Source organism: Luedemannella helvata (assembly GCF_039528415.1).
GTDB classification, from domain to species: Bacteria; Actinomycetota; Actinomycetes; order Mycobacteriales; family Micromonosporaceae; genus Luedemannella; species Luedemannella helvata.
This window is the reverse complement of the sequence record NZ_BAAALS010000007.1, coordinates 56,737-167,875: the sequence shown is the minus strand read 5'-3', so window position 1 is coordinate 167,875 and position 111,139 is coordinate 56,737. Positions and strand designations below refer to the sequence as shown.

Sequence of the window (111,139 nt, the reverse complement as noted above, 5' to 3'; positions counted from 1 at the left end):
GTCGAGGTCCCGGGCTACCGAGAAGTCCTTGCCGTCATAGACGCTGTGCCACGAGCCCTCGGTGACCTTGCAGTCGCTGGCGGTCTTTACGTTCTTGCCGTCGCGCTTGAGGACCGCCTCGCGGGTGTCACAGCCGCCGCCCTGGCTCGTCCAGTGCGGGAACCGGTCGCGGCTGTACCCGGACATCGAGTGCCACTCGGCGACCTTGAGCTGGGTGAGCATGCCGCGTGCCGCCCCGCCGCCCGGGGCCGGCTTGGTGACGTTGCCGCCGCCGCCACCGCCGTTGTTGTTGTTCTGAGCGGGGGTCGGGGTTTCGACGTCACAGCTGCCAGCGGTCAGCAGCAGTCCACAAACGACAGAGGCGAGGATGACGCGGAGGGGTGAACGCACGCAGACAGCATGCCCTGCGCGTGCGACAGGAACCAGGCACCCGGACCGAAGTACCCGGGTGTTTCGCTCACGTTATGGCGTTATGCGCGGCGTGCGGGGCGGAAGCCCGACACAACGACTCGGCCGCGAACGTCGGGTTCGCGGACAGGCCGGCACTGAGTCTCCGGTACGTGGTCTTCCGCGTGACGGCCACGTACCGGAGACTTCTCACGACCTAGCCGCGGGTGCCGCGGTTGACGGCCGAGGCGACCGCGCGCAGCGACGCGGTGACGATGTTCGCGTCGATGCCCACGCCCCAGTACGTCCCGCCGTTGACCTCGCACTCCACGTACGCGGCGGCCTGCGCGTCCCCGCCGGACGACATGGCGTGCTCGGCGTAGTCCAGGACCCGGACGGAGATGTCCACGTCGGACAGCGCGTTGACGAACGCGTCGATGGGACCGTTGCCGACGCCGGTGAGCTGCCCGGTCGGGCCGCCCTCGGCGACCAGTTCCACCTTGCCGTCGACGGTCGCCGCCGAGTACGTCGACACGGCCACGGTCGGGTTGATCTGGTGGTCCACCAGGTACTCCTGGGAGAAGATCTCCCACATCGCGCCCGGCAGGACCTCGCCGCCCTCGTCGTCGGTGTGCCGCTGCACCACCCCGGAGAACTCGATCTGCAGCCGGCGCGGCAGGTCGAGGTTGTGCTCCTCCTTCATGATGTACGCGACGCCGCCCTTGCCGGACTGCGAGTTCACCCGGATCACGGCCTCGTACGAGCGCCCGACGTCCTTCGGGTCGATCGGCAGGTAGGGCACGCCCCAGGTGAAGTCGGCCACGGCCGTGCCGGCCGCCGCGGCGTCGCGGTCCAGCCAGTCGAAGCCCTTCTTGATGGCGTCCTGGTGGGAGCCGGAGAACGACGTGTAGACCAGGTCGCCGGCGTACGGGTGGCGCTCGTGGACGGGCAGCTGGTTGCAGTACTCGACCGTGCGCTTGATCTCGTCGATGTTGGCGAAGTTGATCTGCGGGTCGATGCCCTGCGAGAACAGGTTGAGTCCCAGGGTGACCAGGTCGACGTTGCCGGTGCGCTCACCGTTGCCGAACAGGCAGCCCTCGATGCGGTCCGCGCCGGCCAGCAGGCCCAGCTCGGCGGCAGCCACGCCCGTACCCCGGTCGTTGTGCGGGTGCAGGCTCAAAATCACGCTCTCGCGCCGGGGCAGGTTGCGGTGCATCCACTCGATCGAGTCGGCGTAGACGTTCGGCGTGGCCATCTCCACGGTCGCCGGCAGGTTGATGATCAGCGGCCAGTCCGGGGTGGGGTCGATCGCCTCGATGACGGCCGAGCAGATCTCCAGGGCGTACGACAGTTCCGTGCCCGTGTACGACTCCGGCGAGTACTCGTAGAAGATCTGGGTGTCCGGGGTGTGGATCTCGGCGTACTTCTTGCACAGCCGCGCGCCGGTCGTGGCGATGTCGGTGATGCCGTCCTTGTCCAGCCCGAACACCACGCGCCGCTGCAGCACGGACGTCGAGTTGTAGAAGTGCACGATCGCCCGCTTGGCGCCGCGCAGCGACTCGAAGGTCCGGTCGATCAGGTGCTCCCGGCACTGGGTGAGCACCTGAATGGTCACGTCGTCCGGGATCAGGTCTTCCTCGATCAGCTGCCGGATGAAGTCGTAGTCCGTCTGGCTGGCGGCGGGGAACCCGACCTCGATCTCCTTGTAGCCCATCTGCACCAGCAGCATGAACATGCGCCGCTTGCGCTCCGGCGACATCGGGTCGATGAGGGCCTGGTTGCCGTCGCGCAGGTCCACGGCGCACCAGCGCGGCGCCGTCGTGGTCACCCTGGTCGGCCAGGCGCGGTCGGGCAGTTCAACATCAAAAACCTGCTGGTACGGCTGATAGCGGTGTACGGGCATCGTGCTCGCTACTTGCCGCGCGATGGGGTCGGTCGTGGCCATGGTGAGTCGCTCCTCGTTTCGCGGGTGATCAATTCGGCAGGTGATCAAATTGACCGGCCGCGCGACTCACACGGAGACGCTCAGGCGTGGCGCGCAGAAACACCGCGACGAGGTGCCGGCCTTCACGCCGGGATGTTCCCCGGGGCTACTAAGCCTCGTCGCGGCGCATAAGAAGGAGGAGCGCCTGCCACATAGCGCCCCCGACAATACACGCTCGGCAAACGGCCCGCACGGGCGACCACTGGGCCAGCGGGTTCAGGGCTGCGTGGTCGTGCCCGGCGTGGGGGACGGAGGGGGCGGCGGGGCGGCGACCGACAACGGGCCGCCGGGGACGATCGGTGCGGGCAGCGCGATGGAGGCCGGCGCCGGGTCGGGGGTGCCGACCAGGACGAGCGTGCCGAAGGAGGTCCGGGCCGCCGTCAGGGTGCCGTCCGCGTTGTAGCAGTAGATCCCCGGGTCGACGGGCGCCGCGAGCGCGGCCGAGTTCGACTCGATGGAGTAGCAGGTGCCGGAGGCCTTTTCCAGCCGCTGGGCCACGGCGACCGAGAACGGCGCCGCCGGGTCGAGCAGCACGTCGATCCAGTCGGTGAAGATGTGCTGGACCTTGGGGTCGGTCCCGCTCGTGAGCTTCTTCACCTTGACGCAGCCGGGGGTGACGCGGGGCGCGGCGGGGTCGGCGGCCGTGGCGGCCGCCGGGCCCAGGGCGCACTGGAACAGGCCGTCGGTCGAGCGGAACACGGCGGCGTCGGCGTACCCGCCGAGCAGGCCCGCGGGCACGGAGACCACCCACGAGTTGTCCGTGGCGAGCGCCACGGTGACGGTGCGTTCATCGCGGTTGCGGGTGCGCAGGGTGTAGGTCGCCACGTACCGGCGGTCCTTCGCGGTGGCCGCGCTGGCGGCGAGCAGGTCCCGCGCGGCCTGGCGGGGGGAGGCCGCGGGCGTCGCGGACGGTTGCGGCGTGGGCGCGGAGCCGCCGCAGCCGGCCACGGCAGTGACCAACGCCACTCCCGTCAGGACCCCGAATCGCCAGCTCGTGGCGTGGCCGCCGCGGGACACCTTCCGAACCCGGGGGGGCAAAGTACGGACGATATTCGAGAAACGAGGACGTGAGCGCACGAACATCATTGTCAACGACCCTTCCACCGGATGGTGGGATCGACTCTCCCGAGCGTTCGGGGCCGCGAGTATCCTGGTCAGGAGCTCGTCGGCGCCGGCCGGCCATATGGCCGACGGCGCTGTGCCTTGTAACGGCACGGTTTCCGGCGAGCGGAACGCAATCCGAGAGGAGCGACGGCGCACGTGGCCTTGATCGTGCAAAAGTACGGTGGCTCGTCCGTGAAGGACGCCGAGCGCATCAAGCGCGTCGCCGAGCGCATCGTGGCCGCCCGCAAGGCGGGCGACGATGTCGTGGTCGTCGTCTCCGCCATGGGCGACACGACCGACGAGCTTCTTGACCTCGCCCACCAGGTGAGCCCGCTGCCCGCCGGGCGCGAGTTGGACATGCTGCTGACGGCGGGCGAGCGCATCTCGATGGCGCTGCTCGCGATGGCGATCCACAACCTCGGCTTCGAGGCGCGCTCCTACACGGGTTCGCAGGCCGGCGTGATCACGACGTCGACGCACGGCAAGGCGCGCATCATCGACGTGACGCCGGGCCGGCTGCGCCAGGCGCTCGACGAGGGCGCGATCTGCATCGTGGCGGGCTTCCAGGGCGTGTCGCAGGACACGAAGGACATCACCACGCTGGGCCGCGGCGGCTCCGACACCACCGCCGTCGCGCTCGCCGCCGCCCTCAAGGCCGACGTCTGCGAGATCTACACGGACGTCGACGGCATCTTCAGCGCCGACCCGCGGGTCGCGCCGAACGCCAGGCACATCGCCCAGATCACCTACGAGGAGATGCTGGAGCTGGCGGCGTGCGGCGCCAAGGTCCTGCACCTGCGCAGCGTGGAGTACGCGCGCCGGTTCGGCCTGCCGATCCACGTCCGTTCGTCGTACTCGCAGCAGACCGGCACCATGGTCACTGGCTCAATGGAGGACCTTCCCGTGGAGCAAGCACTCATCACCGGCGTCGCGCACGACCGCAGCGAGGCGAAGATCACCATCGTCGGGGTGCCGGACGCGCCCGGCGAGGCGGCCCGGATCTTCTACACGGTCGCGGCGTCGGAGAGCAACATCGACATGATCGTGCAGAACGTCTCCACGGAGTCCTCCGGTCGTACGGATATCTCCTTTACCCTGCCGAAGTCCGACGGCCCGTCGGCGATGGCCGCACTGGGCAAGATTCAGGAGAGCGTCGGCTTTAAAGGCCTCCTCTACGACGACCACATCGGTAAGGTCTCGTTGATCGGTGCGGGCATGCGCTCGCACCACGGGGTCGCGGCGAAGTTCTTCGGAGCCCTCGCCGAGGCCGGCGTCAACATCGAAATGATCTCCACGTCGGAGATCCGCGTCTCGGTCGTGTGCCGCGACACCGACCTCGACCAGGCCGTGCGTGCCGTGCACGACGCGTTCGAGCTCGGCGGCGACACCGAGGCGATTGTGTACGCGGGAACCGGGAGGTAAGGCGAGATGGCAGACAGACCCACGCTTGCGGTGGTCGGTGCGACCGGAGCGGTCGGCACGGTCATGTTGGAGCTGCTCACCGCCCGCAAGAACGTGTGGGGCGAGATCCGCCTCATCGCCTCGCCGCGCTCGGCGGGCAAGACCCTCACCGTCCGCGGTGAGGAGGTCATCGTCCAGGCGCTGGCCCCGGAGGTCTTCGACGGCGTCGACGTCGCCATGTTCGACGTGCCGGACGAGGTGTCGATGGAGTGGGGCCCGATCGCGGCCGCGCGCGGCGCGATCGTGGTCGACAACTCGGGCGCCTTCCGGATGGACCCGCAGGTGCCGCTCGTGGTGCCGGAGGTGAACCCGGAGGCCGCGCGCAACCGGCCCAAGGGCATCATCTCGAACCCCAACTGCACGACGCTCACCATGATCGTCGCGATCGGCGCGCTGCACCGCGAGTACGGGCTGCGCGAGCTGATCGTCGCCTCCTACCAGGCCGCGTCGGGCGCCGGCCAGGTCGGCGTCGACACGCTGCTCAACCAGATCAACAAGGTGGCCGGCGACCGGGCGCTGGGTTCGCGCGCCGGCAACGTCCGCCAGGCCATCGGCGAGGACCTCGGGCCGTTCCCGGCGCCCCTCGCGCTCAACGTCGTGCCGTGGGCCGGCTCGCTGCGCGAGAACGGCTGGTCGAGCGAGGAGCTCAAGGTCCGCAACGAGTCCCGCAAGATCCTGGGCCTGCCCGACCTCAAGGTCTCCGCGACCTGCGTGCGCGTCCCGGTCGTGACCGGCCACTCGCTGGCCGTGCACGCCGTGTTCGGCGCCGAGGTCGACGCCGAGGAGTGCAACGAGCTGTTGCGCGGCGCCCCCGGCGTGGTGCTGGTCGACGACCCGGGCGCGGGCGAGTTCCCGATGCCGGCCGACGCCGTGGGCACCGACCCGACGTGGGTGGGCCGCATCCGCAGGGCGCTGGACGACCCGCGGGCGATCGACATGTTCGTCACCGGCGACAACCTCCGCAAGGGGGCGGCGCTCAACACCGCGCAGATCGCCGAGCTGCTCGCCGCCGAGCTGACGAAGAGCTGAGCCACTGAGCCGTGGGGCCCGAGAAAATATCTTGGGCCCCGCGGCCTTTTACCAGCTAATCTCTGCCGCCATGGACATCGTGGCGCACAACAGGGATGCCTGGGACCGGCAGGTCGACAGCGGCAGCGAGTGGACGAAGCCGGTCGGCCCGGACGTGATCGAGCGCGCCCGCCGCGGCGACTGGTCGATCGTGCTCATCGGCCACGAGCCCGTTCCGCGGGACTGGTTTCCCGCGTCGCTGGTCGGCGTCGACCTGCTCGCCCTCGCCTCGGGCGGCGGCCAGCAGGCCCCGGTGCTCGCGGCGGCCGGCGCGAACGTCACCAGCCTCGACAACTCCCCACGCCAGCTCGAACGCGACGGCGAGGTGGCCGCACGGGAGGGCCTGACCCTGCGGCTGGAGCAGGGCGACATGGCCGACCTGAGCCGCTTCTCCGACGCCAGCTTCGATCTGATCTTCCATCCGGTGTCGAACCTGTTCGTCCCGGACGTGCGGGCGGTGTGGCGGGAATGCTTCCGGGTGCTGCGCCCGGGCGGGCTGCTGCTCGCCGGCTTCCTCAACCCCGACCTCTACATCTTCGACGCGGACGCGCTCGACAGCCGGGGCGAGTTCGTGGTGCGCCACGCCCTGCCCTACTCGGACCTGACGCACCTGACGCAGGAGGAGCGCGACCGGGTGTTCGGGCCGGGAGTGCCGCTCGAGTGGAGCCACACCCTGTCCGACCAGATCGGCGGCCAGCTGGAAGCGGGCTTTGTCCTGACGGCCTTCCAGGAGGCACCACACAACGCGGGCCCGACGGCCCGGTACATGCCCGGCTACTTCGCGACCCGGGCCCGCAAGCCGGCCTAGTCCGCCATGCGCGCCGCGTCGCGGCCGGCGCGCTTGGCCTCGTACAGGGCCGCGTCGGCGCGGCGCAGTGTGTCGGGGCCCTCCTCGTCGGCGCGGCGCAGGGCCACGCCCGCGCTGACCGGGTGCCCGGCGGCGCGGGCGGCCCGCAGCAGCCGTTCGGCGATGGCGAGCGCCTCCGGCTCCCCGGCGACCTCGACGATCACGGCGAACTCGTCGCCGCCGACCCGGTAGAGCCCGTCGCCCTCACGCAACGTGCCCTGCAGCGCGTTGCCGAGGCGGATCAGGGCGCTGTCGCCGGCCTCATGGCCGTACTCGTCGTTGATGGTCTTGAAATCGTCGACGTCGAGCGCGATCACGGCGGTGCGCCCGGGGATGGTGCGGGCGAGCCGACGCCGGAACGGGCGGTGGTGGCGCAGGCCCGTGAGCGGGTCGCTGTTGGCGAAGCGGTGCAGGGCGTCGAGCTTGCCGAGCCGGTCGAGGCTGGCGACGTGGTGGGCGGCGACCAGGTCGAGCAGCGGGGCCACCGCGCGGCGGGCGTTGACGACCAGCAGCGCGCCGCCGTTCATGGGCGCGGTCGTCGCGGCACTCAGGCCGTGCCCGGCGAGCAGGTCGGTGGGGCCGGCAGACGCCCGGCACAGGCGCTGGCACAGGTCGGTGGGCAGGCAGCGCAGCCGTTCGGCGAGGTCCGGGTCCCCCTCGGCGCGCAGTTCGCCGTCGGGCTCGATCACCGCGGCGACCGCGGCGTCCGTGACCTCACGGGCCGCCACGAGAGTACGTTCGGTGAGCTCCGCGCGGTCGCCCGCCGACGCCATGGCGAGCGTGCGCCGCAGGGCGTGCGCGTACGCGCTGACGGCCAGGTCCGACGGGCCGGGGGCGGCGACGCCGTCGGGTGTGGTGCCGTGGACCAGGTACAAGCTGAGGGTCACTTTCGCGGGAAGGGAGTGAGAAGTTCTCACGTCCGTTTCCAAGGTTACCGACCGGTTGCCAGGGGCGCCTCATCGGAACGCACACTCCTAGCGATCTTTCAGATACGTTCGGTGCAAGTTTCGCGGCGGGTACGCAAGGGGTCACCTGGTCGACAACCGGATGCCGTGGGCGGTAGCGGGCGATCGCACGCTCGGCATTGATAGGACTACCAAGGGTCCGCTACTGTCGCCGCGACGACACGGGGCCTAACCAAGGACTGCCCGATGCGACAACTGCCGCTCGCGGACGAGTTCTACCTGATCAGCCACGACGAATACACCGGCAAGTGCCATATCAACGCCAAGGTGTTCGACTCGGGGCTGGCCGGCGCGGTCCTGGCGGAACTGGCCGTGCGGCAACGGATCACGATCGTCAACGGGCTCGTCACCACGATCGACCAGCGCCCCCACCGGGAGCGGGTCAGCGACGCCGCCCTCGCCGAGATCCTCAAGGAACGCGCGGAGCATCCCGTCCGGACCTGGGTGGAATACCTGCGCAAGGACGCGCTCGAGATGGTGCGGCCCCGGCTCGTCGACGCCGGCCTGATCTACCGGGTCCAGTCGCGAAGCATGCTCCGCTCGACCGTCCGCTACCCGGCCGTGGACCGCAACCAGGCCGCGGCGCCCCGGGCCCGGCTGCGCTACATGCTCGACCATCCCGAGCTGCTCGACGAGCCGACCGCCGTGCTGTCGGGCCTGGTCCTCGCGGTCGGCATGACCGACCTCATCGCCGTGCGTGGAAAAGAGGCCCGGGAGGGTCTCGGCCGGTTCGCCGACACCCTCCCGGACGTACTTAAAGAGATCGTCACGGCCGTCGAGCTGGTCGCCGCGACGATCGCGGTGGCACCCAAGCTCTAGTTCTGTGCGACATCGAAGGCGACGACGTAGAAGAAGCCGCCCTTGCCGTCGGGCTTCTTCGTCAGCTCGCCCACCCGGATCTTCAGGATGTGGTCGCTGTTCGGGGTGGACTGGATGCCCAGCCCGTACGTCACGTAGCCCTCGAAGTCGCCGCCGAAGGCGTAGCTGCGCAACCTCGTGAAGCCGATGTGGTTGGCCGGCTTGACCTTCAGCGAGTTGTGGCTCTCGTCGTCATGCTGGCGCGCGTTGCTGAACTGGATGCGCAGGAACGAGTTGCCCTCCAGCTTGATCGGCTCGCCCTGCCCCTCGTTGAGCACCTCGCGCGCGTAGTTGAAGTTGTAACTGGGCATGCCGTCCCGGAAGTAGAACGAGATCCGGGCGAAGCCGTCCTTCTCGTGGTTGCCGACGTGGATCTCGGCCAGGCGCGGCAGCGGCATCGCGTGCGGGTTGTCGATGCCCACGCGCGTGCTGGGGATGTTCCAGTTGTACCGGACCTTCCACGTCCCCTGCGGGGTGCCGGCGGCCGTCTTCGTGGCGGGCTTGGCGGTCACCGGGGCGGTGGTGGCGCCGCCGCCCGGTCCCGTCGTGACGGTTGCGGCCGAACTGGAGCCGGAGCCGGGCGCGGTGGTGGTGCCCCCGGTGCCGGTGTTGCGGGTTGGGGTGCAGGCCGCGGCGGTCAAGGCCGCGACACAAACCCCGATGAGTACGAGTCTGCGCATGGTGATCTCCGTTCCGAGCCCCTCGTGGCGGCCTGAACACGGTCGCGTCCCTATGACGCGATGGTGCGCACCTCGGTTGGCATCCATTCGGTCACTTGCGCGACAGCCACTCCTCGCGGGTGATCGCGTACTCGACCTCGCCGAACTCCGTGCCCGGGATCGGATCGTCGAATTCCATATGGAAAGTGCGCACGTGGCGCAGCCCGGCCTTCTCCATCACGCGGCGCGAGCCGGTGTTGACGGCCATCGTCTCGGCGAACACGCGGCGCATGCCCCGGGTGGTGAACGCGTCCGCGACCAGGGCCCGGGCGCCCTCCGTGGCGTACCCGTGGCCCCAGGCCGGGCGGCGCAGTCGGTAGCCGAGTTCGGCCTGCGTGTCGTCGCCATTCGCGGGAAAGGCGAGGGAGTGCCAGCCGAGGAAGTGGCCGGTGGCCTTCTCCACCGTGGCCCACTTTCCGTGGCGCGGCTGCGTCGAGTACGCCTCAATGATCTTCGGTAGCAGCTCGTCGCGCACCGTGGCGTACGGCGTGGGTTTGCCGTTGGTGAGGAAGCGCATGACCTCGAAATCGCTGTCGAGCTCGACGAGGAGACCGACGTCGTCGGGGGTGAACCGGCGCAGGATCAGGCGCTCGGTGGTCAGAACTACGTCCACGAACGGATTATCCGCGAGCCGACCTATTCTGGTGGGTATGGCGACTCCCAAGCGCACCGTGCTCGACCTGACCGGCCTGTTCACGCACGCCGGGCACGTGCTGAACACGCGACTGGCGGCGGAACTCGCCGAGGTGGGCTTGAGCGTGCGCATGCAGTGTGTGCTCGTCCACGCGCTGGAGCGCGACCGGACGCAGATAGAGCTGGCGGAACTCGCCCACCTGGACAAGACCACCATGGTGACCACGGTGGACGAGCTGGAGCGGGCCGGGTACGCGGTGCGCCGGCCGTCGGAGACCGACCGGCGGGCGCGGATCATCGCGGTCACCCCAGCGGGCGCGGAGGCCGCCGCCGTGGGGCAGAAGATCGTCGACCGGGTGCACCGGGAGGTGCTGTCCGCGCTGCCTGGACCCCCCGATGACTTCGTCGCCGCGCTCGCGACGCTGGTGGACGGACCGCTGGCCGCACCTGTTCCGTCAGCGCAGGGGGTCCGTCGCGCCCGCGCTCCCCGAAAGTAGGTCGCTAAGGGATCGTCTATTATTAGATTATCTGTTACGGTCGTTGCCGTGACAGGTTCTCCTTCGCGCGGCCTCGCGCTCGCCGTGCTCTGCGCCATGCAACTGATGATCATCCTGGATGGGAACGTGGTGGCTCTCGCGCTGCCGGCCATCCAGTCCGACCTAGGGTTCTCCCCGTCCGGCCTGGCGTGGGTGGTGAACGCCTACCTCATCCCGTTCGGCCTGCTCCTCCTGCCCTTCGGCCGCCTCGGCGACATGATCGGCAGCCGCCGGGTCTTCATGGCCGGGCTGGCCGTCTTCACCGCCGCGTCCCTCGCGTGCGGCCTGGCGACCAGCGCCGAAATGCTGCTGGCGGCCCGGGCGGTGCAGGGCGCGGGCGGCGCGGTGGCCGCCGCCGTCATCCTCGGCATGATCGTGACGGCCTATCCGCTGCCCGGCGAGCAGGCGCGGGCCCTGGGCCTGTTCAGCTTCGTCTCCGCCGCCGGCGCCGCGATCGGCCTCATCGGCGGCGGCGTGATCACCTCGGCACTCGGCTGGCACTGGACCTTCCTGGTGAACGTCCCCATCGGACTCGGCGCGCTTCTCCTGACGCCGTTCGTCGTGCCGGCGTCGCCCGGCGCGCGCGGGCTCCGGTGGCCCCGCGTCGCCGTCGGGCCGGCACACCTGACGGCCGCGCTCGTGATCGCCGCCGGGTTCGGGTTCCAGTTCATGACCGCGCTGTACATGCAGAACGTGCTCGGCTACTCGGCGGCCGAGGCCGGCCTGGCGTTCCTGCCCGCGCCGATCGTCATCGGCGCGGTGTCACTGCTCCTCGCGCCCGCCCTCACCTCCCGGTACGGGGCGCGACGGGTACTGCTCCTCGGGCTGGGCCTGTTCGTGGCCGGGCTGTTGCTGCTCAGCCGCGCCCCCGTCGCCGGATCGTTCGTGGTCGACCTGCTGCCGGTGTTCGTCCTCGCGGGCATCGGAGTGGGGCTGGCGATCCCGGCCGTCACCATGCTGGCCATGGCGGGCGCCGCGCCGTCGGACACCGGGTTCGCGTCCGGGCTGGTCAACACTGTGCAGCAGGCGGGCGCCGTGGTCAGCCTCGCGGTGCTGACGAGCGTCGCGGCGGCCCGTACGCGGTCGGTTGCCGACGCCACGCCGGAGGCGGCCCTGCGGGACGGCTACATGCTCGGTGCCCTACTCGCGGCCGGCTTCCTGGCGGTGGCACTCATCGTCACGGCATCAACGGGTAGAAGGCGGGCACCCGCCGTTCCGGCTGAAGGGCCCCTCAAGGAAGGCCGCCGCGGCATCGTCGACGGCTCCCCTGTCGACGCGGCCGGGCGGGTGCACTGCGATGTCACGTAGGCCCCCCTTCAACGTTCCGTTTGGTCCCGGTGCCCAGCTGGATGGGTGCGTTGGTAGCGGATGCGTCAATGGCGCCGGGTCGTCAGCCATCTCCGTCCGAATCTTGGCATGCAAGGCCGCCTATGGCCGGCTTTCCATGCCAAGATCCGAGACTTGCACGGTTGTAGCTAGTCGACCTGGCGTCATTGTTGAAGGGTGAAATCCTCCTGGCGCAATTAGCCACGTTGAAGGGCGTCGGATGACGGCTAACGATCAGCCCGCTGTGGTGCCCGCACCGGTTGTTGACGAGGTGCTCGACGCGGTGCCGGCCCGGCCGCCGCGTACCAGGCCAGTGCGGTTCGTCCTCGCCCTGCTCCCGTTCGCGGTGTACGTCGCTCCGCTGTGGGTCGCCAGCGACCTGGCGTCGCAGAGGCCCGGCTCCTCCGCGTCGAACTGGGCGCTGGGCGCCCTTCGGCTGCTTCGGCCGGTGGTGATGCTGTGGTTCACCGCGCCGCTGGTGTCGTACCGTCGCCGCGACGCCCTGTGCGGGCTCATTCCGTTCTACTCCCTGTGGTTTGGCGCTCGGATCGCCTGGCGCCTGGCCTATCTGCCGTACCGCGACTGGCTGCCCCGGCCGGACGAGCATCCCCACTGGCGCCTTGTCGAACATCCCGCCCGCCCCGGCCAACTGGCCCACCTTGACGACCGGCGCCAGTAGATCCTCGGACCGCTTGGTCGGGGCAACTGCAGAGTCGGGAGGTCCACACGGAAGCGACACGGAGCAGCGGAAGAAAGAATCCCTGGTCATGACCAGGGCTTCTGTTGTTGGCCACCGTCAAAAACCATCCACGGGCGTGTATCGCACTCGTTATGCCCCTGCCGCCGGACAGCCTCTGTCGGCTGTCGCTGGATGTCCTCAAGCCTCCTTGAGCAGTGGGTGAGCAACGGCGAGCCGGCGACCCGCGCCGCGACCGCCCACAACAGTCGTGACCTGCACAAGCCGCCGCGAGGTCGCGGGTCGCGGCTGATCTGAGCGCACGGCAAAGGCTTCCCAGCGGCGCTCTGTGCCACCCACCGCTGCCGCAACCCCGGGCCCCATCGCTCGCTCGTGCGGTCCTCCCGCCATGTGCGCGGTGCCGTATCCTCGACTCATGAGCCAGCCCTCACCTGATCTCCGCGAGGACACCTCAGCGATGCTGGCTGCCGTAGGCATTCATGTCACCGAGGAAGGCAAGGCCCGCGCCCGCGCCAAGCTTGCCGCCGCCGATGCTGAGCGCACGCCGGAGCGCCGCGCGGCATGGCGTGCCCAGCTGGGGCTTCCGCCGGTCACCGCCGCGTGAGCGGCGACGAGGAACGTCAACGCCCGATCCGGATAGTCCTCGACACCTCCGCGATCATCGAGTTCACTCGCCAGTCCATCCACGTCGGTGAGCTGATCGCTGAAGTGGACGACGAGCAGTGCGCCATCGCGATCTCCGTTCTCAGCCTGGCCGAAGCGCTGCACTCCGTTGCCGACCGCGACCGCCTTGACCTGCTGGTCGACCACGCCACCGTCGTGCTCTCCGCCGACGCCGCAGACTGGCGGGCGCTGGCCGCGACCTACGACATCGTGGGCCGCCTCGACACCGCCGCGGCTGCGCTCGCCGCGATCGACCACGACTGCGCGGTGCTGACCCGCCGGCCCAGCCTGTACGCCGGCCTCGCCGGCGGCGGCCCCGTCATCCCGATCGAGGACTAGCCGCGACGACGGCTGCGATCAAGGCCCGCCGGGCCGCACGGCCGAAGGCCGGCACCGCCTACCGGTAGGGCTGCCCCTACGCCCACCCTCTGCCGTTCTGGCCAGCCCCGACATCCCCGGTAGGAATAGGGATAACGGCCCTGCGAGCGGGAAACCGCAACCAAGACCATCGATCACGCCGGACCATCACCCACAGAGTTCCGGGCAGTGCCGGATTCGAGCCCTGCATCTCCGACTACAGGCAGTACGGTTGCTGGCGGGTCGGGCACGCTTCAAGGACGGCCGTCTCGAGTCCTCGAGGATCGGTGTGGTCTCGTTGGTTGCTGTACTGGCCCGGCCACAACGCTAGGTCTCCGGGAAGAAGTTTTCGTCGATCTGCTTGAGTGTGTACGTCTCCTCGGTTACCACGCCGCAACCGTGCTTGATCATGAGCGTCGCGAGCTCTGGTCCATCGATCAAGATGAGTCTAGCGTTGACGCGCTCTGCGTAGTCCCTTGCATCGGCGCTGAACCGACTCGTGGCGATGAAGATGCCCCGGCTGGCTTGCGCGCCGCTCAGTGCGCCGACGAAGGCCTGGATGTCAGGTCGTCCAACGGTCCGATCGGTATAGCGCTTGGCTTGGACGTACACGACGTCTAGGCCAAGCAGGTCGAGTCTCACCAAGCCGTCGAGTCCAGCATCGCCCGGTCCGCCAAGATGTTCGGTGACCCGCTCAAGCCCTCCATAGCCCATCGCTACAAGCAGGCGTAGCACCAAGCGCTCAAGGAACTCCGGTGGCTGGCTCAGCACTCTGGCAAGGAGTTCCGCGGCGACAGCCGAGTGTGCCGTCTCGATCACTTCCTCGATCGCTTCACGCGGGGTCAACGTACTCGCGGCTGCCTCTAACCCCTGATCAACCGCCGACGTCAGCGTTGTACGCCGCTCGCGGGTTCGATTCCGAAACTCGACGTACTCGGCAAAGCCGCTCAGCACCCGCATGTCGACGCGCTGCGGATGTGTCTGCATCGCCTGTCGGCCCCGGTCGGTGATCTGGGTGATACCCCTGCCCGGCCGCGTCAGCATCGCCGCTTGGGCTAGATGCGTCACCGCCCACCCGACCTTGTTCGAGTACGCGGGCGACCCGCCGCTTGGAAGCATCACCTTACGGTCCTCGGTGGAAACCCCGACAAGTTGAGCCACTGCGTCTCTCACCTCGGACGCCGAATGCGGTCGCCCGTCAGCATGGACTTCAAGAACCGGTCGCATTAGTGACTGAAAGTCAGGAATCGCCACAGTTGTCCTCCGGAGCGCCAGCCGAACTCACGAACCGTAATCGATCCGACGGTTCCTCGCTCATCTCCAGGTTTTCACCTCCGGAGGGAGTAAGCATGTCCAAGGCCAGGCGCCAGACGGCCGCGCGTGCTGCCGTTGCGGGCCGCACTTGAGGCGTATAGGAAGTCTTCGCAGCATGGACTACGACACTGGTCCTCCGTTTATCCGCTATCCGTTGTTTCTTGAGTTCGATGCAACCGCCGCCGACTGTCTCGCGGCCAACTACTGCTCTGACCGCATAGGTTCGCCGGGTGCTGTGTGCGCGCTGTAAGGGTTGTGGCCATAACGAGTGTGGCTTCGATCGCGGGTATTTCAGTGGCCAGTTGTCGCGTCGAACCGCCATCCTGCCAGCGTGACCGTGTTTTATCTGGTGCAGCACGCTGAGAAGGAACGCCAGCCCGGTGACCCGGGGCTGACCGAACTGGGACGACGGCAGGCAGCCAGGACTGCCGGCTGGGTGCAGCAGGTGGGTGTGCACGCGATCGTCTGCAGCCCTTTGCGTCGCGCTCGCGAGACCGCGTGGTCCATAGCTTCCGAGACCGGCCTGCGCGTTCGAGAGGACGCCCGTCTGCGCGAGAGGATGAACTGGGACGGATCACAGCGTATGGAAGACTTCCTAGCGGACTGGGCCGCCACGGTGAAGGACCGGAACTTCGTTCCTGCTTGCGGTGACTCCTCCCACGATGCCGCAGAGAGATTTCGCGCCTGCCTGGTCGAGCTCACCAAGGAGCCGGGCCCTGTCGCCCTGATAACGCATGGCGGGGTCACCGTCGATCTGCTGCGTACCTTGATCGGCGACGGTGCGGTGCCGGTCGAGTTGATACAGCACGGCGTCCCGTCCTGCGCGATCACTACGCTAGACGGCCTGTCCATCGTGGACATCGCCTCGGTTGCTCACCTTGAGTGACCAGTTGCCCGTTGTCCCTGGTGACGCAGACTCTGCTGCGGCGGATCACCCGCACTGCCAGGGATCCGGTGAAGCTGCGGCGGGCGATTGTGGTGCTGATGTCCGCGCAGGGTCAACCCGCGGTCGATATCGCTCACCTGCTCAAGGTCTGCGATGACTACGTGCGTGACGTGATCCACGCGTTCAATGAGCGGGGGTTTGGCGCTTTGGACCCAAAAGGGAGCGGGCGTCCACCCAAGAAGGTCGATGAGCCGACCCGGACGAAGATCCGGGCCATCGCCTGGTGTGACCCCCGTTTCCTGTGCCAACCGTTCTCGGTCTGGTCGCTGACGAAGCTCCGTGCCTACCTGCTGCACACCAACGTGGTGGCGGGCGATCAGTACCGAGACGCTGCGCCGGATCCTGCGTGAGGGCGGTGTCACCTGGCAGTCGACCAAAACCTGGAAGGCATCCACCGACCCCGACTTCACCAGCAAGCTCGCCGCGGTCCTGGATCTCTACGACCGGCCCGGCTGGGGCCAATGGCACACGGAGGCTCGCGAGTGGCGGACAAATCGAAGACCCTGGCTGCGGCTTGCGCCGTGACCAGGGTCTTCGGTGTGGAGCGGGTGACGAGAATCGAACTCGCACTGTCAGCTTGGGAAGCTGATGTTCTGCCATTGAACTACACCCGCGGGCGGCACCACTCTACCCGAGGTGGGCGCGAAGGTGCACGCCGGTTCGTGACGCGTCGGATCAGGCCAACCGGACGAGGGGTGGGGCGGCCGTGACGAGGGTGGGCGGGATGGTGACCGTCAGGGCGTCTGGCGGTTCTTGGTGAACCGCGGACGGTTCGCGGCCCGTGCCGGGGGCGTGCCAGACGGTGTGCGAGGGGGTGTGGGCGGAGCCGAGGTGGCGGGTCACCATGGCCACTTCGATGTCCAGCTCGAAGAGGCGCCAGTCGACCCCGATCGCGGCGCGCGACGCGGCGGCCACGCGGTGACGGCGGACCGGGTCGGTGACGGGGTGAGCGCGGCCGGACAGGTAACCCTCCGTGTCGTCGTCTTCGGGCGGGTAGGTGTGCAGGGCATAGCGGCCATCCCGTTCGAGGTCGCGTCGCTTGGGGGAGTTGAGCAGGAAGCAGAAGAGGCCGCCGTCGGCGACGACCGGGGCGACCGGGTGCACGCGAGGGCCGCCGTCGGGGCGCACGGTCGCGAGGTAGCCGAGCCCTGGCCCGTACTGATGGATCAGGTTTTTTATGTCGGTGGCCAGCCACGGGGCGGCAGCGGCGAACGCGGACCAGAAGACCATGGGGCAACTCTATAGAACATGTGTTCTAGATCGGAAGCGCGACACGCGGTGACGCAGCGCGACACGCCGAGGGACTTTTTAGGACAAAGATCGCGCGGTCCACATGGCGGACACGCCGCAGGTCAGCGGGTCCCACGGCTTGACGGTCGCCGTACTCTCCAGGGGTGCTGCTCTCCGACCGCGACCTCGTCACCGAGCTCAAGAATGGCCAGCTCCAGCTGTCGCCCTACGAGTCGGAGCTGATCCAGCCGTCCAGCATCGACGTGCGGCTCGACCGGTGGTTCCGGATCTTCAACAACCACCTCTACACGCACATCGACCCGGCTCAGCAGCAGGACGACCTGACCACGATGGTCGAGGTGCCGGACGGGCAACCGTTCGTGCTGCACCCGGGCGAGTTCGTGCTCGCCTCCACGCTGGAGGTCGTCACCCTCGGTGACGCCCTGGCCGCGCGGATCGAGGGCAAGTCGAGCCTCGGCCGGCTGGGCCTGCTGACCCACTCGACGGCCGGCTTCATCGACCCCGGGTTCTCGGGCCACGTGACGCTGGAGCTGTCCAACGTCGCGACCCTGCCGATGACGCTCTGGCCCGGCATGAAGATCGGCCAGCTGTGCGTGTTCCGGCTGTCCTCGCCCGCCGAACACCCCTACGGCTCGGCCGTCTACGGCTCGCGGTACCAGGACCAGCGCGGCCCGACCCCCAGTCGGGCCTGGCAGAACTGGCAGACCTGGCCGACGGCCGAAAAATAAGTCCTCGCTTTCGCGGACCCGTTCGGGGGACGTTGTCGCGCCCCGGACGTGGCCCGTCAGAAGATCGTCGCCGCGCCGGCGCCGAAGGCCGCAAACACATGTCACACCAGGGGAAACCGCGTCGGGGCCCGCGCGGGTGAGCCGATACCCTATAGCTCATGACCGCAGCTCAGCTGATCTCCTTCGCCCGTGGCGCCCCGTCCCTCGACATCATCGACATCGCCGGCCTGAAGGCCGCCGCCGGCCGGGCGTTCGACGCCGACCCGGCGGGCGTGACCGCGTACGGTCCGGCGACCGGCTACGCCCCGCTGCGGACGTGGATCGCCGAGCGTTACGGCGTCAACGAGGACCAGGTGCTCGTCACGAACGGGTCGTTGCAGGCCGACGCGTTCCTGTTCAACCACCTCGTCAGCCCGGGCGACGACGTGATCGTGGAGAGCCCGACCTACGACCGCACGCTGCTGAGCCTGAAGGCCATGGGCGCCAAGGTGCACCAGGTCACGGTCGACGAGAACGGCATCGACACGGACGAGCTGCGCGGACTGCTGGAGTCGGGGCTGCGCCCGAAGCTCGCGCACATCATCCCGAACTACCAGAACCCCGCCGGGGTCACCCTCACGGTGGAGCGGCGGGCCGCGCTCATCACCCTCGCCCGGGAGTACGGGTTCACGATCTTCGAGGACGACCCGTACGCGGAGGTCCGGTTCCGCGGGGAGCCGCTGCCGACGCTGCTGGCCCTCGACGCGGCCGGCGACGGCGAGCCCGTGGTCGTGCACGCGTCGTCGTTCACGAAGACGGTCTGCCCGGGGGTGCGGGTCGGCTACCTGATCGGCGCGCCGAAGCTGATCGCCGCGATCGCGAAGACGGCACTGAACCTCTACATCTCGCCGAACATGCTCGCCGAGGCGACCGTGTACCAGTTCTGCGTGGCCGGCGACCTGGAGAAGTCCATCCACGGGGTGCGCGCGGCGCTGTCCGAGCGGGCCGCCAAGCTCGCCGAGGCGCTGCGTACGCACCTGCCGGAGGCCACGTTCACGGAGCCTGACGGTGGCTACTTCCTCTGGGTCGAGCTGGGCGAGGACGTCGACGCGGACGCGGTGTTCGCGGCGGCCGCCGAGCGCGGCTGCGCCGTGGTGAAGGGCAGCGACTTCTACCTCGACGGCGGCAGGCACGCGCTGCGGCTGGCCTACTCGGCGGTGACCGTCGACCAGATCGACGAGGGCGTGCGCCGGCTCGCCGAGGCGGTCGCGGCCGTCCGCGGCTGACCGAAGCGGCTCATCGAAGCGGCTGGGTGACATTGTCCGACGCGGCCCGGAACCCCCGGGCCGCGTCGCGACTCGTGGCAGCATGACGGTCCTCAACCGAGCGCGCATGCGTCTGACCGGCGGTGCGGCGCTCGTGTGCGCGCTGCTGGCCGGGTGCGGATCACACGCTGAACCACCGAAACCCACTCCCACGAAGACGTTCTCCTTCGCCCGGTCGGCCCCTGAGCCGCACGTGCGGTGCCTCAAGTTCCCGGAGTCCGCCCGCAAAATCGTCATTCCGAGTACGGACGGCATCGAGTTGGCCGGCGTGGAGGCGGGCACGGGGCCGCGCGGGCTCGTCCTGCTGCACCAGAGCGGCGCCGACCTGTGCGGCTGGACGCCGTACGTGGCCGATCTCATCGCGGCCGGGCTGCACATCGTGGCCATCGATTTCCGGTGCTCGGGGCTCAGCGACTGCGATCCCAGCCTCAGCGGCGACCCGTTCTACATGTCGTTGGACCGGGCCGCCGATGCCGCGGCTGCCGTGGCGTACCTGCGCGGGGCGGGGGCGACCTCCGTGGGCGTCATGGGCGCCTCGCTGGGCGCGGCCGTCGCCGTGGTGACCGCGGGCCGGTTCCCCGACCAGGTCGACGCGGTGGTCGCGCTGTCGATGTTCAACGCGAGCTTCAACGCTTCCGGCCCGACCGCGACCGACGTGCGCACGCCGTCCGACGCGGCGCCGCGGGTACGGGTGCCGATGCTGCTCGCGGGGGCGGAACTGGACCCGGACGTCCTGCCGCCGGCCGAGGCGAAACTGTTCATCGCCCAGTCGCCGGCGCGAGCGAAATCCAAGGTCGTCTTTCGGCCGGACAGCGGCGCGCACGGGTGGAGCATGCTGGGCACGCTGGCGGATACCGTCCAGCCCGAGGTGCTCGACTTCCTGGCCGCCAACCTGAAGGCCTGACATCGGCCGACATCGCATTGTCACAACTTCGACACAAGAGGCGCCGTATGTCGCGGCGCCTCTTCCCTTTCCGTGTCCTGGGTGAACAGAATTCGCCTTAGCGACGCGGATCACTTCTGGTCACGCGCTCGCGAAGGCTTTGAACCCGCCCCCAAGGGGCACCGGGTGAGCCGGCCGCACCACCCCCACCCCCGCCGCGGCCGGCTCACCCGGTGCAACATTCGGCGGCTACCCTGCCGTGCGGGGCCGGTCCGCGTCCCCCTTTCCGCGCGAGCGATGTAGGGAGGCGACGGTGGCCGACGCCGAGCAGACACACGGACCGGCGATCAACCTTGGCCGGGCGCTGTCGGCGCCCATGCGCGCCGTGACCCGGATGTTCGGCCAGCCGGCCGCGTCGAGAACCGAGCCGAAGACACCCGCACCGGGGCGCAGCGCGATCGTGGACTGCGCGCTCTACGTGCGCGGCAAGCGGCAGCCGGGCCAGTGGGGCTACCGGGAGGCGCTCGCGGCCGCCCGCAAGCGCTCCGACGCCTTCGTCTGGCTGGGCCTGCACGACCCGCAGGTCGCCGAACTGGAGGACATAGGCGAGGTCTTCGAGCTCGACCAGTTCGCCGTCGAGGACATCCTGCACCGCGCCCACCAGCGGCCCAAGATCGAACAGTACGGGGACATGACGTTCGCCGTGCTGCGCACCGCCCGGTACATGGAGCACGAGAAGCTGACCGAGGCGACCGAGGTCGTCGAGACCGGCCACATGATGCTGTTCGTGGGCGAGCACTTCGTCATCACCGTGCGGCTCGGCGAGGCGGCCCGGCTCGCGCCCGTCCGCGCGGAGCTGGAGGCCCGCCCCGACCTGCTGGCGCTGGGCCCCTGGGCGGTCGTGTACGCGATCGCGGACTGCGTCGTGGACGCCTACCTGGACGTGGCGACCATGGTCGAGGCGGACATCGACGAGGTCGAGACGAGCGTGTTCGACCGGGACGCGCACGAGCGCATCGCCCGCGTCTACCACCTCAAGCGGGAGATGGTGGAGTTCAAGCGGGCCGTCCTGCCGCTGCAACGCCCGCTCGCCTGGCTCGTCGAGGGCCGCCTGGGCGAGGTGTCCCCCGAGATCCGCCGGTACTTCCGTGACGTCAACGATCACCTGCTCAAGGTTGTTGAGCAGGTGACGTCGTTCGATGACCTGCTCAACTCGATCCTGCAGGCGCGCCTGGCCCAGGTGACCGTCGACCAGAACAACGACATGCGCAAGATCGCGGCTTGGGCCGCCATCGCGGCCTCGCAGACCGCCATCGCCGGCATCTACGGCATGAACTTCGACCACATGCCGGAGACGACCTGGAAGTTCGGCTATCCGGGCGTGCTCGCGGTCATGTTCGGCCTGGCGTTATGGCTGTACCGGATGTTCCGCCGCTCCGGCTGGCTCTAGGGCGTACTCAGGGGTTCTGTTCCTGGTTGCCGGCCCGGGCCACGAGGTCGTCGGCGGTCGGGTTGTCGTCCGCGAAGGCCTTGAAGGGCGATTCCCCGTGGGGCCTGTCCTCGGCCTCGCCGCTCTTGCCGCGCAGGGAGTCGGCGAGCCGGCCCGCACGGTCGGAGACGTTGCCGGCCACGGACGCGGCGCCCTCCGTCATCTTCTTCGTGGCGGTCGACACCTTGCTGCGGACCTCGACGGTCTCGTCCTCGAACGAGCCGCTCGGCTCGAACTCGTCCCACTCCTGAGCCGCCCGCCGGCGGCGCATGACGAGCGCGCCCAGCGCGCCGAGCGCGACCCCGGCGGTGAGCAGGACGAGGAGTGCGGGCAGGGCGTTGCGCTCCTTCTTGGGCTCCGGGGTGCTGCGCGCGTGTCTCACCCCTGATTTCATCGTTGCGTACAGGGGGACGATGACGGCAACGCCCTGTTTCATGCGCCGCGACGCCATATGCCGGGTCTTGTCGTACGCGGGGGTGAGCATCTCGGCCGCACCGCCGGGTGCGTGGGACGCGGCCGCCTTGAAGTGATCGTAGGACTCCGCGATCTCGTCGCGGAACATGTCGCTGTGCGACTTGACCGTGGCCTTTCGCTTGAACACGTTTCCCACCTCCCGAAGGGGCGCCGCGCGCCCTGTGCGTTCATCCCATCCTGAACCTTTGGACACCCCGCCACTACCAGAATGGGCGAATGGCAGGATCATCGGGAGAAGTCGAACTACAAGGAGTAACTGTGGGCGAGGCGATCTTCGCGACCCTGTACACCTCTGCGGGGCCGATCCGGCTGGAACTTTTCCCAAACCACGCCCCCAAGACGGTGGCGAATTTCGTGGGTCTGGCCGAGGGCACCCAGCCGTACACGGACCCGCGCACGGGCGCGCCGGGGACGGGGCCGTACTACGACGGCACGACCTTTCACCGGGTGATCCCGGGCTTCATGATCCAGGGCGGTGACCCGACCGGCACCGGCCGGGGTGGCCCGGGTTACAACTTCAACGACGAGACCCACCCCGAGCTGCACTTCAACCGGCCGTACCTGCTGGCCATGGCGAACGCGGGCAAGCGGCCCGACGGCAGCGGCACGAACGGGTCCCAGTTCTTCATCACGGTCGAGCCGACCAACTGGCTCAACTTCAAGCACACGATCTTCGGCGAGGTCACCGACGAGGCGTCCAAGGCCGTCGTCGACGCCATCGTCCGCACGCCGACGGGCCCCGGCGACAAGCCGGTGCACGACGTGGTGATCGAGCGCGTGGAGATCGAGCGCAAGCAGTAGTGCTCTCGGAGGATCGTGGGCGGGGCCGGCTACTCTTGCGGCCATGACGCAGGTCCCGCCCCCGGTCACCGCCCCGGTCTGTTACCGACACCCGAGCCGGGAGACCTACGTCCGGTGCGTGCGCTGTGACCGGCCCATCTGCCCGGACTGCATGAACGAGGCGTCGGTCGGCTTCCAGTGCCCCGAGTGCGTGTCGGAGGGCCGGCGCACCCAGCGCCCGGCGCGTACCGCGTTCGGCGGCGGCATCGCGGGTGAGCAGGGTTACGTCACCAAGGGCCTCATCGCGGCCAACGTGGTCATGGCGCTCCTGTCGGCCCTCAGCGCCGGGGACCTGCGGCAGTTCCTGGGCAACGGCCTGTTCGGCGGCATCACCCCCCTGCTGGAGTGGGGCGGGGTATGGGGCCTGGGCGTCCTGCAGAACCAGGCCACCGGCGCCATCGTGGGCACCACCCCGGCCGGCGTCGCGGACGGCGAGTTCTACCGGCTGTTCACGGCCATGTTCCTGCACTACGGCGTGGTGCACCTGCTGCTGAACATGTGGGCCCTGTGGATCTTCGGGCGGGCGCTGGAGGCCGCGCTGGGTCCCGCCCGGTTCCTCGCGCTCTACCTGCTCGCCGGGCTCGGCGGCAACGTCGCGGCGTACCTGTTCCAGCCCGAGGCCCTCACGGCGGGCGCCTCGACCGCCGTCTACGGCCTGTTCGGGGCCCTTTTCGTGGTCCTCAAGCGGCTGCGCCGGGACACGTCCTCGCTCATCCCGATCATCGTGATCAACGTGGTCTTCACGTTCGCGGCGGCCGGCCGGGTCTCCATCGCGGGCCACCTCGGCGGGCTGGCGATCGGCACGCTGGTGGCCCTCGGCCTGGCGTACGCGCCCCGGGAGAGACGCAATGCGCTACAGCTCGCGTCGATCGGCGCCACGCTGCTGATCCTCGGCGGGCTCACGATCGTGCAGACAATCGCGCTCAACTCCTGAGCCGGTCGAGCACCCCGGCCACCTCGGCCGGCGGCGCGCCCAGGTCGCGGGCGCTGAACAGGTAGAGCGCCTCGCCGGCGTCGATCTCCAGCGTCTGGGTCTCGCGCCCCCAGCGGACGCGCTCGTCCACGCGTACCCGGTCGATGTCGCCCCACGCGAGCCGGTGGCGGCCCGCGAAGCCGGAGATGACCTCCACGCCGTGCCGGTCGGCGCGCAGCCGCACCGGGGCGATCAGGTCGCGCGCCGCGAAGGCGGCGAAGGCGAGCGCGAGCAGGCCGCAGATCAGCCAGCCCGCCGGGCGGCCGGAATACCAGCCGCCGAGCACGAGGGCGAGCGCCAGGCCCAGCATGGCCGCCGTGTGCCGGCCGGGCACCCGGTAGGCGACCTCCGTGACCGGCTCCGGTTCGCGGGGCGGCTGGGCGTCGTCCGGGTAGGGGTCGCGGATGCGCACCCGACCAGGATGGCACCGCCGGGCAGCGGCGGCGCGACGGGGCGGGCTTCCGGGTCGTTGGACCGGATATGGAAGATGAGCCCGAGATAGATGAGTTTTCCCGTACGTTCCTCCCGCTGGTCACGCAGGCCGGCGTGCCGACCCAGGTGGTCGACCGCAACCTTCCGGTGCTGCGCCGGCACGTGGCCGGCACGGACACCGCGGTCATGGTCGCCCAGTGCGTACGGCCTGAGAAGCCCGCGGCCGGGCCGCACCTGTTCGTGCTCACCCGTACCCAGCTCGTGGTGACCTACGAGTCGCGGCTGTGGCGACGCCCGCGCCTGCACCTGCGCTCCCGGATCGAGGACCTGGAGGCCGTCACCTGGCGGGCCGACCCGGCCGGCGCCTCCGTCGACGTGGCCGTGACCTGCGCCACCGGCCGGCAGCGGTTCTGGATCCGCACGCTCTACCCCCGCCAGCTGTGGCGGTTCGACGCGGCCCTGGAGAAGGTCTTCCGCGCGTCAGCGGATGCGGCTCTGCGCCGCTCGCTCTTCCCACCAAGGGGTACGCCCAGAGTGGTCCGTACCTGATCCTTACCTCGCCGGTGTCGCCCTGAGCCCGGGGCGCCGCATCATGGTGCGGTGACCGAGAAAGGGCTCGTCCTCGTGGTCGAGGACGAGCGGCCCATCGCCGACCTCGTGCGCATGTACCTGAGCCGGGAGGGCTTCGGCGTCCACGTCGAGCTCGACGGGCCCGGAGGCCTCGCGGCCGCGCCCCGCCTGCGGCCGGTCGCCTGTGTGCTCGACATCGGGCTGCCGGGCCTCGACGGCACTGAGGTGTGCCGGCGGCTGCGCGACGCCGGCGACTGGACGCCGATCATCTTCCTGACGGCGCGCGACGACGAGGTCGACCGCATCGTCGGGTTGGAGCTGGGCGCGGACGACTACGTGACCAAGCCGTTCAGCCCGCGCGAACTCGTGGCCCGGGTCAAGGCGGTGCTGCGGCGCGGGGGTGTCGACACCTCGTCCGTGCTGCGCCTGGGCCCCGTCGTGGTGGATCCGGCCCGCCGCAAGGTCGTCGTCGCCGGTTCCCCGGTGTCGCTGACCTCGACCGAGTTCGACCTGCTGGCGCGGCTCATGGGGCGACCCGGGCGGGTCTTCACGCGCGAGGAGCTGCTCGCCTCCGTGTGGGGATACGCGGCCCACGCGGGGACCCGCACGGTCGACGTGCACGTGGCGCAGGTGCGCGGCAAGCTCGGCGACGCGGCCCGGGACCTGATCCGGACGGTACGCGGAGTGGGTTACACGGCCGACGACGGCGCGGCGTGAGCGGGGCTGGGGTGACGGCGTGATCCGGCGGTTCGCGGGGCTCGCGACACTGATCACCTGCGCGGTGGCCGTCGTGTCGGTGGTGATCACGGCCCTGGTCGCGTTGCCTCTCGTCGTGCGGGCCGCCGAGTCGCAGTCGCGCGCCGCGCTGGCGGAGAAGGCACAGGTGGCGGCCGAGGCCATCGAGGGGCGCGCCACCGCCATGGCGGCCGTCCGGGAGCGGCAGCGGGCCGAGAAGATCGCCCGCACGCTGCGGGCCCAGGGCCTGGACGCGATCGTCGTGATCGACGGCAGCCCGGATCAGGCGGGGGTACCGCCGAAGGTCCTCAACGCGCTGCGCGCCGGCAAGGGGTTCAGCGGCCACGGCCGGTACAACGGCCGGGCGGTGCTCATCGAGGCGCGGGCGGTCTCGGCCGGCACCGGCATCGTGCTGCTGCGCCCCGCTTCCGAGGTGGGCGTGCGGGCCATCGCCGCCCGGCTGTGGATCGCGCTCGCCGCCGGCCTGCTCGCCGGGCTCGGCGCGGGCGTGCTGCTGGCCCGGCTGCTCGCCCGCCCCATCCGCCGGGCCGCCGGGGCGGCGCGCCGGCTGTCGGCCGGCGACCGCGGCGTACGGCTGCCGGTCACGCCGCCCGACGAGGTCGCCGACCTGGCGCACGCGCTCAACGACCTCGCCGCCGCGCTGGCCACCAGCGAGGGCCGGCAGCGGGCCTTCCTCATGTCGATCTCTCACGAGCTGCGTACCCCGCTCACCACCCTCAAGGGGTACGCGGAGGCGCTGGCCGACGGCGTGGTCGACCCGGACGCCACCCGGCGGACGGGCGAGACCATGCTCGCGGAGGCGTCCCGGCTGGACCGGCTCGTGGCCGACCTGCTCGCGCTCGCCCGGCTGGAGGCCGACGACTTCCCGCTCAGCGTCGCCCCCGTCGACGTCGCCGACCTGGTCGGCGGGGCGGCCGAGGCGTGGGCCGCCCGGTGCGCCGACGCGGGGGTGCTCCTGCGCGTGGAGTCGCCTGGGTCGATGCCGCCGGTGCCGACGGACGCCATGCGCGTACGGCAGGTGGTCGACGGGCTGCTGGAGAACGCGCTGCGCGTCGTGCCCCCCGGGGCGCCGATCGTGCTGGCCTGCGGCCTGGGCTCGGGCTCGGACTCGGGCTCGGGCTCGGGCTCGGGCTCGGATGAGCCGACCGTGCCGTTGCCGATCCTCGGCGGGCGCGCGGCGGTCGCGCCGTGGGCCGGGCGGGCGCATGTGGTGCTCGAGGTGCGCGACGGCGGGCCGGGCCTCACGGACGACGACCTGGCCGTGGCCTTCGAACGCGGCGCGCTCCACGAGCGCTACCAGGGCGTACGCAAGGTGGGCAGCGGGTTGGGGCTGGCCCTGGCCGCCCGGCTCGTGCACCGCCTCGGCGGGCAGATCTCCGTCGGCCACGCGGCCGAGGGCGGTGCCCGGTTCGTCGTCCGGTTGCCTTACGAACCTCGTACATAGGCTTCACCGCCCCCATGCGGGCGGCCGGCACAGTCGTCGACGACAACGCGGAACCGGAAGGAAGGCGCGTGATGAACAAGACCTTGGGCTTGGCGGTGCTCCTCGGCGTGCTCGGCGTGGGCCTGGCCGGCTGCGGCGCTGGCGGGGCGCCCCCTGGGGGCGGAGCGCATCCGGTCGACGCCGTCGAGGCGACCGCCGCCGCGCCGATGTCGATCGAGTCGCAGGCGCTGCTGGCGCTGGGCTTCGACCAGGCGGACGCCGACGTCGTGAACGCGGCCGTCGCGAACGCCCCGGACGCGGCCAGCCTGGAGGCGCCCGGAGCGACCGCGTCGCCGCAGGAAACGAAGGGCGACAAGGGCGACCGGCGCAGGAACGGGGCCGGCGAGCGGGCACTGATCATGCGGCTGCGCCACGCGTTCGGCAAGAAGGCTCTGCACGGCGAGGTGACGGTGCAGACGCGCAACGGCACGAGAACCCTCGTGGCGCAGCGGGGCGAGATCACGGCGCTCACGGACGCGACGCTCACTGTCAGGTCCGCCGATGGGTACACGCTGACGTGGACGTTCGCCGACAAGTACCACTTCTTCCAGCACCGGCGGCTGATCCAGCCCACGGACCTCAAGGTCGGCATGCAGGTCGGCGTGGCGGGCTTCAAGGACGGCGACACCCCCAAGGCGCGCGCGGTGATCATCCCGAAGCGGTAGGGCGCGGCCGGCTCCCCGGCAAGGTGCGTACTTCGGCGGCTACGCGGGGCATCCGTGGCCGCCGAGGTGCGCACCTTGGCCATGTGAGGGGGGTGTGGAGTAGGTCACATGCCGCGTGATCTGGTGGAATACTGGTCGGTTCGAAGAAGTTGCGTGCAGTGGACTCAAGTCTGATTTGACACGGGGACGTGTCATGGCAGTATTGAGCGCGGTTCGCTCAACCTGAGAGTGGATCACCTCATGGACATGCGGAGGAAGACAGTTATGGCACGTGCGGTCGGGATCGACCTGGGCACGACGAACTCTGTGGTGAGCGTGCTCGAGGGCGGTGAGCCCACCGTCATCGCGAACGCCGAGGGCTCCCGCACCACACCGTCGCTGGTGGCGTTCGCGAAGAACGGCGAGGTGCTCGTCGGCGAGGTCGCCAAGCGTCAGGCCGTCACCAACCCCGACCGGACGATCCGGTCGGTGAAGCGCGAGATGGGCTCGCTGTGGAACGTCGACATCGACGGCAAGAAGTACACGCCACAGGAGATCTCCGCGCGCGTACTCATGAAGCTCAAGCGCGACGCCGAGGCATACCTGGGCGAGCCGATCAGCGACGCCGTGATCACCGTTCCGGCGTACTTCAACGACGCCCAGCGGCAGGCGACCAAGGAGGCCGGCGAGATCGCGGGCTTCAACGTCCTGCGGATCGTCAACGAGCCCACGGCCGCCGCGCTGGCGTACGGGCTGGACAAGGGCACCAAGGACCAGACCGTCCTCGTCTTCGACCTGGGCGGCGGCACCTTCGACGTCTCGCTGCTGGACCTGGGCGACGGCATCATCCAGGTCAAGGCCACCAGCGGTGACAACCACCTGGGCGGCGACGACTGGGACCAGCGGATCATCGACCACCTGGTGAAGACGTTCCGCGGCCAGCACGGCATCGACCTGGCCCAGGACAAGATGGCCATGCAGCGACTGCGCGAGGCGGCCGAGAAGGCCAAGATCGAGCTTTCCGCGGCGACGACCACCAGCATCAACCTGCCCTACATCACGGGCGGCCCCGAGGGCTCCGGCCCGCTGCACCTCGACGTCACGCTCACGCGTGCCGAGTTCCAGCGGATGACGCAGGACCTGCTCGACCGCTGCAAGGGCCCGTTCGAGCAGGCGATCAAGGACGCCGGCGTGCGGGTGTCCGATGTGGACCACGTCATCCTGGTCGGCGGCTCGACCCGGATGCCGGCCGTTTCCGACCTGGTCAAGCAGCTCACCGGCAAGGAGCCCAACAAGGGCGTCAACCCGGACGAGGTCGTGGCGGTCGGCGCCGGGCTGCAGGCCGGCGTGCTCAAGGGTGAGGTCAAGGACGTCCTGCTGCTCGACGTGACCCCGCTGTCGCTGGGCATCGAGACCAAGGGCGGCATCTTCACCAAGCTCATCGAGCGCAATACGACCATCCCGACGAAGCGCTCCGAGATCTTCACGACGGCCGACGACAACCAGCCGTCCGTGCTGATCCAGGTGTTCCAGGGCGAGCGCGAGATCGCGGCGTACAACAAGAAGTTGGGCACGTTCGAGCTGACCGGCATCGCGCCGGCGCCGCGCAGCGTCCCGCAGATCGAGGTCACGTTCGACATCGACGCCAACGGCATCGTGCACGTGTCCGCCAAGGACCTGGGCACGGGCAAGGAGCAGTCGATGACGATCACCGGCGGCTCGGCGCTGCCGAAGGACGACATCGAGCGGATGATGCGCGACGCGCAGGAGCACGCCGACGAGGACAAGCGCCGCAAGGAGGAGGCCGAGACCCGCAACCTGGCCGAGGCCCTGCAGTGGCAGACCGAGAAGTTCCTCGCCGAGAGCGGCGACAAGCTGCCGTCGGCCTCGCGGGACGAGGTCAGCGAGGCGCTGTCCGACCTGCGCGGCGCGCTCGGTGGCAGCGACATCGAGCGGATCAAGACGGCGCACGAGCGCCTGGCGACCGTCGCGCAGCAGGCCGGCTCGGCGCTGTACGCGCAGAGCGCGCCGAACGCGGCGGGTGGCCCCGGCGCCGGCGGCCCCGGTGCCCCGGGCGGTGCCGGCCAGGCCGGTGGCGCTGACGATGTCGTCGACGCGGAGGTCGTCGACGAGGACGACAAGAAGTGACGCAAGGTACGGCCGTGGGAGGCGGCCGCCACGCACCGCGTGGCGGCCGCGTCCACAACGGACGGGAGGTTCCGGCGTGACCCAACGGCCGGACCGACCCGGAGAGAAGGTCGTGATCAAAGATAAACGCAAGATCAACCCGTTTGGTCGAGCCCGGGTGGGAGGTGCGATGAGCGCGCAGGATGAGCAGGACAAGGGGAGCAAGGACCCCGAGGTGGCCGTTGGCGTGGCGTCGGTGCCCGACCACAGCAAGGGCAAGCCGGCGGCGGAGGAGGCCGACAAGGCTGATCCGGCGCAGGCCGCCAACGAGGACGTCGAGCCGGTCACCGGCGAGCTGCTGATCGGCGAGCCCGAGGCGGCGGAGACGGACGCGGAGGCCGAGGCTGCCGGGGACGAGACTCCGGCCAAGGAGCCGGCCGAGGCCGTGCCCGCCGGGTTCGCCGCCGAGCTGGAGAGCCTGCGTTCCGAGTTGGAGGAGCGGGTCGGCGACCTGCAGCGGGTGTCGGCGGAGTACGCCAACTACCGGCGCCGGGTCGAGCGCGACCGCGCGCTCGTCACGGAGCAGGCGACCGGCTCGGTGCTCAGCGCCCTGCTGCCGATCCTCGACGACCTGGACCGCGCCCGCGACCACGGCGACCTGGTCGGTCCCTTCGGGACGATGGCCGAGCAGCTCTCGGCGGCTGTCGGCAAGTTCGGCCTCGTCGCGTTCGGCGAGAAGGGCGACCCGTTCGACCCGACGCGCCACGAGGCGGTCGCGCACCGCACCTCGTCCGAGGTCTCGGAGCCGACCTGCGTGGACATCATGCGCCGCGGATACACCCTGGGCGAGCGACTGCTGCGGCCCGCTCTGGTGGCAGTGGCCGACCCTGAATGATGATGGTGGCACCACGATGGGACACACGCGTCGGCGCACCTCGGTGCGCCGACGCGCCTAACGGGCCAACGTTCGGCGGAGGAGGTGGGGCGTGAGTTCCAAGGACTGGTTGGAGAAGGACTTCTACGCGGTCCTGGGCGTGTCCAAGTCGGCCACCGCTGATGAGATCAAGAAGGCGTACCGGAAGCTGGCGCGGGAGAACCACCCCGACCACAACCCCGGCAACCCGGAGGCCGAGGAGCGGTTCAAGGCCGTCTCCGAGGCGTACGACGTGCTGTCCGACGACCGCAAGCGGCGCGAGTACGACGAGATGCGCGCCCTGTTCGGCGCGGGCGCGTTCCGGCGCAGCGCCCGCTCGGGCGGCACGGGGAACACGGGCGGTGCCAGCACCTTCGACCTGAGCGACCTGTTCGGCGGCCAGGCTGGTCCGCCGCCCCCCGGCGGGCCGGCGGGAGACCGGCGCTTCGGCGGTGCCGGCTTCACGGACCTGTTCGGCACCATCTTCGGCGGCGGCCCCCGGGCCGGCCGGCGCAGCGGCCCGTCCAAGGGCGCGGACGTCGAGGTGGAGGTCGTTCTCGACTTCGGCGACGCCGTGCACGGCGCCACGCTGCCGGTGACCGTACGGTCGCCGGGTGTCTGCGACACCTGTCACGGCAACGGCGCCAAGCCGGGCACCCAGCCGCGCCGCTGCCCCGTCTGCGACGGCGTCGGCCTCATCACGTCCAACCAGGGCTCGTTCAGCTTCTCCGAGCCGTGCCGGGAGTGTCAGGGCGTCGGTACGGTCGTCGACGAGAAGTGCCCGGAGTGTCACGGCACGGGCGGGGTCACCAAGACCCGCACCCTCAACGTGCGCATCCCGCCGGGCGTCGCCGACGGTCAGAAGATCCGGTTGGCCGGCCGCGGTGAGCCTGGTGAGCGCGGCGGCCCCGCCGGCGACCTGCACCTGCTGGTGAAGGTGCGGCCGGACACGCTGTTCGGCCGGCACGGCGACGACCTGACCCTGACCGTACCGGTGACCTACCCCGAGGCGGTGCTGGGCGCCGACCTGCGCGTACCGACGCTGGACGGCGCGGTGACCGTGCGGGTGCCCCCGGGCACCCCGACCGGACGCGTGCTGCGCGTACGCGGGCGCGGCGTGCCGCACCGCGACGGCGGCGCCGGCGACCTGCTGGTGACCATCGAGGTGACCGTGCCGAGCGCGCTGTCGCCCGAGGCCCGCAAGGCGCTGGAGGATTTCGCGCTGTACAGCCCCAAGGCCCCCCGCGGCGCCATCGAGGATGCCGTGCAACGCCTCGCCTTCCGCCCCGGACACGGGAGAGGTGACACATGAAGTCCGAAGACGACGCCAAAGTCCTGATCATCTCGGTCGCCGCCCGGATGGCCGGCATGCACCCGCAGACGCTGCGCCAGTACGACCGGCTGGGCCTGCTTCAGCCGGGCCGGGCCAGCGGGGGCGGCCGCCGCTACAGCGCGCGCGACGTGGTGCTGCTCCGCGAGATCCAGCGGCTCAGCCAGGAGGAGGGCGTCAGTCTTGCGGGCATCCGCCGCATCATCGAGCTGGAGCAGCTGAACCTGGAGCTGCGCGAGCGCGTCGCGGCCCTGGAGGAAGCGCTGGCCGCCACCCGCGAGGAGCTGTCGCGCGCCCAGTCCGGCTATCTCTACCCCCGGGCCGAGCTCGTACCGGCGCGGCGGACGCCGACCGCCCTTGTGGTGTGGAAGCCGCGCCGCCCGGGCGCGGACACCTGATCACGATTGCGGCTAAGTCCTGGGAACGGGCTTCCCATTGAGCAGGTGCGCCGGATACGTTGGAATTGCCCCACGCCCCTGGCAGGAGTAGCCCCTCGTGTCCGTGCAACAGAGTGCCTTCACCGGCTTCACGAATCCGGTCGACCCGACGGCCGCGGAGCTGCGCGCGTGGGCCTACCAGCCGGACTCGGTGAGCCTGCAGTCGATGCCGGCGGACTGGGACCTGCTCGTGGCGGGCGATCATCTCATCGGCACGCTGGCCGACCTGGCGCTCGACCCGCGCTGCCCGGCGCGTCGCTTCGCGCTGCACTGCCTGCATATCTACGCGGCCGACACGGTGCGCACGAACTTCCGGGCGCACCCGAAGCGCCGGCTGCGCAAGCTGGTGGAGCAGGCGGAGGCGCGCGGCGACGACCTCAACCGCCAGTGGGCCTACAACACCCGCATGCTGATCGCCCGGCCGGACCTGTTCAACTACCACGACTGGTGCGAGGGCGGCCTGGTGCGCAACCCGCGCAAGCTCGGCAGCTAGGACTGGATCGCGCCGCCGTCCACGTTGATGCCCTGGCCGGTGACGCCCGGGTTGGCCACGCAGAACCAGACCGCGTCGGCCACCTCCTCCGAGGTGATCAGCCGACCGATCGGCTGCTTGTCGGCGAGCAGCCGGCGGGCCTCCTCGGGGCTGCGGCCCGTGCGATTGGCGATCATCGTGATGGTGTCCGTGGTCATCGGCGTGTCCACGTAGGCGGGGCAGACCGCGTTGACGGTCACGCCGGTGCGGGCCAACTCGGCGGCGGCGGAGCGCACCAGGCCGAGCACGCCGTGCTTGGCCGCCGTGTACGCCGCGATGTAGGGCTCGCCGCGCTTGGACGCGACCGAGGCCACGACGACGATGCGCCCGTACCCGGCGTCGACCATCGTGGGCACCGCGCGGCGGATGCAGCGAAACGGCGCCGTCAGGTTCAGGTCGAGCATGCGCTGCCAGTCGAGGTCGGTGATGCGCGCGATCGGCGCGGAGTTGCCCGCGCCCGCGTTGGCGACCAGGATCTCGACCGGCCCGAACTCGGCCTCCACCATGGCGAACACGTCGTCGACGGAGCCCTGCGCGGTGAGGTCGGCGGGCACCACGATGGCCGGGCCGTCGCAGAGCTTCGCCGTCTCGTCGAGCTCGTCGCGGTTGCGCGCGGTCAGGGCGACGCGGTGTCCCGCGGCGGCGAGTCGGAGGGCGACGGCGCGGCCGATGCCGCGACCGGCTCCGGTGATGAGAGCGGTCCGGGAGACGTCCGACATGAATTGAGGGTATGCGTGAATCACGCACCCCGGAAAGCTGTAGGCGGGCAGGATTATCCGAGGGAATCCGCGGTGGCCCGAAAGAGTTGAGCCTAGTACGCTCAACTCTGGTCCACGAACGAACCCATTGAGGGAGACATGAACGTCGAGCGACTGACCACGAAAAGCCGCGAGGTCATCACCGCCGCCGTGAGCACCGCTGCGCAGCATGGGCACGCCATGGTCGAGCCGTGGCACCTGCTGCTGGCGCTGCTCGACACGGGCGGGTCGACGTCGACCGCGCTCCTGCGCGCGATCGGCGCCAACCCCGCCGACATCCGCCGCGCGGCCGTACGCGCGGTGGAGGCCCTGCCCAGCGCCAGCGGCGCGAGCGTGGCCGAACCTTCCCTGTCGCGTGAGCTCGTCAACGCACTCAACGCCGCCGAGCAGATCGCCCGCTCCATCGGCGACGAGTACGTCTCGACCGAGCATCTGCTCGCGGGCCTCGCCCAGGTCGGCGGCGCCGTCTCCAAGCTGCTCACGGACGCCGGGGCCACCGAGAAGGCGCTCGTGGCCGCGTTCCCGACCGTGCGCGGGGGTGACCGGCGCATCACCACGGCCGACCCCGAGCAGACGTACAAGGCCCTCGAGAAGTACGGCGTGGACCTCACGGCCCGCGCGCGCGAGGGCAAGATGGACCCGGTCATCGGCCGCGACGCCGAGATCCGCCGCGTCGTGCAGGTGCTCTCCCGGCGCACGAAGAACAACCCCGTCCTCATCGGCGAGCCCGGCGTCGGCAAGACCGCCATCGTGGAGGGCCTCGCCCAGCGCATCGTGGCCGGCGACGTGCCCGAGTCGCTGCGCGGCAAGCGGCTGGTCAGCCTCGATCTCGCCGCGATGGTGGCCGGCGCGCAGTACCGCGGGCAGTTCGAGGAGCGGCTCAAGAGCGTCCTGGAGGAGATCCAGGGCAGCGACGGGCAGATCGTCACGTTCATCGACGAGCTGCACACGGTCGTCGGCGCCGGCAAGGGCGAGGGCTCGATGGACGCCGGCAACATGCTCAAGCCGATGCTGGCCCGGGGCGAGCTGCGCATGGTCGGCGCGACCACGCTGGACGAATACCGGGAGCACATCGAGAAGGACCCCGCGCTGGAGCGGCGTTTCCAGCCCGTACTCGTGGGTGAGCCCACGGTGACCGACACGATCGGCATCCTGCGCGGCCTGAAGGAGCGCTACGAGGTGCACCACGGCGTGCGGATCACCGACGCCGCCCTGGTCGCCGCGGCGACGCTGTCGGACCGGTACATCTCGGACCGGTTCCTGCCCGACAAGGCGATCGACCTGGTGGACGAGGCTGCCTCCCGGCTGCGCATGGAGATCGACTCGCGGCCCGTCGAGGTCGACGAGATCGAGCGGGCCGTGCAGCGCCTGGAGATCGAGGAGATGGCGCTCGCCAAGGAGCACGACCCGGCCTCCGCCGACCGGCTCGTCGCCCTGCGCAAGGAGCTGGCCGACCGGCGCGAGCAGCTCGCCGCCCTCGGCGACCGGTGGCGCACCGAGAAGGAGCACATCGCCAAGATCTCCGCCGCCAAGGAGCAGTTGGAGTCGCTGCGCCGCGAGGCCGAGCGCGCCGAACGCGACGCCGACCTCGGCAAGGCCTCCGAGCTGCGCTACGGGCGGATTCCCGAGCTGGAGCGCCAGCTCGGCGCGGCCGAGCAGGAACTCGCGGTGCTGCAGGGCCGCGAGGGCGCCATGCTCAAGGAGGAGGTCGGCCCGGACGACGTGGCCGAGGTCGTGGCCAGTTGGACGGGCATCCCGGCCGGCCGCCTGCTGGAGGGCGAGACCGCCAAGCTGCTGCGCATGGAGGAGTCCCTCGGCGAGCGCGTGGTCGGCCAACCGGAGGCCGTCGCGGCCGTGTCCGACGCGGTGCGCCGCGTGCGGGCCGGCATCGCCGACCCCAACCGGCCCACGGGCTCGTTCCTCTTCCTGGGCCCGACCGGCGTCGGCAAGACCGAGCTGGCCAAGGCGCTCGCGGAGTTCCTCTTCGACGACGAGCGCGCCATGGTCCGCATCGACATGAGCGAGTACGGCGAGAAGCACAGCGTCGCCCGGCTGGTCGGCGCCCCGCCCGGTTACGTCGGCTACGAGGAGGGCGGCCAGCTGACCGAGGCCGTGCGGCGCAGGCCGTACTCGGTGGTGCTGCTCGACGAGGTCGAGAAGGCCCACCCGGAGGTCTTCGACGTGCTGCTGCAGGTGCTCGACGACGGGCGCCTCACGGACGGCCAGGGCCGCACGGTGGACTTCCGTAACGCGATCCTGATTCTCACGTCCAACCTGGGCTCGCACGCGATCGCCGACCCGACGCTGTCCGACGAGCAGCGCCGCGACGCGGTCATGGCGACCGTACGGTCGGCATTCAAGCCGGAGTTCCTCAACCGGCTCGACGACATCGTGGTCTTCCACGCGCTGTCGCCCGCCGAGCTCGCCTCCATCGTGGATATCCAGCTGGCCGGGCTGCGCCAGCGGCTGGCCGGTCGGCGGCTCGGCCTCGAGGTCAGCGAGTCGGCCCGGTCGTGGCTGGCCAGCCACGGGTACGACCCGATCTACGGGGCGCGCCCGCTGCGCCGGCTCATCCAGACGGCCATCGGCGATCGCCTCGCCAAGGCCCTGCTGTCCGGGGAGATCCGCGACGGCGACAAGGTGTTCGTGGACCGTGAGCCGGGAGCGGACGTGTTGACCGTGACCGCAACCTGAGACGCACCCGGTGCGACCCCGGAGGTCGTGGGTCGCACCGGGTTTCCCCGCACGGTACGGTGATCCGGCAGAGAGCAGGGGAGGACCAACATGTCGAACACGGTGCAGTCGCCGAAGCCACGTCCCACGGTGGTCACCGCCGCGGTGGGACTGCTCTACGCCGCCGCGGGCATCCTGTTCCTGCTCGGCATCATCTCCATCAGCAACGCCGGCACGATGTCGGACGTGTACGAGGAGGCCTACCGCGGCACGAGCGCGGAGAGTGCGGGCGGCACGATCGGCACCGCCTCGAGCTGGGGCTCGGGCGCGCTCTACATCGTCTTCGCCATCGTCATGCTGGTGCTCGCGATCTTCGTGGGCCGCGGCAAGCAGCCGGCCCGCATCACCACCTGGGTGGTCGCCGGGCTCGTGGCGCTGTGCTGCGGGTGCGGCGGCATTCTCGGCGCCGCCTCGGGCAGCCTCACCGACAGCCTCACGTCCGGCGCCGAGCCGGCGCCGGGCCAGCCCGACCCGGCCGAGCTGCAGCGGCTGCTCGACGACCGCCTGCCCAGCTGGTACACGCCGGCCACGACGACGCTGGCGATCCTGCTGACCCTGGCCTGCCTCGCGGTGGTCATCCTGCTGGCGCTGCCGGCCGCCCACCCGTACTTCCGCAAGGAGCCCGAGGTGTGGCTGCCGCCGACCAACTGGCCGCCGGCCCCGGGCACGCCGGGCTACCCGGGCACGCCGGGCGCCCCCGGCACCCCGGGCACGGACCCGAACCAGCCGCCGGCTCCGCCGACCGCCTGATCAGGTTCCGCCCAGCGCCAGCGGTAGAGGGGTATCTTCCGGATAGGCAGTAATGTCCGGAAAGGACCACTCGAATGGCTGACCAGTACGGGTGGGGTGCCCCGCCCGCGCCCGCCCGCCGTCCCGTCCCCGTGACCCTGGCGGCGATCCTCATGCTGGTCGGCGCGGCCTTCGGGCTGACCAACGGCATCGCGTCGCTGGTCGGGGCGGACTCGATCGCGGACGACTTCCAGCGCCGGGCCGTACGCGGCGGCGCGCCCATGGCCACCGTCAACGATGTCGCCGACGGCCTGCGCGCCGGACTGATGCTCAGCGGCGTGCTGCACATCCTGCTGGCGATCGTCGTCGGCCTCCTGGCCATGTTCGTGTTGCGCGGCGTCAACGCCGCCCGCATCGGCACCTGGGTCCTCATCGCCGTGTCGGTCTGCTGCGGCGGTTGCGGATCGCTGTTCACGTTCAGCACGTTCGGCACGGAGGACCTGTCCCTCAGCGTGGAGAACGTCAGCGAGGAGACCGCCCAGGTCATGGGCCGGGCGCTGCATGACGCGGTGCCCGGCTGGCTGGCGGCCACCAACGGCGGCCTGGGCTGCCTGCAAGTTCTCGGCTACCTCGCGGTGGCGGTGCTCCTCGCGCTGCCGGCCGCCAACCGGTACTTCCGCAAGCCGCCCATGCCGTGGCAGTCTCCGGAGGGCGGCTGGCCCCAGGGCCCGCCACCGAACCAGCCGCCGTCGTTCGGCCAGCCGCCGGCCGGGGGGCCGCCGAACCAGCCGCCGCCGGGCAGTTGGCCTGAACCGCCGCAGGAACCACGTACTCCCATGGGGTGATTTCGTGTCGCAGAGCCGCACCGCACTCGTCACCGGCGCCACCGCGGGCATCGGCGCCGCCTTCGCGCGCCACCTCGCGAAGGCCGGGTACGACCTGACGATCGTGGCCCGGGACGAGGCGAGGCTGGCGGAGACCGCCGAGCGGCTGGCCGGGGAGCACGGCGTGGCGGTGAAGCCGGTGACCGCCGACCTGGTCACTGACGATGGCCGGGCGGGCGTGCAGGAGCTGCTGCGGGCCGGGCAGATTGACCTGCTTGTCAACAACGCCGGGATGAGCCTGAACACGCCGTTTCTGCGCTCCACCACGGAGGGTGAGGAGCGGTTGCTCGCGCTCAACGTGCACGCCGTCATGGCGCTGACCCTCGCCGCACTGCCGGGCATGGTGGAACGGCGCGCCGGGGCCGTGGTGAACGTGTCCTCCGTGGCGGGCTTCGGCGCGGGCATGCCGGGCTCGACGTACCCGGCCTCGAAGGCGTGGGTGACGAACTTCAGCGAGTCTGTCGGATTGTCGGTTCGCCCGTTCGGAGTACGGGTGATGGCGCTGTGCCCCGGATACGTGCGCACGGAGTTTCACGACCGGGCCGGCATCAACACGTCCGGTACGCCGGACTGGTTGTGGCTCGACGCCGACGCGGTCGTCGCGGACGGCATGGCCGACCTGCGCAAAGGCAAGTACGTGAGCGTTCCTACATGGAAGTACAAGCTCGCCGCGTTCGGGCTCAAACACCTGCCGCGCCCGCTCATCCAGCGGGTAGCGCGGGACACCCGAGGGCGCATCGGCCGTAACGACCCCCAGGTGTGACGCACGACCCATGCCGGGTCGCATCATCGTGTGGAAATGGCTGACGTACGCTTGCAGCCATGGCCGACCGCGAAGAGCTGCGAAAACTCATCAATGATCTTGCCGTCGTGCGCGGTCGTGTGACGCTGTCGTCAGGCAAAGAAGCTGACTGGTATGTGGACCTCAGGCGACTGACGTTGCATCATGCGGGTGGTCCGCTCGTTGGACAGGTCATGCTCGATGTCGTCGATGACTGGGACTTCGATGCCGTGGGCGGCCTGACCCTCGGCGCTGACCCTGTCGCGCTGGCGATGATGCATGCCGCGGCGGCACGGGGGCGCCAGTTGGACGCGTTCGTGGTCCGTAAGTCCGAAAAGGCGCACGGCCTTCAGCGTCGCGTTGAGGGACCGGACGTGGCGGGCCGTCGGGTGCTCGCCGTCGAGGACACGACGACTACGGGCGGTAGCGTAATGACTGCGGTCGATGCGCTCCGGGAAGCCGGGGCTCAGGTGATCGGAGTAGCAGTGATCGTCGATCGGGGCGCCGGATCAGCGATTCGGTCGGCCGGGTTGGACTTTCGGTCGGCATACACGCTGGCCGATTTGGGCCTCACGGCCTGACGTTCAGGCAGGAAAGACTGCCGGTTTGATACCTGCGGATATGGGGTCAGATCGATGGTCGGTGGTGGAAGGATGGAGTAGTGCGTACTGCGCTGGCCGAACTCATATTGCCCTCGAACTCGCCGCTGGCCGGCGAGCCCTACGACAAGATCGACGCTGAGCGTCTGGCTGGTGTCCTCAAGGCACTTGCCGACCCCGCGAGGCTTCGCCTCCTCAGCTTGATCCAGGCTTCGCCTGATGGCGAGGCGTGCGTGTGTGACCTCACCGCACCTATCGGTCTGTCCCAGCCGACCGTCAGCCACCACCTTCGCATTCTCACCGAATCCGGCTTGCTGGAGCGGGAGAAGCGGGGTGTGTGGGCCTACTACCGGATCGTTCCCTCCGCGATCCAGCAGATCGCCGACCTGCTCACGCCGCCCCGCAAGCGGGCGACGAAGAAGGCGGCCCGCTGACCTACCCCGACGGCGACCCCATCGACCAACTCGTCCACCTCGGACGTGAGGTCATCGGCGCGGGGCTCGCCGTCGGGTCAGGCGGCAACCTTTCGGCGCGGTCACACGGCGCACACGAATGTGTGGTGACCGCGTCGGGCACCTGGTTGGACCGCCTGTCCCGGACGTCGTTCGTCCGGGTGCGGATTACGGACGGGGTGGCGCTTGACGGCGCCACCCCGTCCTCCGAAGTGGGCCTGCACCTGGCCGTCTACCGCGCCCGACCCGACGTGAACGCCGTCGTGCACCTGCACCCGCAGACGGCCGTCCTGCTCGAGGCGCTCGGCGTGCCGATCCGTCTCATGACGACCGACCACGCGTTCTATCTGCGCCGCGTCGCCGTCACCGCCTGGCACGCGCCCGGCACCCCGGAGGTGGGCGAGGCCGTCGCGGCGGCGGTCGCGGACGGCACCAACTGCGTCCTGCTGCCCTTCCACGGCTGCGCCGTGCTGGGTGACACGGTCGAGATGGCCCACCGCCGGGCGGTCAACCTGGAGGAGGCCGCGCGCCTGACCTACCAGGCCGTCTCCCTCGTGGGCGACCGGGCGCTGCCCGAGTGTCCGCCCGAATTCCTCGCCGGCCGGGACGCCGGCTCCCTCATCTGAGCGGCAATGTCGGTGGGCGCGACTAGCGTCGCCGGCATGAAGTTTGGATTTGTACTCCCCTGGGGAGGTGCGGCCGAAGCGGCCGAGCTGGCGGTCGTCGCCGAGGAGTCCGGCTGGGACGGCTTTTTCATGTGGGAGTCCGTGTGGGGCATTGATCCCTGGGTGGGACTCACGGCGGTCGCCGCGCGGACCAGCCGGCTCCGGCTGGGCACGATGCTGACCCCGCTGCCGTACCGCAAGCCGTGGGAGGTGGCCAGCCAGTCCGCGACGCTCGACAACTTCTCCGGCGGCCGGGTCACCCTGTCGGTCGGTCTGGGCGCGCCGGAGGAGCGCTTCTTCATCTTCGAGGACGACGCGGGCCGCAAGGTGCGCGCCGAGCGCCTTGACGAGAGCCTTGAACTGCTCACCCACCTGTGGCGGGCCGAACCGTTCGAGTACGCGGGCAAGCACTACCGGGCGCACCGTACGGACGTCATGCTGCCGCCGCCGGCCACCCAGCAACCGCGCATTCCCGTCTGGGTGGTGGGGCTGTGGCCCGCGCCACGTTCCATGCGCCGGGTCGCCCGGTGGGACGGCTGGCTGCCGTACTTCAAGCCGCCGGCGGACGCGCCGCCCGGCGAGCTCAACCGGCCCACCCACGAGGGTCTGGCCGAGGGCGTCGCCTGGCTGCGCGAGGAGCGCGCCGCGAACGGCCTCGACATGACCGGCTTCGACGTCGTCATGGAGGGCACCACGGAGCCGGGCGCCGAGGCGGCGCAGACGGTCAAGGCGTGGGCAGAGGCCGGGGCGACGTGGTGGCTGGAGGCGGACTGGGCGCTGCCCAAGGAGGACGTCCTCGCCAAGTGCGCCGATCGCCTGCGCGCCGGCCCGCCGCGCTAGCGCGTTCCCCGAAAACCATGAACCGGATTGGCACCCAGGGTCACCCAGGGTGCCAATCCGGTTCATCGCTGACTTCAGCGCACTACGGGCGGTGGTGACGCCCGTCGGAGGTGAAGGGGGGCGAGGTGGGGACCGAGGCCGTGCCGATGGCCGGGCCGGCCGGCGTCGTGGCGGGCGTGGTGGGGGCCAGGCCGGCGGCGGCCAGCCGCTTCTTCTCGCGGCGGGTCCGGAAGACCTCGACGAAGATCGGGATCATGGAGATCAGGATGATCAGGAGGACGAACGGCAGGATGTACGAGTCGATCTTCTCGGCCGGGATCGCGTCCGTGATCTTCTTGGCGAGCAGGTAGCCGACCAGCAGGATGCCGTCCGTCCAGAGGATGCCGCCGATGACGTTCCACAGGAGGAACCGGCGGCTCGACATGCCGAGCATGCCCGCGACCGGGTTCAGGAAGGTCCGGACGATCGGAATGAACCGGGCCAGCACGACGGCCTTCGGGGCACCGAACTTGTTGAAGTAGTACTCGGCCTTCTCGACGTACTCCCGTTTGAACAGCTTCGACTCCGGCTTGGCGAACATCCGCGGGCCGTAGCGGGCGCCCAGGTAGTGCCCCAGCTGGGCGCCCACGATCGCGCAGATCGGCGCCCCGATGAGGAGGATGGCGATCGGCATGGGCTCCACGCCGGGCAGGATCTCGCTCGCGACCGGCGAGGCGGCGACACCCGCGAGGAACAGCAGCGAGTCGCCGGGGAAGAAGAAGCCGACCAGCAGGCCCGTCTCCGCAAAGATGATCGCCAGCACGCCGATGAGGCCGAACGTCGCCAGCAGCCCTTTGACGTCGAGGGGATTGAAGGCGAGCATCTCGCCGAGGGCCTGTGTCGTCACGGTGTCCACGGCGAAACAGGCTACCGGGCGGCGCTCACGGATGGCGACGACGCGAGGGCGGTTCCCTGCGTCCTGTGACAGGACACCCGATTTGACGAGGGTGGACACCGGCATTTCGGGCGGCCTACCGTGGGCGTATGGCCGACGACACGCTCAGTCTGGCCGACCCGTACACGGTGCCGACGCGGCACTGGCACGAGCTACCGGACGGGCGAATCCAGTGCGACGTGTGCCCGCGCGCCTGCAAGCTGCGCGAGGGCCAGCGGGGTCTGTGCTTCGTCCGGGGCCGCGTCGACGACCAGGTCGTGCTCGCCTCGTACGGGCGGTCGTCGGGTTTCTGCGTCGATCCGGTGGAGAAGAAGCCGCTCAACCACTTCCTGCCCGGCTCGTCCGTGCTGTCCTTCGGCACGGCCGGGTGCAACCTGGCCTGCCGGTTCTGCCAGAACTGGGACATCTCCAAGTCGCGTGAGATCGACACGCTGGCCGGCGCGGCCTCGCCGGCGGCGCTCGCCGAGACCGCGCAGCGGCTCGGCTGCCGCTCGGTCGCGTTCACCTACAACGACCCGGTGATCTTCATGGAGTACGGCATGGACGTCGCCGACGCGTGCCACGAGAAGGGGATCAAGGCGATCGCCGTGAGCGCCGGGTTCATGAACCCCGCGCCCCGGGCCGAGTTCTACGCGCACATGGACGCCGCCAACATCGACCTCAAGGCGTTCACCGAGGAGTTCTACGAGAAGATCACCTTCGCCCGGCTCGGGGCGGTGCTCGACACGCTGCGTTACCTCAAGCACGAGACGGACGTCTGGTTCGAGATCACCACGCTGCTGATCCCGGGCCACAACGACTCCGACGCCGAGATCGCCGAGGAGGCCGCCTGGCTCGTCGAGAACCTCGGGCCGGACGTTCCGCTGCACTTCAGCGCGTTCCACCCGGACTTCAAGATGATGGACGTCCCGCCCACGCCGCCGGCAACGCTCAGCCGCGCCCAGCGCATCGCGCGCGAGCACGGCCTGCGCTACGTCTACACCGGCAACGTGCACGACGAGGCCGGCCAGTCCACCCACTGCCCGCACTGCGGGGCACGGGTCGTCGCCCGCGACTGGTACACCATCAACGACTACGGGCTCACCGACGAGGGCGCCTGCCGGGCGTGCGGCACCCAGCTGCCCGGCGTGTACGACGGCCCGCACGGCACCTGGGGCATGCGCCGCCTGCCGGTGCACATCCTCGAGGCCGCCTGATGGGCGCGGTCCGTGCGCCGGCCGTGGCCGGCCAGTTCTATCCGGCCGACCCGGTCCTGCTGGCCGACCAGGTGGACGCCCTGCTGGCCGGCGCGGCGAACCCGCGACAGGACGCGGCGAACCCGCGGCACGTCCCGGGGAACCCGCGGCACGCCCCGGCGTACGTGGTGCCGCACGCCGGCTACGTCTACTCCGGTCCCACGGCCGCCGTCGCCTACGCCGGCCTGCCGCGCGACACCCGCCGCGTCGTGCTCGTCGGGCCGGCCCACTTCGCGCCCCTGCGCGGGTGCGCGGTCGCGTCCGCCGAGGCGTGGCGCACGCCGCTGGGCGAGGTGCCCGTCGAGGACGCCGCCGCGCTCGTCGACGCGGGCCTGGTGACGGTCGACGACGACGCCCACGCGCGGGAGCACTCCCTGGAGGTGCAGCTGCCGTTCCTGCAGCGCGTACTCGCGGGCTCCTTCGGCGTACTCCCCATCGCGGTCGGCAGCGCCGCGGCGGGTGAGGTGGCCGCGGTGATCTCCGCCGCGCTGGCCCCCGGATCGGTGCTGCTGTGCAGCACCGACCTGGCGCACTACGAACCGGACGAGCGGGCCCGGGTCCAGGACGCGGCGACGCTGCGGGCGGTCGTGGGGTTGCGGTCCGCGGATGTGGGGGTACGCGACGCGTGCGGCGTGTTCGCGCTGCGCGGGCTGCTGGCGTGGGCCGGTACGCAGGGGCGGACACCGACCGTGCTGCACTACGCGACCTCGGCGGACACGGCCGGGGACGCGTCGCGCGTCGTGGGGTACGCAGCCGTGGCGTTGTGACCACAAATTGTGGTAACTTTTTCGCATGGCGACTATCGGACTGCGCGAACTCACGCACCACACGGCCGCGATCGCGCGCCGCGTCCGGGAAGGCGAGACGATCATCGTGACCGACCGGGGCACCCCCGTGATCCGGATGGTTCCGGCCACCCCCGCCGACGACGTGCTCGCGCGGTTGGAGGCGGCCGGCCGGCTCATCCCGGCGGCCAACCCCGGCTACCTGCCCGAACCCGTCGACACCGGCCACCGGCCGGAACGCGACGCCACCGACGTGATCAGCGAGGACCGGGACGACCGGTTCTGATGATCTATCTCGACTCGTGCGCGATCGTGAAGCTCGTGCACGTCACGCCCGAGACGCCCGCCCTGCGCGCGTGGCTCACCGCGCAGGGCGGCGTGCCCCTCGTGTCGTCCACCCTGGCCCGCGTCGAGTGTGCCCGCGCGCTGCGCCGGGTCGACCCGGGCGCGCTGGCCAACCTGCCGCTCGTGCTCGGCGCCATCAACTTCATCGCCATGGACGACGGCGTGTGCTCGGCCGCCGCTGCCCAGCCCGAACCCCTGCTGCGCAGCCTCGACGCCATCCACCTGGCGACCGCCGCCCTGCTCGGGACGGCCCTGACCTGGTTCGTCACGTACGACAAGCGCCTCCTGGCAGCCGCGTCGGCCGCCGGCCTGCCGACAGTCGAGCCGCGCTGACGCAATGGTTCCGGTACGGCCCGGTCCCGCCGCGGCGTGGTTGGCGGCGGCATCCGGCCGGGCCGCCGGCCTACGCCCACAGGGCGGCGACCGGCAGCCGCCGGGCGCCGGCCATGACCCGTGCGTCGAACAACTCCACCCCGTCGGCGACCGCCAGGTCGGGGCAGCGACGCAGCAGCATCGGCACCGCGATGGCCGCCTCCAGCCGGGCCAGCGGCGCCCCGAGGCAGAAGTGGATCCCGTGCCCGAAGCTCAGGTGCGGGTTCGGGCTGCGCCGGATGTCGAAGTCGTCAGGATCGAGGAACTCCCGCTCGTCGTGGTTGGCCGAGCCGATCCACAGGTTGATCACCTGCCCCGCGGGGACCGTCCGCTCGCCCACGGCCGAGGCCGCCGTCGCGACCCGGGCCAGGCGGGGGAACGGCGCCCGGTCCCGCAGCACCTCCTCCAGCGCGGTCGGCACCAGCGACAGGTCGGCACGCAGGTCGCGGGCCGCGTCGGGGTGCGTGTCCAGACACAGGACCGTGTTCGTGAGCAGCGTCGTCGTCGTGATGTGGCCGGCGATCAGCAGCAGCCCCACGAACCCCACGATCTCGTCGTCGACGAGTCGCTCGCCGTCGACTTCTGCGTCGATGAGCTGGCTCGTCAGGTCGTCGCGCGGGGCGGCGCGACGGTCGCGGATGTGCGTCAGCAGGTACCCGATCATGTCGTGCAGGGGCGCCGCCCGCAGCCGCAGAGTCTCCTCGTCGGGCAGCATCCGGTCCGGCAGCGGCTGGTTGAGCAGCGCGTCCGCCCATGTCCGGAACAGCCCACGGTCGCTCGCGGGCACCCCCAGCAGCTCCGCGATCACGGTGACCGGCAGCGGGTACGCCAGCGCCGCCACCAGGTCGAACCCCGGCTCTCCGGTGACCGCGTCCAGCAGTTCGTCCGTCACCTCGGTGATGCGCGGTTCAAGATCCGCCACCACCCGGGGCGTGAACGCCTTGCTCACCAGTTTGCGCAGCTTGTCGTGTCGGGGCGGATCCATCCGGACGAAGTTGCCCTTGCTGAACAGCTCGATCTCCGGCTGCGGCGGGAGCAGCCCCACGAGATCCGACGAGAAGGTCAACGGATCAGCGAGTACGCGCACGATGTCCGCGTACCGGAAAACGTGCCACGCGCCGTACTTTTCGTCCCAGCTGACCGGATCATGCTCCCGCATCCATCGCCACCACTGCCACACGCCCTCAAGCGTGGTGGGTTGGGCGGCGAAGGTGGTCTCCATCAGCCCTCGCGGTACTCGTCGTCCAGGTCGACGACGTGCGCCTGTTCGACGGCGTCGTACTCGCTCACCTCGAAGCCGCGGTGGACCTCCGGCCTGTCCTCGGCGGGGTTCGCCGAGATCGCCTGCTCCACGGCGTCGGCCGGGGGCGCCTCGGGGTCGCGCTCCTCCGGAGCCAGGTGGTCACCCGGGGTGAGATCTTCATCGGGCATGGTCATGTGTGACGCACCTCCCTAGATGTCTACGGTAAGGCCGTACCCAGGGCCCGCGCCGGGCAACCGGCAAGGCCCGATTTCAGTGGTCGGCAGGGTCTGCGGGATACTTCGTGCGAGGACAGCGCGGTCCGCCACCGCGACATATCCGAATCCAGCAGTCAACAAGGAGCGCACCATGCCTATCGCCTCCCCTGAGGTCTACGCCGAGATGATCAGCCGCGCGAAGGCTGGCGGTTTCGCGTACCCGGCGATCAACGTCACGTCCTCGCAGACGCTCAACGCGGCGCTGCGCGGCTTTGCCGACGCGGGCAGCGACGGCATCCTGCAGGTCTCGACCGGTGGGGCGGAGTACCTCTCGGGCCCGACGATCAAGGACATGGTCACCGGCGCGGTGGCGTTCGCGGCCTTCGCCGAGGAGGTCGCCAAGAAGTACCCGATCAACGTCGCGCTGCACACCGACCACTGCCCCAAGGACAAGCTCGACGGGTTCGTGCGTCCGCTGCTCGCGATCTCGACCGAGCGTGTCGCCAAGGGCGGCACCCCGCTGTTCCAGTCGCACATGTGGGACGGCTCGGCCGTGCCGCTGGGCGAGAACCTGCAGATCGCCGAGGAGCTGCTCGCCCAGTGCAAGGCGGCCAACGTGATCCTCGAGATCGAGGTCGGCGTCGTGGGCGGCGAGGAGGATGGCGTGGAGAACGCCATCAACGACAAGCTCTACACCACGGTCGAGGACGCCACCGCCATGGTCGAGAAGCTCGGCCTGGGCGAGAACGGCACCTACATGGCCGCCCTCACCTTCGGCAACGTGCACGGCGTCTACAAGCCGGGCAACGTCAAGCTGCGCCCCGAGATCCTCAAGGAGATCCAGGAGGCGATCGGCGCCAAGTTCGGCCAGAACAAGCCGCTCAACCTGGTCTTCCACGGCGGCTCCGGCTCGCTGCTGTCCGAGATCCAGTCGGCCGTCGACTACGGCGTGGTCAAGATGAACATCGACACGGACACCCAGTACGCGTTCACGCGTCCGGTGGCCGCGCACATGTTCACCAACTACGACGGCGTGCTCAAGGTGGACGGCGAGGTCGGCAACAAGAAGGCGTACGACCCGCGCGCGTGGGGCAAGCTGGCCGAGGCCGGCCTGGCCAAGCGCGTCGTCGAGGCGTGCACCGACCTGCGCTCGGTGGGCACCTCGCCGACCGCCTGACATACGTGTTGAAGGGCCGTCCACGTGCGCGTGGGCGGCCCTCACTCGTACCATTGCGCGGGTGCCTACCCCGCTTCCGCATGTCATCGAGTCCGTCGACCACAGCGCCGCCGAGGTCGAGACGCCCGAGCAGCTCGCCCGATGCCTGCGCCGGGGTACGGTCGCTGACCTGATCCTGCAGGGCCTCGACCTGACGGACGCCGACCTGCGCGACATCGACGTGACCCGGGCGATCTTCCTCGGCTGCACCCTCTCCGTGACCCAGGCGACCGATGTCGTGGCGCGCGGCGCCCACGTCGTGCCCCGCTTCATGGACATGCCGTACCCCACCCAGCCGTCGCGCCTCTACACCCCGGACGACCTCGTCGCCGGCTTCGCCGACGGCGGGTTCGACGCCATGTACGACACCCGGGTGTTCCGGCACTACTACGCGCAGGGCGGGGCGACTCCGCCGCTGCGGGAGGCACTCGCCCAGCGCATCCACGACCACGGCATCGACAACGCGCTCGCCAACGACACCCAGAAGTGGATCGCCGAGCACGGGCCGAACTCCATCGTCGGCATCATGGGCGGGCACGCCGAGCACCGCGGGTCGGCCGGCTACCGCCACGCGGCTCGGCTGGCCTGGATGATCGCCCGGGAGGGCCGGCTCGTGCTCACCGGCGGCGGGCCGGGCGTCATGGAGGCCGCCAACCTCGGCGCCTACCTGTCCACCCGTACCCTTGAAGATCTTGAATTGGCGGTCGACGAGCTGGCCGCCGTCACCGACTTTCACGACGGGCAGGCCTACACGGCGGCGGCGCTGGCCGTGCGGGAACGCTACGCCCCGCCGCCCGGCACCTCCTGGGCGCAAGCCGGCGGGCTGGCCATCCCCACGTGGTTCTTCGGGCACGAGCCGGCGAACGTGTTCGCCGCGCGCATCGGCAAGATGTTCTCCAACGCCTCGCGCGAGGAGCTGATCCTCAAGCTGTCGCGCGGCGGCATCGTGTTCGCGGCCGGGCGGGCCGGCACGGTGCAGGAGGTGTTCCAGGCGGCCACGATGACGTTCTACGGCACGGTCGAACACTCCGGGCCGTTCCTGTTCATCGGGCGTCAATTCTGGACGGACGACCTGCCGGTCGCGGCGCTGCTGCGGCCGCTGCTGTCGTCCGCGCCGGTCGGCGACCGGTCGCCGCTCATTCACTTCACGGACGACCCCGCGGAAGCCGCAGGACTCCTGCTGGCCAGGTCCTGACAGGACGATGGCCCGGACGAACCGGGCCATCGCGTTACCGGGTCCTGGGGAGGCTCCGGACCTTCGATTGAACTCCGAAGTGGCGTGGGTCACTACCCCCTGAGCGTGTGGAAAAGCCCTCACCCGTTCAGCTATCCGGACGTGAGTCAACGGAGTTGAATGAGGCCATGCGCAATCTGCTTCCCGAACCGCCGCCCACCCTGCTTCCGGACGACCCGGGCGCATCAGCCCCCGGCACCCCGGAGGAGGTGGCCGCGCGCTACCCCTCGTCCAGCGCCGCGTGGGCCACGCTTGCCGAGCAGGCCTTCGCCGCCGGCGCGAGCGTCCAGGCGTACGCGTACGCGCGGACGGGGTACCACCGCGGGCTGGACGCGTTGCGCCGCAACGGGTGGAAGGGCAGCGGGCCGGTGCCGTGGGCCCACGGAGCCAACCGCGGATTCCTGCGCTGCCTGCACATCCTGGCCCGGGCGGCTGACGCGATCGGCGAGGCCGACGAGGCGGCCCGCTGCGCCCAGTTCCTGCGCGACTGCGACCCAGCCGCGGCAGACGCCCTGGCCGGCTAATCCCCGCACGCTGCCCCGCCGCTCACGCTGGCCGTCGTGCGGGCTGCGCCGCACCGCGGCCGGCCGTCGGCGGCAACCCTCCGGCGGGTTTTGGATTTAACCGGCTGCTGTACCGGCCAAAGAAATCCATAACCTCGGGCGAGGCGGGCGGGCGGGCGGGGCGGGCGGGGCGGGCAGCGGGGCCGGGGTTAGAGGCCGGTGGCGATCGTGGCGGCTGTGCGGAGCCAGGCGGCACGGGTGGCCGGGGACAACGCGCGGTAGTCGACGGGGGCGCCGCTGTCCAGGTGCCGGTCGTACGGGACCTGGCACACCTCCCGGCACCGGGCCGCGAAGTGTTCCGCCACGCGGCCCGGCGGGACGTCGCCCCGGTGCGGCGGCAATGTCAACACCGTGACGGCCCGTCGGACCAACTCCCGGCGGCCGGTCTGCTCCAGATGGTCGAGCAGGCGGGCTGCCGTCTCCGCCGAGTCGTTGCGGCCGGACAGGGTGATGACCAGCTGATCGGTGGCGTCGAGGGCGGCCTGCCAGTTCTCGGCCCGTACGTTGTTGCCGGTGTCGACGATCAGCAGCTTGTAGAACCGGCCCACCACCTCGCGCAGCTCCCGGAACGCGCGCGCGGTGAGCATCTCGCCCGCGGTCGCGGCCTCGTCGGAGGCGAGCACGTCGAACATCGCGTCGTCCTGGGTACGCAGGTAGGCGGCCAGTTCGCCGACGCGCCCCGCGCCGCCCGCGAACCGGTCGAGGTCGCGCAGCAGGTCCCGTACCGTACGGGCGCCCGGTTCCGACTGGGCGCGCATGCCCAGCGTCCCCTGGGTCTCGTTGTTGTCCCAGGCCAGCACGAACCCGCCCCGGCTGCGTCCGAACGCCAGGCCCAGCATCAGCGTGGCGACCGTCTTCCCGGCGCCGCCCTTGGGGTTGACCACGGTGATCTGGCGCAGCCCGCCGAAGTTGCGGCGTACGGTGTGCAGCGCCTCGCGCAGGTCGGACTCGTCGCGGCTCGGGCGCAGCCGGAGCAGGCCGAACGAGCCGCGCCGGGCGGCGCCCCGGGCGCCGGCGACGGCCGACACCACGCGCGGGCGCACCCGCCGTCGGGTGGCGAACTCCTCGGCGTTGGGCGTCCGCTCGCCGAAGTCGGCTTCCACCTCCTGGTACGGGTGTGGCTGCGGCGCCCAGCCGCCCGCGATGGCGCGCTTTCCGGGCGGTGAGACGGAGCCGGCGTCGGGCGGCGGCGGGGGTGGGCTGGTCGGCGCGGGCGCCTCCGGCGTGGGGGCCGTGCCCGCCAGGGCGGCGAGCCACCGCATCGTGTCGCCCGGCCCCCAGGTCGTACCCGGTTCCGCCGGGGCGGGCGCCGTGAACGGCGCGGGTCCGGTGTGCGGTGCCGGCGCGGCCGGAGAGATGCTCGCCGCAGGCGGCTCAAGCAGCGCCCGCGGCTGCGGCGCTGGCGGTGCGGAGACGGGCGGTGCGGAGACGGGCGGTGCGGAGATGGGCTCGGCGTCGGGCGCCTCAGCCGGCTCCGGCGGCGTCAGGGCCTCCGCGATCGCGGGCCGGGCCGGTTGCGACGGGGGCCGGGCCGGTTGCGACGCGGGCCGGGCCGGTTGCGCCGCGGCTGGGGCCGGCCGGGGAGCGGGCGGGATGCTCCACGGGGTGTTCGGCGCGTACTCGACCGGCGGTTCTTCGTTGGAATCCACGGCGCCTCCTCCCCAGGCGGTGCGGGTTACCAGCCTCGCACAGCCCCGCCCGGTCACGGAACGCACCGCGACGGGAGACACACGGAAGGTCAGGGAACGTAGACCGCCCAGGCGCCGGGTTCCACCCACCAGCTGCGCTTGCGGGTCAGCTGGGCGGTCACCCCGTCGTCGACCAGCACGACGGACTCCTCCCGGGGGGTGATGGCCACGGCCCGGCCGGTCGCCCGGCGTACCTCGAGGTGGGTGTCCGGGCGGCGCAGCAGGCGGCGGACCCGGCGCGGCACGGCGACCGCCACGGTGATCCGGCCGTCGTCCGCGGCCACCCCGTCGGTCAGCGGCAGGCCGCCCACCTCGACGCCGCCGGAGTTCGTCACCACGCAGGCCAGCACGGGCTCCGCCCCGTCCGTGAGCACCGCGTCGTCCACCTCGACGCGCCCGCGCCAGCTCACGGCCGTACCGGAAGCATCCACTCCGCCGAGCACCGCGGACCGTGCGGTGACCGACCCGCCGTCGTTGCGCAGCAGGTCGAGGCGGCGCGTGCGGCCGCCGAGGACGGCCGCGGCGACGGCCGCCGGGTCGGTGGGCAGGCCGAGGTCGGTGACGATGTCGGGGATGCCCGGGGTGAGCGGCAGGATGCCGACAGGCGGCAGGTCGGGCACGGTGCGGTTGGCGGGCAGGTCGGCGGGGCGCTTCGACGGCGCGGGCGCGTAGGCGCGCACGAGCCGGCGCAGCACGGCCCGCAGTTGCCCGTCGTCGGCGGCCGCCACGACCAGCGCGGCCTCGTCGGCGCGCACCGCCTTGAGGGCGGCGTCGATCTCCGCGTCGGAGCAGGCCGTGACGACCTCCACGGCCGCGCCGCCCGCGCTCAGAGCGTCAGAACACCGGAGTACGGGCACCCGCGGCGGCCGCGTGGCGCACGCGTCGGCGTCGGGTGGCGCCGACCCGCCGCAACCGCCGGCGCTGGCGCCGCAGCAGCCGCCGGCCGTCTCCGCCGTGTCGTCGGCCAGTGACAGAACGATTACCTGGCGCACCGGGCGGACCTCCCTCACCATGACCGTGGGTACAGCTTGTTAGCCTGACATCCCGGGGCGGTTGCCGGTCGGGCACCCGGAGAGCCCCGTGGGTGTGATCCCGCGGGGGCCATGAAGGCGGTAGATGAGATGCCAGCGATCGTGCTCATCGGCGCGCAATGGGGCGACGAAGGCAAGGGCAAGGTTACTGACCTCCTCGGCGCACACGTCGACTACGTCGTGCGCTTCTCGGGCGGCAACAACGCGGGTCACACGGTCATCACGCCGGACGGGCAGCGGTACGCGCTGCACCTGATGCCCTCGGGGGCCCTGTCGCCGAACGCGGTGATCGTCATCGGCAACGGGGTCGTGGTCGACCCGAAGGTGCTGCTCGCCGAGATCGACGGCCTCTCCGAGCGCGGCGTGGACACCTCCCGCCTGCGCATCTCGGGCGACGCCCACCTGATCATGCCGCACCACCGGGCGCTGGACCGGGTCGTGGAGCGCTACCTGGGCTCGGCCCGCATCGGCACCACGGGGCGGGGCATCGGGCCCGCGTACGGCGACAAGGTCGCCCGGATGGGCATCCGGGCACAGGACCTGCTCGACCCGGGCATCCTGCGCCAGAAGCTCGAACTGGTGCTCCGCGAGAAGAACCAGATCATGTTCAAGGTCTACAACCGCAAGGCGATCGACGTCGACGCGGTGGTCGAGGAATACCTGGCGTACGCGGAGCGGCTGCGCCCGTACATCGCCGAGACCCGGGCGATGCTGTGGGACGCGCTGGACGCCGGCAAGATCGTCCTCATGGAGGGCGCGCAGGCCACCATGCTCGACATGGACCACGGCACGTATCCGTTCGTGACCTCGTCCAACCCGACGGCGGGCGGCGCCTGCGTCGGCACGGGCATCCCGCCCACCCGGATCGACCAGGTCATCGGCGTGTCGAAGGCGTACACGACGCGGGTCGGGGCCGGCCCGTTCCCCACGGAGCTGTTCGACGACAACGGCCAGCACCTGCGCAAGATCGGCCACGAGTACGGCACGACGACCGGCCGGGAGCGCCGCTGCGGCTGGTTTGACGCCGTCGTGGGCCGCTACGCCGTGCGCCTCAACGGCATCACCGACCTCGTGATCACCAAGCTCGACGTGCTGACCGGCCTGGACACCGTGCCGATCTGCGTGGCGTACGAGATCGACGGGGTGCGCCACGACGACATGCCGACCACGCAGACCGCGTACCACCACGCCAAGCCGGTCTACGAGGAGCTGCCGGGCTGGTGGGAGGACATCTCCAAGGCCCGTACCTGGGAGGACCTGCCGGCCAACGCCCGCCGCTACATCGAGCGGGTCGAGGAACTGTGCGGCACCCGGGTGAGCGTCGTCGGGGTGGGTCCGGGCCGCGAGGAGAACGTCGTCCGTACCCCGCTGCTGAGGTAGCGCGCCGGCGGTCTCCTAGGATTGCGCCCGTGCGCGTACTCATCATCGGCTCGGGGGCGCGCGAGCACGCGCTCGCCGTGGGCCTCGCCGCCGACCCGGCCGTCACCGACCTCATCGCCGCCCCCGGCAACCCGGGCATCGCGACCGTCGCCGCACTGCGCGATGTCGACGCCCTCGACCCGGCGGCCGTGGCCGCGCTCGCGGTCGAGGTGGCGGCCGACCTGGTCGTGGTCGGCCCGGAGGCGCCGCTGGTGGCCGGGGTGGCCGACGCGGTGCGCGCCGCCGGCATCGACTGCTTCGGGCCGAGCGGGGCCGCTGCCGAGCTGGAGGGCTCCAAGGCGTTCGCCAAGGACATCATGGCCGCCGCGAACGTGCCGACCGCCGCCGCCCGGGTGTGCGAGACGCCCGAGGAGGTCGACGCGGCGCTGGCCGAGTTCGGCGCGCCGTACGTGGTGAAGAACGACGGGCTCGCCGCCGGCAAGGGCGTCGTCGTCACGGACGACCTGGAGGTCGCGCGGGCGCACGCCGCCGAGTGCGGCCGGGTCGTCATCGAGGAGTACCTGGACGGCCCCGAGGTGTCGCTGTTCGTCGTCACCGACGGCGCGACCGCGCTGCCGCTGCTGCCCGCGCAGGACTTCAAGCGCGTCGGCGACGGCGACGCCGGGCCGAACACCGGCGGCATGGGCGCCTACACCCCGCTGCCGTGGGCGCCGGGTGGCCTGGTCGACGAGGTCATGGCCACCGTGGTGGAGCCGACCCTCGCGGCGATGCGCGCGCGGGAGACGCCGTTCGCCGGCCTGCTCTACGTGGGCCTCGCGCTCACCCACAAGGGCGTACGGGTGGTGGAGTTCAACGCCCGCTTCGGTGACCCGGAGACGGAGGCCGTGCTGGCCCTGCTGGAGACGCCGCTGGGCGGCCTGCTGCGGGCCGCCGCCAACGGCACGCTGGCCGAGCACCCGCCGCTGGCCTGGCGCGACGGTGCCGCGGTGACCGTCGTGGTGGCCGCCGCGGGCTACCCCGGCCAGGTCCGCACGGGCGACGTCATCTCGGGCGCCGACCAGCCGGGGGTGCTGCATGCCGGCACGGCGCGCGGCGCCGACGGGACGCTGGTGTCCGCGGGTGGGCGCGTCCTGGCGTGCACGGCCGTGGGCGCCGACCTCGCGTCCGCGCGCGATGCCGCGTACTCCCTTGTGGACAAGATCGAGCTCGCGGGCAGTCACGCGCGCCGCGACATCGCCGCCGCGGCGATCGCGGGTGCGGTCAGCGCTGCGACGAGGTGACCCAGGGGCCCGACGGGTCGAGTGCCGCGAGGACTTCCAGCAGCTCGGGCGGCTCAAGCCGGTCGGGCAGCAGGGACAGCTCCGTCCAGTGCACCCAGGCGTGCCCGCGCAGGTTGGCGGGCTCGTCGCCGACGAGGCCGTCCCGGCTGATCTCCTTGGCGTTGCCGTTGACGGGTGCCAGGAAGAACAGCTCGTCCTCGACGTGGCGTTTGCCGTTCCAGACGACGTCGCGGGGGACGGTCACCGGACTGTCCACAATGGTGTTCGGGTCGAGGCCGGTTTCCTCGACCAGCTCCCGGCGGGCCGTCTCGAAGGGCGACTCGCCCGGCTCGATGCCGCCGCCGGGGGGCTCCCAGAGCAGTGCGCCGTCGTGCGGGTCGCACCAGTTCAGCAGGAGGACGCGGCCGTGCGCGTCCACACACACCACCCGGACAGACGGGCGGGGGTCAGCGATCTCCACGATGCCGACGCTAGAGAGGCGACGCGGCGGCGGCAAGGCACCACCGCCGCGATCCCACTTCTCGGTCACCCCTTAGGGAGCGAGAACAGCTCCGCGAGGCGGCCGGCGAGCATGATGTCGCCCTTGGCCTTGAGCTTGCCGGTCATGAACATCATCGTGGGGTTGCCCGCGCCCGCGATCAGCTTGAGGAACTCGGGCCCGGCCAGCGTGATCTCGACCTTCGGGTCGGCCTGGGCACCCTCGGCGACCGTGCAGGTGCCGTCGGCGATGTTGACCTGGTAGACGTCGGAGCCGCCGTCGGGACGTCCGGTGATGTTCCACTGGATCACGGCGTTCGTGTTGCCCGCCTTGTCCGCGCGGAACTGCGCCGGCATCCGGTTGAAGATCTCGGCCAGGATCTTGCCCCGGCTCTCGCCGCTCATCACCTCGTTCAGCTGCGAGCCCGACGCCGACCGCACCATCTCGGCGAACTGCTTGGGGTCGACCGACGCTGGGTCGGAGATGTCGAAGTCGGCCATGCTGTCCTCCGTCGTTTGTTAGTTACTCACCAGTAAACCTATACCGGGCCGTCACGCCCCGAGCAGAGACTGCCCGCATACGCGTACCACGTTGCCGGTCACCCCGCCCGTCGCCGGCGCCGCCAGCCACGCGATCGTCTCGGCCACGTCCACCGGCAGGCCCGCCTGGGCCAGGCTGTTCATCCGGCGGGCCGCCTCCCGCAGCATCGGCGGCATCCTCGCCGTCATGGCGGTGTCGATGACGCCCGGCGCCACCGCGTTCACCGTGATGCCCCGGTCGGCCAGCACCGGCGCCCACCCGCGTACCAGGCCGATCACGCCGGCCTTGCTGGCCGCGTAGTTCGTCTGGCCGCGATTGCCCGCGAGGCCGGCGATCGACGACACGCCGATGATCCGGCCTCCCGAGCGCACGAGCTTCTCGTCGAGCAGCGCCTGGGTGATCCGCTCCGGCGCGGTCAGGTTCACCGCGATCACCTGCGACCACTCCGCGTCGCCCATCCGGCCCAGCGTGCGGTCACGGGTGACGCCGGCGTTGTGCACCACGATGTCGAGGCCGTCGTGGCGGGCCGCGAACAGGTCGCAGATCCGCTCCGCCGCGTCGGCGGCCGTCAGGTCGAGCTGCGTCGCCTCGCCGCTCACCCCGTTGGCGACCGCCGCCAGCTCGTCGCCGGCGGCCGGAACGTCCAGGCACACGACGTGCGCGCCGTCGCGGGCCAGCACCCGCGCCGTGGCCGCGCCGATCCCGCCGGCCGCGCCCGTGACCAGGGCCACCCGGCCCGCCAGCGGCCGGTTCCAGTCGGCGGGTATGGGCGCGCTGCCGGTGCCCACGTCGATCACCTGGCCCGACACGTACGCCGAGCGGCCGGAGAGCAGGAACCGCAGCGTGGACGCCAGGTTGCCCTCCGCGCCCGGTGCGACCCGGACCAGCTGGGCGGTGCTGCCGCGGCCCAGCTCCTTGCCGAGGGAACGGACGAACCCCTCAAGTGCCTGCTGGGTCGCGACGGCCGCCGGCGCGCTTTCCGAAGGGGAGGAGAAGACGATGACCCGGCCGCTGGGGATCAGCGACCGGACGGCCGGGTGCAGGGCCGCGTGGACGTCGGCCAGGTCGGCCGGGGTGGCCAGGTCGGTCGCGTCGTACACGATGGCGGCGAGAGTGGGGGCCGTGCCGCGTTCCGGCAGCACCTCGACGGCGGCCGCGGTGAGTACGGCGCGGGCCGGGCCGGCGGCGCGCCCCGCGCCCGCCAGCAGCACCGGGCCGGTGACCAGCGGATCGCCGGGGGTGTAGCGGCGCAGGGGTGCCGGCTGCGGCAGGCCGAGCCGCTTCACCAGCCCGCGCCCCACCCCCGAATTGGCAAAGCTGCGGTACCGGTCGGTCATTGCCTCACCTCGCTGCGCTCGGTCATGCTCCAACCCTACGGGCGCTGTCAGCCCCTCTAGGGTGACTCCATGCAGGTACGCCGCGTCGCCGTGCTGGGCGGCAATCGCATCCCCTTCGCCCGCGCCGGTGGGCCCTATGCCACCGCCAGCAACGCCGACCTGCTCACGGCCGCGCTCGACGGGCTCGTGGCCCGGTTCGGGCTGGCCGGCGAGCGGCTCGGGGAGGTGGTCGCCGGGGCCGTGCTCAAGCACTCCCGCGACTTCAACCTGACCCGCGAGTGCGTGCTCGGCACCGCGCTCGACCCGCACACCCCGGCCTACGACCTCCAGCAGGCGTGCGGCACCGGGCTCGCCGCCGTCATCAACGTCGCCAACAAGATCGCGTTGGGGCAGCTGGAGGCCGGGATCGCGGGCGGGGTCGACAGCGCCTCGGACGCGCCGCTGGCCGTCAACGAGGGCCTGCGGCGGCGGCTGCTCGAACTCAACCGGGCCCGTGGGGCCGGCGGCCGGCTGCGCGCGATCTCGCGGATCAACCCGGTCGCCGGCCTGCGGCCGGAGGTACCGCGCAACGCCGAGCCGCGCACCGGACTGTCCATGGGCGAGCACGCGGCCATCACGGCCCGGGAGTACGGGATCACCCGCGCCGCCCAGGACGAGCTGGCCCTGGTGTCGCACCAGCGGCTCGCCGCGGCGTACGCGAATGGGTTCTTCGACGATCTGATCACCCCGTTCCGCGGGCTGACCCGCGACCAGAACCTGCGGCCCGACACGACCCTCGAACGGCTCGGCGCGCTGCGGCCCGTGTTCGGGCTGAGCGACCCGGCGACCGCGACCATGACGGCCGGCAACTCGTCCGCGCTCACGGACGGCGCGTCGGCCGTGCTGCTGGCCAGCGAGGAGTGGGCGGCCGCCCGGTCGCTGCCCGTGCAGGCGTGGTTCACCTGGTCCCAGACGGCCGCCGTGGACTTCGTCAACGGCGAAGGGCTGCTCATGGCCCCGGTGCGGGCGCTGCCCCCGCTGCTGGAACGGGCCGGCGTCGGCCTGGGCGACTTCGACTTCTACGAGATCCACGAGGCGTTCGCCTCCCAGGTACTGGCGACGCTCGCCGCGTGGGAGTCGCTCGGTCTCGGCACGGTCGACCGCGAACGGCTCAACGTGGTCGGGTCGTCGCTCGCGACCGGGCACCCGTTCGCGGCCACCGGCGGGCGGCTCGTCGCCACCCTCGCCAAGCTGCTCGCGTCGCGGGGGCGCCCGGGACGCGGCCTGATCTCCATCTGCGCCGCCGGCGGACAGGGCGTCCTGGCGATCATGGAGCGCTGAGCGGGGCAGCGCGGGCCGCGCCGCGATGGCAGGCTGGCCGCCATGCCTCCCGGCCCCCCGACGCTGGCCCCGCTGCGCCACCGGCCATTCCTGTTCCTCGTGCTCGGTCGTGCCACCACGATGTTCGGCAACGCCATCGCCCCGATCGCGCTCGCGTTCGCCGTCCTCGACCTGACCGGCAGCGTCTCCGACCTCGGCCTGGTCGTCGCCGCCAGGTCCCTGGCCAACGTGGTGTTCCTCCTCGTCGGCGGGGTGGTCGCCGACCGGCTGCCGCGCCAGCTCGTCATGGTCGCGTCGAGCGTGCTCGCCGCCGCCAGCCAGGCGGTCGTCGCCGCCCTCGTGCTCACCGGGTCGGCGACCGTCACGCTGCTCGCGGCGCTCGGCGTCGTCAACGGGTTCGCGGCGGCGTTCGGCTTCCCGGCCTCCAGCGCGCTGCTGCCCCAGACCGTGCCCGAGGAGAGCCGCCAGCAGGCCAACGCGCTCAACCGGCTCGGCATCAACACGAGCATGATCGTCGGAGCCTCGGCCGGCGGCGCGCTGATCGCCCTCGTCGGGCCCGGCTGGGGTCTCGCGATCGACGCGGCGACGTTCGCGCTGTCCGCGGTCGCCTTCGCCCTCGTACGCGTCCCGCGCGTACGGGCGGCTGCCCGCTCCTCGTCGAACACCCTTGTGGACCTGCGCGACGGGTGGCGGGAGTTCACCGCGCGCAGCTGGGTGTGGGTGATCGTGATCGCGTTCTGCTTCATCAACGCCGCCGTCGTCGGCGGCAAGGCCGTCCTCGGGCCGGCCGTGGCCGACGACACCATCGGCCGTACGGCGTGGGGCCTGGTGCTCGCCGCCCAGACCGCCGGGATGGTCATCGGCGGCGTCGTGGCCATGCGCCTGCGGGTCAAACGGCTGCTGCTGTTCGGGACGGTCTTCGTCGCGGCGGACGTGCCGTTCCTGCTCTTCCTCGGGGTCGCCCCGACACTGCCGATCCTGCTCGCCTGCGCGCTCGTGGCGGGCTTCGGGTTCGAACAGTTCGGCGTCGCGTGGGAGACCACGTTGCAGGACCACATCCCGGCCGACCGGCTCGCCCGCGTCTACTCCTACGACGCGCTCGGGTCGTTCATCGCCATTCCGCTCGGCGAGGTGGCCGCCGGGCCGGTGGCGGAGGCGATCGGCGTCGGACCGGCGCTCATCTGCGCGGCCGGGATCGTCCTCGCGGCCACGATCGCCGCCATCCTCAACCGCTCGGTCCGTACCCTGCGCCACGGCACCCACCACCCGACACCCGTGGACCTCCCCACCCCCGCCTGACGGGCACCTCCGGGCCGCCAAGGTGCGCACGTCGGGCGCTCACTCGCCCGACGGCTCGCTCGCTCGTTCGCTCGCCCGCCCGCTCGTTCGCCGGCTCGCTCGCTCGCCGCTCGTTCGTTCGCTGACGTTTGGGCGGTTGCGCGTGTAATAACGCTCCCGAATAACGCGCCTTTCCGCCCAAACATCGGAGTGCGGGTGCGTCGTGGGGCACGTGGGTCCGCTCGCGCTCGACCGCTCTCCGATGCTCCGCGCTGGCCCTCGCATCCCGACGTTTGGGCGGTTGCGCGTGTAATAACGCTCCCGAATTACGCGCCTTTTCGCCCAACGCCGGGCTATGGGTGTGTGACGGGTCAGGAGGGGTCGCGGCTCGTCGGCCGGGAAGTCCACCACGACCTCACCGTTGACAAACCGTAGGAGCATCACGTCGGCGGCCCTGCGCCCCCGGGCGGGGTGGACGCGCGGGAGAATGCGGGGGTGATTCCCAATGTGCTTGCCGGGCGGTACGCGTCCGCCGAACTGGTCAACATCTGGTCGCCCGAGGAGAAGGTGCGCGCCGAGCGGCGGTTGTGGCTCGCCGTCCTGCGGGCGCAGCGGTCACTGGGCGTGACCGTTCCGGACGGGGTGATCGAGGCCTATGAGCGGGTACTCGATGATGTCGACCTCAAGTCCATCGCGGCGCGCGAGCGGGTCACGAAGCACGACGTGAAGGCGCGGATCGAGGAGTTCTCGGCGCTGGCCGGGCACGAGCACATCCACAAGGGGATGACCTCGCGCGACCTGACCGAGAACGTCGAGCAGCTGCAGATCCGGGCGTCGCTGGAGCTGGTGCGCGACCGGGTCGTTGCCACGCTGGCCCGGCTCGGGGCGCGGGCGGTGGAGTTCGACCAGCTGGTCATGGTCGGGCGCTCGCACAACGTGCCGGCGCAGGCCACCACGCTGGGCAAGCGCTTCGCCACGGCGGCCGAGGAGCTGCTCTTCGCGTACGAGCGGCTGTCCACGCTGCTGGAGCGCTACCCGCTGCGCGGCATCAAGGGGCCGGTGGGCACGGCGGCCGACCAGCTCGACCTGCTGGACGGGTCGGCGCAGGCGCTGGCCACCCTGGAGGCCGAGGTGGCCCGCCACCTCGGGTTCGCCCGGGTGCTCGACAGCGTCGGCCAGGTGTACCCGCGTTCGCTGGACCTCGATGTCGTCTCCGCGCTGGCCCAGGTCGTCGCCGCACCGTCGTCGCTCGCGCTGACCATCCGGCTCATGGCGGGCCAGGAGCTGGCGACGGAGGGCTTCCGGCCCGGTCAGGTGGGCTCGTCGGCGATGCCGCACAAGATGAACACCCGCTCGTGCGAGCGCGTGAACGGGCTGGCCGTGGTCGTCCGGGGCTACCTGTCGATGGTCGGCGAACTCTCCGGCGACCAGTGGAACGAGGGCGACGTGTCCTGCTCGGTGGTGCGCCGGGTGGCCCTGCCGGACGCGTTCTTCGCGACCGACGGCCTGTTCGCGACCTTCCTCACGGTACTGGACGATTTCGGCGCCTATCCCGCCGTGGTCGCGCGCGAACTCGACCGATACCTGCCGTTCCTGGCGACGACCAAGATCCTCGTCGGTGCCGTCCGGCGCGGGGTCGGCCGCGAGGTCGCCCACGAGGTGATCAAGGAGCACGCGGTCGCCGTGGCGCTGGCCATGCGCGAGAAGGGCACCCCGGACAACGACCTGTTCGACCGGCTCGCCGCCGACTCCCGCCTGGGCCTGAGCCGCTCCGAGATCGACGAGTTGATCGCCGACCGGTTCAGCTTCGTGGGTGCGGCGTCCGCTCAGGTGGCCGCCGTGGCGTCGCGGGTCGGCGCGGTCGTCGCCCTGCATCCGGCCGCCGCCAACTACGCGCCTGAGCCCATCCTCTGACCGTGGAGGCCCTGCTCACCGCGTTCGTGCTCATCGTCCCGGTGGAGCTGCCGGACAAGACGTTCGTCGCGACGCTCGTCCTGGCGACCCGCTACCGGGCCCTTCCGGTCTGGCTGGGCGTGGTGAGCGCGTTCGGGGTGCAGTGCCTGGTGGCGGTCGCGGCCGGCGGCTTGATCGCGTTGCTGCCGCCGCGGCCGGTCCAGATCGTCGCGGCCGTCCTGTTCGCCGTCGGCGCTGTGATCATGGTCCGGGGAGCCCGCAACGCGGACGCGGTCGAGCGGGAGCAGGAGGCCGAGTTCGCGGCGAAAGTACGCGGGCCGGCCGCCGGCGGGCTGCGGGCCTTCGGTGCGAGTTTTCTCGTCCTCTTCGCTGCCGAATGGGGCGACCTGTCGCAGTTGCTGACGGCCGGCCTGGTCGCCCGGGGCGGGCACCCGGTCGGCGTGTTCCTGGGCGCGTGGCTGGGGCTCGCAGTCGTCTCCGGCGCCGCAGTGCTGCTCGGCCGGGTTCTGTTGCGGCGCGTCCGACTGTCGGTCGTCCGATATATCGGCGGCGCGGTTTGCGCCATCCTTGCGGTAGTGACCCTAATCGCCGCATTTTCGGCGTGAAAAGGTCGACGAAAACCGCAGGTCGTCATGCGGGTAAGCTGTCCTGGCCCAGTGCCAAGTCGACTCAGGAGTGCCCGTGGCTCGCGTCGTGGTTGACGTCATGCTCAAGCCCGAGATCCTGGACCCCCAAGGCCAGGCTGTCGCGAACGCGCTGCCCCGCCTCGGCGTAGCCGGGGTGGAAGCGGTCCGCATCGGAAAGCGGATCGAGATCGACTTCACCGGCGAAGCCGACCTCGACAAGGCGCAGGAAATCGCGGACAAGCTGCTCGCCAATCCAGTGATCGAGGACTTCACCATCCGTGTCGAGGAGTCCGAAGCGTGACCGCGGCGATCGGCGTCGTCACCTTCCCGGGGTCGCTCGACGACGGCGACGCGTGCCGCGCCGCCTACCTCGCCGGAGCCCGCGTCCTGCGGCTCTGGCACGCCGATCCGGACCTGCACGGCGTCGACGCCGTCGTCCTGCCGGGCGGCTTCTCCTACGGTGACTACCTGCGGTGCGGCGCCATCGCCCGGTTCTCCCCCGTCATGGAGTCGATCATCGACGCGGCCAAGGGCGGCATGCCCGTCCTCGGCATCTGCAACGGTTTCCAGGTCCTCTGCGAGGCGCACCTGCTGCCCGGCGCCCTGACGCGCAACAGCCACCTGCACTTCCGCAACCGGGACCAGTTGCTGCGCGTCGAGTCCACCGGCACCGCGTGGACCAGCAGTTTCGAGCCGGGTCAGCAGATCCTGATCCCGGTGAAGAACGGTGAGGGCCGCTACGTCGCCGACCAGGCCACGCTCGACAAGCTCGACGCCGAAGGGCTGGTCGTGGCCCGCTACGTCGACGGCAACCCGAACGGGTCGCAGCGCAGCATCGCCGCGATCCGCAACCCTGCCGGCAACGTGGTCGGGATCATGCCGCACCCCGAACACGCCGTCGAGGCGCTCACCGGACCCTCCACGGACGGACTCGGCTTCTTCAGCTCCGTGCTCCGTCACCTCGCCGCATACGAGAGAGTGACGACGTCATGACCTCCACCGCCTTCGTGGGGCCGCCCGCAGCCAGCGGCACGCCGTTCGACGGCCCGGACACCGTCGACTGGGCCACCGCCACGCCGGACGCCCCTCAGCCGCATGCCGAGCTGGGCCTCGCCGATGACGAGTACGAGCGGATCCGCCAGATCCTCGGCCGCCGGCCCACCCAGTCCGAGCTGGCCATGTACTCGATCATGTGGAGTGAGCACTGCTCCTACAAGTCGAGCAAGGTGCACCTGCGCCAGTTCGGCGAGAAGGCCCCGCACTCCGACCGGCTGCTCGCCGGCATCGGCGAGAACGCCGGTGTGGTGCGCATCTCCGAACAGCTCGCGGTGACCTTCAAGGTCGAGTCGCACAACCACCCGAGCTTCGTCGAGCCGTACCAGGGCGCGGCCACCGGCGTGGGCGGCATCGTGCGCGACATCCTCGCCATGGGCGCCCGCCCGATCGCGGTCATGGACCCGCTGCGCTTCGGCGCCGCCGACCACCCCGACACCGCCCGGGTGCTGCCCGGCGTCGTCGGCGGCGTGGGCGGCTACGGCAACTGCCTCGGCCTGCCCAACATCGGCGGCGAGCTGGTCTTCGACCCCTGCTACCAGGGCAATCCGCTACTCAACGCGCTGTGCGTGGGCGTGCTGCCGGTCGACCGCCTGCAGAACAAGGCCGCCGCCGGCCCCGGCAACGTCGTGGTGCTCATCGGCGCCAAGACCGGCCGCGACGGCATCGGCGGCGTGTCCGTCCTCGCCAGCGCCACCTTCGACGCGGGCAGCGAGGCGCGGCGGCCCTCCGTGCAGGTCGGCGACCCGTTCACGGAGAAGCTGCTCATCGAGGCGTGCCTGGAGATCTACGACGCCGGCCTGGTCGTCGGCATCCAGGACCTCGGCGGGGCCGGCCTGACCTGCGCCCTCACCGAGACCTCGGCCGCGGCCGGCACGGGCATGGTCATCGACCTTGACCGGGTGCCGCTGCGGGAGGCGTCCATGGACCCGCACGAGGTCCTGGCGTCCGAGTCGCAGGAGCGCATGCTGCTCATCGTCGAGCCGGCCAAGCTCAACGCGGTGCTCGGCATCTGCGCCAAGTGGGGCGTGCTGGCCACGGCCATCGGCCAGGTCACCCCGCCGGAGAACGGCACCCCGGGCCGCCTGGTCGTCAACTGGAAGGGCCAGACGGTCGTCGACGTGCCGCCCGGCAGCCTCGCCGACGACGGCCCGGTCTACGCCCGCCCGATGCGCGAGCCGAACGACCGCTGGCTGCTGCAGGCCGACCGCGCCGAGACGCTGCCCCGGCCGGCCGACAGCGAGCTGCGCGACACGCTGCTCCGCCTGATCGCCTCGCCGAACCTGTGCGACAAGAGCTGGGTCACCGAGCAGTACGACCGGTACGTGCTGGGCAACACCGTGCTCGCCCAGCCCGAGGACGCGGGTGTGCTGCGCATCGACCCGCAGTCCGGGCTCGGCATCGCCCTGTCCGTGGACGGCAACGGCCGGTACGCCCGGCTCGACCCGTACCAGGGGGCGAAGCTCGCGCTGGCCGAGGCGTACCGCAACGTGGTGGCCACCGGGGCGACCCCGGTCGCCGTCACCAACTGCCTGAACTTCGGCTCCCCCGAGGACCCGGGCGTCATGTGGCAGTTCGCGGAGGCCGTGCGCGGTCTCGCCGACGGCTGCCTGGAGCTGGGCATCCCGGTCACGGGCGGCAACGTCAGCTTCTACAACCAGACCGGCACGGTGCCGATCAACCCGACCCCGATCGTCGGCGTCCTCGGCGTGATCGACAACGTCGCGGAGCGGACCCCGATGGGCTTCGCCAACCGTGGTGACGCGATCGTGCTGCTCGGCACCACCCGCGAGGAGCTGTCCGGCTCCGAGTGGGCCAACGTGGTGCACAACCACCTCGGCGGGCACCCGCCGGTCGTCGACCTCGACGCCGAGCGCCGCCTCGGGGCCGTGGTCACGGCCGCCCCGCTCACCTCGGCGCACGACCTGTCCGAGGGCGGCCTCGCCCAGGCGCTCGCCGAGTCGGCGATGCGCAAGGGCCTGGGCGCGCGGATCACGCTGCCGCAGGGGCAGAGCGCGTTCGTGCAGCTGTTCAGCGAGTCGGCGGGCCGGATCCTCGTCAGCGTGCCGGCCGGCGCGGAGGACGATCTGCTCGCGCTCGCCGCGGCGCACGGGGTCGCCGCGACCCCGCTGGGCACGGTGGGCGGCGACGCGCTGGTCATTGACGGGTTGTTCGACATCCCGCTCGACGAGCTGCGCGCGGCGTACGCGGCGACGCTGCCCGACCTGTTCGGCCGGGGCGAGCCGGAGGAGCCCGACTACGTGCCGGCGCCGCGTCCGGTCGTCGCGGAGCCGGCCGCGGCCGAGCCCGAGGTCGCGGACGTCGCCGCCCCGGAGATCCACCTGGGCCGCCCGGTCGACGCGCACGAGGGCGCGGCTGAGGACGCCACGGACGAGTGACGGGCTGACTGTCCCCAACGAACAGGGAAACCGACGCGATTACGATGATCGCGTCGGTTTTCCTTTTTGTCGCTTTTAAGTAGCGAGGGGACGGCACATGAGTCGATGGCGTTCGGCGGCGGTTGTCCTTGTGCTCACCCTGGCACCGGCGGTCGTCGGCCCTCCGGCGTACGCGGCGAGGGGCACCGTCGCGATGCAACAGAACTACCGGACCGGCCTCTGCCTGGCCCCGGCCGGCGCGCACACCCGCAACAACACCGTGATCGTGCAGTACTTCTGCGACGCCGACCCGACGCGTTTCTGGGAGTACGTCGCGACCCGCGATGACCCGGAGGTCTTCTACATCCGCAACGACAGCACCGGCAAGTGCCTCACGCCGGCGGGCGGTCACCGCGACGCGGGCGAGGTGATCGTCCAATTTGTCTGCGACGACCATCCCTCCCGTTGGTGGAAAAGGGAATGGCTCACCAGTACGCGCTACCGGATCGTGAACCCGCACAGTGGCCTGTGCATGAGCGCGCGCGGCGCCACCATGTTCATCAACAAGCCGATCGAGCTGGCGGAGTGCGACGACCGCCTGTCCCGCCAGTGGCAGTCGTACATCTCTCCCGCGACGGAACAGGGCCGGCACGACACACGCGTCGCGCCGGCCCCGCTGGGCTGATCAGTCGTCGAGCCAGTCCAGTCGCCGGTCGCCCGGCTGCGGGCGGGACCCGTGCCGCGGCTGGTTCGGCGAGCCGTACTGGTCGTAGCCGTAGTCGTTGGGTGGCGGCTGTTGAGCCGGCGGCTGCTGCGTCGGGTAGTCGTAGCCGCCCTGCTGCTGCTGGCCGTAGGCGTCGCCGCCCCGGTAGGACGCCGGGCCGGCGTAGCTGTCCTGGCCACCCGGGTACCGGTCGTAGGCGGACGTGTCGCCGTAGCCCGGCTCGGCGCTGTGGGCGGGCGGGGCCTGGTGGCCGCCGTAGCTGCCGTACCCACCCTGGTCGTAGCCACCCTGGTCGTACGCGCCGCCGCCGGACGAGGGCCGCGCGACCGGCGAACCGTATCCGCCGCCGCTGTAGCCGCCGGGGGCCGGGTACTCGCCCGTGGGCCCGCCACCGGCGGGGTCCCCGTAGCCGGGCCGGCCGTAGCCGCCTGGTTGGCCGCCGCTGGTAGGGGCACCGTATCCGCCCTGTTGGGGTCCCTGCCCGTAGCCCTGCGGCTGGTAGCCGCCCGGGGCCGGCGGGGCGCCGTAGCCGCCACCGGGCTGGCCGCCCGGCCCGGGCCGCGTCGGCGACGAGTACGGGTCGTTCTGGTCGGCCGGCACCCGGCCGTGCAGCATCGTCGGCGCGTCGGCCAGGCCGGGGCCCGGCACGGGGCCGGCGCCCATGGGCGAGCGCGGCATGTCCGCCAGCGGCGACCGCGTGATCATGGTGGCGTCGTTGCGGGAGGCAGCCGCCGGCTCCGGCCGGCGCATGACGGAGGTCGGCTCGGGGGCGCCGGGTCGACCCCGCCCACCCGGGCCGGGACGCGGGTTGCCGACCCGCGGCGGCGGGCCGCCCGGACGGCCACCGCGCGCCGGCATGGCCGTGGCGTCGTCGTCCTCATCCTCGTCCTCGCCCTTGCGGCGCATGAACAGCAGCACGATCGCGCCGATGCCCAGCAGGACCAGGATGGCGCCGATGGCGATGAGCACCCACGACAGGCCGCCGCCACTGTCGCCCTGGTCCGAGGCGGCCTGCGACAGCTCGCCGGCGCCGGGCTCGGTCGACGTCTCGTCGGTCGGCAGCGGGTCCTCGGTCGCTTCGACCGTCGGCGTGGCGGAGGCCTCCGGACCGACCATGGTGATCCGTACGTTCGTGACGGGCTCGCCGGCCGTGCCGTTGACGCCCTCCTCGCCCTTCTCCCAGTTCGACTTCTCGGTCTGGATGGCGAGCAGGCCGGGCGCGATGGGCTTGGTGGCGGTGGAGACGAACTTGAACCGGCCGTTCTTGTCGGTGGCCGTCGACCACTGCTGGTTCGCCGAGTCGCCGAGGAACACCCGGGCGCCGGAGACAGGCTCGCCGGTCATCCGGTTGGTCACCGTGCCCGACACCTCGGGCACGAACGGCGCCTGCTCCGGCCCGCTGACAGTCAACTCGACCGACGCCGAGCCGGACTGCCCGGACACCGTGGCGACGACCTCGATCTCACCCGACTTGGTATCGCCAGGGCTGAGGTTGCTGGCCTTGATAGTCGCGGTGAAGTTGCTGGACGTCATGCCGTTCGGGATCGACTGCGTGAAGCTGCACTTGCCGCTGCACGAGGCGCCGGAGGGCATGTTCACCTTGATGGTGATGGCCTGCGGATCGGTGGGCTCGTCGTTGTTATTGGTGACCTTGTAGGTCAGCGTGGCCGTCTCGCCGGACTTGAGCGATCCGTTGGAGAGGCTGACGATGGTGACGGTCGGCTCCTGCGGCGCGGCGAGAGCTGGTGAGGCGAGGCCGAGCAGGGTCGCGGCCGCGGCCACCGCTATGACGCTGGCGCGGATGATCCACGCTTGTCGGTGCGTATTCACACCTACCGCCCCTCCCGATCCTGCTCCACACGAATGAGCACCGCAGGCAACTATGCCCTGTCCGGTCACCCTCCCGCGACCCAGACCTGCCGCGAGCGATACCCGACCGGGGTCGTATCGTCCTGACGTGCCCGAACGTCACGTCAATTGGGACGCCGTGCCCGTCGTACTCGAGGATTTTGAGGTTGGCCGGGAACCGGCCCGGGAGAGCCTTCGTGATGCGGTTCGTGCCCTGTTGTGGGCTCTTGCGCAGCGCGCGCCCGGCCGTTCGGTGGAGTTGCGGGTTCCTCCATACGGTGCGATTCAGTGCGTCGAGGGTCCGCGGCACACGCGCGGCACCCCGCCCAATGTTGTCGAGACCGATCCGATCACCTTTGTGAAATTAGCCACCGGCATTCTCAACTGGGCCGACGCGCTGACGAGCGGAAAGATCGCCATGAGCGGAATCCGGGCGGACCTCAGTTCGTACCTTCCTTGTTGGCCCGAGAAAAGCGAAAAAACACCGTGAGTACGACGCAGAGCGACACGCTCGGCGCTTGACCGGCTACCCAAAGCACAGGGATGATGGCGGTCCGTTATCCACGCAGGCTCGCGTAGACTGGTGCCCACGCGGGGGTGACCCCGATTCATGTCCCCCCAGCGCCCCACGTGATGAGGAGCGGCAAAGGTGCCCCGAGGCGACGGCAAGCTCAGCCATGACCTCGATCCACTCAGGCCAGGCCCGCAGGACGCGTGCGGCGTCTTCGGCGTCTGGGCCCCGGGTGAAGAGGTCGCGAAGCTGACCTACTTCGGCCTCTACGCCCTGCAGCACCGCGGCCAGGAGGCTGCGGGCATCGCCGTCTCCGACGGCCGGTCGGTCGTCGTCTTCAAGGATCTCGGCCTCGTGTCGCAGGTCTTCGACGAGGCGACGCTGTCGAGCCTGCGCGGCCACATCGCGATCGGCCACACCCGCTATTCCACGACCGGCGCCTCTACCTGGGAAAACGCCCAGCCGACGCTGCGCGCGACCCCGGTTGACGGGCCGGACAGCCGCGGCGGCACGACGATCGCGCTGGCACACAACGGCAACCTGGTCAACACGGCCGACCTGTTCCGCCGCGCCGCCGACCTCGACCTTGACGCGGGCGCCACGTCCGACACGGGCCTGGTGACCAGCCTGCTCGCCGCCCAGCCCGACGTGTCCGTGGAGCAGGCGGCGCTGGAGATCCTGCCCACCCTCCGCGGCGCCTTCAGCTTCGTGTTCATGGACGAGGAGACGCTGTACGCGGCCCGCGACGCGCAGGGCGTACGCCCGTTGGTTCTGGGCCGCCTGGAGCGCGGCTGGGTCGTGGCCAGCGAGACGGCCGCCCTCGACACCGTGGGCGCGAGCTTCGTGCGCGAGGTGGAGCCCGGCGAGCTCATCGCCATCGACGAGCACGGGCTGCGGTCGTCCCGGTGGGCGACGCCCGAGCCCAAGGGCTGCCTTTTCGAGTACGTCTACCTCGCCCGCCCCGACACGACCATCGCGGGCCGCAACATGTACGCCTCGCGCGTGCAGGTGGGCCGCACCCTGGCCAAGGAGCACCCGGCCGAGGCCGACGTGGTCATCGGCGTGCCGGAGTCCGGCATCCCCGCTGCGATCGGCTACGCCGAGGCGTCCGGCATCCCCTACAGCGCCGGCCTGACCAAGAACGCGTACGTCGGACGCACCTTCATCCAGCCCAGCCAGACCATTCGCCAGCTGGGCATCCGGCTCAAGCTCAACCCGCTGCGCGACGTGATCCGGGGCAAGCGCATCGTCGTGGTCGACGACTCGATCGTGCGCGGCAACACCCAGCGGGCGCAGGTGCGGATGCTGCGCGAGGCGGGCGCGATCGAAGTGCACGTGCGCATCTCCTCCCCGCCGGTGAAGTGGCCGTGTTTCTACGGCATCGACTTCGCCACCCGCGCTGAGCTGCTCGCCAACGGGCTGGACGTGGAGGGCATCCGCCGCTCCATCGGCGCCGACTCGCTCGGCTACGTCTCGCTCGACGGTCTCATCGCGGCTTCCGAACAGCCCAAGTCCCGGCTCTGCCGGGCCTGTTTCGACGGTGTCTACCCGATCGAGCTTCCCGATGACGATCTCATCGGGAAGCACATGCTGGAGACCGTTCCCCGGCGTGCGGCAGATACCGGCACGGTCTCCCTGGCGGACGGCCCACTGGCCGCCAGCCCGGGCGGCGAGGGCGCGCTTCTGCGCCCCTGAGACTCACTCAAGGTCCACAACGCACCACAAGGGGAGTACCGTGACGCACGTGACTGAGCGTTCGGATGCCGGCAACGCAGCCGGTCGCGCCGTTGGCAATGGTCGAAGGAGCCAGGACGGCGACGGCAGCAAGCGACGTCCCCGGACGGTGACCTACGCGGAGGCAGGCGTCTCCATCCACGCCGGGGAGCAGGCGGTCGAGCTGCTCAAGTCGAAGGTCCACCGCACGATGCGTCCGGAGGTCCTCGGCGACATCGGCGGCTTCGCCGGCCTGTTCCGCCTGGACACGAAGAAGTACCAGAACCCGATCCTGGCCTCGTCCACCGACGGTGTGGGCACCAAGCTGGTGATCGCCCAGGCTCTGGACATCCACGACACGGTCGGCATCGACCTGGTCGCGATGGTCGTCGACGACCTGGTCGCGTGCGGCGCCGAGCCGTTGTTCCTGCTCGACTACATCGCCTGCGGCGAGGTCGTGCCGGAGAAGGTCGCCGAGATCGGCGCCGGCATCGCGGACGGCTGCCGGTACGCGGGCTGCGCCCTGCTGGGCGGCGAGACGGCCGAGCACCCGGGCGTGCTGCGCCCGGACGAGTACGACCTGAGCGCCACCGGCGTGGGCGTCGTGGAGGAGGACCAGATCCTCGGCCGCGACCGCGTCGAGGTCGGCGACGTGGTCATCGCCATGGGCTCCTCCGGCCTTCACTCGAACGGGTACTCGCTGGTCCGCCACGTGCTGCTCGGCATGGCCCGGATGCGCCTGGACACCGTGGTCGAGGAGTTCGGCAACCAGCGCACGCTGGGCGAGGAGCTGCTCACCCCCACCAAGATCTACGCCCGGGACTGCCTGGACCTCATCAAGGAGGCCGATGTCCGCGCGCTGGCCCACATCACGGGCGGCGGCATCGCCGGCAACCTGGTGCGCGTCCTGCCGGACAACGTCGACGCGATCGTCGACCGTGCCACCTGGCGCCCGCAGCACATCTTCGACATGGTCCAGACGCGCGGGCGCATCGACCAGGCCGAGATGGAGACCACGTTCAACATGGGCGTGGGCATGATGACGATCGTCTCCCCCAACGACCACGAGCGCGCCCTGGCGTTCCTGCGCGGCCGCGGCCTCGAGGCGTGGGCCGTCGGTGAGGTCGTCGAAGGCACCGGTGAGGTGCAGATGATCGGTTCTCACACGCGCGGCTGACCGTCCGGCGATTGGGCTACGTGAGGGACTTATCCGAATAGCGTGCAGGCCTTAGCCTGGAACGACACGCCCCCGTCTGCCGCGTTGTCGGCGCAGCGTCGCGCCGTCGGGCGCCCAGACTCTTGCTGCGGGAGGGGTCCGTGTCGCACGACTGGACGGGTATGCGCGGCGTCGCCGCGGTTCCGGGTTACGTGGTCATGCAGCCCACCACGCTGTGCAATCTCGACTGTTCCTACTGTTATCTGCCTTGGCGGGCGCAGCGGCGCCCGATGAGCGTGGCGGTCGCCGAAGCGGTGGCCGCCACGGTCAATATCTGGGCCCGCGACAACGACCGCTTCTCGGTCGTGTGGCACGGCGGCGAGCCGCTCGCGGCCGGCCGCGAGCAGCTCGGGGACCTCATGGCGCCGTTCGCCGGTGTCGAGCACCACGTGCAGACCAACGCCACGCTCATCGACGACGCGTGGTGCGAGTTCTTCGCCGCCCACGAGGTGCGCGTCAGCGTGAGCGTGGACGGCCCGGAGGCGCGCAACGGCGACCGCGTCGACCGGGCTGGTCGGCCGGCGTACGACAAGATCATGAAGGGTATCGAAGCGCTTCGCCGGCACGGCCTGCCGTTCTCCGCGCTCGCCGTGGTGACCGACCCGCAGCCGGAGCAGGCCGCGGAGCTGTACGCGTACTTCCTCGACCTCGGCTGCGACGTGCTCGGCGTCAACATCGAGGAGCGGGAGGGGGTCAACGTGCGCTCGAACGCGCACCGCGGCGCGCGGGTGCGCGCGTTCTGGGCGGAGCTGGTGGGGGCGTGGCGGCGCGAGCCCCGCATCCACGTCCGCGAGATCGAGTGGACACTGCGGTACGCCGCCGCCGAGCTGGACGGCACCGCCGACGCGGTCCTGCCGCGTCAGCTCGACCCGATCCCCACGGTCGCCTACGACGGCTCGGTGGTACTCCTGTCGCCCGAGCTGGCGGGGTTCCATGACGCCCGGTACGGCGACTTCACCTCGGGAAACGTGCTGCACCGGCCACTCGACGAGATCATCGCCGGGGCGGCGGCGGGCACGAACTGGATCGCGGACTTCGTGGCGGGCGTCGAGGCGTGCCGCGCGACGTGTGCGTACTTCGGGTTCTGCGGCGGGGCGCACGCCGCGAACCGGTACTTCGAGCTGGGCGGCTTCACCGGGACGGAGACGGACCACTGCCGCAACAGCAAGATCCGACTACTGGAAGGGATCCTCGATCATGTCGGAACACGGTGAGTCGGTGCGACATCGGGTGCACAGTGCGGCAGCCGGCCTTACGGAGCTGCTCGCGGAGGCAGACGTGGCACGGCGGCAGCGGACCGAAGCGGGCACGGGCGATGGCGCCGTCTGTGCCTGGAATCACTTCGAGAACATCCCGACGTTCTACAACTGGAACAACCGACCCCGCTGACGCGGTAACCCGTCGGATATCCGACGCGGGCGGCCGGCACGCCGGCCACCCGCGCGGGGAGTCCGTGAAGTGACGAGGGCGCTCATAAGCACGCGGCTTGCCGCGTGCTTATTCGGGGGAACCGGACCCTCTGCCGGGGTCAGCGCCGTGGGGCGGCCCAGTCGCCGGCGTCGTCAGCGTCGTCATCCAGATCGACATCGTCGCGCAACGCGTCGTCGAAATCGTCGTCGACCTTGTGGCTGCCGCCCAGCTCACGCTGAAGTGCGGCGAGGTCGGTGTTCGGGGAGTGGTACTTCAGCTCCCGGGCCACCTTCGTCTGCTTGGCCTTAGCACGGCCGCGCCCCATGGCTCGACCCCCTCGCACAGAAATTGCGGGGCAGCCCGAAGGCGAGCCCCGACGACGTCAGGTATCTCTCGTGGCTCATACGGTACATGGCCGGGACCACCTTTGACACCTCGCCCCGGCCGCGCCGCGGGGGATAGGTGATCGTGTTTCGCCTCCCATCCAGTGTCCGCCACCGGTGGCGGCGCCGGAAGAGCGCACGCGGTGGTCACCGCCCCACGATCCGTGGGACGATCGCGCAGTGCCGCAACTCTTCGCCGCATACCTACGCGTGTACGAGCCGTTGAGCGCCTTCGACCGCCAGCAGCAGCAGTACTGGCGGCGGTACGTGCGCGACGGGCGGGTGGTCACCCCGGACGACGGCCCCGGCCGGCAGCGGACCTCCGTCCTGGAGGCGCTCGGCGCCGGCTGGACCCGCCTGGACGACCTGCCCGATGAGGCGTACGTCATGGAGGGCGACGACACACTGCTCGTCTGCCCCTGGAACCTGCGCGTACGGGTAGCGGAGGCGGCACTGAACGCGCGCGACGGCGTCCCGGCCGTCCTGGCAGACGCGTTCGTCCCGCCGGCGCTCGCCGGCCTGGCCCAGAAGATCGTTTCGGACTGGCGCTCCGGCGCTCGTGTCCTGGAGCACGGCACGCCGCGTCAGCACGAGCAGATCTCGACGTGGAGCGTACCTCTGCGGTGGTTTGTCCTTATTGATAGCGAAGAACGAGAAATTTCCCTCGAACCGGGGCACAAGGTGCTTCGGTACCGAACTGAAATTTCCAAGGCCCGTCGAAGGGCCCACCGCGCCCTGTCCGTACTGCGCCGCAGCGTCGGTGACGTGCCCATCTCCGAGGCCGTCGAGGAGAGCGCCCGCTGGTTGGAGGAGTTTCATCCGCGCTCGGTCGTGGAGCTCGACTACGGCGGCCTTACGGCTATTTTGTCGGATAATGCGTTAGCCGAAGATGACTCACCTTCGCTGGTCGCCGAGGGCCTTCAGGGGCTTGCGAAGGGCGATGGCGACGCCGCCACCAGGGCATATGAGGAACTGGTCGAGCGGTGGAGGGCCATCCAGTTGCTGGAGCGCTGCAACTGACTTATCACCTGAAATCCGGATAAATCGCTCAATCATCAGCCTTCCGTGTGGGGCGGTTCAACCGTTCGGCCCATGTCGGACATCGGGGACTAGCCGGACGATGGGATGCGCGTCGGCCGGTGGGACCCCGGTCGTCGTCTGAAAGCACATGTGGAGGAGTAACCGATGGCATCCCGTACGCACGAGCCTGAGCCGCTGCTCACACCGGCCGAGGTCGCGTCGATGTTCCGTGTCGACCCCAAGACCGTGACTCGGTGGGCCAAGGCTGGCAAGTTGAGCGCGATCCGCACGCTCGGCGGCCACCGACGCTACCGCGAGTCGGAGGTCCGCGCCCTGCTCCAGGGCCAGATCCCCCAGCAGCGCGCCGGCGAGTAACGTCCGTCGGCTCCGACCACGCAAAGGCCCCGAGCGCTAGCGCCCGGGCCTCTTCTTCATGGCCCCGTGGGATCGCTCCCACGGGGCCATTGTCGATCAAGAGCCGGTGATCCGGATCCCCACGGTCGAGTCCTTGCCCTTGAACAGCTCGCTCGCCCCGACGATCAGCCACCCCTGCAGCCGGTACTTCTTTTTGATCATTTTTCGTACCCGCGCGCTGCCCTCCTTGTCGAGCAGCTCGGCGACCCCCTCGACCGCCTCGCCGGTCGGCTCCCCCCGCATCGTGCACGGCGCGACCAGCACCCGTGACGTGTGGCGCAGCCGCTTCACCTTCGCGCTGCGCAGCGGCGTCCAGACATAGACGGCCTCGCCGTCGCGCGCGGCCCACAGCGGCGTCGCCACGGGCGTCCCGTCCCGCCGGAACGTCGTCAGCAGCACGTAGGGCTCCGCACCCAGCTCCAGCAAATTCATGCGGACAGAATATGGGTGTGGCCGCCGGCACCCCAGCGTTACCGTGCGGGGGACATGAAAGACACATTGGTACGCCTGAGCAGAAAGCTCAGCTACGTCCTGCGCCACGACCCGGCCAGCGTGGGGCTGACCCTCGACACTCAAGGCTGGGTGCGCGTCGACGCGCTCCTCGCGGCCGTCCGCGTCGCCCGGGAGGACCTCGACGCCGTCGTCGCCACGAACGACAAGCAGCGCTTCCGCATCCGCGTCGCGCCGGACGGCACCGCCTGGATCCGGGCCAGCCAGGGCCACTCCGTCCCCGTCGACCTCGGCCTGGAGCCCGCCGACCCGCCCGCCGAACTCTTCCACGGCACCCCACGTCGCAACGTGACCTCGATCATGGCCGAGGGCCTACGACCAGGGCAGCGCCACCACGTACACCTCTCGACGGACCTCACCACGGCCCGGGCAGTCGGCCGCCGCCGCGGCGACGAGGTCATCCTGCGCGTCGACGCCGCGCCCCTGGCGAGCACCGGCGCCCTCTTCTACCGCAGCGACAACGGCGTCTGGCTAACGGCCCACGTCCCCCCGCCCTACCTAACGATCCTCTAACCCACCCCACCCCGCGCCTCCCCGCCCCGCGGCTTCGCCTGACGTTTGGGTGATTCCGCGTGTTAAGTAGGGGCCGGATGACGCGCGAAACCACCCAAACGTCGGGGCGGAGAGGGGTGGGTGGGGCTCGGACATGGTTCGGCCGGTGGCGCCCCGGGGAGGGGGCCACCGGCCGGTGGGGCAAAACGTTACGCGGGGGGCAGGCCGCCGTCGCCGTCGATGATCTGGTCGGGGGTGCTGTCCTGGTTCAGGTCGACGATGGTCGTGTCCACCGTGCCGTCGCCGGAGTGGTCGAACTGGTACACGTCCGCGACGCCGTCACCGTCCGTGTCGATTGCCCACAGGTCGGCCTTGCCGTCGTTGTTCGTGTCCGCGGCGATCAGCTCGATGCGCTCGTCGCCCCGCGTCTCCGCGGTCTCGCTCATGGGAACTGTCCTCTCGTGCCGATCTGACGTCGTTTCACGTCGTGCTCACGGTAGGGCCAAGGCGCATCCCGTGCCAGCCCAACAGATGGCCGGTACCCGTCAGCCCGATCGGCTAACCACACACGGTCACGTAACCTCCCCGCATGACGGAGAGCGAGCCCACCCTTGCCGAGCGCATAGGCATCGACATCCTGGAGGCGAGTCCCCAGCGGGTGGTCGGCACCATGCCCGTGGCCGGCAACACCCAGCCGTACGGGATGCTGCACGGCGGCGCATCCTGCGTCCTGGCGGAGACGCTCGGCTCCATCAGAGCCACGCTGCACGCGGTGGAACTGTTCGGCGGCATGGCCGTGGGCGTGGAGATCTCCGCCACGCACCACCGCGGGCTGCGCTCGGGCACGGTGACGGGCGTGGCCACACCGCTGCACCTGGGGGGCATGATCGCCACGTACGAGATCGTCATCACCGACGAGCAGGAGCGGCGCGTCTGCACCGCCCGGCTCACCTGCGTGCTGCGCCGCTCCGGCGGGTGACATCCGTGGCTTGTCCCCCGCCCAGTTGACGCGGCGGCATACGCTGCGTCCCGTGGTGAGCATTCCTCCGGAGGTGTACGGCGACGCGGCCGCTGTCCTGGATTCGGCGCTGAAGGGGGACCGTGACGGCGTCGTGCACGCCTTCGACGAGGCCGTCGACAAGCGCGGCGTCCGTGGCGCCTACGACGTGGCCGTCTGCCTGGCCGCCACCCTGGTCGGCGACGACGCCCCGAGATCCTTCGCGGCGCTGGAGTTCCCGAACATCGACGACGCCGGGTACGACCTGCGCTGGGTGGCCCGCTTCGTGAGCGCGTGCGCCAACGCCGACGAGTCGACCGGCGAGGCGCTGTTCAGTGCGGCGCTGGTCGACGGGCAGCTCTCCGAGTGCCTGCTGACCCTGGCCGGCTCCACGATCGCGACTATCCGCCACCGGGCGGGCTGACCCAGTAGCGCCTGGTGGGGCCCAGCTCGGTCTCCCGGACGCCCTCGAAGACGCCGCCGGCGCGTTCGATGGTGCGGGCCGAGGCGACGTTATCGGGGGCGCAGACCACAAGGACACGGTCGACGCCCAGGGCGGCCCTCGCCTCGCCGAGCATCCCGACCAACGCCCAGGTCGCCAGCCCACGGCGGCGCGCTGACGGGCGTATGCCGTACCCGAGGTGGCCACGTACGTCGTCGAAGATGTGCCGCAGTGCGACCGAGCCGAGGATCCGGCCGTCGTCGACGATCCACCGGAACGAGGCGTGCTGCTCGGCGGGGCATGGCGTACCGGCGGGATGGTCCAGTCGCAGGCGCTGACCCACCCACGTCGCGAACCCCTCGGGCGATTCCACGTCGTCGTCCGGCCGGAGCCCGAACCCGTCCTCGTGGAGGCCCGGGCCCCATTCGCGGTGGCAGTCCAGGAACGCGGCGTGCAGCGCGGTCGTCGGCGCGACCAGTTCAGGCATGCCCTGACGGTAGCGACGGCTGACGCGAGCGTCGACTGCTGTCGACCACAGCGGCGCGCACCAGACCTCGGTCGTGAAAGGTGTCCTTACGACTCCCGCGCGCGGTTACGGCGGTGGTGGACGATCAGCACGATCGCGCAGGTCGCCGCCACCAGGCCGAACGCGGAGCTGATCCACAGGTTGTCCGTTGCGGTCGACAGCACCACGTTGGCCGCCGCGCTGACGAAGAGCACCAGCCACAGCAGCGGACGTAGCACGCCGCCCGGCTTCTTCGGTGCGGCGACCGGGGCCTCGGTGATGCGGTACGGATCGGTCATGACTGCCTCCTTTGGACGGACGTTCCTTGATGCCGTCAACGCTAGGCGGGCGGCGCGGCGCAACCGATCCCACCAGCTCGACAACCGTGGTACAGCAGGCTGTACCTTCCGTGCCGGACGTTGCCGGGCAGGGCCGGCGGTGGCCTATGTTGGCGGCGGAGGTGAGGTCCGATGGCGTACGTGCGAGGCCGGTTTCGCGCCTCGGTTGACGCCCTGGAGCACCTCGTCGGCGGGCTGGGCACCGCCACGCTGGCGCTGGGCGTGCTGCTCTGGGCGGCGATCGTGGCGGTGACCTGCCTGATCGGGGTGGGGCAGCGGGCGGCGCCCGGCGCGTTGCGGGCGGTGCACTGGGTGGCTGATCGCGAGCGCGCCCGGCTGTCCCGCTGGGGCGAGCCGATCCCCAGCCCGGGGCCGGTGCCGTCCGGGTTGCGGGCGGCGAGGCGGGATCCCTTCGTGCGCCGGGAACTGCGCTGGGTCGCGCTGTACTCGCTCATCGGCCCGGTGGCCGGGCTGGTCGGCGTCGCACTGCCGCTCTATGCCGTGCAGGACATCACATTCCCGCTGTGGTACCAGCTGGTTCCCGCCGACGCCGGCGCGCCGGGGATCGTCTGGTGGCGCATCGACGGACTGCCTGAGGCACTCGCGGTCGGGTTGCTCGGGGTGGGCTGGCTGGCCGCCGCGATCTGGTTCAGCCCGGCCCTGGCCCGTCTCCAGGCATGGCCGAGCCGGTGGCTGCTGCCGCCACCGCCGGGGGTCGACCTGTCGCGGCGGGTGGCCGAGCTGACCGCCACCCGCGCCGCGGCGCTGGACGCCCACGCGGTTGAGCTGCGCCGCATCGAGCGGTCGCTGCACGACGGCACCCAGAACCGGTTGGTCGCGGTCAACGTGTTGCTGGGTGCCGCGCGGCGGGCGGTGCGCCGCAATCCGGACCGCGCCGACGAGATCCTCGAGCAGGCGCAGGACGCTGCCGAACAGGCACTCGGCGAGCTGCGTACGGTGGTGCGCGGGATCCTGCCGCCCGTACTGGACGACCGGGGTCTCGCCGGCGCGCTGGCGGGCCTGGCCGGCAGCTGCGTGGTGCCCTGCCGACTTGAGGTGGACGTGGCTGTGCGGTGCGCGGCCTCCGTCGAGGCCACCGCGTACTTCGTGGTGGCCGAGGCGCTGACCAACGTCGTCCGGCACAGCGGTGCGAGCCAGGTGGACGTGGCCGTGCGCCGCGAGCGCGGCCGGCTGCTGGTGCGCATTGAGGACGACGGGCACGGCGACGCGGACGAGACACGCGGGTCAGGACTCACCGGTATCCGCCGGCGGGTCGAGGCGTACGACGGCCGGATGACACTGACGAGCCCACCGGGAGGGCCGACGAGAATGGACGTGGAGCTGCCATGCGGATCGTGATCGCCGAGGACGACCCGCTGCTGCGTGAGGGGTTGGCGCTCCTGCTGCGGGCGGAGGACCTGGACGTGGTCGCCACGGCCGGTACCCCGGGCGAGTTCCTGGTCGCCGTCGACGAACACGCGCCGGACGTCGCCATTGTGGACGTACGGATGCCGCCGACCCACACCGACGAGGGCATCGTGGCCGCGGTGGAGGCCCGGCGGCGCCGTCCCGGCCTCGCGGTGCTGGTCCTGTCGGCGTACGTGGAACAGGCGTTCGCCACCGAGCTGTTCTCGGTCAGCGCGGTCGGGCTCGGTTATCTGTTGAAAGAGCGGGTGGGCCGGGTCGAGGAGTTCCTCGCCGCGCTGCACCGCGTCGCGGACGGCGGCAGCGTCATCGACCCGGAGGTGGTGGCGCAGTTGCTCGCCCGCAACCGCCGGACGGACACGGCGCTGAGCCAACTGTCGCCGCGTGAGCGTGAGGTGCTGGGGCTGATGGCCGAAGGGCTCGGCAACAGTGCGATCGCCGAGCGGCTGTTCGTCACCGACGGCGCGGTGCACAAGCACATCCGCAGCATCTTCTCGAAGCTTCAGCTTCCACCGGACGACCAGGCCGACCGCCGGGTCACCGCGGTGCTGCGCTACCTCAACGGCGATCGACGGTAGCGCCTGCTGTACCCGGACCTGGCAGCCCACGGGATGGTCGCCGTTCTCCCACGTCAATAGCGTTTCTGGTGCGCGCAGTTCTTGCCCTATGACATGGAGAGGCCACCAGAATGCCGGACAATCCGGGACGGACCGTCGAACCGGCGGTACGCGTCGAACAACTCACCCGCGTGTACGACACCGGCGGTAACCAGGTGACCGCGCTGGCCGGCATCAATGTCGGCTTCGGCCGGGGCACCTTCACCGCGGTGATGGGGCCCTCGGGCTCCGGCAAGAGCACCCTGCTGCAGACCGCGGCCGGGCTCGACCGACCCACCTCCGGTCGGGTGGTCATCGGCGGCACCGACCTGTCGGGGCTGTCCGAGACCCGTCTGACCGAACTGCGTCGTACCCAGATCGGATTCGTCTTTCAGGCCTTCAACCTGATCGGCGCGCTCACCGTCGAGGAGAACATCGCGCTGCCCCTGCGCCTGGCCGGCGTCCGTCCGGACCGGGCCTGGCTGACCCAGGTGGTCGAGCGGGTCGGCCTCACCGACCGGCTGCACCACCGGCCGGCCGCGCTCTCCGGCGGCCAGCAGCAGCGGGTGGCGATCGCCCGGGCGTTGGCCACCCGCCCCGAGGTGATCTTCTCGGACGAGCCCACCGGCGCCCTCGACTCGCGGACCGCGGCGGAGGTGCTGACGCTGCTTCGCGCGGTCGTGGACGAACACGGGCTGACCGTGGTGATGGTGACCCACGATCCGATCGCCGCGTCGTACGCGGACCGCGTGCTCGTGCTGGCCGACGGGGCGATCGTGGCCGATCTTCCGCAGCTCGGCGCCGCCGGTATCGCCGAGCACCTGGCATCGCTGGATCGGCGGGTCCTGCGATGATCGGACTCGCCGCCCGCCTGCTGCGGCACCGCGCGGGCCCCGCCGCCGCGACCCTGCTGGCCCTGATCGCCGGCGTGATGATCCTGGTAGCGATGGGCACCCTCGTCGAGTCCGGGCTGCGTTTCCGTGCGGAGCCACGGCTTTGGGCCGCCGCCGACGCGGTCATCGCCAACCGTACGGTCAGCCACACGTACAAGGAGTTCGGTGGCGACACCACCACGAGCACCGTCTGGCTGCCCGAGGGCGGCACCGTGGACGCGGCCCTGGTGGACCGGATCCGCCAGGTGCCGGGCGTCGCGGCTGTCAACGGCGACACAAGGGTGCTGATCGGCTCACCCGCTGCCGTGGGACACGGCTGGGGCACGTTCGCCTTCGCCGGGCGTCCCATCGTCGCGGGTGCCGCGCCACGGGCCGACGACGAGGTGCTGGTCGACACCCGCCTCGGCGTGGCACCCGGCGACCGCATCGACCTGGTCGTCGGTGGGGTCAGGCGGTCGTACCAGGTGAGCGGAAGCGCCGAGACCGGTGCTGCGGAGGTGTTCTTCACCGACGCGCAGGCCGCCCGGTTGTCCGCCCACCCGGGCCGGGTGGACGCGATCGGTGTGCGGATGGCACCCGGCGCCAACCTCGGCGCGGTACGCGAGATCGCGTCGGCGTTCGGCGCCACGACGTACGCCGGGAAGGACCGTGGCAAGGTCGAGCAATCGGAGAACCAGGCCGCGCAGACGTTGCTGGTCACGGCCGGCTCAGCTTTCGGGGGGTACGTCGTACTACTGATCGTCTCCGTGGTGGCCGGCACCATCGGGTTGTCCGTCCGGCACCGTCGGCGCGACCTGGCGCTCCTACGCGCAGTCGCGGCCACGCCGGGACAGGTGCGCCGCATGCTGATCGCCGAGGCCGCGCTGCTCGCCCTGGTCGGCTCTGCGATCGGCGGCCCGGCCGGCCTGCTGGCGGCCCGCTGGGTGCACGGCGAACTGGTCGGGCGCGGGTTCGTGCCGGCCGGTTTTCCGATGGCCGACGGGCTGTTCGCGGTGCCGGCCGCGGTCGGTACGGCGGTCCTCGTGGCGGTGCTCGCCGCGTTGGTCGCCGCCCGCCGGGTCACCGGGATCAAGCCCATCGAGGCGCTCGGCGAGATCGCTGTCGAGCCTCGGCGCGGCGGCCGGGTGCGGCTGGTCGCCGGCCTGCTGTCGCTGGCGGCGGCCGGCGCCTCCGGGGCGTTCACGCTCGGTGCCGCCGGGTCGACCGGGGCGCTGGCCGGCGCGGTCGGCATGCTGTACCTGTTCGTCACCGCGGTGGCGCTGCTCGCACCGAGGATCAACGCGTACGCGGCACGCCTGCTCACAAAGTTGCTGCCGCGGGTATGGAAGGTCAGCGGCTACCTGGCCGCGGCCAACCTGCGGGCCAACGCGCAGGGCATGGCGACCGTCCTGACCGCCCTCGTGCTGTCGGTGGGGTTCGGCGGCTCGGTCTGGTTCCTGCAGAACAACCTGGAACGCCAGACCACCACGCAGAGCAGCGCGGGAACTCTCGCCGAGCGGGTGCTGGTCGCTCCGGGTGGGCTGCCGCTGGACGCGGCGCGGGAGGTCCGCGAGTTGGCCGGGGTGCGGGCCGCCACCGGTGTGCGCCGTACGCAGGTGGTGGTGCGGGCGCTCGACGGCATCGAGCCGGTCGGCGCGCAGTCGGTCGACCCGGCCGACATCACGTCGACGATGGACCTCGCCGTACGTGAGGGCAACCTGGCCGACCTACGCGCGGGCACGGTAGCCCTGTCGGCGACGCTGGCATCCTCGTCCGGCTGGGACGTCGGCGATCAGGCGGAACTCTGGCTGGGCGACGGCACCTCCGTCACGTTGGACGTCATCGCGATCTACGGCCGGGGCCTCGGCTTCGGCGACGTCACGCTGGCTGCCGAAACGGTCGCCGGGCACACGGCCGGGAATACGGTCGACGAGATCCTGGTCAGCGCCGGCCCGGAGGCCGACACCGCGTTGGCCGCGTGGACGGCCGGGCGACCGGGCACCGAGGTTCTCGACGCCGCAACCCGTACCCGCCTGATCGGCACGGACCTGGCGCTCGGCGCCTGGCTGAACCGGCTGCTGATCGGCGTCATGGTGGGGTACGCGGCGCTCGCGGCGGCCACCACGATGGTGATGGCCGCGCTGGCCCGCCGCCGCGAGTTGGCGATGCTGCAACTGGTCGGGGTCACCCGCCGTCAGATCCGCAGGATGGTCCAGGCCGAACAGGCCGGCCTGCTCGGCACCGCGGTACTGATCGGTGCGACGATCGCGGCGCTGACCCTGAGCGCGATCGTCAACGGACTGACCGGCAGCCCGATCCCGTACGTCCCGCCGCTCGGTTGGGTAGCGGTGCTCGGCGGCACGACACTGCTGGCGTTGGCAACCACGGTGTGGCCCGTCCGCCGGCTGCTCAGCGCTCCTCCGATCGACAACATCGGCGTGAAGGAGTAGTCGTCACGGCTTGAGTACCGGCGACCGTGCCACCTCCGCGGACATCGCGGAGGCGGCACGGTCGTCGGGGTGTCCCAGGGACCAGGGCCGCGGCCATGCGGCAACTAACGTGTGGGCATGTCGATCACTGACCGCGATCTGGTTATCAAAGCCGTGGAAGCCGGCGCGGCGGTCGTGCGCGCACACTACGGGTCATCGCTGACACGCTTCGAGAAGTCGGCCGGAGACTTCGCCACGACGGCCGACATCGAAGCAGAGAAGGCCATCATCGACGTCCTGCGCGCTTCCCGGCCGGACGACCTTGTGGTGGGAGAGGAAAGCGGACGCACGGGGACCGGCGGGAACGGACGCATGTGGCTGGTCGACCCGTTGTGCGGAACGCTGAATTACGCCGTACACAACATGCTCGTGTCGGTCAACGTAGCTCTGCGTACTGGAACGCAGGTTGGCGTGGCGGCATCGGCGGACCCCTTCACCGGTGAGGTGTTCTGGACCGACGGGGCTGCGGCACACGTGCGGCACGGCGGCGCGGACAAGCGACTTGCCCCGTCGGCCGCGTCGAGGCTGGTAGACGTCAATCTCGATCCCCCGTTCCCCAATGAGCACGCCTTCCGGGCCGCGCGGCTACTTGCCGACCAAGGGTTCATCGAGCAGTTCCGCCCACGCGTCGTCTCCACCACCCTGGCGGTGGCGTGGGTCGCTGCCGGCCGACGAGCCGCCTACGTAACCGACGGCCACCTGAGCGACAGTGTCCACTTCGCGGCTGGCATCGCCCTCTGTCAGGCAGCCGGCTGTGTGGTGACCGGCATCGACGGCCAACCTCTTCACCTCGGCACGGGCGGTCTCGTCGTGGCGGCCGACGAGCAAACACACGTCGCACTGTTAACCCTGGTAGGACAGCAGCGTGCAGAAAAGGACTGAGCGACCTGCTGTTGGTCGCCCGGTAGCTCCCGACATCGGCGTGACAATGACGATCTACGCGCACGCCTCGCAGGAGGAGAAGCGGGCCGCCCTCCGCAAGCTGGCTGGCCGCAGGGGTCTGCCGTCGTACGGATCCGTGGCTGTATGCGTTGCTACACCGGGCGCAGCAGCGAACGCGTGTCGATCATGAACGGGAACGGCTTCTGGGAAGACAGCGTCTCGCCCGTCCTGGCGGTCTGATCCTCTACGTAATGGGCACCGTTCAGGCGATTGAGCCGAAGGGTGAGGTCATCGGGCGAGTCCTGTTGGACAAGCAGGTACCACGGGATCCTCGCCGCCGCGTACAGCTGCATCTTGACGACCCGGTCCGCGCCGGCATTGCCCGGCGAGACCACCTCACCCACCAGCGGGACGCGCGCCGCGTCGATCACGACGAAGTCGTCGTCGGTGTCCACGACGGCCAGGTCGGGGATCACCAGCCGATCGGTTGCCAGCCGCACGTTGACCGCTTCGTAAACCAGCAGCCCTGCCGCCGAGGCCGCCGCGTCCAGCTCATTTGCCAATCGACGGGACAAGCGCTGATGACGCGAGTTCGGCGCCGGGCTCACCAGCAGGCTCCCATCGATCAACTCGATGCGGTTCGACGTCTCACCCAGGGCAAGATAGTCCGCCTCGTGCCAGGGGCCGACGTGTTCGATCGCTGTAACGCTCATCCCGGATCACCTCCCGAGGCTCTGACACAGTCTCGCATGCCGAGGATGGGCGGGCGGGGCGCCTGGAAGTCGCCAGAGCCGGCCCGGTGACCTCGATCGCCCGCTGTCGGTGAGCCGGGCGTTGCTGCATTTCGATCACAAGAGCAACTGACGACGCCTGGAAAGCGAAGACCCCTGGCCGGCGTTTCCGCTGGTCAGGGGTTTCGTCAGCCCGGCGAAGAGCTGGTGGCCAGGGGCGGGGTCGAACCGCCGACCTTCCGCTTTTCAGGTGTGGTGATGTATGAGCATCCTGGTGGCCTGCTGTGTGTCGGCAAGGTCTGGGGGTGCCAGGCATCCGCCGTCGTGTGGCCCTGTTGCCACACGAGTTGCCACCGGCGTGCCGCCCGCACAGGCTCCGCCGGGCTCGGGCTCCGCTCGGCACTCTCCTGAGTTCAGGGGGACCCGGGTTCTTCCTTCTGTGCGGCCTGGAGTTTGGCAACAATTATTTCGAGCACCTCGTTAGCTGACGCGATGACGTTAGGTGGCTGTACCCGATGCCCGTGGACCAGTTGGTTCCTCAAATTTCGCAAGGCGTCTATCTCGCCGACAAGTGCAGGCTCCAGAATATTTAGTGATGCCAGCTTTCTGGTCGTCGGCATGGCAAAGTGTTTCTGCTGAAGCTCGTCTGGAAAGAACTGTCGCACGAGATTTTCAAGCGTTACCCAATTGGTGATGAAGCGGCCTATCTCTACCAACGACGGGCTTTCGTCTCGATGGCGCTTCCCACCCAAGTACTTTGCTTGAAGATCGCGATAAACCTTGTATCGAGAAGGATCTTCGGTCAGCAACTCGTCTACCACTTGCTCGGCTAGTGGGCGCAGTTCAAAATTGCTGTGCAATGCCTGAATGTAGGGAGATAGCTTTTCTGGGGTGTCGACTCTTAGTTCCCTTAGCAGGTCGAAAAGGTAGTCAACGCGACCTATCCCCGAGTCGCTTACTGGCCCGTTTAGCGCTGCTGAGGCACGGTCAAGTAGATATGCGGCAAGGTCATAGTGATTCGCGAACTGACGGCCAGCAGTCGAGCTACGTGCCTTGCCGGCCTTTTGAAGGCGCTCAAGTGCGATTTCGCCCGCGAGTACGAGGCCGTTTAGTTCATCGAGAATGGCTTCCTCTTCCTCGGAAAGTGCGCCTTCTGATGGCTTATACGCGAGATCATGTTCAACCTCAGCCCATGCATGCATTAGAACAGAGGCGACCTGAATTTCCACCCGAGCGTTGGCATAGCGTTTGGCCGAGTCAGGTAATGATTCTTCCTTAAGCTGTACTCGATAGTGTGCTGCGGAGTAGCCCGTGAAGCGTTTGCCCTTGCGATCGTTTCGGTCTTCGGGAAAGGTCTTCGGGGGAACTAGCAGCTTGAATAAATTCTTGATTGTTTGATCGACCTGGTGACGGTCCCCTGGGAAATACAGTGCAATCCTTACGCCGGCCAGGTCTACGATGTCATCGTAGATGTTGTTGACCGTCTTATACGGTGTCCTGCGCTGGCGCTGCCTGCACTTCGTTTCTAGCCGGCGGACATCCTTTGCTCTGTCCGTGACGATGGCTCGCACGCCGGCGGCGTTTAGATCCGACTTGAGAAAATCAGACACCAATCGGGCAGCCTGGGCGTAAAAGTCATATTCGCGGAGGTATCGTCCGATGAACTCGTCGACTGTATCCACTGGCCATCCCGTATAGGCGTTGTCGCGCTGCCACCCCACCCGGAACAGGGCAGCGCACCATGGAGCAGATCGTATAGCCAGAGGCCGGAACGGTAGGTCACCCGAGAGGCCCCGCCAATTCCACCGCTCGTCCCGGCGTCACCGACCAGCCGGGCTACTAGCTTCCATGACAATTCGGCACGGTACTTCGTCGCTGTGGCTCAACACGTAGACCGTGCTGCGGTCGAGATCGATTGCCTCGCTCACGACCATGCCGTTGTGTTCCCACCGGCCGCCGCCTAGGCCGTGTTTCATAAGTGCGGTGGTGTGGAGTGGGTCAACCGCTTCGGCTGACGGCATACGCTCCCGGTTGTGTCAGTTGACTCGCTGCGGGGACATGTCTGGAACGATCCGGACGTGCCGTTGCTGATGGACGTGTTTCCCAGGGTGACCAGGGGTGTTGCCGGGATCCTGGCTGACATGGACGAGCCTGATCTTGCGGCGCAGTTGTTACGACAGCAGTTCCATGGACGCTGTGACTGCCGGCCCGGGTGCCGGTTCATCCTGACCGCTCCACCTGGGTCTTCGGGTTCAGGGATGCTCTGGCTGGAGATGTCCGGCGACGTGGTGGGTGAGGTGAGCCTCGATCCACGTGGCGAGTTCGTTACCAACTTCGACATCGGCGGCTGTGAGGCGTTGGGTGTTCCGCCGAACTGGCTCGATGTGGTGGCGCCGACGAGTGTGCCCCGGCGTGTCGATGAGCAATAGATGGCGAGGTCTCCGGTAGACGGTTCATCGACCAAGAAGAACTTCTTCCGGAGACCTCGTGGCCAGCGTAGCGGTGACGAGGCGGTTCGACCTGACCGACGGGCAGTGGGCGCTGCTGCGACCCCTGCTGCCCAAGGGCAAGAAGGCAGGGCGACCGCCGAGGTGGAGCAGACGGCAGCTCATTGACGGGATCAGGTGGCGGGTACGTACTGGTACGCCGTGGCGTGACGTGCCGGACTGTTACGGGCACTGGCGCACGGTCTATGGCCTGTTCCGGCGCTGGCAACGGGATGGCACCTGGGCTAGGTTGCTGGCCGCGCTGCAGGGCCGTGCCGACGCGGCGGGCCTGATCACATGGGACGTGAGCGTGGACTCCACCGTCATGCGAGCTCACCAGCACGCGGCCGGTGCGCGCAGAGACTCACACCAACAGGTCGAACCGCCCGGTGGGGTCGGTGACGCCGAACCAGACGACCACGCGCTGGGCCGCTCGCGGGGCGGGTTGACGACAAAGCTGCACCTAGCCTGTGAGCAGGGTCGTAAGACGCTGTCATTGCTGGTCACCGGTGGTCAGCGTGGGGACAGTCCGCAGTTCGCTGCCGTACTGGGGCGTATCCGGGTGCCCCGGACCGGTGCCGGCCGCGCACCGCCCGGACCGGGTGCTGGCGGACAAGGCATACAGCAGCCGGGCTAACCGCGCCTACCTGCGTGGTCGGGGCATCAAGTGCGTCATCCCGGTCAAGGTCGACCAGGCCGCCCACCGTCGTAAGCGCGGCTCGCGGGGCGGGCGGCCGCCGCACTTTGATCCGGTCGCCTACCGGCAGCGTCACGCCGTCGAGTGCGGCATCAACCTGCTCAAGCAGCACCGCGGTGTGGCGGCCCGCTACGAGAAACTCGCCGTACGCTACGAGGCGACGGTCACCATCAGCGTCATCGACATCTGGCTCCGCCGCCTCGAAGCGCACTTATGAAACACGGCCTAGTAGTGCTTTGTTAGGTGTGTCGAGAGTTGTTGTCCTGTAAGGGTTTCAGCCGTTGGTGGCAGGTTGGGCAGGCGCCGGTCCAGGTCGCGAGGAGTTGTTGCAGTTCGCGGATGACCTTGTAGAGGGTCAGGCCGGCGCAGCCGCTTTTGGGTCGTGTCGCAGCATGGTGATGAATAGGTGGGCGGCGGTGACGAGGGTGACGTGGCGGTGCCAGCCGGTGAAGGAACGGCCTTCGAAGTGGTCGAGGCCAAGACCTGTTTTGAGTTCGCGGTAGTCGTGCTCGATTCGCCAACGGATCTTTGCAGCGCGGATCAGGTCGGCGGGGCTGGTGTCGGCAGGCTGGCTGGACAGCCAGTAGGTAGCGGGCTCGGGTTCGGTGTGCGGCCATTCGGCGATCAGCCACCGTTCGGGCAGGCTGCCGTCGGGGTCGCGGGGGATGCGATGCCCAGCGGGCCGCACGCGTAGGAGCACGAACTGTGAGGTGAGGGTGCCTTTGCTGCCTTCGCGCCAGGAGACGGTGATCGCCTTGTCGCGGCCGGCGGCGGTGACGTGCCCGGTCAGGCTGAGCGCATCATCGGGGTAGACGGGCGTCGTGGACGACGGCGGGCGACCCTGCCCCGACCAGGTTCGCCTGATCGGGGTCGCGTCGGCGGTGTGAGCGAGGGCGTCGCCTTTGACCTGCAGGCTGTAGATGATGTCGCGTTCGTCCAGCGCGGCGCGGAACTGGCTGGTGTCGCCGTATCCGGCGTCAGCGGCCAGCAACGGCGGTTGTAGCCCGTGCCCGGCAAGCGCGTCGATCATCTCGAGCCTGTCAGATTGGCTGTGTAACCGTCCTATTCGGACTAACTAGTGGATAGGGTCGAGGTTACGGGTCTGGCAGAACTCGTCGAGGGCGGCGAGGGCGCTGCGCCAGCCGGTGGTGATGGAGCCTTCGATGAGGCGGGCGGGTGCGGTGCGTTCGCCTGCGGGCTTGCCGCGGTCGGCTTCGCGGGCGCGGGCTCGCTTGTCCTCGATGTCGCAGATGGCCAGCCAGAGGAGCTTGACGACGGCATCGTCGGTCGGGAAGTGCCCACGGTTCTTGATGATCTTCCGGAGTTGGAAGTTGAGGCTCTCGATCGTGTTGGTGGTGTAGATGACCTTGCGGAGGTCGGGTGGGAACTCCAGGAACGGGGTGAAGCGTTCCCAGGCGCGTTCCCACACGGCGATCGCGGCCTTGTACTTGCGGCCCAGGGGCGAGTCAGCCAGCTCGAGCAGGGCGGACTCGGCGGCGTCGGCGTTGACCGCGGTGTAGAGCGGACGCAGGGCGGTGGCGAGCTTCTTGCGGTCGGTGTAGCTGGCGTATTTGAGGCTGTTGCGGATCAGGTGCACCACACACGTTTGCACGATCGTGTAGGGCCAGATCGTCTCGATCGCCTCGGGCAGGGCCTCCAAGCCGTCGCAGCAGGCGATCAGGACGCGGCGCACGCCACGGTTGCGTAGCTCGGCGAAGACCTGCATCCAGAACTTGGCGCCCTCGCTGTTCTGCAGCCAGATGCCGAGCACGTGCTTGACGCCGTCGGTGTCGACGCCGACGACGAGGTGGGCGGCCTTGTTACGCACCGCGTTGCCGTCACGGACCTTGACCATCAGCGCGTCGACGAAGATGACCGGGTAGCACTCGTCCAACGGTCGGGTCTGCCACGCCTTGACCTCCTCCAGCACGGCGTCGGTGACCGTGGAGATCGTGTCCGGCGACAGGTCGGAGCCGTAGACGCGGTGCAGGTGATGGCAGATGTCGCGCACCGTCATCCCACCCGCGTAGAGGCTGATGATGATGTCGGACAACCCGCCCAGGCGTCGTTCGCCCTTGGGCACCAGTTGCGGGGTGAACGTGCCGGCCCGGTCTCGTGGCACGTCCAACGGCACCGGCCCGACCTCCGTCAACAGCGTCTTGGACGTCGACCCATTGCGGGAGTTCCCGCTGCCGTTGCCGGCCGGATCGTGCTTGTCGTAACCGAGGTGGTCGGTCAGCTCCGCGGCCAGGCCGCGTTCCAGGACCGCCTTGAGCATCTCGGTGAGGAACCCACCCGGCCCGGTCAGGCGGGTCCCCTCGCTGCGCATCCGGGCCACGAGCTGGTCGAGCAGCTGGTCATCGAGCAGCGACCGCACAGTGTCGCTGACCTTCTCCCGTTCCGCCGTCGCCGGCGGGTGCTCCACACCGGCCAACGGCAACGACGGACTCGCCACCCGATCCGGCTCGATCACGAAAGGGCTTTGCGTCTGAACTGGGTAAACCATGGGTCTTCCTGTCTGTGCACCCGGACTCTCAACCGGGCATAACGGATCTTTGATCTATCCGTTACACAGACCTACTGACACGTCCATCATCTCTACGGCCAACATCCACTTAGGGCGATGGTTTTCCTCGTCCGGGATCGCGCACCGGCCTCGACGTAGCCGTGCCGCTTGCGTCACCGCCTCGACGTCGACCTCAGCGATGGCGTCACGATCGGCCGGCGCGGTTGCACGCGGTGCGTTCTTCAACGTCTTGCGCTGTCGAGCTTTCGCCGCACGCACCGCAGCCGGTCCTGCCTTCATTTCGTCCCATGATTCCGGCAGGAACAGCCGCCAATCCAACGGGCATGACGCGGTGTCGGTGACCGCGTGGACGCTCACCCCGATCTGGCAGTTGGCGACCTTGCCCAGGGTGCCGGAGTACTGCCGGGCAACACCCGCAGAACCCGTGCCGTCCTTCGGGAAACCGGTGTCATCCACGACCCACGCCACCGGCTCCACCAGTTCCACCGCCCGGCGTGCCAGCCTGGCCCGAACCGCCGCCGTGTCCCAGGTCGACGTCGTCACGAACTGCTGCAACCCCTGATGATCGACCCCGAGCCGGTCCGCCATCGGCTGCATCGACTTACGCCGCCCGTCCAACAGCAACCCGCGCAAGTAGGTCACACCCTTCGCACGCTGATCCGATCGCGCCAAGGGTGCGAACACATCGGCAGCGAACACCTCAAGACGTTGCCGCACAACCGAAAGCTCGTCAGGGGTCACCAGAACATGAAACTACGCACACCGCCCAGCGACCCCAACGACACGCCAACCTAACAAAGCACTACTAGGTCGCCTTCGAGCACCCATGCTGACCCGTCGTGGCGCAGTCGGTATCTGGCGTCGGCCAGCAGCAGGGCCGTGAAATGTCCGGCACCGGGATAGTCGACTACGAGGCCGGGTGCACGGTGATGGTGGCGAGGCTGATGGTTGGTTGCTGGGTCGAAGTCGACCGATACGTAACTTGTAGGAAGGGTTGTCGCGGCGGGCATTTCGTGTAGTTGCCTCCGTGATCGCTGGCTGAGCGGCGCCGCCGGCAGCTGGAAGAGCGCACCGGATCGCCGTCTGGGATTCTCGCAGGTCCGGACGTAGTGCGACCCCCGGTCAAGGTAGTACCGGTGCAACCGGGTGTTGGTCTTCCACGCGTCTAGCCGCACCCACGTGTAGCCAAGCGCGTATGCCCTTGCGCGGCACCAGTCCAGAAGCAGCGTGCCCAGCTCGTGCCCGGACCTATCCCGGCGGACCGCGAGTTTGGAGACGTAGAGGGACGGCTGCTCACGCTCGGCCGGAGTCCAGAAGTCCGGATCACCGTCCACCTCGACCGTCCCCTCCGCGCGGCGATCGACGCCGAAACGACCCGGTTTCACGATCTCCGGCACAGCTGCGTGACGCTCCTGCTCGACCTCGGTGTGCCCCCGCACATCGTGCGCGACATCGTGGGGCACTCCGACATCGGCGTGACGATGACGATCTACGCGCACGCCTCACTGGAGGAGAAGCGAGCCGCGCTCCGGAAGCTCGACGAACGGCTGTCGTAAGGGCCGTTGCCATCCCGGTTGCCATATCTCGATCATGAAAGGCTGGCGACGCTTAGAAAAGCGAATACCCCTGGCCGGCGTTTCCGCTGGTCAGGGGTTTCGTCAGCCCGGCGAAGAGCTGGTGGCCAGGGGCGGGGTCGAACCGCCGACCTTCCGCTTTTCAGGCGGACGCTCGTACCAACTGAGCTACCTGGCCTCGCTTACCGAAGCGGTCCTGACGGGACTTGAACCCGCGACCTCCGCCTTGACAGGGCGGCGAGCACTCCAACTGCTCCACAGGACCTTGGTCAGGTGCCATCATGCCATGACTTACCTGGTGCCCCCAACGGGATTCGAACCCGTGCTACCGCCTTGAAAGGGCGGCGTCCTGGGCCGCTAGACGATGAGGGCGGCCCCGCAATCATCGCACATGCGTGTGATGGTGCGCGGTGTGCTCCCATCCGGCCCCGCCGGAAGCTTGGCAAGCATACGTGAGCCCTCCTGTGGACTCCAAATCGGGGGAGGTCACGGAAGGGGTACGAGCTTGTAGCGGTGCTTCAGCCAGGGCAGGAGGGTGCGGTAGGCGGTGAGCGTGGCCGGGGCGGCGAGGTCGTGGGAGAGCACGATGGCGCCCGGCCGGGTGTCGCGTTTCACAACCCCGATGATGTGCTTGGCCATCCGGGACCCGTTGCCGTACTTGCCGTTGTCCCAGTCGGACGGGTCGACGGACCAGTAGATCGACTTCATGCCGAGCTTGGCGGCGATGCCGACGAGGCGCTTGGTGAAGTTGCCGCCGGGCGCCCGGAAGTAGCCGATCTTGGCTTTGGGGACGGCGGCGCGGATGGCGTCGTTGGTCCTCTGCAGGTCGGCGCGGATGGCCGCGTCGGAGTGCTTGTATCCCCCGCCGGACTTCTTCGCCGCCAGGTCGAGGGCGTGGTCCCAGGTGTGGTTGCACAGCGCGTGCCCCTCGGCCGCGATCCGCTTCACCAGCCCGGGGTACTTCTTGGCCCGGTAGCCCAGCACGCAGAACGTGGCCTTGACCTTCTGCTTCTTGAGCAGGTCGAGCACCTTGGGGGTCAGGTCGGGGTCGGGCCCGTCGTCGAAGGTGAGCGCCACGCCCTTGTTGCCGGTGAATTTCAGTGACCCGCCCGGTCCGGGGCCTTTGGGTGGCGCGACGGGCTTGACGGGCGGTCTCGTCGTCGGTGGCGGCGCGGGCGCGGTGGTGGGCGGCGCCTGGACGATGGGCGCGACGGCGACGCCGATCGGGGCGGGGTGGGCCGCGCCGGGCGCGGATGAGTCGCCGCCGACGAAGGCGTACCGGGTGATCGCGCAACCCACAACGACCACGAGCACGACGAAGAGCGCGGTGGTACGTGGGCCGCTGAGGGGGCGGACCAACGCTGGCTCCCGAGGGGTGGTGGGCGCGCCGTCGAGGGGGTGGCGACGCGTCCCGCGGGGGAGAGGGACGTTCTCACGCTAGCCGCGCGCGCCGACGAAGGCGAGAGGCGGCATGAGATTTGACACACACTCAGGAAAGATCAAAAGCTACCGAAAGTACTCCGGGCAGCCACGGTGCGTGCGCGTCGGGCGCGGCGATGATCTCCTCGCGCAGCCTCTCGGCCGCCACCCAGCGCAGCTCGGCGACCTCCGCCGGGTCGGGTGCCACGGCGAGGTCGGCCTCGACCCGACCGACGAGCACGTGGTCGTACTCGTGCTCGACCCGTCCGGTGGCCGGATCGTCGGCCCGGTAGGCGTACACGCCCGCCTCGACGAACTCCACGCCCGAGATGCCGAGTTCCTCGGTCAGCCGCCGGGCGGCGGCCTCGGCGACAGGCTCACCCGGCGCCGGATGCCCGCAGCAGGAGTTGGCCCAGCGCAGCGGGAAGCGCGTCTTCTGCGCGGCGCGCCGTTGCAGCAGGGTCCGCCCGTCGGCGGTCACGAGCAGCACGGAGAACGCCCGGTGCAGCGCGCCCGGCTGCTGGTGCGCCGACTCGACCGTGGCCGACCCGACGGCCTCGCCGTCGGGCGTCACGAGTTCCACGAACGAGAGTTCGCGGGACACCGCCGGCATCACGGCCGCGCGCCGGTGATGCGGGCCGCCGCGTGTCGTCCAGACATCAGCACCATCGGCACACCCACTCCCGGTCTCGTCCCCGAACCCACCAAGACTATGTTCGACGACTCCGCGGGCTGGCCGGAGCCCCGCCGCCCTCCCGAGGGGTGGCCATGCGGCCGGCCCCCGCGCAGGGGACGGTGCCCGGGGGCGGCCCAGTCGGCGGGCGTGACGACGTGCGCGAGGTCGATGTGCTGGCCCAGGTCGAGGTAGCCGCGCGCCTCCAGGGTGGCGATCAGCTCCCCCGCGTACCGCTGGGCGAGTCCGGTGCGCCACCGCGCCGCGGCGGTCGCGTCCGACGCGGGCGGCGCCGGCACCATGATCTGGTAGATCTCCCGGTCGGCCGGCGCCAGCTGCGGGTCCGTGCGGGTCGGATTGGCCACGAGCAGCACCGGGTCGCGCATGGGCCGCCGGTGGCGCTGCACGTCCGCGAGCGGCTCCCGCCACCCCCGGCCGAAGTGCAGGTTGTGATGGGCGATGCGCCCGTACTTCTGGCGGGAGCCCAGGTGCACGAGTACGCACGAGGTGGTGGCCCGCCCGGGCCCGCCGGCGGGTGCGGGCGATCTGTCGTCATCGGCGAGTACGGGCGGCAGCACCACCACGTCGGCGGGGATCCGTTCGCCCTCGACCGTGTGCACGGCGCGCGCCCGTCCCGCGTACGTCTCCAGGCGCGCGGCCGCCGTGTCGTACCGAATGGTGACGCCGTGTTTCTGCGCGGCGCCGGCCAGGGCCGCGGGCATGGCGTGCATGCCGCCCCGGGGGAAGAAGACCTTGCCGCACGGGTCGAGGAACGGCAGGGCCGTGAACAGGGCGGGCGCCTGGTGCGGGGCGACCCCGGCGAGCAGCGACTGGACGGCGAACAGCCGCCGGCAGCGCGGGTCGGTGAAGAACTGGGCGATGCGGTGTTCCAGGCCGTGGCGCATCCCGCCCGCGGCCAGCCGCAGCGCCTCCCCGAGCAGGGCGGGGCGCAGCAGGTCGGCGGGCGAGTTCGGGCTGCGGTCGCGCAGCCGCCGCCGCAGCGTGTGCCACACGTTCTCGGCGTACGCGGCGTAGTTCAGGTACGCCCGGGCTTCGCGCGGCCCGCAGACGCGGCGCACCTCGTCGGCCATCCGGTCGCGGTCCGGGATGACGTCGAGGGTGGACCCGTCCGGGAAGTGCGCCCGTACGGTCGGGTCGAGCGGGATGAGGTCGAGCCAGTCGCGCAGCTCCTCGCCGACCGCCCCGAACGTCTCCGCGAGCACTTCCGGGGCGGCGACCGCGCTGGGGCCGGTGTCGAACTCGAACCCGCCGATGCTCAGCCGCCCCGCGAGGCCGCCGGGTCGACCCGTACTCTCCAGGATCACGACCTGGCGGCCCGCGGCGGCGAGGTGCAGCGCGCAGGCCAACCCACCCAGCCCCGCTCCGATGATCACGATCCGGTCCGTGCGACCGCGTACCCCCTGCATCCGCGCCCCCTCCGGCCGGTGACCACAACACAAGGGCACCCGCGCCGCGGCTGGTGCCCGCTTCACTAAACGCCGCGTAGCCTGTTCAGGTGCGCACCGCGATCGCGCTGGTCACGCGCGACCTGCGGGTGCGCGACAACCCCGCGCTGGCGTTGGCCTGCGCCAATGCTGAGCGCGTTGTGCCCCTTTTTGTCCGGGATCCGACGATGCCGGGCGGCGCGGTCCGGTGGCGGTTCCTCGACGAGTGCCTCGCTGACCTGCGCGGCTCGTTGCGCGACCGGGGCGGCGACCTGGTCATCCGGCACGGCGACGTGGTGGCTGAGACGCTGCGCCTGGCCGGCGAGGTCGATGCCACGCTGGTCACGGTGGCCGGGGACGTCAGCTCGCTCGCCCGCCGCCGCGAGCGCCGACTCGCCGAGGAATGTGAAACACACCGGATCGAGCTGGTCGTCACCCCAGGAGTGACCGTCGTGCCGCCGGGTGCCCTGCGCCCCGCCGGCGGGGCGGCCTCCTACCGGGTCTTCACCCCCTACTGGCGCGCCTGGACCGCCGCCACCTGGCGCGACGTGGCGCCGACCCCCCGCCGCCTCACCCTGCCGCCCGGCCTCGACCCTGGCCCGTTGCCGCCGCCCGGCGAGACACCCGGCGCCGCGGCGTCAGCGCGATCGGCGGTGGGCGGCGAGGCCGCGGCGCGGCGCACCCTGCGCGCGTTCCTGCCCCACCTCTCCGGGTACGCCCAGGAGCATGACGTTCTCGCGTCCCCGGGCACGTCGCGGCTGAGCCCGTACCTGCGGTTCGGGTGCCTGTCGCCGCGCGAACTGGCCGGCGTCGCGGCCGGGTCGGAGGAGTTCGTGCGGCAGCTGTGCTGGCGCGACTTCTTCTACCAGGTCACGGCCGCCTTCCCGCGCATCAACCGGGACCCGCTGCGCCCCGGCGGCGACGTGTGGCGGGCCGACGACGCCGCGTTCGCCGCGTGGCGTGACGGCCGCACGGGCGTCCCGGTCGTGGACGCCGGCATGCGCCAGCTCGCGGCCGAGGGCTGGATGCACAACCGGGCCCGCATGATCACGGCGGCCTTCCTCACGAAGCACCTGGGCCTCGACTGGCGCCTGGGCGCGGGCGTCTTCTTCGACCTGCTGCTCGACGGCGACGTGCCGAACAACTACGGCAACTGGCAGTGGGTGGCCGGCACGGGCAACGACACCAGGCCGTACCGGCGGTTCAACCCGATCCGCCAGGCGTACCGCTTCGATCCCGACGGCGACTACGTGCGCCGTTACGTACCCGAGCTGTCCGTTGTGGACGGACCGGCCGTGCACGAGCCGTGGCGGCTGGGCCGCGACCTGCGCTACCCCCCGCCCCTGCGCGGCCCCGCCCCGGCCGCGTGGTTACCGGACTGAGCCCGTGGGTAAGCCCTCCGGTGACTGAAACTCATCACCCGGAGGTGACCTGTGGTCAGGATTCCCCATGTGACCGGGCGTTCCGACGCCACGGCCACCAAGGACGAGAACGCCGACGGCGTGGTCGACTCCCGCGACGACGCCATCGCCGCCGACCGCGCGGAGCAGATCGACGACCGGACCGAGCGCCGGCTGGTGCGCGGCCGCCGTGACGGTACGGCCGACGTGGCCGCGCCGGTCGACACGAGCGCGCGCGAGCCGCTGGTGACCGACCGCGTCGCCGGTACGGTCGACGACCGGGACGCGACCGGCCGCCTCACGCCGGTGGACGAGCGTGCGACGGTCGACGAGCGGACCGCGACCGGCCGCTTCACGCCGGTCGACGGGCGTACGACGGTCGACGAGCCGACCGCGACCGGCCGCGTCGCGCCGGTCACGACCGAGCCCGACACGGACGACGACACGACGCCGGCCGTCGAGCCACGCGGCCCGCGCCCGCGGGCCAGCCTGTTCGCCACGCTGGGCCTGCTGGTCGGCGTTGTCGCGGCCGCGACCGTGCTGACCGGCGTCCTGGCGGACTTCGGCATCGCCCTGGGCGTCATCGGCGCCCTGTTCTCCCTGGGTGGCTTCTCCGCCACCGCCCGCCGCCACGTGGCGGGCCGTTTCGACGCCGTCCTCGGCTTCTTCCTCTCCCTGGCCGCGGTGGTCCTGGGTGTCCTGGCGGTCACGAACTCCCTGTCGTGGCTGTCCCTGGACACGGACACGATCCCGGCCGTGCACACCTGGCTCCACGACCAGTGGACCGCCCTCACGGGCGGCTGACCCCGCCCGTTCCGCACAGTGCGCACCTTGGCTGCATCCGGGTCCTCCGGAAGCCGCCAAGGTGCGCACCTTGTCACCGGGGTGGTGGCGGCGCGAGGTGTTTGGGGCGGCGGAGGTTGGCCGCGCGCAGGCTCCGCACCAGGTCGCGGGACGTGACCAGGGTGGCGCCCAGCCAGATCGCCGTGGGGAAGCGTTCCTCGGGGATGTCGTAATGGTCGCGGTCGAAGGCGCGCCGCGGGGCGCCCAGCATCTCCGCGAACAGGTGCAGCTCGGCCGTCGACACGTCGCTGACCAGGTGCGACCAGAGGCGGCCGGCCGAGCGTCCCCGGCCGGGCCACCGTGGCAGGTCGATGAGGATCACGGGTCGGTCACGCCGCCTTCGGCGGGACGACCGCGACCACGCGATCGCGCAGCGCGGCCGGGTCGACGCCCGCGTCCACGAGCAACTTGACGCCGAGCCCTTCGCCCTCGCGGATGAGGCCCAGCAGGATGTGCTCCGTGCCGATGTAGCGGTGCTTGAGTCGCAGCGCCTCGCGCAGCGACAGCTCCAGCACCTTCTTGCCGCGCGGGCTGAACACGCCCGGCCGCCGCCGGCCCCACCGCGACCTGGTCGGCGCGGGGTCCGCGTCCGCGTCCACGCTGTCGAACGTACCGGGGCCGAAGGTGTCGTCGATGCGCGACCGCACGGCGTCCAGGTCGATGCCGATGCCACGCAGGGCCTGCGCGTCCTCGGCGTAGGTGTCCGTGGCGGGCCGCGCGTAGTCCAGCTCGATCAGCCGGGCGCGGATCGCGTGCGCGGTGACGCCGGCCTCGCGGAGCAGCGCGGCCGTCCGGCCGGCGTCCGGGTGGAGCAGGGCCAGCAACAGGTGCTCGGTGCCCGCGGTGCGGTGCCCCAGATCGGCGGCCTCGGCCCGGGCCTGCTGCACGACCAGGCGGGCCGACGTGGTGAACCGTTCGAACATCAATCCTCCCGTGACTCGGTGGCCAGCGCGCGGCCGGCGTACTTCTTGTGGACGGCCTGCTTGCTGATGCCCAGCGCGTCCGCGATCTCCTGCCACGACCAGCCCTGCCGGCGGGCGTTGCTGACCTGCAGGAGTTCCAGGGTGTCCGCCAGGCGGCGCAGGGCCACCACGGCCCGCAGGCCGGTGCGGGCGTCGGGGCTGGCGGCGGCGTCCGCCAGCTCGGTTGCCTCACTCATGGCGTCAACTTTAGTTGACGCGGTGGCGAGCGTCAACTGAAGTTGACGCAAAAAAGGGGGCCCGGCTTGTGGCCGGGCCCCCTTCGTGAGGAGGGATGAAGCTAGCGCGTCACGGGCTGGTGCACGTGAGCGTCGGGCTGCCGGGCGAACCGTTGCCGAGGTACCCGAAGGCCGCGGTACCACCGGCCGGCAGGGAACCGTTCCACGACAGGTTCTTCACCGTGTACGGGCCGCTACCGCTGAGCTGGCCGTTCCACAGCTGGGTGATCGTCTGGCCGTTGATCGTGACGGTCCAGCCGTTGATCGAGGACGAGCCGGCCTTGACCGTGATCTCGCCCTGGTAGCCGCCGCCCCACGAGTTGATGGTCGTGTAGCTGGCGGTGCAGGCGCCGCCACCCTGGTTGCCCGTGGTGACCGGGGCGCGGGTGGTGACCGGGGCCGAGGTCACCGGGCCGCGCGTCGTGACGACCGCGGAGGTGACCGGGCCGCGCGTGGTGACCGGGGCCTGCGACGACGGGTTCTGCACGCCCGAGGCCAGGCTGTAGGCCAGGCTCGGCTGGAAGCTGCCGGCCTGGAAGGCGCAGCCGTCGGCCTCACCCGGGGGCTTCACCCACAGGTACCCGTCGATGTTGGCGTTGCCCGTGTTCAGCGTCGGGTACTGGCCGATGCGGCGGTCGGTGTTGTCGTCCGCGCACCAGTCGCCGGCCGCGCCACCGTTGCGGCTCGTGTCGATGATCTGCCGCTTGCCGGAGATGCCCATGCCGTTGAGCGCGTTGATGATGCCGCTGCCGAAGCTCACCTCGGACGAGGTCGGCTGGAAGTTCGACACGTTGGTGTAGAAGCCGTCGGCGTACTGGATGCCGGCGTTGCGCAGGCGGTTGGCCTGCTCGGACGCGCTGTTCCAGGCCGAGTGGCCGCCGTCGAGGTAGACCTTGGCGTTACGGTTGGCCGCCTTGATGGTCTGCGTCGCCTGCGACAGGGCGTTGTTGCGGGTGGACAGCTCGGACGAGCTGAGGCAGGTCTGCAGCGCGATCGAGTCGGTCTCCAGGACGATGATGACCATCTGGCTGCCGAGGCCGCGCGAGAAGTTCTGCACCCAGCTCAGGTAGGACCCGTAGTCGGGCGCGCCACCGGCGCTGGCGCCGCCGCAGTCGCGGTTGGGGATCATGTAGACCGACAGCTGAGGCACCTGGCCGGCCGAGTTCGCGGCGTTGATGTAGGCGGAGGTCTCCGCCTGGATGGTGGACGGGTTGTAGTTGGCGACCCAGCGGAAGGACGGCTGGCTCGCGATCCGGTCGCGGATCACGCCGACGCGGGAGTCGCCACCGTTGGCGGCGACCCACTTCACGACGGCCGAGTCGGGGTCTCTGTAGAGCGTGCCGGACAGCACGCCGGCGGACGCGGTGCCGTTGGCGATCCAGACGCCCGCGGCGACCATGGCGGTCGCGGCGGTTGCCGCGACGACTGCCAGGGGCCGTCGGTTGCGCATGTAACGGGACACGTGCTTTCCCTTCTGAGGGGCAGGTGAGACGCGCGGGAGCGTTCTGGCGAACCGTACGTTCTTCGATCTGCGCCCGCCAAGGTCAAGGCACCCAGGACAGCCGGGAACCGTGTGGGCCCAGCGATCCGGCCTACGGGGCGGTGAAACTTACCGCTTCCATCGATAGATTCGCAGTCGCCTGCGTGATAAAAGCTGCTCAGAGAAACGAGTCGATAAAGGTGTTCCGGAACACCCCGTCCGGGTCCACCGTCCTGGCCAGCTCCGCCGCGTCCGCCAGCCGCGGGTAGTCGCCGCGCGGGTCGCGGTGGAACAGCTTGCCCCAGTGCGGCCGGGCCCGCAGCGGGGACAGCGCCGCCTCCAGGGCGTCGATCGCCGGGCGCACCCGGGCCTCGTCGCCGACCCAGGTGAAGTGCAGCGCGACGCAGTCACGCCGGTACGCGGGACTCAGCCACGCCTCGTCGGCGGCGACCGTACGGATCTCACTGATCTGCAGCGCCTGGGCGACCGCGTCGCGGACGGCGCCCACGGCGGACAGCGCGGCGACCGCGTCGGCGCGCGCCACGAAATACTCCGACTGCAGTTCGTCGCCCGCGCTCGGGGTGAACTCGAGCCGGAAATGGGGCAGCCGCGCGTACCAGGGACCGGGCACGCCGTCCTGCTCGGTGCAGTTGCGCGCGGGCATGCCAGCGAGCGGGTGGCGCGGCCCATCGGCGCGTACGGCCCCGAACCAGCGCCGCGGCGCGGTCACCCCGTCGGTCACCCGGAACTTGCGCCACACCTGGTTGACGCGCGGCGGCGCGGCCTCCGGCGCGCCGCTCCAGTCCGTGAACAGACTCACGGAGTACGCGCTGGCCAGGATCTCGTCGACGTTCGCGGCGAGCACGTCGCCCGGCAGGTCGTCGTAGACCACCTGGGCCACGTCGAACGCGGGCACCAGGTCGAGGGTGAGGTCGGCGACCACGCCCAGGGCGCCGAGCGACACGACCGAGCCCTCGAACGTCTCGCCGCCGCGCGCCACGACCTCCACGTCGCCCGACGCGCGGACGAGGGACAGCGCGGACACGGCCGAGGCGAGTCCCCGGTTGTCGACGCCGGAACCATGGGTGGCCGTGGCGACCGCGCCGGCCACGCTGATGTGCGGCAGCGAGGCCAGGTTGGGCAGGGCGTACCCGGACTCGTGCAGGCGCAGCGCCAGCTTGCCGTACCGGACCCCGCCCGAGACGGTGACCGTGGCGCGTTCGTGGTCGATGGCGACGACCGGCGGCAGGGCGTCCAGCGAGATCAGGTCGCCGTCGGTGTCGGCGATCGGGTTGAACGAGTGCCCGCTGCCGAGCACCCGCAGCCGGGTGCCGGCGGCGACCAGGCGCCGCAGCTCGTCCACGGACTCCGGGCGCAGCACGCGGCGCGCCCCGAACGTCACGTTGCCCGCCCAGTTCGTCACCGCTTCGACCATGCGCACACGGTAGCGACGCGGCGTTCGGGGCGGGGCCGGGGGATAACCCCACCCCGGAGAGGCCAGCCGGCAGGATGGGTGCGACCGCGTTTGATCCATACCGTCGAGGGCATGACGACGATGACTGTTGAACTCCCCGCCGCACCGCCGGCGAAGCCGTCCCGGCGGATACTGCGCAACCTCGGCGTGGACACCGCGTACGCGATCGCGGGCTTCCCCATCGCGATCGCCGCGTTCGTGATGGTGATCACCGGGATCGCGCTCGGCCTCGGCACCCTGGTGGTCTGGGTCGGCCTGCCCATCCTCGTCGGCACGCTGTTCATCGCGCGGGGTTTCGCCCAGCTCGAGCGGCTGCGCATCGCGCCGGTGCTCAACCAGCCGGTGATCGCCGGCATCTACAAGAAGGTGCAGCCGGACGCGGGCGTGTGGCGCAAGCTGCTGACCCCGCTCTCCGACGCGCAGGCGTGGCTCGACATCGCCCACGCCATCATCCGGTTGCCGTTCTCGATCCTCAGCTTCGTGATCGCCGTTACCTGGTGGGCCGGGGCGCTGGGGGGCCTGACCGGCCCGCTGTGGCTGTGGGCCATCCCGCGCGGTGAGGACAGCAAGGACCTGCCGGAACTTATCGGCCTGGGCGACGCGTACAGCACGCTTCTCCTCTTCTATGTCGCTATGGGCGTGGCGTTCGCGATCACGCTGCCGTTCGTCCTGCGGCTGGTGACGCTCATGGAGACCGGCCTGGCGCAGGCGCTGCTCAACAGCGTGGCCCGGCTGCGGGCGCAGGTCGACGAGCTGACCGAGGTGTCCACCACGGCCCGCGCCCAGAAGGCGGCGGCCGTGTCGGCGGAGGCCACGGCGCTGCGCCGGCTGGAGCGTGACATCCACGACGGGCCCCAGCAGCGGCTGGTCCGGCTGGCCGTGGACCTGGGCCGGGCGCAGCAGCAGCTCGACAACGACCCGGAGGCGGCCCGCCGCACCATGGCCGAGGCGCTCGACCAGACCCGCGAAGCCCTCGACGAACTGCGGGCGCTGGGCCGGGGGATCGCACCGCCGATCCTGACGGACCGTGGGCTGACCGCCGCGGTGACCGCCCTGGCCGGCCGCAGCACCATCCCGGTGTCCCTGGCTATTCCGGACCTGCCGCGCCTCGACCCGGCCACCGAGCAGACCGCGTACTTTGTGATCGCCGAGTCGCTGACGAACGTCGCCAAGCACAGCCAGGCCAACAGCTGCCGGGTCACGCTGAACGTGGTCGGCGATCGGATGGAGATCACCATCATGGATGACGGGGTGGGTGGCGCCCACCCGGCGAAGGGCAGCGGTCTGGCCGGCCTGGCCGACCGGGTGCACTCGGCCGGCGGAGAGCTCAACGTGGCCAGCCCCACGGGTGGTCCGACGACCATCTACGCTGTTGTTCCGTGCCTGCGCAACGGAGCCTCCGGGTCGTAATCGCCGATGACGCGGTCCTCCTCCGGGAGGGCCTCGTCCGGCTGCTGACCGAGAACGGTCACGACGTCGTCGAGGTCGTGGGCGACGGTCCCGCCCTGGTGGCGGCGGTCGTCGCCCACGAACCTGATGTGGCGATCGTGGACGTCCGGATGCCGCCCAGCTTCACCGACGAGGGCCTGCGGGCCGCCGTCGAGGTGCGCGGCAAGCGCCCCGGCTGCCCGATCGTGGTGCTGTCCCAGTACGTCGAGCTGTCCTACGCCGACGACCTGCTGGCCGACCGCGCCGGCGCCATCGGCTACCTGCTCAAGGACCGGGTCGCCGACGTCGCGGATTTCCTCGACACGCTCCAGCGGGTGTCCGCCGGGGCCACCGTGCTCGATCCCGAGGTCGTGTCGCAGCTGTTCGTCCGCCGCCGCGACCGCGACCCGCTCGCCGCGCTGACCGCCCGCGAGCGGGAGGTGCTCTCCCTCATGGCGCAGGGCCGGTCCAACACGGCGATCGCCCGCGAGCTGGTCGTCACCGAGGGCGCGGTCGAGAAGCACGTGACGAACATCTTCACGAAGCTCGACCTGCCCCGCGACGACGAGCAGCACCGCCGCGTGCTCGCCGTGCTCACCTACCTACGCTCGTAGCCGCCCGAGCTCTCCGCTCAGGACCTCTGCGTAGTAGTCATACTGACCTGGGTTGTCGTCGCGGGTGACGCCCCGGCTGGGCAGCTCTACGTTCATGAGCAGGTACAGGTGCATCCGGTAGAGGCCGAGCCGCAGCCGCGCGCTGTCGTCGAACACGAACGGACCGTACCCGCGTACGAACGGATTGTCCGGCTCGTCCTCGATATGCCGGAAGATGGCCGGCGAAACGAAGTCGAAGAGCGGGTCGCCCCATAGGTAACGCTCGCCGTCCACCACGCCGGTGAGGCGCAGCGTGCCGCTGTCGTCCGGCGCGGCGAGCACGTTGCCGTTCCAGCAGTCGAGCTGCACCAGCGCTGGCCGGACCACCTGTGCGAGCACCTCCGTGTGCCGGCGCACGGCCGCCCTGAAGTCGTCGGGCGGCGCGGGCAGGTTGATATCCCAGTCGACGGCATCGGCCAGCAGGTCGTCGACGAGTCCAGCGAACGCCTCAGGCCAGGTGGCGGCCGACGTACGGCCGCCGTCGTACCCGAACCGGCTGCCCGTGATCCGGTGCAGCTCGGCGACCATCGTGCCGAACTCCTCGTGCGCGGGGCCGTCGCCGTCGAACGCCTCGTGGCCCATCCGCCCCGCCGCCTCGGCATGATGGGCGAGCGGCTGCCCGGGCAGCATGGTCATGAACAGCCAGTCGCCGTCCAGCACGGCCGGGTCGCGGTCGTGGGCGAGCACCCGTGGCACCTTGAGGTGCGGGGCCCGCTCCGCGACCAGCCGGTAGTAGCGCGCCTCGGCGCCAAGCAGGTCGCGCTCGTACCGCAGCAGTTTTACGTGCGTGGGCGGCGACGTCTTGAGGACGACCGTACGTCCGTCGCCGAGGCGTACCCACCACACCGCCGCGAACCCGCCGCCGGACAGCGGACCGCAATCGACGACGCGCATCCCGTCGCCGAAGGACGCGCGGGTGAGCGACTCGATGTCCGCCGGGGTCAGGGTGCGCTGCGTCGGACTGGGGGTGACCACCGCGCCACATTAAAGGATCATTGGCCGCTCTGCAGCAGGCGTCCGACCACGCTGGGTGACGGTAACTGGGCGTGCTCGTAATACCGACGGGTCCCCACCCTTCTCGCCGTCCTTTGCTCTGCTTACTCAGAGGAAGCGGTCGCTGAGCAGCGGGGCTCTCGGGCGGCCAAGATCGGCACCCGTTACTCATCGTTACTGATGCCTATATGTAAGCAGAGCAAAGGGCTGGGGTGGCGCGGCCCTTCACGGCGAGTGCGTTACGTTGCGTTAGATTCGCTTGACGGCGAGGGGGCGGCTGCCGTGTTGAGGAGGCAGGTAGGTGGCGGCCGGACCATCGGGTCGCCCCAACCTTCGGACATCGCCATTGCGTTTCAGGTGTCGAGGGAGGTGTCCGTGGACCCGTACGACGGTTTCGACGAGTTCGTCGCCGCGCGCAGTGCCGCACTGTCGCGCACCGCGTTCCTGCTTACCGGCGACCATCACCTGGCACAGGACCTGCTCCAGGTCGCCCTGTCGCGGGTGGCCGACCGCTGGAGGCGACTCCGCGACGCGGCTCCTGAGGCGTACGCGCGGCGGATCATGGTGAACGAGCTGACGTCGTGGCGCCGCCGACGCCGCTACCACGAGCGACCGGTTGAGGCCGTGGTCGAGGAGCCGGCACCGGAGGACTGGCCATCGGCCGTTATCCGCCGGGTTGTGATCGGCCGGGCATTGGCCCGGCTGACCCCGAAGCAGCGGGCGGTCCTCGTCCTGCGCTTCTACGAGGACCTGAGTGAGGCCGCGACCGCCGAGGCACTTGGCTGCTCGCTCGGCACCGTGAAGTCCCAGACTCACCAGGCGCTGTCCCGCCTCCGCGTGGTGGCGCCGGAATTGGCCGATTTCGCGCGCGAGCCGGGGGAGGTAAGAGCATGACCGCGCAGCTCAAAAACCTACTGAGCGAGTACGCCGAGCAAGCGCACGTGTACGACGTGCGCGCAGCCGCGCTGGCCGCCGCGCGCAAGCGCCGTACGGGTCGTCGGCTCGCAGCGACCGCCGTAGCGCTCGCCGTTCTGGCGGCCGGCGGCATCTACGCGCTGCCCGGGCGCTTTGCCACCAGCAGCCCGCCCGGGACCCCTGTGCCGTCGCCCACCTCCGACACCCTCGACCTTCCGGCGTCGATCGCGCCCCAGCCGGCGGCCCAGAAGCTCCCCACCGGCGAGGGTGTGGGCCGTGGCGTACGCGTCTACCGGTACTCGGCCGATCCGGATGCGACTTCCAACCTGAATGCCTATCTGGCAACCACGGATGGCAGCCATTACCGGGTTGACGCAAGTTACGAGTACAGGTTGTCGCCCGACGGGCGGTGGCTGGTCGGGAGCCGAGGGGATACGAGCTGGGCCGGCTATACGGTGCTGTACGACCTCTCGTCGGGGCGATCCTTCACGATGGCCGGGAAATCGATCACCTGGTCGGCGGACAGCCGGTGGTTGGCGGTCGACCGGGTTAAGGACGCTGAGCGCAGTGAGCAGCCCGGACTGGTCGCGATCATTGATACACAGGAGCTGACCGGCCCGCCGAGGTACCTGAACCTCCGGTCGTTGCGCGGCTACCGGTTCATGGGAGTCACCGCCGATGGCGACATTGCGCTGACCAGAAACACCTTGGATCAGGCAGTCCGGATCCTCGTGGTGGATCGGCTTACGGGCAAGCCGGGCCGGGAGTTCGGCGTGGACCTGAGGGACTCGTTGACCCCCAGAGAGTTGAGCGACCTTGCCAACCAATGGGGGCAGGACAGCAACCTCGGAGCTGGTCCCGGCGGAGTCTTCACCTTCACCCAGGACGGGCTGCTGTACCTGCAGCTTCTGACGACCAGGGCCGCTGGCCCCGGTCCCGCCGAGTCGGGTGACGTGCTCGTTATCGATCTCGCGGCGCAGCGTGTCCGCGAGCGGATCAAGCTTCCTCCATCGATCCGGTCAAAGGACCATCGTGAGTACTGGTTGCTGCGTCAGGTGCTGCCCCAAGGCCTGCTGCTCACCCACTTCTCGACGGAGCGCCGGAGGTACTCCGTGGGGTACATCGCATCGTTCGACCTGTACGACCCGGCGACCGGCGCGCTGCGGGTGGTGACCGACCTGAGCGCGCTGAGCCCGCCTTGGCGGTGAAATAGACCACGCTCGACTCGCGGTAGTCGTCTGGCTACTGTGGAGGCTTGGGTGTGCAGGGGGAGAAGACGCGCTCGGGCGTACGGATCGAGGCGATCGTTGTGGGCCAGACGGTCCACGGTGGGCGCCAGACCGTCGTCGATGTCTCGCTAGCCGTGGAGCCCGGCGAGGTCGTTGCCATTATCGGCGGCAGTGGGGCCGGCAAGACGACGCTGCTGGAGGTGCTCGCGGGGGTACGGGCGCCGGCCAGCGGGCGGGTGCTTGTCGACGGCGCGGAGCGGGTGGGGGTGCTCGACCAGGTCGGGTACGTGCCGCAGGACGACATCATCCACCGGGAGCTGCCGGTCGTGCGGACCGTGGAGTACGCGGCGCGGCTGCGGTTGCCCGCCGGGACGCCGGACGCCGTGGCCCGGCGGCGGGCCGAGGAGGTCGTCGCGTCGCTCAACCTCGGCGACCGGGCGGAGCAGCGGGTCGGGTTGCTCAGCGGCGGGGAGCGCAAGCGGGTCAGCATCGCGGTCGAGTTGCTCACCCGGCCGAGGGCGCTGTTCCTCGACGAGCCGACGTCCGGGCTCGACCCGGCGACCGGGGCCGGTCTCCTGCGGCTGCTGCGGCAGCTCGCCGACGACGGTACGACCGTGGTGCTCACCACGCACAGTCCCGCCGACGTCGAGCTGTGCGACCGGGTGGCGGTGCTGGCCCCGGACGGGCGCCTCGCCTTCGCCGGCCGGCCCGAGGACGCGCTGCGCCACTTCGGCGTCGAGCACGTCTGGCAGATCTACGAACGCCTCGCGGACGACCGGGTCGAGCCGGCCCTCACGGTCGGGGAGCCCGCGCCCACGGGGGAGCCCGCGCCCACGGGGGAGCCGGCGCCCACGGTGGGGGAGCCGGTGTCCCCGGACCACGCGACCCGGCCGGCGCCGCCGGAGCACGGACCGTCGGGGGACAGAGCGTCGGGGGGTAGCGCGCCGGGGGCGGTGCGGCAGTGGTGGGTGCTGACCGCGCGGACGTTCGACATCCTGCGGCGCAACAAGCTCACCCTGGCGATCCTGCTCGGGTCGCCCGTGATCATCCTCGCCATGTTCGTCATGCTGTTCCGCGCGGACGCGTTCGCCTTCGCGGCGCCCGACCCGTCCACGACCGCGATGATCCTGTTCTGGATCGCGTTCGGCGGGTTCTTCTTCGGCGTCACGTACGGGTTGCTGGCGGTCGTGTCCGAGCTGCCCATCCTGCGCCGGGAGCGGCTGTCCGGGCTGCGGCTCGGACCGTACGTGCTGGCGAAGGTGACCGTGCTGCTGCCGCTGCTGGCGGCCGTGGACGCGGCGCTGCTCGGGGTGCTGCGCCTGTTGCGCCGGCTGCCCGCCCTGCCGGCCGCCGACCTCGGGGCTCTCTACCTGACCCTCGTGCTGACCTCGGCCGCTGCCCTGGGCCTCGGCCTGCTCTGCTCGGCGGCCGTCACCGACCCCTCGCAGGCCACCCTGATGCTGCCGGTCGTGTGCTTCCCGCAGGTGCTGTTCGTCGGCGCCATCCTGCCCGTACCCGTGATGGCGGACGTGGGGCGCTGGTTCAGCTACGGCATGTCCAACCGGTGGGCGTTCGAGGCGCTCGGGCACAGCGCCGGGATCGAGCGGCTGTGGCGCGACGGCGGGTCGCCGCTCGGGCCGCCCCTGCTGGCCAGCTACGGCGACAGCTTCGCCCGACCGGTGTGGCAGAACTGGACGATCCTGGCCGGGTTCGTGGCGTTCTTCTTCGCCGCGACCGTGCTCGTCCTGGCCCGCCGCTGCGCCCCGCGCCGCCGATGAGCGCCGAGGCCGCGTTCCTGGCCCGCCATCCGTCCTATGGGGACGCGGCGGCGCTCGACCGACTCCGCGCCGAGCAGTACCCGTACCTGGGCGACCACGTGTACCTCGACTACACCGGGTCCGGGCTGGCGGCGAAGGCCCAGCTCGACGCGCACGTGACGCGGCTGGGCGGGGCGTGTTTCGGCAACCCGCACTCGGAGAACCCCACGTCGGAACGGTCCAACCGGCTCGTCGAGTCGGCCCGGCTCGCGGTGCTGCGGTTCCTGAACGCGTCGCCGGACGAGTACGCGGTCGTGTTCACGCCGAACGCCACCGGGGCGTGCCGGCTCGTCGGCGAGGCCTACCCGTTCGGGCCCGACCGGGAACTCCTGCTGACCTTCGACAATCACAACTCCGTCAACGGCATGCGGGAGTACGCGCGCTCGCGCGGCGCGCGTACCCGGTATGTGCCGTTGTCGTTGCCGTCGTTGCGGGTCGACGAGGGTGAGCTGAGCGCGGCCCTGGCCGAGGGAGGCGGCGGCCTGTTCGCCTACCCGGGGCAGAGCAACTTCACCGGGGTGCGCCACCCGCTGGAGTGGGTCGAGGTGGCCCACGCGCGCGGCTACGACGTGCTGCTCGACGCGGCGGCGTACCTGCCGACGAACCGGCTCGACCTCGCCGTGGTGCGGCCGGACTTCGTGGCGATCAGCTGGTACAAGGTGTTCGGCTATCCGACCGGGATCGGGTGCCTCGTGGCGCGGCGCGAGGCGCTGGCGCGCCTGCGGCGTCCCTGGTTCGCGGGCGGCACCATCCGCGCCGTCAGCGTGCACGCCGACTGGCACGAGATGATGGACGACGAGACCGCGTTCGAGGACGGCACGCTGAACTTCCTCAGCATCCCCGACGTGGAGGTCGGCATCGACTGGATCGACCACGTCGGCGTCGACGCGATCAACGAGCGGGTGCGCTGCCTGACCGACTGGTTCCTCGGGGAACTGGCCGCCCTGTCCCACACGAACGGCCGGCCCATGGCCCGCGTGTACGGGCCGACCGACACGGCCGGGCGCGGGGCCACGGTGGCGTTCAACCTGTTCGACCCGGCCGGGGTGATCGTCGATGAGCGGCTCGTCGCCGCCGAGTCCGCCGCGGCCGGGTTCTCCCTGCGTACGGGCTGCTTCTGCAATCCGGGCGCGGGCGAGGGCGGCTTCGGCATCACGCCGACCGCGCTCGACGGGGCGCACACGTGGGGCGCGCGCACCATCGACGACTACCTGGCGAGGATCGGCCTGCCGACCGGCGGGGCGGTCCGGGTGTCGTTGGGGATCGTCTCCACGTTCGCCGACGTCCACAGGTTCCTCCGTTTCCTCGCGACCTACGTTGACCGACCCGCCACGACGGCCGGCCTGCCGCCGCGTCTGCGCTGCTGAGGGCGTTTGAACCAGGCAAGGCGGGGGCATATCGCGCGCATGGATGCCATCGTGTTGCTCAAGGAAGACCACAAAGAGGTCGAGAA

Annotated in this window: 114 protein-coding genes, 4 tRNA genes and 5 pseudogenes (2 of these 123 running past the window's edge); 79 read left to right on the top strand and 44 right to left on the bottom strand. The window is 70.6% G+C overall.

The window, feature by feature from the left end:
* The 3 genes from ABD191_RS09750 to ABD191_RS09740 all read right to left on the bottom strand — a co-directional run.
* Positions 1-390, bottom strand: the 5' portion of a protein-coding gene (locus ABD191_RS09750; RefSeq protein ID WP_344079116.1) for an HNH endonuclease family protein. The gene continues 288 nt to the left of window position 1, outside the view; 390 of the gene's 678 nt are visible here — the first part of the coding sequence; it begins with the start codon at positions 388-390; its stop codon lies beyond the left edge, outside the window.
* Positions 391-604: 214 nt separating this feature from the next.
* Positions 605-2,332, bottom strand: a complete 1,728-nt coding sequence (gene leuA / locus ABD191_RS09745) for a 2-isopropylmalate synthase (protein ID WP_344079114.1) — start codon at positions 2,330-2,332, stop codon at positions 605-607.
* Between the two features lie 255 nt (positions 2,333-2,587).
* A complete protein-coding gene (locus tag ABD191_RS09740) occupies positions 2,588-3,337 on the bottom strand; it encodes a hypothetical protein (RefSeq protein WP_425560692.1) in 750 nt (249 codons plus the stop codon).
* 294 nt (positions 3,338-3,631) lie between these two features.
* Between ABD191_RS09740 and ABD191_RS09735 the strand changes: the two genes are divergently transcribed.
* The 3 genes from ABD191_RS09735 (at position 3,632) to ABD191_RS09725 (ending at position 6,812) form a co-directional block, all read left to right on the top strand.
* A complete protein-coding gene (locus tag ABD191_RS09735; RefSeq protein WP_344079110.1) occupies positions 3,632-4,897 on the top strand; it encodes an aspartate kinase in 1,266 nt (421 codons plus the stop codon).
* 6 nt (positions 4,898-4,903) lie between these two features.
* Positions 4,904-5,965, top strand: a complete 1,062-nt coding sequence (locus ABD191_RS09730) for an aspartate-semialdehyde dehydrogenase (RefSeq protein WP_344079109.1) — start codon at positions 4,904-4,906, stop codon at positions 5,963-5,965.
* Positions 5,966-6,035: 70 nt separating this feature from the next.
* Complete coding sequence (locus ABD191_RS09725; RefSeq protein WP_344079107.1) at positions 6,036-6,812, top strand: class I SAM-dependent methyltransferase; 777 nt, start codon at positions 6,036-6,038, stop codon at positions 6,810-6,812.
* Here the strand turns inward: ABD191_RS09725 and ABD191_RS09720 are convergent.
* Positions 6,809-7,738, bottom strand: a complete 930-nt coding sequence (locus tag ABD191_RS09720) for a GGDEF domain-containing protein (RefSeq protein ID WP_344079105.1) — start codon at positions 7,736-7,738, stop codon at positions 6,809-6,811. The two genes, ABD191_RS09725 and ABD191_RS09720, sit on opposite strands and share 4 nt — an antisense overlap.
* Positions 7,739-8,002: 264 nt before the next feature.
* On the opposite strand from ABD191_RS09720, the gene ABD191_RS09715 reads away from it, so the two are divergent.
* On the top strand, positions 8,003-8,635 hold the full coding sequence (locus ABD191_RS09715) for a GOLPH3/VPS74 family protein (RefSeq protein ID WP_344079103.1): 633 nt from the start codon (positions 8,003-8,005) through the stop codon (positions 8,633-8,635).
* On the opposite strand, the gene ABD191_RS09710 is transcribed toward ABD191_RS09715, so the two are convergent.
* Positions 8,632-9,354 (bottom strand): AMIN-like domain-containing (lipo)protein, encoded by a 723-nt coding sequence (locus tag ABD191_RS09710; protein ID WP_344079101.1) that lies wholly within the window; start codon positions 9,352-9,354, stop codon positions 8,632-8,634. The genes ABD191_RS09715 and ABD191_RS09710 overlap by 4 nt on opposite strands.
* A gap of 91 nt (positions 9,355-9,445) precedes the next feature.
* Positions 9,446-10,006: a GNAT family N-acetyltransferase gene (locus ABD191_RS09705; RefSeq protein ID WP_344079099.1), complete on the bottom strand. Its 561-nt coding sequence runs from the start codon at positions 10,004-10,006 to the stop codon at positions 9,446-9,448.
* Between the two features lie 37 nt (positions 10,007-10,043).
* On the opposite strand from ABD191_RS09705, the gene ABD191_RS09700 reads away from it, so the two are divergent.
* The 6 genes from ABD191_RS09700 to ABD191_RS09675 all read left to right on the top strand — a co-directional run bounded on the left by ABD191_RS09700 (position 10,044) and on the right by ABD191_RS09675 (position 13,587).
* Complete coding sequence (locus ABD191_RS09700) at positions 10,044-10,523, top strand: MarR family winged helix-turn-helix transcriptional regulator (protein ID WP_344079097.1); 480 nt, start codon at positions 10,044-10,046, stop codon at positions 10,521-10,523.
* 48 nt (positions 10,524-10,571) lie between these two features.
* Positions 10,572-11,870, top strand: coding sequence for an MFS transporter (locus tag ABD191_RS09695; protein ID WP_344079095.1), 1,299 nt, complete (start codon positions 10,572-10,574; stop codon positions 11,868-11,870).
* Positions 11,871-12,108: 238 nt separating this feature from the next.
* The gene (locus ABD191_RS09690) at positions 12,109-12,567 is read left to right on the top strand and encodes a hypothetical protein (RefSeq protein WP_344079093.1); all 459 of its coding nucleotides are present in this window, start codon (positions 12,109-12,111) and stop codon (positions 12,565-12,567) included.
* A 192-nt stretch (positions 12,568-12,759) separates the two neighbouring features.
* Entirely contained in the window at positions 12,760-12,882 is a 123-nt protein-coding gene (locus tag ABD191_RS09685; RefSeq protein WP_344079091.1) for a hypothetical protein, read from the top strand.
* A 118-nt stretch (positions 12,883-13,000) separates the two neighbouring features.
* The gene (locus tag ABD191_RS09680) at positions 13,001-13,189 is read left to right on the top strand and encodes a hypothetical protein (protein WP_344079089.1); all 189 of its coding nucleotides are present in this window, start codon (positions 13,001-13,003) and stop codon (positions 13,187-13,189) included.
* The gene (locus ABD191_RS09675) at positions 13,186-13,587 is read left to right on the top strand and encodes a hypothetical protein (protein ID WP_344079087.1); all 402 of its coding nucleotides are present in this window, start codon (positions 13,186-13,188) and stop codon (positions 13,585-13,587) included. Before ABD191_RS09680 ends, ABD191_RS09675 begins: the two co-directional genes overlap by 4 nt.
* Positions 13,588-13,932: 345 nt before the next feature.
* On the opposite strand, the gene ABD191_RS09670 is transcribed toward ABD191_RS09675, so the two are convergent.
* Entirely contained in the window at positions 13,933-14,859 is a 927-nt protein-coding gene (locus ABD191_RS09670) for a restriction endonuclease (RefSeq protein ID WP_344079085.1), read from the bottom strand.
* A gap of 391 nt (positions 14,860-15,250) precedes the next feature.
* Between ABD191_RS09670 and ABD191_RS09665 the strand changes: the two genes are divergently transcribed.
* Both ABD191_RS09665 and ABD191_RS09660 read left to right on the top strand, forming a co-directional pair.
* Positions 15,251-15,805 (top strand): histidine phosphatase family protein, encoded by a 555-nt coding sequence (locus ABD191_RS09665; RefSeq protein ID WP_344079083.1) that lies wholly within the window; start codon positions 15,251-15,253, stop codon positions 15,803-15,805.
* A gap of 20 nt (positions 15,806-15,825) precedes the next feature.
* Positions 15,826-16,215: a helix-turn-helix domain-containing protein gene (locus tag ABD191_RS09660; RefSeq protein ID WP_344079081.1), complete on the top strand. Its 390-nt coding sequence runs from the start codon at positions 15,826-15,828 to the stop codon at positions 16,213-16,215.
* 190 nt (positions 16,216-16,405) lie between these two features.
* Here ABD191_RS09660 and ABD191_RS09655 read toward each other — a convergent pair.
* Positions 16,406-16,479: transfer RNA gene (locus ABD191_RS09655), tRNA-Gly, on the bottom strand.
* A gap of 61 nt (positions 16,480-16,540) precedes the next feature.
* Positions 16,541-17,095, bottom strand: coding sequence for a pyridoxamine 5'-phosphate oxidase family protein (locus ABD191_RS09650; protein ID WP_344079080.1), 555 nt, complete (start codon positions 17,093-17,095; stop codon positions 16,541-16,543).
* A gap of 164 nt (positions 17,096-17,259) precedes the next feature.
* Here ABD191_RS09650 and dcd point away from each other — a divergent pair, with 164 nt between their 5' ends.
* The 4 genes from dcd (at position 17,260) to corA (ending at position 21,481) form a co-directional block, all read left to right on the top strand.
* Complete coding sequence (gene dcd / locus ABD191_RS09645; protein WP_344079078.1) at positions 17,260-17,844, top strand: dCTP deaminase; 585 nt, start codon at positions 17,260-17,262, stop codon at positions 17,842-17,844.
* A 158-nt stretch (positions 17,845-18,002) separates the two neighbouring features.
* A complete protein-coding gene (locus ABD191_RS09640; protein ID WP_344079076.1) occupies positions 18,003-19,109 on the top strand; it encodes an aminotransferase-like domain-containing protein in 1,107 nt (368 codons plus the stop codon).
* Positions 19,110-19,215: 106 nt separating this feature from the next.
* Positions 19,216-20,052, top strand: coding sequence for an alpha/beta hydrolase (locus ABD191_RS09635; RefSeq protein WP_344079074.1), 837 nt, complete (start codon positions 19,216-19,218; stop codon positions 20,050-20,052).
* A 355-nt stretch (positions 20,053-20,407) separates the two neighbouring features.
* Positions 20,408-21,481, top strand: coding sequence for a magnesium/cobalt transporter CorA (gene corA, locus ABD191_RS09630; RefSeq protein WP_425560697.1), 1,074 nt, complete (start codon positions 20,408-20,410; stop codon positions 21,479-21,481).
* A 7-nt stretch (positions 21,482-21,488) separates the two neighbouring features.
* On the opposite strand, the gene ABD191_RS09625 is transcribed toward corA, so the two are convergent.
* Complete coding sequence (locus ABD191_RS09625; RefSeq protein WP_344079072.1) at positions 21,489-22,121, bottom strand: hypothetical protein; 633 nt, start codon at positions 22,119-22,121, stop codon at positions 21,489-21,491.
* Between the two features lie 89 nt (positions 22,122-22,210).
* Between ABD191_RS09625 and ABD191_RS09620 the strand changes: the two genes are divergently transcribed.
* Both ABD191_RS09620 and ABD191_RS09615 read left to right on the top strand, forming a co-directional pair.
* On the top strand, positions 22,211-22,795 hold the full coding sequence (locus tag ABD191_RS09620; protein ID WP_425560691.1) for a peptidylprolyl isomerase: 585 nt from the start codon (positions 22,211-22,213) through the stop codon (positions 22,793-22,795).
* A 43-nt stretch (positions 22,796-22,838) separates the two neighbouring features.
* Positions 22,839-23,768, top strand: a complete 930-nt coding sequence (locus tag ABD191_RS09615) for a rhomboid family intramembrane serine protease (RefSeq protein ID WP_344079069.1) — start codon at positions 22,839-22,841, stop codon at positions 23,766-23,768.
* Here ABD191_RS09615 and ABD191_RS09610 read toward each other — a convergent pair.
* Positions 23,758-24,219 carry a PH domain-containing protein gene (locus ABD191_RS09610; protein WP_344079067.1) on the bottom strand — a complete coding sequence of 154 codons (462 nt, stop codon included), beginning with the start codon at positions 24,217-24,219 and terminating at the stop codon, positions 23,758-23,760. The genes ABD191_RS09615 and ABD191_RS09610 overlap by 11 nt on opposite strands.
* Before the next feature lie 68 nt (positions 24,220-24,287).
* Here ABD191_RS09610 and ABD191_RS09605 point away from each other — a divergent pair, with 68 nt between their 5' ends.
* From ABD191_RS09605 to ABD191_RS09565, 9 genes are all read left to right on the top strand, one after another.
* Positions 24,288-24,788, top strand: a complete 501-nt coding sequence (locus ABD191_RS09605; RefSeq protein ID WP_344079065.1) for a hypothetical protein — start codon at positions 24,288-24,290, stop codon at positions 24,786-24,788.
* Positions 24,789-24,839: 51 nt separating this feature from the next.
* Positions 24,840-25,526 carry a response regulator transcription factor gene (locus ABD191_RS09600; RefSeq protein WP_344079064.1) on the top strand — a complete coding sequence of 229 codons (687 nt, stop codon included), beginning with the start codon at positions 24,840-24,842 and terminating at the stop codon, positions 25,524-25,526.
* Between the two features lie 19 nt (positions 25,527-25,545).
* Positions 25,546-27,009: a sensor histidine kinase gene (locus ABD191_RS09595; protein WP_344079062.1), complete on the top strand. Its 1,464-nt coding sequence runs from the start codon at positions 25,546-25,548 to the stop codon at positions 27,007-27,009.
* Positions 27,010-27,080: 71 nt separating this feature from the next.
* Positions 27,081-27,713, top strand: a complete 633-nt coding sequence (locus ABD191_RS09590) for a hypothetical protein (RefSeq protein ID WP_344079060.1) — start codon at positions 27,081-27,083, stop codon at positions 27,711-27,713.
* Between the two features lie 264 nt (positions 27,714-27,977).
* Positions 27,978-29,840, top strand: coding sequence for a molecular chaperone DnaK (gene dnaK, locus ABD191_RS09585; protein WP_344079058.1), 1,863 nt, complete (start codon positions 27,978-27,980; stop codon positions 29,838-29,840).
* Positions 29,841-30,009: 169 nt separating this feature from the next.
* Positions 30,010-30,714, top strand: a complete 705-nt coding sequence (gene grpE / locus ABD191_RS09580) for a nucleotide exchange factor GrpE (RefSeq protein WP_344079056.1) — start codon at positions 30,010-30,012, stop codon at positions 30,712-30,714.
* A gap of 91 nt (positions 30,715-30,805) precedes the next feature.
* Positions 30,806-32,044, top strand: coding sequence for a molecular chaperone DnaJ (gene dnaJ / locus ABD191_RS09575; protein ID WP_344079054.1), 1,239 nt, complete (start codon positions 30,806-30,808; stop codon positions 32,042-32,044).
* Complete coding sequence (locus ABD191_RS09570) at positions 32,041-32,460, top strand: heat shock protein transcriptional repressor HspR (RefSeq protein WP_344079052.1); 420 nt, start codon at positions 32,041-32,043, stop codon at positions 32,458-32,460. The genes dnaJ and ABD191_RS09570 overlap by 4 nt, the downstream gene beginning before the upstream one ends.
* A 97-nt stretch (positions 32,461-32,557) precedes the next feature.
* Complete coding sequence (locus ABD191_RS09565) at positions 32,558-32,992, top strand: hypothetical protein (RefSeq protein WP_344079050.1); 435 nt, start codon at positions 32,558-32,560, stop codon at positions 32,990-32,992.
* Here the strand turns inward: ABD191_RS09565 and ABD191_RS09560 are convergent.
* The gene (locus ABD191_RS09560) at positions 32,989-33,750 is read right to left on the bottom strand and encodes an SDR family NAD(P)-dependent oxidoreductase (RefSeq protein WP_344079049.1); all 762 of its coding nucleotides are present in this window, start codon (positions 33,748-33,750) and stop codon (positions 32,989-32,991) included. The genes ABD191_RS09565 and ABD191_RS09560 overlap by 4 nt on opposite strands.
* A 138-nt stretch (positions 33,751-33,888) precedes the next feature.
* Here ABD191_RS09560 and clpB point away from each other — a divergent pair, with 138 nt between their 5' ends.
* The 8 genes from clpB (at position 33,889) to ABD191_RS09520 (ending at position 41,472) form a co-directional block, all read left to right on the top strand.
* The gene (clpB, locus tag ABD191_RS09555) at positions 33,889-36,483 is read left to right on the top strand and encodes an ATP-dependent chaperone ClpB (RefSeq protein ID WP_344079047.1); all 2,595 of its coding nucleotides are present in this window, start codon (positions 33,889-33,891) and stop codon (positions 36,481-36,483) included.
* A 90-nt stretch (positions 36,484-36,573) separates the two neighbouring features.
* Positions 36,574-37,272, top strand: coding sequence for a hypothetical protein (locus ABD191_RS09550; protein ID WP_344079045.1), 699 nt, complete (start codon positions 36,574-36,576; stop codon positions 37,270-37,272).
* 74 nt (positions 37,273-37,346) lie between these two features.
* Positions 37,347-38,096 (top strand): hypothetical protein, encoded by a 750-nt coding sequence (locus tag ABD191_RS09545; RefSeq protein WP_344079043.1) that lies wholly within the window; start codon positions 37,347-37,349, stop codon positions 38,094-38,096.
* 4 nt (positions 38,097-38,100) lie between these two features.
* On the top strand, positions 38,101-38,898 hold the full coding sequence (locus ABD191_RS09540) for an SDR family NAD(P)-dependent oxidoreductase (protein ID WP_344079041.1): 798 nt from the start codon (positions 38,101-38,103) through the stop codon (positions 38,896-38,898).
* 59 nt (positions 38,899-38,957) lie between these two features.
* The gene (gene pyrE, locus ABD191_RS09535; protein WP_344079040.1) at positions 38,958-39,497 is read left to right on the top strand and encodes an orotate phosphoribosyltransferase; all 540 of its coding nucleotides are present in this window, start codon (positions 38,958-38,960) and stop codon (positions 39,495-39,497) included.
* Positions 39,498-39,604: 107 nt separating this feature from the next.
* Entirely contained in the window at positions 39,605-39,949 is a 345-nt protein-coding gene (locus ABD191_RS09530; protein ID WP_344079212.1) for an ArsR/SmtB family transcription factor, read from the top strand.
* Positions 39,946-40,593 (top strand): class II aldolase/adducin family protein, encoded by a 648-nt coding sequence (locus ABD191_RS09525; RefSeq protein ID WP_344079210.1) that lies wholly within the window; start codon positions 39,946-39,948, stop codon positions 40,591-40,593. Before ABD191_RS09530 ends, ABD191_RS09525 begins: the two co-directional genes overlap by 4 nt.
* Before the next feature lie 36 nt (positions 40,594-40,629).
* Positions 40,630-41,472, top strand: coding sequence for an LLM class flavin-dependent oxidoreductase (locus tag ABD191_RS09520; protein WP_344079038.1), 843 nt, complete (start codon positions 40,630-40,632; stop codon positions 41,470-41,472).
* An 82-nt stretch (positions 41,473-41,554) separates the two neighbouring features.
* Here ABD191_RS09520 and ABD191_RS09515 read toward each other — a convergent pair whose 3' ends face one another.
* Positions 41,555-42,358, bottom strand: coding sequence for a DedA family protein (locus ABD191_RS09515; protein WP_344079208.1), 804 nt, complete (start codon positions 42,356-42,358; stop codon positions 41,555-41,557).
* 137 nt (positions 42,359-42,495) lie between these two features.
* Here ABD191_RS09515 and amrS point away from each other — a divergent pair, with 137 nt between their 5' ends.
* Genes amrS through ABD191_RS09495 form a run of 4 tightly spaced genes read left to right on the top strand, consistent with a single transcriptional unit; the run spans position 42,496 to position 45,104 of the window.
* Positions 42,496-43,602: an AmmeMemoRadiSam system radical SAM enzyme gene (amrS, locus tag ABD191_RS09510; protein WP_344079036.1), complete on the top strand. Its 1,107-nt coding sequence runs from the start codon at positions 42,496-42,498 to the stop codon at positions 43,600-43,602.
* Positions 43,602-44,408, top strand: coding sequence for an AmmeMemoRadiSam system protein B (gene amrB / locus ABD191_RS09505; RefSeq protein WP_344079035.1), 807 nt, complete (start codon positions 43,602-43,604; stop codon positions 44,406-44,408). Before amrS ends, amrB begins: the two co-directional genes overlap by 1 nt.
* 25 nt (positions 44,409-44,433) lie before the next feature.
* The gene (locus ABD191_RS09500; protein ID WP_344079033.1) at positions 44,434-44,712 is read left to right on the top strand and encodes a type II toxin-antitoxin system Phd/YefM family antitoxin; all 279 of its coding nucleotides are present in this window, start codon (positions 44,434-44,436) and stop codon (positions 44,710-44,712) included.
* Positions 44,712-45,104: a type II toxin-antitoxin system VapC family toxin gene (locus ABD191_RS09495; protein WP_344079031.1), complete on the top strand. Its 393-nt coding sequence runs from the start codon at positions 44,712-44,714 to the stop codon at positions 45,102-45,104. The genes ABD191_RS09500 and ABD191_RS09495 overlap by 1 nt, the downstream gene beginning before the upstream one ends.
* A 70-nt stretch (positions 45,105-45,174) precedes the next feature.
* Here ABD191_RS09495 and ABD191_RS09490 read toward each other — a convergent pair whose 3' ends face one another.
* Positions 45,175-46,365 (bottom strand): cytochrome P450, encoded by a 1,191-nt coding sequence (locus ABD191_RS09490; RefSeq protein WP_344079030.1) that lies wholly within the window; start codon positions 46,363-46,365, stop codon positions 45,175-45,177.
* The gene (locus ABD191_RS09485) at positions 46,365-46,580 is read right to left on the bottom strand and encodes a hypothetical protein (protein ID WP_344079028.1); all 216 of its coding nucleotides are present in this window, start codon (positions 46,578-46,580) and stop codon (positions 46,365-46,367) included. The genes ABD191_RS09490 and ABD191_RS09485 overlap by 1 nt, the downstream gene beginning before the upstream one ends.
* Positions 46,581-46,752: 172 nt before the next feature.
* On the opposite strand from ABD191_RS09485, the gene fbaA reads away from it, so the two are divergent.
* The 3 genes from fbaA to ABD191_RS09470 all read left to right on the top strand — a co-directional run bounded on the left by fbaA (position 46,753) and on the right by ABD191_RS09470 (position 49,575).
* Positions 46,753-47,778, top strand: coding sequence for a class II fructose-bisphosphate aldolase (fbaA, locus tag ABD191_RS09480; RefSeq protein WP_344079026.1), 1,026 nt, complete (start codon positions 46,753-46,755; stop codon positions 47,776-47,778).
* Between the two features lie 61 nt (positions 47,779-47,839).
* Positions 47,840-49,012 carry an LOG family protein gene (locus tag ABD191_RS09475; protein WP_344079024.1) on the top strand — a complete coding sequence of 391 codons (1,173 nt, stop codon included), beginning with the start codon at positions 47,840-47,842 and terminating at the stop codon, positions 49,010-49,012.
* Between the two features lie 167 nt (positions 49,013-49,179).
* Entirely contained in the window at positions 49,180-49,575 is a 396-nt protein-coding gene (locus ABD191_RS09470; RefSeq protein WP_344079023.1) for a DUF3151 domain-containing protein, read from the top strand.
* Positions 49,576-49,763: 188 nt separating this feature from the next.
* Here the strand turns inward: ABD191_RS09470 and ABD191_RS09465 are convergent, their stop codons facing one another.
* Complete coding sequence (locus ABD191_RS09465) at positions 49,764-51,263, bottom strand: MinD/ParA family ATP-binding protein (RefSeq protein ID WP_344079021.1); 1,500 nt, start codon at positions 51,261-51,263, stop codon at positions 49,764-49,766.
* An 89-nt stretch (positions 51,264-51,352) separates the two neighbouring features.
* Complete coding sequence (locus ABD191_RS09460; protein ID WP_344079019.1) at positions 51,353-52,294, bottom strand: diacylglycerol kinase family protein; 942 nt, start codon at positions 52,292-52,294, stop codon at positions 51,353-51,355.
* Between the two features lie 129 nt (positions 52,295-52,423).
* On the opposite strand from ABD191_RS09460, the gene ABD191_RS09455 reads away from it, so the two are divergent.
* Together ABD191_RS09455 and purD are read left to right on the top strand one after the other, a co-directional pair.
* The gene (locus tag ABD191_RS09455; RefSeq protein WP_344079017.1) at positions 52,424-53,713 is read left to right on the top strand and encodes an adenylosuccinate synthase; all 1,290 of its coding nucleotides are present in this window, start codon (positions 52,424-52,426) and stop codon (positions 53,711-53,713) included.
* A gap of 29 nt (positions 53,714-53,742) precedes the next feature.
* Positions 53,743-54,993, top strand: a complete 1,251-nt coding sequence (purD, locus tag ABD191_RS09450) for a phosphoribosylamine--glycine ligase (protein ID WP_344079015.1) — start codon at positions 53,743-53,745, stop codon at positions 54,991-54,993.
* Here the strand turns inward: purD and ABD191_RS09445 are convergent.
* The 3 genes from ABD191_RS09445 to ABD191_RS09435 all read right to left on the bottom strand — a co-directional run bounded on the left by ABD191_RS09445 (position 54,974) and on the right by ABD191_RS09435 (position 57,348).
* Positions 54,974-55,453 (bottom strand): NUDIX hydrolase, encoded by a 480-nt coding sequence (locus ABD191_RS09445; protein ID WP_344079013.1) that lies wholly within the window; start codon positions 55,451-55,453, stop codon positions 54,974-54,976. The genes purD and ABD191_RS09445 overlap by 20 nt on opposite strands.
* A gap of 65 nt (positions 55,454-55,518) precedes the next feature.
* Positions 55,519-55,971 (bottom strand): SCP2 sterol-binding domain-containing protein, encoded by a 453-nt coding sequence (locus tag ABD191_RS09440; protein ID WP_344079012.1) that lies wholly within the window; start codon positions 55,969-55,971, stop codon positions 55,519-55,521.
* 51 nt (positions 55,972-56,022) lie between these two features.
* Positions 56,023-57,348 carry a 3-oxoacyl-ACP reductase gene (locus ABD191_RS09435; protein ID WP_344079010.1) on the bottom strand — a complete coding sequence of 442 codons (1,326 nt, stop codon included), beginning with the start codon at positions 57,346-57,348 and terminating at the stop codon, positions 56,023-56,025.
* A 69-nt stretch (positions 57,349-57,417) separates the two neighbouring features.
* Here ABD191_RS09435 and ABD191_RS09430 point away from each other — a divergent pair, with 69 nt between their 5' ends.
* The 8 genes from ABD191_RS09430 to ABD191_RS09395 all read left to right on the top strand — a co-directional run bounded on the left by ABD191_RS09430 (position 57,418) and on the right by ABD191_RS09395 (position 66,602).
* Positions 57,418-58,668 (top strand): acetyl-CoA C-acetyltransferase, encoded by a 1,251-nt coding sequence (locus ABD191_RS09430; protein ID WP_344079009.1) that lies wholly within the window; start codon positions 57,418-57,420, stop codon positions 58,666-58,668.
* A gap of 42 nt (positions 58,669-58,710) precedes the next feature.
* Entirely contained in the window at positions 58,711-59,967 is a 1,257-nt protein-coding gene (locus ABD191_RS09425) for an MFS transporter (RefSeq protein WP_344079007.1), read from the top strand.
* Between the two features lie 474 nt (positions 59,968-60,441).
* A complete protein-coding gene (purB, locus tag ABD191_RS09420) occupies positions 60,442-61,860 on the top strand; it encodes an adenylosuccinate lyase (RefSeq protein ID WP_344079005.1) in 1,419 nt (472 codons plus the stop codon).
* A gap of 2 nt (positions 61,861-61,862) precedes the next feature.
* The gene (locus ABD191_RS09415; RefSeq protein ID WP_344079003.1) at positions 61,863-62,465 is read left to right on the top strand and encodes a TMEM165/GDT1 family protein; all 603 of its coding nucleotides are present in this window, start codon (positions 61,863-61,865) and stop codon (positions 62,463-62,465) included.
* A gap of 76 nt (positions 62,466-62,541) precedes the next feature.
* Positions 62,542-62,787: a phosphoribosylformylglycinamidine synthase subunit PurS gene (gene purS / locus ABD191_RS09410; RefSeq protein WP_344079001.1), complete on the top strand. Its 246-nt coding sequence runs from the start codon at positions 62,542-62,544 to the stop codon at positions 62,785-62,787.
* Entirely contained in the window at positions 62,784-63,479 is a 696-nt protein-coding gene (gene purQ, locus ABD191_RS09405; RefSeq protein ID WP_344078999.1) for a phosphoribosylformylglycinamidine synthase subunit PurQ, read from the top strand. Before purS ends, purQ begins: the two co-directional genes overlap by 4 nt.
* Positions 63,476-65,938 carry a phosphoribosylformylglycinamidine synthase subunit PurL gene (gene purL, locus ABD191_RS09400; RefSeq protein WP_344078997.1) on the top strand — a complete coding sequence of 821 codons (2,463 nt, stop codon included), beginning with the start codon at positions 63,476-63,478 and terminating at the stop codon, positions 65,936-65,938. The genes purQ and purL overlap by 4 nt, the downstream gene beginning before the upstream one ends.
* Positions 65,939-66,035: 97 nt before the next feature.
* Positions 66,036-66,602 (top strand): RICIN domain-containing protein, encoded by a 567-nt coding sequence (locus ABD191_RS09395; protein WP_344078995.1) that lies wholly within the window; start codon positions 66,036-66,038, stop codon positions 66,600-66,602.
* On the opposite strand, the gene ABD191_RS09390 is transcribed toward ABD191_RS09395, so the two are convergent.
* Positions 66,603-68,423, bottom strand: coding sequence for a carboxypeptidase regulatory-like domain-containing protein (locus ABD191_RS09390; RefSeq protein ID WP_344078993.1), 1,821 nt, complete (start codon positions 68,421-68,423; stop codon positions 66,603-66,605). It lies immediately after the preceding gene.
* 175 nt (positions 68,424-68,598) lie between these two features.
* On the opposite strand from ABD191_RS09390, the gene ABD191_RS09385 reads away from it, so the two are divergent.
* The 5 genes from ABD191_RS09385 (at position 68,599) to amcA (ending at position 73,318) form a co-directional block, all read left to right on the top strand.
* Positions 68,599-68,979, top strand: coding sequence for a sterol carrier family protein (locus ABD191_RS09385; RefSeq protein WP_425560690.1), 381 nt, complete (start codon positions 68,599-68,601; stop codon positions 68,977-68,979).
* Between the two features lie 159 nt (positions 68,980-69,138).
* Positions 69,139-70,695: an amidophosphoribosyltransferase gene (purF, locus tag ABD191_RS09380; RefSeq protein ID WP_344078991.1), complete on the top strand. Its 1,557-nt coding sequence runs from the start codon at positions 69,139-69,141 to the stop codon at positions 70,693-70,695.
* A gap of 40 nt (positions 70,696-70,735) precedes the next feature.
* Entirely contained in the window at positions 70,736-71,890 is a 1,155-nt protein-coding gene (gene purM / locus ABD191_RS09375; RefSeq protein WP_344078989.1) for a phosphoribosylformylglycinamidine cyclo-ligase, read from the top strand.
* A 161-nt stretch (positions 71,891-72,051) separates the two neighbouring features.
* Positions 72,052-73,143 carry a cyclophane-forming radical SAM peptide maturase AmcB gene (gene amcB / locus ABD191_RS09370; RefSeq protein ID WP_344079204.1) on the top strand — a complete coding sequence of 364 codons (1,092 nt, stop codon included), beginning with the start codon at positions 72,052-72,054 and terminating at the stop codon, positions 73,141-73,143.
* Complete coding sequence (amcA, locus tag ABD191_RS09365) at positions 73,127-73,318, top strand: multiple cyclophane-containing RiPP AmcA (RefSeq protein WP_344078987.1); 192 nt, start codon at positions 73,127-73,129, stop codon at positions 73,316-73,318. Before amcB ends, amcA begins: the two co-directional genes overlap by 17 nt.
* Positions 73,319-73,457: 139 nt before the next feature.
* Here the strand turns inward: amcA and ABD191_RS09360 are convergent, their stop codons facing one another.
* Positions 73,458-73,664: a DUF3073 domain-containing protein gene (locus ABD191_RS09360; RefSeq protein WP_344078985.1), complete on the bottom strand. Its 207-nt coding sequence runs from the start codon at positions 73,662-73,664 to the stop codon at positions 73,458-73,460.
* Positions 73,665-73,902: 238 nt separating this feature from the next.
* Here ABD191_RS09360 and ABD191_RS09355 point away from each other — a divergent pair, with 238 nt between their 5' ends.
* Both ABD191_RS09355 and ABD191_RS09350 read left to right on the top strand, forming a co-directional pair.
* Positions 73,903-74,742: a DUF8083 family protein gene (locus ABD191_RS09355; RefSeq protein WP_344079202.1), complete on the top strand. Its 840-nt coding sequence runs from the start codon at positions 73,903-73,905 to the stop codon at positions 74,740-74,742.
* 165 nt (positions 74,743-74,907) lie between these two features.
* Positions 74,908-75,117, top strand: coding sequence for a BldC family transcriptional regulator (locus ABD191_RS09350; protein WP_344078983.1), 210 nt, complete (start codon positions 74,908-74,910; stop codon positions 75,115-75,117).
* A gap of 96 nt (positions 75,118-75,213) precedes the next feature.
* Here ABD191_RS09350 and ABD191_RS09345 read toward each other — a convergent pair whose 3' ends face one another.
* Positions 75,214-75,588, bottom strand: a complete 375-nt coding sequence (locus ABD191_RS09345) for a PPOX class F420-dependent oxidoreductase (protein ID WP_344078981.1) — start codon at positions 75,586-75,588, stop codon at positions 75,214-75,216.
* Positions 75,589-75,642: 54 nt separating this feature from the next.
* Here ABD191_RS09345 and ABD191_RS09340 point away from each other — a divergent pair, with 54 nt between their 5' ends.
* A complete protein-coding gene (locus ABD191_RS09340) occupies positions 75,643-76,179 on the top strand; it encodes an RNA 2'-phosphotransferase (protein ID WP_344078979.1) in 537 nt (178 codons plus the stop codon).
* A 188-nt stretch (positions 76,180-76,367) separates the two neighbouring features.
* On the opposite strand, the gene ABD191_RS09335 is transcribed toward ABD191_RS09340, so the two are convergent.
* Positions 76,368-76,604, bottom strand: coding sequence for a hypothetical protein (locus ABD191_RS09335; protein ID WP_344078977.1), 237 nt, complete (start codon positions 76,602-76,604; stop codon positions 76,368-76,370).
* Positions 76,605-76,747: 143 nt separating this feature from the next.
* Here ABD191_RS09335 and ABD191_RS09330 point away from each other — a divergent pair, with 143 nt between their 5' ends.
* Together ABD191_RS09330 and ABD191_RS09325 are read left to right on the top strand one after the other, a co-directional pair.
* Positions 76,748-77,137, top strand: a complete 390-nt coding sequence (locus ABD191_RS09330; RefSeq protein WP_344078975.1) for a hotdog fold thioesterase — start codon at positions 76,748-76,750, stop codon at positions 77,135-77,137.
* Positions 77,138-77,189: 52 nt separating this feature from the next.
* The gene (locus tag ABD191_RS09325; protein ID WP_344078973.1) at positions 77,190-77,579 is read left to right on the top strand and encodes a hypothetical protein; all 390 of its coding nucleotides are present in this window, start codon (positions 77,190-77,192) and stop codon (positions 77,577-77,579) included.
* On the opposite strand, the gene ABD191_RS09320 is transcribed toward ABD191_RS09325, so the two are convergent.
* Both ABD191_RS09320 and ABD191_RS09315 read right to left on the bottom strand, forming a co-directional pair.
* Positions 77,557-78,084 (bottom strand): GNAT family N-acetyltransferase, encoded by a 528-nt coding sequence (locus ABD191_RS09320; protein ID WP_344078971.1) that lies wholly within the window; start codon positions 78,082-78,084, stop codon positions 77,557-77,559. The two genes, ABD191_RS09325 and ABD191_RS09320, sit on opposite strands and share 23 nt — an antisense overlap.
* 86 nt (positions 78,085-78,170) lie before the next feature.
* Positions 78,171-78,401 carry a hypothetical protein gene (locus ABD191_RS09315; RefSeq protein ID WP_344078969.1) on the bottom strand — a complete coding sequence of 77 codons (231 nt, stop codon included), beginning with the start codon at positions 78,399-78,401 and terminating at the stop codon, positions 78,171-78,173.
* 171 nt (positions 78,402-78,572) lie between these two features.
* Between ABD191_RS09315 and ABD191_RS09310 the strand changes: the two genes are divergently transcribed.
* The 5 genes from ABD191_RS09310 (at position 78,573) to ABD191_RS09290 (ending at position 84,704) form a co-directional block, all read left to right on the top strand.
* Positions 78,573-79,799, top strand: a complete 1,227-nt coding sequence (locus ABD191_RS09310) for a sensor histidine kinase (protein WP_344078967.1) — start codon at positions 78,573-78,575, stop codon at positions 79,797-79,799.
* Entirely contained in the window at positions 79,787-80,443 is a 657-nt protein-coding gene (locus tag ABD191_RS09305; protein ID WP_344078965.1) for a response regulator, read from the top strand. Before ABD191_RS09310 ends, ABD191_RS09305 begins: the two co-directional genes overlap by 13 nt.
* A gap of 110 nt (positions 80,444-80,553) precedes the next feature.
* Positions 80,554-81,315: an ABC transporter ATP-binding protein gene (locus ABD191_RS09300; RefSeq protein WP_344078963.1), complete on the top strand. Its 762-nt coding sequence runs from the start codon at positions 80,554-80,556 to the stop codon at positions 81,313-81,315.
* Positions 81,312-83,783 carry an ABC transporter permease gene (locus ABD191_RS09295; RefSeq protein WP_344078961.1) on the top strand — a complete coding sequence of 824 codons (2,472 nt, stop codon included), beginning with the start codon at positions 81,312-81,314 and terminating at the stop codon, positions 83,781-83,783. The genes ABD191_RS09300 and ABD191_RS09295 overlap by 4 nt, the downstream gene beginning before the upstream one ends.
* A gap of 117 nt (positions 83,784-83,900) precedes the next feature.
* Entirely contained in the window at positions 83,901-84,704 is an 804-nt protein-coding gene (locus ABD191_RS09290) for an inositol monophosphatase family protein (RefSeq protein ID WP_344078959.1), read from the top strand.
* A 152-nt stretch (positions 84,705-84,856) separates the two neighbouring features.
* On the opposite strand, the gene ABD191_RS09285 is transcribed toward ABD191_RS09290, so the two are convergent.
* Positions 84,857-85,417 carry a Uma2 family endonuclease gene (locus ABD191_RS09285; protein WP_344078957.1) on the bottom strand — a complete coding sequence of 187 codons (561 nt, stop codon included), beginning with the start codon at positions 85,415-85,417 and terminating at the stop codon, positions 84,857-84,859.
* Between the two features lie 431 nt (positions 85,418-85,848).
* Complete coding sequence (locus ABD191_RS09280) at positions 85,849-87,117, bottom strand: GTP pyrophosphokinase (RefSeq protein ID WP_344078955.1); 1,269 nt, start codon at positions 87,115-87,117, stop codon at positions 85,849-85,851.
* A gap of 351 nt (positions 87,118-87,468) precedes the next feature.
* Between ABD191_RS09280 and ABD191_RS09275 the strand changes: the two genes are divergently transcribed.
* Together ABD191_RS09275 and ABD191_RS09270 are read left to right on the top strand one after the other, a co-directional pair.
* Entirely contained in the window at positions 87,469-87,864 is a 396-nt protein-coding gene (locus ABD191_RS09275) for a hypothetical protein (RefSeq protein WP_344078953.1), read from the top strand.
* Between the two features lie 58 nt (positions 87,865-87,922).
* Positions 87,923-88,835: pseudogene (locus ABD191_RS09270) on the top strand (IS5 family transposase).
* Positions 88,836-88,973: 138 nt separating this feature from the next.
* Here ABD191_RS09270 and ABD191_RS09265 read toward each other — a convergent pair.
* From ABD191_RS09265 to ABD191_RS09255, 3 genes and pseudogenes are all read right to left on the bottom strand, one after another.
* Positions 88,974-89,654 (bottom strand): annotated as a pseudogene (locus tag ABD191_RS09265) (IS701 family transposase); the annotation flags it as partial.
* A gap of 39 nt (positions 89,655-89,693) precedes the next feature.
* Positions 89,694-90,947, bottom strand: a complete 1,254-nt coding sequence (locus ABD191_RS09260; RefSeq protein WP_425560696.1) for an IS256 family transposase — start codon at positions 90,945-90,947, stop codon at positions 89,694-89,696.
* A gap of 246 nt (positions 90,948-91,193) precedes the next feature.
* Positions 91,194-91,886: pseudogene (locus ABD191_RS09255) on the bottom strand (IS701 family transposase); the annotation flags it as partial.
* A gap of 497 nt (positions 91,887-92,383) precedes the next feature.
* Here ABD191_RS09255 and ABD191_RS09250 point away from each other — a divergent pair.
* Complete coding sequence (locus ABD191_RS09250) at positions 92,384-92,701, top strand: tyrosine-type recombinase/integrase (protein ID WP_344078950.1); 318 nt, start codon at positions 92,384-92,386, stop codon at positions 92,699-92,701.
* Between the two features lie 119 nt (positions 92,702-92,820).
* Here ABD191_RS09250 and ABD191_RS09245 read toward each other — a convergent pair.
* The 6 genes from ABD191_RS09245 to crtI all read right to left on the bottom strand — a co-directional run bounded on the left by ABD191_RS09245 (position 92,821) and on the right by crtI (position 96,238).
* Positions 92,821-92,897 (bottom strand) — tRNA-Phe (locus ABD191_RS09245).
* Positions 92,898-92,910: 13 nt separating this feature from the next.
* A tRNA-Asp gene (locus tag ABD191_RS09240) sits at positions 92,911-92,984 on the bottom strand.
* 31 nt (positions 92,985-93,015) lie between these two features.
* Positions 93,016-93,091: transfer RNA gene (locus ABD191_RS09235), tRNA-Glu, on the bottom strand.
* A gap of 114 nt (positions 93,092-93,205) precedes the next feature.
* A complete protein-coding gene (locus tag ABD191_RS09230) occupies positions 93,206-94,078 on the bottom strand; it encodes a polysaccharide deacetylase family protein (protein ID WP_344078948.1) in 873 nt (290 codons plus the stop codon).
* Between the two features lie 130 nt (positions 94,079-94,208).
* Positions 94,209-94,751 carry an isopentenyl-diphosphate Delta-isomerase gene (idi, locus tag ABD191_RS09225; RefSeq protein ID WP_344078947.1) on the bottom strand — a complete coding sequence of 181 codons (543 nt, stop codon included), beginning with the start codon at positions 94,749-94,751 and terminating at the stop codon, positions 94,209-94,211.
* Positions 94,751-96,238 carry a phytoene desaturase family protein gene (gene crtI, locus ABD191_RS09220; RefSeq protein WP_344078945.1) on the bottom strand — a complete coding sequence of 496 codons (1,488 nt, stop codon included), beginning with the start codon at positions 96,236-96,238 and terminating at the stop codon, positions 94,751-94,753. Before crtI ends, idi begins: the two co-directional genes overlap by 1 nt.
* A gap of 89 nt (positions 96,239-96,327) precedes the next feature.
* Between crtI and ABD191_RS09215 the strand changes: the two genes are divergently transcribed.
* Both ABD191_RS09215 and ABD191_RS09210 read left to right on the top strand, forming a co-directional pair.
* Complete coding sequence (locus ABD191_RS09215) at positions 96,328-97,638, top strand: cryptochrome/photolyase family protein (RefSeq protein WP_344078943.1); 1,311 nt, start codon at positions 96,328-96,330, stop codon at positions 97,636-97,638.
* A 69-nt stretch (positions 97,639-97,707) separates the two neighbouring features.
* A complete protein-coding gene (locus tag ABD191_RS09210; RefSeq protein WP_344078941.1) occupies positions 97,708-98,460 on the top strand; it encodes a hypothetical protein in 753 nt (250 codons plus the stop codon).
* 73 nt (positions 98,461-98,533) lie between these two features.
* On the opposite strand, the gene ABD191_RS09205 is transcribed toward ABD191_RS09210, so the two are convergent.
* The 6 genes and pseudogenes from ABD191_RS09205 to ABD191_RS09185 form a co-directional block, all read right to left on the bottom strand.
* Positions 98,534-98,821, bottom strand: coding sequence for a DUF4031 domain-containing protein (locus tag ABD191_RS09205; RefSeq protein ID WP_344078939.1), 288 nt, complete (start codon positions 98,819-98,821; stop codon positions 98,534-98,536).
* 7 nt (positions 98,822-98,828) lie between these two features.
* Positions 98,829-99,029: pseudogene (locus ABD191_RS29225) on the bottom strand (Clp protease N-terminal domain-containing protein); the annotation flags it as partial.
* Positions 99,030-99,245: 216 nt separating this feature from the next.
* Positions 99,246-99,422: pseudogene (locus ABD191_RS29220) on the bottom strand (Clp protease N-terminal domain-containing protein); the annotation flags it as partial.
* Positions 99,422-99,658 carry a helix-turn-helix domain-containing protein gene (locus tag ABD191_RS09195; protein ID WP_344078935.1) on the bottom strand — a complete coding sequence of 79 codons (237 nt, stop codon included), beginning with the start codon at positions 99,656-99,658 and terminating at the stop codon, positions 99,422-99,424. The pseudogene ABD191_RS29220 and the gene ABD191_RS09195, both read right to left, overlap by 1 nt.
* Before the next feature lie 109 nt (positions 99,659-99,767).
* Positions 99,768-101,159 carry a glycoside hydrolase family 6 protein gene (locus ABD191_RS09190; RefSeq protein ID WP_344078934.1) on the bottom strand — a complete coding sequence of 464 codons (1,392 nt, stop codon included), beginning with the start codon at positions 101,157-101,159 and terminating at the stop codon, positions 99,768-99,770.
* A 196-nt stretch (positions 101,160-101,355) separates the two neighbouring features.
* A complete protein-coding gene (locus ABD191_RS09185; protein WP_344078932.1) occupies positions 101,356-102,612 on the bottom strand; it encodes an FAD-binding protein in 1,257 nt (418 codons plus the stop codon).
* Positions 102,613-102,723: 111 nt separating this feature from the next.
* On the opposite strand from ABD191_RS09185, the gene ABD191_RS09180 reads away from it, so the two are divergent.
* Together ABD191_RS09180 and ABD191_RS09175 are read left to right on the top strand one after the other, a co-directional pair.
* Positions 102,724-104,061, top strand: coding sequence for a sensor histidine kinase (locus ABD191_RS09180; protein WP_425560689.1), 1,338 nt, complete (start codon positions 102,724-102,726; stop codon positions 104,059-104,061).
* Positions 104,031-104,693 (top strand): response regulator, encoded by a 663-nt coding sequence (locus ABD191_RS09175; protein ID WP_344078930.1) that lies wholly within the window; start codon positions 104,031-104,033, stop codon positions 104,691-104,693. Before ABD191_RS09180 ends, ABD191_RS09175 begins: the two co-directional genes overlap by 31 nt.
* On the opposite strand, the gene ABD191_RS09170 is transcribed toward ABD191_RS09175, so the two are convergent.
* On the bottom strand, positions 104,682-105,707 hold the full coding sequence (locus ABD191_RS09170; RefSeq protein WP_344078928.1) for a phosphotransferase family protein: 1,026 nt from the start codon (positions 105,705-105,707) through the stop codon (positions 104,682-104,684). The genes ABD191_RS09175 and ABD191_RS09170 overlap by 12 nt on opposite strands.
* A 393-nt stretch (positions 105,708-106,100) precedes the next feature.
* On the opposite strand from ABD191_RS09170, the gene ABD191_RS09165 reads away from it, so the two are divergent.
* The 5 genes in view from ABD191_RS09165 to ABD191_RS09145 are tightly spaced (at most 53 nt apart) and all read left to right on the top strand, a layout consistent with a single transcriptional unit that may run on beyond the window.
* A complete protein-coding gene (locus tag ABD191_RS09165) occupies positions 106,101-106,619 on the top strand; it encodes a SigE family RNA polymerase sigma factor (RefSeq protein WP_344078926.1) in 519 nt (172 codons plus the stop codon).
* Positions 106,616-107,848 (top strand): hypothetical protein, encoded by a 1,233-nt coding sequence (locus ABD191_RS09160; RefSeq protein WP_344078924.1) that lies wholly within the window; start codon positions 106,616-106,618, stop codon positions 107,846-107,848. The genes ABD191_RS09165 and ABD191_RS09160 overlap by 4 nt, the downstream gene beginning before the upstream one ends.
* A 53-nt stretch (positions 107,849-107,901) precedes the next feature.
* Positions 107,902-109,647 carry an ABC transporter ATP-binding protein/permease gene (locus ABD191_RS09155; protein WP_344079197.1) on the top strand — a complete coding sequence of 582 codons (1,746 nt, stop codon included), beginning with the start codon at positions 107,902-107,904 and terminating at the stop codon, positions 109,645-109,647.
* Positions 109,644-111,053 (top strand): aminotransferase class V-fold PLP-dependent enzyme, encoded by a 1,410-nt coding sequence (locus tag ABD191_RS09150; RefSeq protein WP_344078922.1) that lies wholly within the window; start codon positions 109,644-109,646, stop codon positions 111,051-111,053. Before ABD191_RS09155 ends, ABD191_RS09150 begins: the two co-directional genes overlap by 4 nt.
* 51 nt (positions 111,054-111,104) lie before the next feature.
* On the top strand, positions 111,105-111,139 hold the 5' end (the start) of the coding sequence (locus tag ABD191_RS09145) for a hemerythrin domain-containing protein (RefSeq protein WP_344078920.1). Its footprint extends 433 nt past the window's final position; 35 of the gene's 468 nt are visible here — the first part of the coding sequence; the start codon lies at positions 111,105-111,107; its stop codon lies beyond the right edge, outside the window.

Excerpts from the sequence above, each read along its gene's own strand:
- pyrE (WP_344079040.1), top strand. The coding sequence starts at position 38,958 with ATGGCCGACCGCGAAGAGCTGCGAAAACTCATCAATGATCTTGCCGTC.
- amrB (WP_344079035.1), top strand. The coding sequence starts at position 43,602 with ATGGGCGCGGTCCGTGCGCCGGCCGTGGCCGGCCAGTTCTATCCGGCC.
- ABD191_RS09690 (WP_344079093.1), top strand. The coding sequence starts at position 12,109 with ATGACGGCTAACGATCAGCCCGCTGTGGTGCCCGCACCGGTTGTTGAC.
- clpB (WP_344079047.1), top strand. The coding sequence starts at position 33,889 with ATGAACGTCGAGCGACTGACCACGAAAAGCCGCGAGGTCATCACCGCC.
- ABD191_RS09710 (WP_344079101.1), bottom strand. The coding sequence starts at position 9,354 with ATGCGCAGACTCGTACTCATCGGGGTTTGTGTCGCGGCCTTGACCGCC.
- ABD191_RS09320 (WP_344078971.1), bottom strand. The coding sequence starts at position 78,084 with ATGCCTGAACTGGTCGCGCCGACGACCGCGCTGCACGCCGCGTTCCTG.
- ABD191_RS09620 (WP_425560691.1), top strand. The coding sequence starts at position 22,211 with ATGGCAGGATCATCGGGAGAAGTCGAACTACAAGGAGTAACTGTGGGC.
- ABD191_RS09715 (WP_344079103.1), top strand. The coding sequence starts at position 8,003 with ATGCGACAACTGCCGCTCGCGGACGAGTTCTACCTGATCAGCCACGAC.
- ABD191_RS09495 (WP_344079031.1), top strand. The coding sequence starts at position 44,712 with ATGATCTATCTCGACTCGTGCGCGATCGTGAAGCTCGTGCACGTCACG.
- dnaK (WP_344079058.1), top strand. The coding sequence starts at position 27,978 with ATGGCACGTGCGGTCGGGATCGACCTGGGCACGACGAACTCTGTGGTG.
- ABD191_RS09560 (WP_344079049.1), bottom strand. The coding sequence starts at position 33,750 with ATGTCGGACGTCTCCCGGACCGCTCTCATCACCGGAGCCGGTCGCGGC.
- ABD191_RS09185 (WP_344078932.1), bottom strand. The coding sequence starts at position 102,612 with ATGGTCGAAGCGGTGACGAACTGGGCGGGCAACGTGACGTTCGGGGCG.
- ABD191_RS09160 (WP_344078924.1), top strand. The coding sequence starts at position 106,616 with ATGACCGCGCAGCTCAAAAACCTACTGAGCGAGTACGCCGAGCAAGCG.
- ABD191_RS09435 (WP_344079010.1), bottom strand. The coding sequence starts at position 57,348 with ATGACCGACCGGTACCGCAGCTTTGCCAATTCGGGGGTGGGGCGCGGG.
- crtI (WP_344078945.1), bottom strand. The coding sequence starts at position 96,238 with ATGCAGGGGGTACGCGGTCGCACGGACCGGATCGTGATCATCGGAGCG.
- ABD191_RS09440 (WP_344079012.1), bottom strand. The coding sequence starts at position 55,971 with ATGGCCGACTTCGACATCTCCGACCCAGCGTCGGTCGACCCCAAGCAG.
- ABD191_RS09330 (WP_344078975.1), top strand. The coding sequence starts at position 76,748 with ATGACGGAGAGCGAGCCCACCCTTGCCGAGCGCATAGGCATCGACATC.
- ABD191_RS09430 (WP_344079009.1), top strand. The coding sequence starts at position 57,418 with ATGCAGGTACGCCGCGTCGCCGTGCTGGGCGGCAATCGCATCCCCTTC.
- leuA (WP_344079114.1), bottom strand. The coding sequence starts at position 2,332 with ATGGCCACGACCGACCCCATCGCGCGGCAAGTAGCGAGCACGATGCCC.
- ABD191_RS09455 (WP_344079017.1), top strand. The coding sequence starts at position 52,424 with ATGCCAGCGATCGTGCTCATCGGCGCGCAATGGGGCGACGAAGGCAAG.
- ABD191_RS09260 (WP_425560696.1), bottom strand. The coding sequence starts at position 90,947 with ATGCGCAGCGAGGGGACCCGCCTGACCGGGCCGGGTGGGTTCCTCACC.
- ABD191_RS09485 (WP_344079028.1), bottom strand. The coding sequence starts at position 46,580 with ATGACCATGCCCGATGAAGATCTCACCCCGGGTGACCACCTGGCTCCG.
- amcA (WP_344078987.1), top strand. The coding sequence starts at position 73,127 with ATGTCGGAACACGGTGAGTCGGTGCGACATCGGGTGCACAGTGCGGCA.
- ABD191_RS09615 (WP_344079069.1), top strand. The coding sequence starts at position 22,839 with ATGACGCAGGTCCCGCCCCCGGTCACCGCCCCGGTCTGTTACCGACAC.
- ABD191_RS09550 (WP_344079045.1), top strand. The coding sequence starts at position 36,574 with ATGTCGAACACGGTGCAGTCGCCGAAGCCACGTCCCACGGTGGTCACC.
- ABD191_RS09300 (WP_344078963.1), top strand. The coding sequence starts at position 80,554 with ATGCCGGACAATCCGGGACGGACCGTCGAACCGGCGGTACGCGTCGAA.
- ABD191_RS09685 (WP_344079091.1), top strand. The coding sequence starts at position 12,760 with ATGTCCTCAAGCCTCCTTGAGCAGTGGGTGAGCAACGGCGAGCCGGCG.
- ABD191_RS09360 (WP_344078985.1), bottom strand. The coding sequence starts at position 73,664 with ATGGGGCGCGGCCGTGCTAAGGCCAAGCAGACGAAGGTGGCCCGGGAG.
- ABD191_RS09395 (WP_344078995.1), top strand. The coding sequence starts at position 66,036 with ATGAGTCGATGGCGTTCGGCGGCGGTTGTCCTTGTGCTCACCCTGGCA.
- ABD191_RS09500 (WP_344079033.1), top strand. The coding sequence starts at position 44,434 with ATGGCGACTATCGGACTGCGCGAACTCACGCACCACACGGCCGCGATC.
- ABD191_RS09350 (WP_344078983.1), top strand. The coding sequence starts at position 74,908 with ATGGCATCCCGTACGCACGAGCCTGAGCCGCTGCTCACACCGGCCGAG.
- ABD191_RS09520 (WP_344079038.1), top strand. The coding sequence starts at position 40,630 with ATGAAGTTTGGATTTGTACTCCCCTGGGGAGGTGCGGCCGAAGCGGCC.
- ABD191_RS09345 (WP_344078981.1), bottom strand. The coding sequence starts at position 75,588 with ATGAATTTGCTGGAGCTGGGTGCGGAGCCCTACGTGCTGCTGACGACG.
- ABD191_RS09700 (WP_344079097.1), top strand. The coding sequence starts at position 10,044 with ATGGCGACTCCCAAGCGCACCGTGCTCGACCTGACCGGCCTGTTCACG.
- idi (WP_344078947.1), bottom strand. The coding sequence starts at position 94,751 with ATGCCGGCGGTGTCCCGCGAACTCTCGTTCGTGGAACTCGTGACGCCC.
- ABD191_RS09650 (WP_344079080.1), bottom strand. The coding sequence starts at position 17,095 with ATGGTCTTCTGGTCCGCGTTCGCCGCTGCCGCCCCGTGGCTGGCCACC.
- ABD191_RS09490 (WP_344079030.1), bottom strand. The coding sequence starts at position 46,365 with ATGGAGACCACCTTCGCCGCCCAACCCACCACGCTTGAGGGCGTGTGG.
- ABD191_RS09725 (WP_344079107.1), top strand. The coding sequence starts at position 6,036 with ATGGACATCGTGGCGCACAACAGGGATGCCTGGGACCGGCAGGTCGAC.
- amcB (WP_344079204.1), top strand. The coding sequence starts at position 72,052 with ATGCGCGGCGTCGCCGCGGTTCCGGGTTACGTGGTCATGCAGCCCACC.
- ABD191_RS09315 (WP_344078969.1), bottom strand. The coding sequence starts at position 78,401 with ATGACCGATCCGTACCGCATCACCGAGGCCCCGGTCGCCGCACCGAAG.
- ABD191_RS09295 (WP_344078961.1), top strand. The coding sequence starts at position 81,312 with ATGATCGGACTCGCCGCCCGCCTGCTGCGGCACCGCGCGGGCCCCGCC.
- grpE (WP_344079056.1), top strand. The coding sequence starts at position 30,010 with ATGAGCGCGCAGGATGAGCAGGACAAGGGGAGCAAGGACCCCGAGGTG.
- ABD191_RS09570 (WP_344079052.1), top strand. The coding sequence starts at position 32,041 with ATGAAGTCCGAAGACGACGCCAAAGTCCTGATCATCTCGGTCGCCGCC.
- purL (WP_344078997.1), top strand. The coding sequence starts at position 63,476 with ATGACCTCCACCGCCTTCGTGGGGCCGCCCGCAGCCAGCGGCACGCCG.
- ABD191_RS09545 (WP_344079043.1), top strand. The coding sequence starts at position 37,347 with ATGGCTGACCAGTACGGGTGGGGTGCCCCGCCCGCGCCCGCCCGCCGT.
- ABD191_RS09335 (WP_344078977.1), bottom strand. The coding sequence starts at position 76,604 with ATGAGCGAGACCGCGGAGACGCGGGGCGACGAGCGCATCGAGCTGATC.
- ABD191_RS09290 (WP_344078959.1), top strand. The coding sequence starts at position 83,901 with ATGTCGATCACTGACCGCGATCTGGTTATCAAAGCCGTGGAAGCCGGC.
- amrS (WP_344079036.1), top strand. The coding sequence starts at position 42,496 with ATGGCCGACGACACGCTCAGTCTGGCCGACCCGTACACGGTGCCGACG.
- ABD191_RS09310 (WP_344078967.1), top strand. The coding sequence starts at position 78,573 with ATGGCGTACGTGCGAGGCCGGTTTCGCGCCTCGGTTGACGCCCTGGAG.
- ABD191_RS09305 (WP_344078965.1), top strand. The coding sequence starts at position 79,787 with ATGCGGATCGTGATCGCCGAGGACGACCCGCTGCTGCGTGAGGGGTTG.
- ABD191_RS09640 (WP_344079076.1), top strand. The coding sequence starts at position 18,003 with ATGACCGCAGCTCAGCTGATCTCCTTCGCCCGTGGCGCCCCGTCCCTC.
- ABD191_RS09680 (WP_344079089.1), top strand. The coding sequence starts at position 13,001 with ATGAGCCAGCCCTCACCTGATCTCCGCGAGGACACCTCAGCGATGCTG.
- corA (WP_425560697.1), top strand. The coding sequence starts at position 20,408 with ATGCGCGCCGTGACCCGGATGTTCGGCCAGCCGGCCGCGTCGAGAACC.
- ABD191_RS09590 (WP_344079060.1), top strand. The coding sequence starts at position 27,081 with ATGAACAAGACCTTGGGCTTGGCGGTGCTCCTCGGCGTGCTCGGCGTG.
- ABD191_RS09180 (WP_425560689.1), top strand. The coding sequence starts at position 102,724 with ATGACGACGATGACTGTTGAACTCCCCGCCGCACCGCCGGCGAAGCCG.
- ABD191_RS09195 (WP_344078935.1), bottom strand. The coding sequence starts at position 99,658 with ATGAGTGAGGCAACCGAGCTGGCGGACGCCGCCGCCAGCCCCGACGCC.
- ABD191_RS09730 (WP_344079109.1), top strand. The coding sequence starts at position 4,904 with ATGGCAGACAGACCCACGCTTGCGGTGGTCGGTGCGACCGGAGCGGTC.
- ABD191_RS09605 (WP_344079065.1), top strand. The coding sequence starts at position 24,288 with ATGGAAGATGAGCCCGAGATAGATGAGTTTTCCCGTACGTTCCTCCCG.
- ABD191_RS09635 (WP_344079074.1), top strand. The coding sequence starts at position 19,216 with ATGCGTCTGACCGGCGGTGCGGCGCTCGTGTGCGCGCTGCTGGCCGGG.
- ABD191_RS09285 (WP_344078957.1), bottom strand. The coding sequence starts at position 85,417 with ATGAGCGTTACAGCGATCGAACACGTCGGCCCCTGGCACGAGGCGGAC.
- ABD191_RS09425 (WP_344079007.1), top strand. The coding sequence starts at position 58,711 with ATGCCTCCCGGCCCCCCGACGCTGGCCCCGCTGCGCCACCGGCCATTC.
- fbaA (WP_344079026.1), top strand. The coding sequence starts at position 46,753 with ATGCCTATCGCCTCCCCTGAGGTCTACGCCGAGATGATCAGCCGCGCG.
- ABD191_RS09340 (WP_344078979.1), top strand. The coding sequence starts at position 75,643 with ATGAAAGACACATTGGTACGCCTGAGCAGAAAGCTCAGCTACGTCCTG.
- ABD191_RS09150 (WP_344078922.1), top strand. The coding sequence starts at position 109,644 with ATGAGCGCCGAGGCCGCGTTCCTGGCCCGCCATCCGTCCTATGGGGAC.
- ABD191_RS09470 (WP_344079023.1), top strand. The coding sequence starts at position 49,180 with ATGCGCAATCTGCTTCCCGAACCGCCGCCCACCCTGCTTCCGGACGAC.